At 72.5% G+C, this 90,923-nt stretch carries 84 protein-coding genes, 3 tRNA genes and 1 pseudogene (1 of these 88 only partly in view); 56 read left to right on the top strand and 32 right to left on the bottom strand.

The window, feature by feature from the left end; genetic code table 11:
* Positions 1–1,036: 1,036 nt before the first annotated feature.
* Positions 1,037–1,258 carry a hypothetical protein gene (locus tag QNO09_RS04775; RefSeq protein ID WP_283968760.1) on the bottom strand — a complete coding sequence of 74 codons (222 nt, stop codon included), beginning with the start codon at positions 1,256–1,258 and terminating at the stop codon, positions 1,037–1,039.
* Positions 1,259–1,402: 144 nt separating this feature from the next.
* Between QNO09_RS04775 and QNO09_RS04770 the strand changes: the two genes are divergently transcribed.
* The 11 genes from QNO09_RS04770 (at position 1,403) to QNO09_RS04720 (ending at position 10,909) form a co-directional block, all read left to right on the top strand.
* Positions 1,403–3,895 carry an ATP-binding protein gene (locus QNO09_RS04770; RefSeq protein ID WP_283968759.1) on the top strand — a complete coding sequence of 831 codons (2,493 nt, stop codon included), beginning with the start codon at positions 1,403–1,405 and terminating at the stop codon, positions 3,893–3,895.
* 68 nt (positions 3,896–3,963) lie between these two features.
* The gene (locus QNO09_RS04765) at positions 3,964–4,395 is read left to right on the top strand and encodes a roadblock/LC7 domain-containing protein (RefSeq protein ID WP_030840841.1); all 432 of its coding nucleotides are present in this window, start codon (positions 3,964–3,966) and stop codon (positions 4,393–4,395) included.
* Positions 4,396–4,397: 2 nt separating this feature from the next.
* Positions 4,398–4,769, top strand: a complete 372-nt coding sequence (locus tag QNO09_RS04760) for a DUF742 domain-containing protein (RefSeq protein ID WP_283968758.1) — start codon at positions 4,398–4,400, stop codon at positions 4,767–4,769.
* On the top strand, positions 4,747–5,376 hold the full coding sequence (locus QNO09_RS04755; protein ID WP_283968757.1) for a GTP-binding protein: 630 nt from the start codon (positions 4,747–4,749) through the stop codon (positions 5,374–5,376). The genes QNO09_RS04760 and QNO09_RS04755 overlap by 23 nt, the downstream gene beginning before the upstream one ends.
* Before the next feature lie 58 nt (positions 5,377–5,434).
* Positions 5,435–6,007, top strand: coding sequence for a GAF domain-containing protein (locus QNO09_RS04750; RefSeq protein ID WP_283968756.1), 573 nt, complete (start codon positions 5,435–5,437; stop codon positions 6,005–6,007).
* A 178-nt stretch (positions 6,008–6,185) separates the two neighbouring features.
* The gene (tdh, locus tag QNO09_RS04745; RefSeq protein ID WP_283968755.1) at positions 6,186–7,214 is read left to right on the top strand and encodes an L-threonine 3-dehydrogenase; all 1,029 of its coding nucleotides are present in this window, start codon (positions 6,186–6,188) and stop codon (positions 7,212–7,214) included.
* A gap of 33 nt (positions 7,215–7,247) precedes the next feature.
* Positions 7,248–8,441, top strand: coding sequence for a glycine C-acetyltransferase (locus tag QNO09_RS04740; protein WP_283968754.1), 1,194 nt, complete (start codon positions 7,248–7,250; stop codon positions 8,439–8,441).
* 36 nt (positions 8,442–8,477) lie between these two features.
* A complete protein-coding gene (locus QNO09_RS04735; RefSeq protein WP_283968753.1) occupies positions 8,478–9,380 on the top strand; it encodes a LysR family transcriptional regulator in 903 nt (300 codons plus the stop codon).
* Between the two features lie 46 nt (positions 9,381–9,426).
* On the top strand, positions 9,427–9,999 hold the full coding sequence (locus QNO09_RS04730) for a helix-turn-helix domain-containing protein (protein WP_283968752.1): 573 nt from the start codon (positions 9,427–9,429) through the stop codon (positions 9,997–9,999).
* The gene (locus QNO09_RS04725; RefSeq protein WP_283968751.1) at positions 9,996–10,532 is read left to right on the top strand and encodes a GNAT family N-acetyltransferase; all 537 of its coding nucleotides are present in this window, start codon (positions 9,996–9,998) and stop codon (positions 10,530–10,532) included. The genes QNO09_RS04730 and QNO09_RS04725 overlap by 4 nt, the downstream gene beginning before the upstream one ends.
* Before the next feature lie 20 nt (positions 10,533–10,552).
* Positions 10,553–10,909, top strand: coding sequence for an MmcQ/YjbR family DNA-binding protein (locus QNO09_RS04720; protein ID WP_283968750.1), 357 nt, complete (start codon positions 10,553–10,555; stop codon positions 10,907–10,909).
* Between the two features lie 12 nt (positions 10,910–10,921).
* Here QNO09_RS04720 and QNO09_RS04715 read toward each other — a convergent pair whose 3' ends face one another.
* Both QNO09_RS04715 and QNO09_RS04710 read right to left on the bottom strand, forming a co-directional pair.
* On the bottom strand, positions 10,922–11,833 hold the full coding sequence (locus QNO09_RS04715) for a transketolase family protein (protein WP_283968749.1): 912 nt from the start codon (positions 11,831–11,833) through the stop codon (positions 10,922–10,924).
* Between the two features lie 29 nt (positions 11,834–11,862).
* Positions 11,863–12,569: pseudogene (locus tag QNO09_RS04710) on the bottom strand (thiamine pyrophosphate-binding protein).
* Positions 12,570–12,705: 136 nt separating this feature from the next.
* On the opposite strand from QNO09_RS04710, the gene QNO09_RS04705 reads away from it, so the two are divergent.
* Positions 12,706–12,779, top strand: a tRNA-Pro gene (locus QNO09_RS04705).
* Positions 12,780–12,898: 119 nt separating this feature from the next.
* Here QNO09_RS04705 and QNO09_RS04700 read toward each other — a convergent pair.
* From QNO09_RS04700 to QNO09_RS04690, 3 genes are all read right to left on the bottom strand, one after another.
* Positions 12,899–13,426 (bottom strand): NUDIX hydrolase family protein, encoded by a 528-nt coding sequence (locus QNO09_RS04700; RefSeq protein ID WP_283968845.1) that lies wholly within the window; start codon positions 13,424–13,426, stop codon positions 12,899–12,901.
* A 179-nt stretch (positions 13,427–13,605) separates the two neighbouring features.
* Positions 13,606–14,418: an SAM-dependent methyltransferase gene (locus QNO09_RS04695; RefSeq protein WP_283968748.1), complete on the bottom strand. Its 813-nt coding sequence runs from the start codon at positions 14,416–14,418 to the stop codon at positions 13,606–13,608.
* 158 nt (positions 14,419–14,576) lie between these two features.
* A complete protein-coding gene (locus QNO09_RS04690) occupies positions 14,577–15,392 on the bottom strand; it encodes a hypothetical protein (protein WP_283968747.1) in 816 nt (271 codons plus the stop codon).
* A gap of 182 nt (positions 15,393–15,574) precedes the next feature.
* Here QNO09_RS04690 and QNO09_RS04685 point away from each other — a divergent pair, with 182 nt between their 5' ends.
* The 7 genes from QNO09_RS04685 (at position 15,575) to QNO09_RS04655 (ending at position 22,558) form a co-directional block, all read left to right on the top strand.
* On the top strand, positions 15,575–16,252 hold the full coding sequence (locus QNO09_RS04685) for a helix-turn-helix domain-containing protein (protein WP_283968746.1): 678 nt from the start codon (positions 15,575–15,577) through the stop codon (positions 16,250–16,252).
* A gap of 68 nt (positions 16,253–16,320) precedes the next feature.
* Positions 16,321–17,646, top strand: coding sequence for a M24 family metallopeptidase (locus QNO09_RS04680; protein WP_283968745.1), 1,326 nt, complete (start codon positions 16,321–16,323; stop codon positions 17,644–17,646).
* Positions 17,646–18,623: a thiamine pyrophosphate-dependent dehydrogenase E1 component subunit alpha gene (locus QNO09_RS04675; RefSeq protein ID WP_283968744.1), complete on the top strand. Its 978-nt coding sequence runs from the start codon at positions 17,646–17,648 to the stop codon at positions 18,621–18,623. Before QNO09_RS04680 ends, QNO09_RS04675 begins: the two co-directional genes overlap by 1 nt.
* Positions 18,611–19,591, top strand: coding sequence for an alpha-ketoacid dehydrogenase subunit beta (locus QNO09_RS04670; RefSeq protein WP_283968743.1), 981 nt, complete (start codon positions 18,611–18,613; stop codon positions 19,589–19,591). The genes QNO09_RS04675 and QNO09_RS04670 overlap by 13 nt, the downstream gene beginning before the upstream one ends.
* A gap of 41 nt (positions 19,592–19,632) precedes the next feature.
* Entirely contained in the window at positions 19,633–20,994 is a 1,362-nt protein-coding gene (locus QNO09_RS04665) for an amidohydrolase family protein (protein WP_283968742.1), read from the top strand.
* A complete protein-coding gene (locus tag QNO09_RS04660; RefSeq protein ID WP_283968741.1) occupies positions 20,991–21,872 on the top strand; it encodes a cupin domain-containing protein in 882 nt (293 codons plus the stop codon). Before QNO09_RS04665 ends, QNO09_RS04660 begins: the two co-directional genes overlap by 4 nt.
* A complete protein-coding gene (locus QNO09_RS04655) occupies positions 21,869–22,558 on the top strand; it encodes an SDR family NAD(P)-dependent oxidoreductase (RefSeq protein WP_283968740.1) in 690 nt (229 codons plus the stop codon). The genes QNO09_RS04660 and QNO09_RS04655 overlap by 4 nt, the downstream gene beginning before the upstream one ends.
* Positions 22,559–22,569: 11 nt before the next feature.
* Here the strand turns inward: QNO09_RS04655 and QNO09_RS04650 are convergent, their stop codons facing one another.
* The 4 genes from QNO09_RS04650 to QNO09_RS04635 are packed head-to-tail and all read right to left on the bottom strand — an operon-like array spanning position 22,570 to position 24,348.
* Positions 22,570–23,217 (bottom strand): HhH-GDP family DNA glycosylase, encoded by a 648-nt coding sequence (locus QNO09_RS04650; RefSeq protein ID WP_283968739.1) that lies wholly within the window; start codon positions 23,215–23,217, stop codon positions 22,570–22,572.
* Between the two features lie 3 nt (positions 23,218–23,220).
* A complete protein-coding gene (locus QNO09_RS04645; protein WP_283968738.1) occupies positions 23,221–23,565 on the bottom strand; it encodes a DUF3140 domain-containing protein in 345 nt (114 codons plus the stop codon).
* Between the two features lie 52 nt (positions 23,566–23,617).
* Entirely contained in the window at positions 23,618–24,094 is a 477-nt protein-coding gene (locus tag QNO09_RS04640) for a Dps family protein (RefSeq protein WP_283968737.1), read from the bottom strand.
* Positions 24,091–24,348, bottom strand: coding sequence for a WhiB family transcriptional regulator (locus tag QNO09_RS04635; protein ID WP_283968736.1), 258 nt, complete (start codon positions 24,346–24,348; stop codon positions 24,091–24,093). The genes QNO09_RS04640 and QNO09_RS04635 overlap by 4 nt, the downstream gene beginning before the upstream one ends.
* Positions 24,349–24,522: 174 nt before the next feature.
* On the opposite strand from QNO09_RS04635, the gene QNO09_RS04630 reads away from it, so the two are divergent.
* Both QNO09_RS04630 and QNO09_RS04625 read left to right on the top strand, forming a co-directional pair.
* Positions 24,523–25,710 (top strand): thiolase family protein, encoded by a 1,188-nt coding sequence (locus QNO09_RS04630; protein ID WP_283968735.1) that lies wholly within the window; start codon positions 24,523–24,525, stop codon positions 25,708–25,710.
* A 95-nt stretch (positions 25,711–25,805) separates the two neighbouring features.
* Entirely contained in the window at positions 25,806–26,576 is a 771-nt protein-coding gene (locus QNO09_RS04625) for a sulfite exporter TauE/SafE family protein (protein ID WP_283968734.1), read from the top strand.
* Here the strand turns inward: QNO09_RS04625 and QNO09_RS04620 are convergent.
* Positions 26,562–27,362 carry an HAD-IIA family hydrolase gene (locus QNO09_RS04620; RefSeq protein ID WP_283968733.1) on the bottom strand — a complete coding sequence of 267 codons (801 nt, stop codon included), beginning with the start codon at positions 27,360–27,362 and terminating at the stop codon, positions 26,562–26,564. The two genes, QNO09_RS04625 and QNO09_RS04620, sit on opposite strands and share 15 nt — an antisense overlap.
* Before the next feature lie 143 nt (positions 27,363–27,505).
* Between QNO09_RS04620 and QNO09_RS04615 the strand changes: the two genes are divergently transcribed.
* Positions 27,506–28,246, top strand: a complete 741-nt coding sequence (locus tag QNO09_RS04615) for a cobalt-precorrin-6A reductase (RefSeq protein ID WP_283968732.1) — start codon at positions 27,506–27,508, stop codon at positions 28,244–28,246.
* A gap of 33 nt (positions 28,247–28,279) precedes the next feature.
* Here the strand turns inward: QNO09_RS04615 and cobF are convergent, their stop codons facing one another.
* Together cobF and QNO09_RS04605 are read right to left on the bottom strand one after the other, a co-directional pair.
* On the bottom strand, positions 28,280–29,050 hold the full coding sequence (cobF, locus tag QNO09_RS04610) for a precorrin-6A synthase (deacetylating) (protein ID WP_283968731.1): 771 nt from the start codon (positions 29,048–29,050) through the stop codon (positions 28,280–28,282).
* Between the two features lie 100 nt (positions 29,051–29,150).
* Positions 29,151–29,690 carry a DUF309 domain-containing protein gene (locus QNO09_RS04605; RefSeq protein WP_283968730.1) on the bottom strand — a complete coding sequence of 180 codons (540 nt, stop codon included), beginning with the start codon at positions 29,688–29,690 and terminating at the stop codon, positions 29,151–29,153.
* A 98-nt stretch (positions 29,691–29,788) separates the two neighbouring features.
* Here QNO09_RS04605 and QNO09_RS04600 point away from each other — a divergent pair.
* The 3 genes from QNO09_RS04600 (at position 29,789) to QNO09_RS04590 (ending at position 31,863) form a co-directional block, all read left to right on the top strand.
* Positions 29,789–29,862 (top strand) — tRNA-Pro (locus tag QNO09_RS04600).
* Between the two features lie 136 nt (positions 29,863–29,998).
* Positions 29,999–30,982, top strand: coding sequence for an aldo/keto reductase (locus QNO09_RS04595; RefSeq protein WP_283968729.1), 984 nt, complete (start codon positions 29,999–30,001; stop codon positions 30,980–30,982).
* A gap of 56 nt (positions 30,983–31,038) precedes the next feature.
* Entirely contained in the window at positions 31,039–31,863 is an 825-nt protein-coding gene (locus QNO09_RS04590; protein ID WP_283968728.1) for a DUF427 domain-containing protein, read from the top strand.
* 126 nt (positions 31,864–31,989) lie between these two features.
* Here QNO09_RS04590 and QNO09_RS04585 read toward each other — a convergent pair whose 3' ends face one another.
* From QNO09_RS04585 to iolC, 6 genes are read right to left on the bottom strand one after another with little or no spacing between them, the layout of a single operon-like run.
* Entirely contained in the window at positions 31,990–32,775 is a 786-nt protein-coding gene (locus tag QNO09_RS04585; protein ID WP_283968727.1) for a GntR family transcriptional regulator, read from the bottom strand.
* 21 nt (positions 32,776–32,796) lie between these two features.
* Positions 32,797–34,290 carry a CoA-acylating methylmalonate-semialdehyde dehydrogenase gene (locus QNO09_RS04580; RefSeq protein WP_283968726.1) on the bottom strand — a complete coding sequence of 498 codons (1,494 nt, stop codon included), beginning with the start codon at positions 34,288–34,290 and terminating at the stop codon, positions 32,797–32,799.
* Positions 34,291–34,339: 49 nt separating this feature from the next.
* A complete protein-coding gene (iolD, locus tag QNO09_RS04575) occupies positions 34,340–36,214 on the bottom strand; it encodes a 3D-(3,5/4)-trihydroxycyclohexane-1,2-dione acylhydrolase (decyclizing) (protein WP_283968725.1) in 1,875 nt (624 codons plus the stop codon).
* Positions 36,211–37,104: a 5-deoxy-glucuronate isomerase gene (gene iolB / locus QNO09_RS04570; protein ID WP_283968724.1), complete on the bottom strand. Its 894-nt coding sequence runs from the start codon at positions 37,102–37,104 to the stop codon at positions 36,211–36,213. The genes iolD and iolB overlap by 4 nt, the downstream gene beginning before the upstream one ends.
* Positions 37,105–37,149: 45 nt before the next feature.
* Positions 37,150–38,028: a Cgl0159 family (beta/alpha)8-fold protein gene (locus QNO09_RS04565; protein WP_283968723.1), complete on the bottom strand. Its 879-nt coding sequence runs from the start codon at positions 38,026–38,028 to the stop codon at positions 37,150–37,152.
* 13 nt (positions 38,029–38,041) lie between these two features.
* Positions 38,042–39,019, bottom strand: coding sequence for a 5-dehydro-2-deoxygluconokinase (gene iolC, locus QNO09_RS04560; RefSeq protein ID WP_283968722.1), 978 nt, complete (start codon positions 39,017–39,019; stop codon positions 38,042–38,044).
* A gap of 323 nt (positions 39,020–39,342) precedes the next feature.
* Here iolC and QNO09_RS04555 point away from each other — a divergent pair, with 323 nt between their 5' ends.
* The 6 genes from QNO09_RS04555 to QNO09_RS04530 all read left to right on the top strand — a co-directional run bounded on the left by QNO09_RS04555 (position 39,343) and on the right by QNO09_RS04530 (position 44,974).
* Positions 39,343–40,362 (top strand): sugar ABC transporter substrate-binding protein, encoded by a 1,020-nt coding sequence (locus QNO09_RS04555; protein WP_283968721.1) that lies wholly within the window; start codon positions 39,343–39,345, stop codon positions 40,360–40,362.
* On the top strand, positions 40,362–41,438 hold the full coding sequence (locus QNO09_RS04550) for an ABC transporter permease (RefSeq protein ID WP_283968720.1): 1,077 nt from the start codon (positions 40,362–40,364) through the stop codon (positions 41,436–41,438). The genes QNO09_RS04555 and QNO09_RS04550 overlap by 1 nt, the downstream gene beginning before the upstream one ends.
* A 5-nt stretch (positions 41,439–41,443) precedes the next feature.
* Positions 41,444–42,355 carry an ATP-binding cassette domain-containing protein gene (locus QNO09_RS04545; RefSeq protein ID WP_283968719.1) on the top strand — a complete coding sequence of 304 codons (912 nt, stop codon included), beginning with the start codon at positions 41,444–41,446 and terminating at the stop codon, positions 42,353–42,355.
* A gap of 1 nt (position 42,356) precedes the next feature.
* Entirely contained in the window at positions 42,357–43,259 is a 903-nt protein-coding gene (locus tag QNO09_RS04540; RefSeq protein WP_283968718.1) for a sugar phosphate isomerase/epimerase family protein, read from the top strand.
* An 18-nt stretch (positions 43,260–43,277) separates the two neighbouring features.
* On the top strand, positions 43,278–44,297 hold the full coding sequence (locus QNO09_RS04535; protein ID WP_283968717.1) for a Gfo/Idh/MocA family protein: 1,020 nt from the start codon (positions 43,278–43,280) through the stop codon (positions 44,295–44,297).
* A 71-nt stretch (positions 44,298–44,368) separates the two neighbouring features.
* Positions 44,369–44,974 carry a GOLPH3/VPS74 family protein gene (locus QNO09_RS04530; protein ID WP_283968716.1) on the top strand — a complete coding sequence of 202 codons (606 nt, stop codon included), beginning with the start codon at positions 44,369–44,371 and terminating at the stop codon, positions 44,972–44,974.
* Positions 44,975–45,125: 151 nt separating this feature from the next.
* Here QNO09_RS04530 and QNO09_RS04525 read toward each other — a convergent pair whose 3' ends face one another.
* Genes QNO09_RS04525 through QNO09_RS04515 form a run of 3 tightly spaced genes read right to left on the bottom strand, consistent with a single transcriptional unit; the run spans position 45,126 to position 48,120 of the window.
* Entirely contained in the window at positions 45,126–46,130 is a 1,005-nt protein-coding gene (locus QNO09_RS04525) for a Gfo/Idh/MocA family protein (protein ID WP_283968715.1), read from the bottom strand.
* Positions 46,131–46,177: 47 nt separating this feature from the next.
* Entirely contained in the window at positions 46,178–46,954 is a 777-nt protein-coding gene (locus QNO09_RS04520) for an SDR family oxidoreductase (protein WP_283968714.1), read from the bottom strand.
* An 8-nt stretch (positions 46,955–46,962) separates the two neighbouring features.
* A complete protein-coding gene (locus QNO09_RS04515; RefSeq protein ID WP_283968713.1) occupies positions 46,963–48,120 on the bottom strand; it encodes a phytanoyl-CoA dioxygenase family protein in 1,158 nt (385 codons plus the stop codon).
* Between the two features lie 110 nt (positions 48,121–48,230).
* Here QNO09_RS04515 and QNO09_RS04510 point away from each other — a divergent pair, with 110 nt between their 5' ends.
* Together QNO09_RS04510 and QNO09_RS04505 are read left to right on the top strand one after the other, a co-directional pair.
* Positions 48,231–49,262 carry a LacI family DNA-binding transcriptional regulator gene (locus QNO09_RS04510; RefSeq protein WP_283968712.1) on the top strand — a complete coding sequence of 344 codons (1,032 nt, stop codon included), beginning with the start codon at positions 48,231–48,233 and terminating at the stop codon, positions 49,260–49,262.
* A 64-nt stretch (positions 49,263–49,326) separates the two neighbouring features.
* Positions 49,327–49,938 (top strand): TMEM175 family protein, encoded by a 612-nt coding sequence (locus QNO09_RS04505; RefSeq protein WP_283968711.1) that lies wholly within the window; start codon positions 49,327–49,329, stop codon positions 49,936–49,938.
* Positions 49,939–49,948: 10 nt separating this feature from the next.
* On the opposite strand, the gene QNO09_RS04500 is transcribed toward QNO09_RS04505, so the two are convergent.
* Entirely contained in the window at positions 49,949–51,112 is a 1,164-nt protein-coding gene (locus QNO09_RS04500; protein WP_283968710.1) for a Gfo/Idh/MocA family protein, read from the bottom strand.
* Between the two features lie 111 nt (positions 51,113–51,223).
* Here QNO09_RS04500 and QNO09_RS04495 point away from each other — a divergent pair, with 111 nt between their 5' ends.
* Positions 51,224–52,261: a LacI family DNA-binding transcriptional regulator gene (locus QNO09_RS04495; RefSeq protein WP_283968709.1), complete on the top strand. Its 1,038-nt coding sequence runs from the start codon at positions 51,224–51,226 to the stop codon at positions 52,259–52,261.
* A 13-nt stretch (positions 52,262–52,274) separates the two neighbouring features.
* Here the strand turns inward: QNO09_RS04495 and QNO09_RS04490 are convergent, their stop codons facing one another.
* A complete protein-coding gene (locus QNO09_RS04490; protein ID WP_283968708.1) occupies positions 52,275–52,619 on the bottom strand; it encodes a cupin domain-containing protein in 345 nt (114 codons plus the stop codon).
* Between the two features lie 284 nt (positions 52,620–52,903).
* Here QNO09_RS04490 and QNO09_RS04485 point away from each other — a divergent pair, with 284 nt between their 5' ends.
* Positions 52,904–53,167 (top strand): hypothetical protein, encoded by a 264-nt coding sequence (locus tag QNO09_RS04485; protein ID WP_283968707.1) that lies wholly within the window; start codon positions 52,904–52,906, stop codon positions 53,165–53,167.
* 43 nt (positions 53,168–53,210) lie between these two features.
* Positions 53,211–53,284 (top strand) — tRNA-Pro (locus tag QNO09_RS04480).
* A gap of 95 nt (positions 53,285–53,379) precedes the next feature.
* Here QNO09_RS04480 and QNO09_RS04475 read toward each other — a convergent pair.
* On the bottom strand, positions 53,380–53,679 hold the full coding sequence (locus QNO09_RS04475) for a trypco2 family protein (protein ID WP_283968706.1): 300 nt from the start codon (positions 53,677–53,679) through the stop codon (positions 53,380–53,382).
* Between the two features lie 84 nt (positions 53,680–53,763).
* Here QNO09_RS04475 and QNO09_RS04470 point away from each other — a divergent pair, with 84 nt between their 5' ends.
* The 4 genes from QNO09_RS04470 to QNO09_RS04455 all read left to right on the top strand — a co-directional run bounded on the left by QNO09_RS04470 (position 53,764) and on the right by QNO09_RS04455 (position 61,481).
* Entirely contained in the window at positions 53,764–55,089 is a 1,326-nt protein-coding gene (locus QNO09_RS04470; RefSeq protein ID WP_283968705.1) for a trypsin-like serine peptidase, read from the top strand.
* Positions 55,090–55,232: 143 nt separating this feature from the next.
* Positions 55,233–57,632, top strand: a complete 2,400-nt coding sequence (locus QNO09_RS04465) for a protein kinase domain-containing protein (protein ID WP_502962242.1) — start codon at positions 55,233–55,235, stop codon at positions 57,630–57,632.
* 52 nt (positions 57,633–57,684) lie between these two features.
* Entirely contained in the window at positions 57,685–59,163 is a 1,479-nt protein-coding gene (locus tag QNO09_RS04460; protein ID WP_283968703.1) for a vWA domain-containing protein, read from the top strand.
* Positions 59,160–61,481, top strand: a complete 2,322-nt coding sequence (locus QNO09_RS04455) for an extracellular solute-binding protein (protein ID WP_283968702.1) — start codon at positions 59,160–59,162, stop codon at positions 61,479–61,481. Before QNO09_RS04460 ends, QNO09_RS04455 begins: the two co-directional genes overlap by 4 nt.
* A 148-nt stretch (positions 61,482–61,629) precedes the next feature.
* On the opposite strand, the gene absR1 is transcribed toward QNO09_RS04455, so the two are convergent.
* On the bottom strand, positions 61,630–62,715 hold the full coding sequence (absR1, locus tag QNO09_RS04450) for a beta-glucuronidase AbsR1 (protein ID WP_283968701.1): 1,086 nt from the start codon (positions 62,713–62,715) through the stop codon (positions 61,630–61,632).
* Positions 62,716–62,814: 99 nt separating this feature from the next.
* Here absR1 and QNO09_RS04445 point away from each other — a divergent pair, with 99 nt between their 5' ends.
* Positions 62,815–64,536, top strand: coding sequence for a LuxR family transcriptional regulator AbsR2 (locus QNO09_RS04445; protein ID WP_283968700.1), 1,722 nt, complete (start codon positions 62,815–62,817; stop codon positions 64,534–64,536).
* A 42-nt stretch (positions 64,537–64,578) separates the two neighbouring features.
* On the opposite strand, the gene QNO09_RS04440 is transcribed toward QNO09_RS04445, so the two are convergent.
* Entirely contained in the window at positions 64,579–67,146 is a 2,568-nt protein-coding gene (locus tag QNO09_RS04440; protein WP_283968844.1) for a CHAT domain-containing protein, read from the bottom strand.
* Positions 67,147–67,316: 170 nt separating this feature from the next.
* On the opposite strand from QNO09_RS04440, the gene QNO09_RS04435 reads away from it, so the two are divergent.
* The 3 genes from QNO09_RS04435 (at position 67,317) to QNO09_RS04425 (ending at position 69,882) form a co-directional block, all read left to right on the top strand.
* Positions 67,317–68,747, top strand: a complete 1,431-nt coding sequence (locus tag QNO09_RS04435) for a S8/S53 family peptidase (protein ID WP_283968699.1) — start codon at positions 67,317–67,319, stop codon at positions 68,745–68,747.
* Between the two features lie 62 nt (positions 68,748–68,809).
* The gene (locus QNO09_RS04430) at positions 68,810–69,385 is read left to right on the top strand and encodes an RNA polymerase sigma factor (RefSeq protein ID WP_283968698.1); all 576 of its coding nucleotides are present in this window, start codon (positions 68,810–68,812) and stop codon (positions 69,383–69,385) included.
* A gap of 5 nt (positions 69,386–69,390) precedes the next feature.
* Entirely contained in the window at positions 69,391–69,882 is a 492-nt protein-coding gene (locus tag QNO09_RS04425; protein WP_502962241.1) for a hypothetical protein, read from the top strand.
* 46 nt (positions 69,883–69,928) lie between these two features.
* On the opposite strand, the gene QNO09_RS04420 is transcribed toward QNO09_RS04425, so the two are convergent.
* Positions 69,929–70,717 (bottom strand): N-formylglutamate amidohydrolase, encoded by a 789-nt coding sequence (locus QNO09_RS04420; RefSeq protein ID WP_283968697.1) that lies wholly within the window; start codon positions 70,715–70,717, stop codon positions 69,929–69,931.
* 81 nt (positions 70,718–70,798) lie between these two features.
* Between QNO09_RS04420 and QNO09_RS04415 the strand changes: the two genes are divergently transcribed.
* On the top strand, positions 70,799–71,140 hold the full coding sequence (locus QNO09_RS04415) for a DUF5713 family protein (RefSeq protein ID WP_283968696.1): 342 nt from the start codon (positions 70,799–70,801) through the stop codon (positions 71,138–71,140).
* 517 nt (positions 71,141–71,657) lie between these two features.
* Here the strand turns inward: QNO09_RS04415 and QNO09_RS04410 are convergent.
* The gene (locus tag QNO09_RS04410; protein WP_283968695.1) at positions 71,658–73,877 is read right to left on the bottom strand and encodes an NADP-dependent isocitrate dehydrogenase; all 2,220 of its coding nucleotides are present in this window, start codon (positions 73,875–73,877) and stop codon (positions 71,658–71,660) included.
* A 187-nt stretch (positions 73,878–74,064) separates the two neighbouring features.
* Here QNO09_RS04410 and QNO09_RS04405 point away from each other — a divergent pair, with 187 nt between their 5' ends.
* On the top strand, positions 74,065–75,609 hold the full coding sequence (locus tag QNO09_RS04405) for a M1 family metallopeptidase (protein WP_283968694.1): 1,545 nt from the start codon (positions 74,065–74,067) through the stop codon (positions 75,607–75,609).
* Positions 75,610–75,624: 15 nt separating this feature from the next.
* Here QNO09_RS04405 and QNO09_RS04400 read toward each other — a convergent pair whose 3' ends face one another.
* Both QNO09_RS04400 and QNO09_RS04395 read right to left on the bottom strand, forming a co-directional pair.
* Positions 75,625–76,722 carry a mechanosensitive ion channel family protein gene (locus QNO09_RS04400; protein ID WP_283968693.1) on the bottom strand — a complete coding sequence of 366 codons (1,098 nt, stop codon included), beginning with the start codon at positions 76,720–76,722 and terminating at the stop codon, positions 75,625–75,627.
* A gap of 264 nt (positions 76,723–76,986) precedes the next feature.
* On the bottom strand, positions 76,987–77,970 hold the full coding sequence (locus QNO09_RS04395) for a lysylphosphatidylglycerol synthase transmembrane domain-containing protein (RefSeq protein ID WP_451523163.1): 984 nt from the start codon (positions 77,968–77,970) through the stop codon (positions 76,987–76,989).
* A 215-nt stretch (positions 77,971–78,185) separates the two neighbouring features.
* Between QNO09_RS04395 and QNO09_RS04390 the strand changes: the two genes are divergently transcribed.
* From QNO09_RS04390 to QNO09_RS04375, 4 genes are all read left to right on the top strand, one after another.
* Complete coding sequence (locus QNO09_RS04390; RefSeq protein ID WP_283968841.1) at positions 78,186–80,069, top strand: ABC transporter ATP-binding protein; 1,884 nt, start codon at positions 78,186–78,188, stop codon at positions 80,067–80,069.
* Between the two features lie 76 nt (positions 80,070–80,145).
* Positions 80,146–80,634 (top strand): hypothetical protein, encoded by a 489-nt coding sequence (locus QNO09_RS04385; protein WP_283968692.1) that lies wholly within the window; start codon positions 80,146–80,148, stop codon positions 80,632–80,634.
* A gap of 121 nt (positions 80,635–80,755) precedes the next feature.
* Complete coding sequence (locus QNO09_RS04380; protein WP_283968691.1) at positions 80,756–82,384, top strand: sensor histidine kinase; 1,629 nt, start codon at positions 80,756–80,758, stop codon at positions 82,382–82,384.
* Positions 82,381–83,082, top strand: a complete 702-nt coding sequence (locus tag QNO09_RS04375; RefSeq protein WP_283968690.1) for a response regulator — start codon at positions 82,381–82,383, stop codon at positions 83,080–83,082. The genes QNO09_RS04380 and QNO09_RS04375 overlap by 4 nt, the downstream gene beginning before the upstream one ends.
* A gap of 21 nt (positions 83,083–83,103) precedes the next feature.
* Here QNO09_RS04375 and QNO09_RS04370 read toward each other — a convergent pair whose 3' ends face one another.
* On the bottom strand, positions 83,104–84,051 hold the full coding sequence (locus QNO09_RS04370) for a methionyl-tRNA formyltransferase (RefSeq protein WP_283968689.1): 948 nt from the start codon (positions 84,049–84,051) through the stop codon (positions 83,104–83,106).
* A gap of 248 nt (positions 84,052–84,299) precedes the next feature.
* Between QNO09_RS04370 and QNO09_RS04365 the strand changes: the two genes are divergently transcribed.
* The 6 genes from QNO09_RS04365 to QNO09_RS04340 form a co-directional block, all read left to right on the top strand.
* Positions 84,300–85,655 (top strand): lysine N(6)-hydroxylase/L-ornithine N(5)-oxygenase family protein, encoded by a 1,356-nt coding sequence (locus tag QNO09_RS04365; RefSeq protein ID WP_283968688.1) that lies wholly within the window; start codon positions 84,300–84,302, stop codon positions 85,653–85,655.
* A gap of 111 nt (positions 85,656–85,766) precedes the next feature.
* Positions 85,767–86,828, top strand: a complete 1,062-nt coding sequence (locus QNO09_RS04360) for a FecCD family ABC transporter permease (protein WP_283968687.1) — start codon at positions 85,767–85,769, stop codon at positions 86,826–86,828.
* On the top strand, positions 86,825–87,886 hold the full coding sequence (locus tag QNO09_RS04355; protein WP_283968686.1) for a FecCD family ABC transporter permease: 1,062 nt from the start codon (positions 86,825–86,827) through the stop codon (positions 87,884–87,886). The genes QNO09_RS04360 and QNO09_RS04355 overlap by 4 nt, the downstream gene beginning before the upstream one ends.
* A 39-nt stretch (positions 87,887–87,925) precedes the next feature.
* A complete protein-coding gene (locus QNO09_RS04350) occupies positions 87,926–88,780 on the top strand; it encodes an ABC transporter ATP-binding protein (protein WP_283968685.1) in 855 nt (284 codons plus the stop codon).
* Positions 88,781–88,872: 92 nt separating this feature from the next.
* Positions 88,873–89,931, top strand: coding sequence for an iron-siderophore ABC transporter substrate-binding protein (locus tag QNO09_RS04345; protein WP_283968684.1), 1,059 nt, complete (start codon positions 88,873–88,875; stop codon positions 89,929–89,931).
* A 4-nt stretch (positions 89,932–89,935) separates the two neighbouring features.
* On the top strand, positions 89,936–90,923 hold the 5' portion of the coding sequence (locus QNO09_RS04340; protein ID WP_283968683.1) for an ABC transporter ATP-binding protein. It continues 800 nt past the right edge of the window; 988 of the gene's 1,788 nt are visible here — the first part of the coding sequence; the start codon lies at positions 89,936–89,938; the stop codon falls past the right edge of the window.

The raw sequence follows: 90,923 nt of genomic DNA, 5'->3' as shown, positions 1-90,923 counted from the left end.
CTGGCTCGTTCGCAGAGGGGACGGGGGGGGGGGGGGGGGGGGGGGGGGGGGGTGGGGGGGGGGGGGGGGGGGGGGGGGGGGGGAAGGGCCGGACATGAAGGCCAGGAAGTCCTTCATGACAGTGCTGCGGGTGTACGCCGTTTTCGCTTCGTCCGTGTCGCGGCGGAAGGCGCTGCGGAACAGCGCGCGGTACTCGTCCGCGTCGATGATGTCGCTCGCTCCACTTGAAGCGGACAGTCGGGCGTATCTGGTCAGCAACGTAGTCATCACGAAAGTCGCCTACGGCGAACAGGCAGCCGAGGTGGCTACTGGACTGCGGCACGCTCGCGGGCGGGGAGTGCCTCCGAGTGGAAGCACGCACCGACTGGGCGGAGCTCTCACAGAGGAGCCGGCCGGCTGGTCGGCCCAAGTCGCCGCGTCGATTCGCTTGGACTTGAAGGTGATAGAGCATCTTCAACCTGGCGACGCACCCATGGGCGGACCCCGGTGAGGGGACGCTTGCGGCCGCCCGCGCGGTCGGTGCCGGTGTCGCCCTGCCCCGGCCCGGTGAGCCCTTCGAGCCCATGGCCGAGAGCGTGCCGTCGGAGCCGTGGTGGCGTGGGGTGGCGCTTGCCCCGAAGGGCGGCCGTCCCGTGACGGAGGCCCGCGCCGGAGTGGGCATCAGGAACACCTCGGAGACCGCCTCGGACGCGGGAGCCGTGGCCCAGGCCGACACGGTGAGTGACGGCTCTGGTCGGGCCGGCAAGGGTGCCGAGGACTCCCAAACGCTCCCGGCGGGCTGACCCGGGGCGCACGACAGGCGCGCGGCGAGGGTCGGGGAGCGCAAGGCTCCCCGACCCTCGCCGTCTTCCTGTGACCGCTGCTGACCAGGTCGGATCGATCTCTTTCGTTCATGGTCGGATGCGTGGAGGTGTTATCGGTCTGCCGTGCGAGACCTCATACCAGAGCGGGACGCTCACCGTATGAGTTTGTCAACTGCCCACCGCACATGATGCGCTGGCGACTACTGTCAGTGGCCGTCGGGAAACAGGACGGATCAACGGATCAGGGGAGCGGGGGCCGGTACGTGCAGGCGCAGGGCGGACGAGGGAGTCGACGCGACGGGGATCCCCGCTGCCCGCGTGCCGCCGACGCCGGCACGGGTGCGGTCGGCGAGAGGGGTGCCGGGACCGGGGCCGGTGACGCGGTGGCCGCCGTCGGCGTGGATGCCGCCGAGGCCGGTGCGGGCGGCGCCGGGGCTTCCGGTCCGGGACCGCACGCGGGTCACGGTGGCGCCGGGGCCGCGCGGAAGCGGGGGGAGTCCGGGCGCACGGCCCGGGCGCGCAAGCGGCCGCGCGAACCCGGCCGCACGGCTGCAAGCGCCCCTGGCACCCCGGCCCGACGGACCAGTACGAGGACACCGATGTCTCACCTCCGCGCCCCGGCCGCACGCGCAGACCGCCGTGAGGGCGGGCGGCACGGGCGGCCTGCCGTCCGCACCGCACCCGCGTTGCCCGAGACCCATATACGGCCCCAGCTGCTGCGCCTCGCGGTGCTGCCGCCCGTCGCCGTCGCCCTCAGCGGCTGCGCCGCCGTCCTCTTCACCATCCGGTCCACCGGCACGCGGCCCGGCCCCACCCTGTGGGTCGTGCTCGGCGGCGCGGTCTTCGTGGCCCTTGTCGGCATCACCGTCGCCGCGGTCGCCGCCAACCGGGCCGCCCGGTCCGTGCACGACCGCATCGGCGTGCTGCGCCGCAGCACCGCGCGGCGCGAGGCCGACCTGCGCACCCTCGTCGAGACCCTGCGCCGCGGCGACGGCCCGCCGCAGCTCGCACCGCAGAGCCGGCACGGCGATCCCGCCGAGGACGCCGACGACTTCGACCTCCTCACCGCCGACCTGTCCCGCGCGCACGACGGCGCCGTCACCGCCGTCGTCCAGGCTTCCCAGCTCTCCAGCCAGGCCGGCAGCGAACAGAAGCTCGAAGTGTTCGTCAACCTCGCCCGGCGCCTGCAGTCACTGGTGCACCGCGAGATCTCCATCCTCGACGAGCTGGAGAACGAGATGGAGGACCCCGACCTGCTCAAGGGGCTCTTCCACGTCGACCACCTCGCCACCCGCATCCGCCGCCACGCCGAGAACCTCGCCGTGCTGGGCGGGGCCGTCTCCCGCCGCCAGTGGAGCAACCCGGTCTCCATGACCGAGGTGCTGCGCTCGGCCATCGCCGAGGTCGAGCAGTACTCGCGGGTCAAGCTCGTGCCACCCATCGACGGACAGCTGCGCGGCCACGCCGTCGCCGACGTCATCCACCTCCTGGCCGAACTCGTGGAGAACGCCACGGTGTTCTCCGCACCGCACACGCAGGTGCTGCTGCGCGCCAACCTCGTCACCTCCGGGCTCGCCGTCGAGGTCGAGGACCGTGGACTCGGCATGCCCCTGGAGGAGCAGACGCGGATGAACGCGCTGCTCGCCGATCCCGACCAGGTGAACGTCGCCCGCCTCCTCGCGGACGGCCGGATCGGGTTGTTCGTCGTCTCCCAACTCGCCCGCCGGCACGGCATCACGGTCCGCCTCCAGACCAACATCTACGGCGGAGTGCAGGCGGTGCTCGTCGTGCCGCAGGTGCTGCTGGGAGCGGAGCCGGGGGCAGGGACCCCCGGGGCCACGGGGCAGCCGGAGGGCGCAGCGGCGGCCGGTACGGAACGTCCGGCTGTGCCGGGGCGACAGGACGGCCAGACCGGCCTGACCGGGCCGGGCGCGCAGTCCGGGCGTCATCGACAGGGGCAGAACGGGCAGGCCGGTGCCGGTGGTGCCGGTGCCGAAGTCGGCGGCGTGTCCGGGAGGCCTGCCCCGGCCGGGGACGGTGTCTTCGGGGTCTCCTCCGTGCCGCTGCCCGCGTCCGGATCAGGGCCGTCGGCCCCGCTCGCCGTATTCGCCGCACCTCAAGGGCACGAGTCCGCACTTCAAAGCCACGAGGCCCTGCCCCAACGACACGAGTCCGTACCTCAAGGCCACGAGGCCCTGCCCCGACGGCACGAGGCCCTGACTCAAGGACACGGGCAGGAAGCCCGACCGGGCCCGGACGGGAGCCCGCAGGGCGGTCGGCCCGCGCCCCTGCCCGTGCGCGGGGCCCGGCGGGAGCGGCCCACCCCGGCCGAGGCACGTCCCGGCATCACACCCGACGACCGGCGTGTCCTGGCCGAGAACGGGACGGCGCCGCCCACCCCGCGCAAGGGCGCCGTGCGCGGCACCATGGGCAAGCCTCAACTGCCCCGTCGCCGCGCGCAGGAGCACATCGCGCCCCAGTTGCGCGACGGCCCGACGCCCCGCCAGGACCCCGAACACCTCGTGAGCCACGACCCCGGTCTCATGGCGGCCTTCCAGCGCGGCATCAGCCTCGCCGAGGCCCAACAGCACATGGAGGCCGGCACCACGGCGTGGTCCGACGTGGAGGTGGCCCATGTGGAGTCCGCCGACATGGGGTCCGCCCACCTGGAGTCCGCAGGCAGGGGATCCGACCACATGGACTCCGGCTACACGGACTCCGCCCACGCGGACTCCGCCCACGCGGACTCCGCCCACGCGGACTCCGGCTACACGGACTCCGCCCACGCGGACTCCGGCTACATGGACTCCGGCTACACGGACTCCGGCTACATGGACTCCGCCTACATGGACTCCGCCCACGCGGACCTTGCCCACACGGACCTTGCCCACACGGACCTTGCCCACACGGACCTTGCCCACACGGACCCCGCACCCAGCGGGTCCGCCCGCAAGGATCCGATGCCCGTTCGGTCGGTTCACCTCGAGGCGCTCCCCTCGGAGCCGTCCCCCTCGAACAGGCCGGCCCCCGGGGCCCGTTCCGACCACCGCACGACCACCACCCGGCAGGACGGGAGCGCACCCGCCGGATGACCACCCCCCGTTCCACCCCCACACCCAGCGCTCCCGCAGACCTTCGTACCCCAAGGAGTCGATCCACCATGGCGAGCGATGCGCCGACCGCCCACGTTTCCGACCTCGACTGGCTGATGAGCGGCCTCGTGCAGCGCGTGCCGCACACGACCGCCGCCGTGCTGCTGTCCTGCGACGGGCTCGTGAAGTCCGTTCACGGCCTCGACCCGGACAGCGCCGACCACATGGCAGCGCTGGCCTCGGGCCTGTACTCCCTCGGCCGCAGCGCCGGTGTCCGCTTCGGCGACGGCGGCGATGTGCGGCAGGTCGTCGTCGAACTCGCCTCGACCCTGCTGTTCGTCACCACCGCGGGCTCCGGCACCTGCCTGGCCGTGCTCGCCGGCCGCGAGGCGGACGCGGCCGTGCTGGGCTACGAGATGGCGATGCTGGTCAAGAGCGTCCGTCCCTATCTGGTGACCGCTCCCCGGCAGTCCGTCGAATCCCCGGCGATGAGGCCTTGAGCGTGACGGCGGCCGGTGACGGGCCCTGGCTCGACGACGCGGCCGGGCGGCTGGTGCGCCCGTTCACGGTCAGCAACGGCCGCACCCGTCCCACCGTCGCGCTCGACCTCGTGTCGCAGGTGATGGCCACCGGGGCGACCCCCCTCGGCTATCTCGGCCCCGAGCACGCGCAGGCACTCGAACGGTGCCGGGTGCCCGTCGCCGTCGCCGAGGTCGCCGCCCATCTCAAACTGCCGGTGGCCGTCACCAAGGTGCTGCTGGCGGACCTCGTCGACGGCGGGGCGCTGACCACCAAGCCCCCCGCGTTCCACCACAACCCGACGGACCGGGCCCTTCTGGAGGCAGTGCTCGATGGACTACGACGACAGCTCTGACTACACCGACGGACCGGCCCGCGGCGCCGACCCGTTCCCCACCGCGCTGAAGATCCTGGTGGCGGGCGGGTTCGGCGTGGGCAAGACGACCTTCGTCGGCGCGGTCAGCGAGATCGCGCCGCTCAGCACGGAGGAACTGCTCACCACCGTCAGTGCCGCGACCGACAATCTCGACGGCATCGAGAACAAGGTCGAGACGACCGTGGCCATGGACTTCGGCCGCATCACCCTCGACCCGGAACACGTGCTGTACCTGTTCGGCACCCCCGGACAGGAGAGGTTCTGGTTCATGTGGGACGAGTTGTGCGAGGGCGCGCTCGGCGCGGTCATCCTCGCCGACACCCGCAGGCTCCAGGAGTGTTTCGCGGCCGTCGACTTCTTCGAACAACGCGGCCTCGAATTCATCGTCGCGGTCAACGAGTTCGACGGCGCCTACCGCTACGACCCCGAGGAGGTGCGAGGCGCCCTCGACCTGTCCGAGGACGTGCCCGTCGTGCGCTGCGACGCGCGGATCTCCAGCTCGGGGGTCCAGGCCCTGCTGACCCTGGTGCGTCATCTCATCGCCCACACGCCGGCCCCCGCGACGGGGTACGGCGCCCACATGTGACCCCCTCACACCGCCAGGGAGCCCCTATGACGCAAGTCCACAGCTCAGGAGCACGCCCATGACCTACGACCCGCCGCGCCCGGCCGGTCGTCTGCTGCTCACACCCGAGGACAGGGAGGCCCCCGCCCGCACCCGCCGACTGCGCCGACTGGGCCTGGGGGAGCGCCCCGAACCCGCACTCGACGCCTTCGCGCACCGCCTCGCCGAGTTCACCGGGGCGCCGTACGCCATGGTCAACCTCCCCGACGAACAGGGGCAGTTCTACGCGGGTCTGTACGTGCCGGCCGTCGCACCGGTGGTGCGCAGCGACGGCACCACCCCGCGCCTGGGCCGTGCCCTGCCCCGCGACCACGGCTTCTGCCCCCATGTGGTGGCGCGCCGCAAGGCCCTCGCCCTGGAGGACGTGGGCGACTTCCCGCGGTTCGCCGGCAACCCGGTGGTCGACGAGTTCGGCATCCGCTCCTATCTGGGAGCTCCGCTCATCGACGCCACGGGACTGGTGCTGGGCACGGTCAGCGTCGCGGACGTCGAGCCGCGGCCATGGGGGAAGCCGGGGCTGACGGCGATCAAGGAACACGCCGCGCAGCTCGTCATCGAGCTGGAGTCCCGGGACGGCCTGCCGCCCTACTGAAGCCCGGTGCCTCGCGGGACCCCGGGGGCGTGAAGGAAAGCTGGGGCGCCGCTTAAGAAATCCTCGATGGACCGGCGTGCCGCCGTACGGCAGATTGCAGTGCGATCCCACTCCTCTCCCGGCCCAGGGGTTCCTTCGGCATACCCGGAGCCGGGACTCACCCCCAGGAGCCGTAGCGGTGAAGGCGCTGGTCAAGCAGAAGGCGGAACCCGGGCTGTGGCTCGCGGACGTCCCCGAGCCCACCGTCGGGCCCGGCGACGTACTCATCAAGGTGCTGCGCACCGGAATCTGCGGCACCGACCTGCACATCCGGGCCTGGGACGGCTGGGCGCAGCAGGCGATCAGCACCCCGCTCGTGGTCGGGCACGAGTTCGTCGGCGAGGTCGTCGAGACCGGGCGGGACGTCACCGACATCGCCCTCGGCGACCGGGTCAGCGGCGAGGGCCATCTGGTGTGCGGCAAGTGCCGCAACTGCCTGGCCGGACGCCGGCACCTGTGCCGGGCCACCGTGGGGCTCGGGGTGGGACGGGACGGGGCGTTCGCCGAGTACGTCGCGTTGCCCGCCGCCAACGTGTGGGTGCACCGGATCCCCGTCGACCTCGACGTGGCCGCGATCTTCGACCCGTTCGGCAACGCCGTGCACACCGCGCTGTCGTTCCCGCTGGTCGGCGAGGACGTCCTGATCACCGGCGCGGGCCCGATCGGCCTGATGGCCGCCGCCGTGGCCCGGCACGCCGGCGCCCGCAACGTCATGATCACCGACGTCAGCGAGGAGCGGCTGGAGCTGGCCCGCAAGATCGGGGTCAGCCTCGCGCTGGATGTCTCCGGCTCCACCATCGCCGACGGCCAGCGCGCCCTCGGACTGCGCGAGGGCTTCGACATCGGCCTGGAGATGTCCGGCCGCCCCGAGGCCATGCGCGACATGATCGCCAATATGACGCACGGTGGCCGGATCGCGATGCTCGGCCTGCCCGCGCAGGAGTTCCCCGTCGACTGGGCGCGCGTCGTCACCTCGATGATCACCATCAAGGGCATCTACGGTCGCGAGATGTTCGAGACCTGGTACGCCATGTCGGTCCTGCTGGAGGCCGGCCTGGACCTCGCGCCCGTCATCACCGGCCGCTACGGCCACCGTGACCACGAGGCGGCGTTCGAGGACGCGGCGAGCGGCCGCGGCGGCAAGGTCATCCTCGACTGGACCGCGTAACCCCCTTCACCGCAAGCACCCCAGGAGCTCCCGATGTTCGACTCCGTGCGCGACGACCTGCGCGCCACCCTCGACGAGATCCGCGCCGCCGGCCTGCACAAGCCCGAGCGGGTGATCGGCACCCCGCAGTCCGCCACCGTGAACGTCACCGCGGGCGGTCGCCCCGGCGAGGTCCTCAACTTCTGCGCCAACAACTACCTCGGTCTCGCCGACCACCCCGAGGTCGTCGCCGCCGCCCACGAGGCCCTGGACCGCTGGGGCTACGGCATGGCGTCCGTGCGCTTCATCTGCGGCACCCAGGAGGTGCACAAGGAACTCGAGGCCCGGCTCTCGGCGTTCCTCGGCCAGGAGGACACGATCCTGTACTCCTCCTGCTTCGACGCCAACGGCGGTGTGTTCGAGACGCTGCTCGGCCCGGAGGACGCGGTCATCTCGGACGCGCTCAACCACGCCTCCATCATCGACGGCATCCGCCTGTCCAAGGCCCGCCGCCTCCGGTACGCCAACCGTGACATGGCCGAACTGGAGGCCCGTCTGAAGGAGGCCTCCGACGCGCGCCGACGGCTGATCGTCACCGACGGCGTCTTCTCCATGGACGGGTACGTGGCCCCGCTGCGTGAGATCTGCGACCTCGCCGACCGCTACGACGCGATGGTCATGGTCGACGACTCCCACGCGGTCGGCTTCGTCGGCCCCGGCGGCCGCGGCACGCCCGAGCTGCACGGTGTCATGGACCGCGTCGACATCATCACCGGCACCCTCGGCAAGGCCCTCGGCGGCGCGTCCGGCGGCTATGTGGCGGCCCGCGCCGAGATCGTCGCCCTGCTGCGCCAGCGCTCCCGGCCCTACCTGTTCTCCAACACCCTGGCCCCAGTGATCGCGGCGGCCTCGCTGAAGGTGCTCGACCTGCTGGAGTCGGCGGACGACCTGCGCGTCCGGCTGGCCGAGAACACGGCCCTCTTCCGCGGCCGGATGACCGAAGAGGGCTTCGACGTCCTCCCCGGCGACCACGCCATCGCCCCGGTGATGATCGGCGACGCCGCGGTCGCCGGCCGCATGGCGGAGCTGCTGCTGGAGCGGGGCGTCTACGTCATCGGCTTCTCGTACCCGGTGGTGCCGCAGGGCCAGGCCCGGATCCGCGTCCAGCTGTCGGCCGCGCACTCCACGGACGACGTCAACCGCGCGGTCGACGCGTTCGTGGCGGCACGCGCCGAGCTGGAGGGCTGACCGGCAGCACGGGGCGAGTTTGAGACAATCGATCGCATGATCGAGGCGCGGCGGCTGCACATCCTCCGGGCGGTGGCCGACCACCGTACGGTGACGGCGGCTGCCGCCGCGCTGTACCTCACCCCGTCGGCCGTCTCCCAGCAGCTCGCCGCCCTGGAGCAGGAGACCGGCCACCGGCTCGTCGAGCGCGGCGCGAAGGGCGTACGGCTCACCCCGGCCGGTGAGATCCTGCTCAATCACACCAACGCCGTCCTCGCCCAGCTGGAGCGGGCGGAGGCCGAGCTCGCCGCGTACAGCTCGGGCGCGGCGGGCACCGTCACGGTCGCCTCCTTCGCGACCGGCATCGCCCTGGTCGTCGCGCCCGCCGTGGCCTGTCTCGCCCGGTCGGCGCCCGGGGTCCGCATCCGCGTCCAGGACGCCGAGGGCGACGCCAGCCTGCCGATGCTGCTGGACCGGCAGGTCGATGTGGCCGTCGCCGTCGAGTACCGCGGGGCCCCGCCCGCCGACGACCCGCGACTGGCGCACCTGCCGCTGTACGCCGAGCCCTTCGACGCCGTCGTCCCGGTCACCCACCGCCTGGCCGGCGCGGCCGAGGTGCCGCTCGCCGAACTGGCCAAGGACTCCTGGATCGGCCCGTACCCCGGCAACCCCTGCCACGACGTGGTGGTGCTGGCCTGCGAGAGCGCCGGTTTCCAGCCCCGCATGGAGCACTCCTCGGACGATTTCCGCGCGGTCGTCGCCCTCGCCTCGGCCGACGTGGGTGTCGCCCTGGTGCCGCGCTCGGCGCTGCGCGGGATGGACCTCACCGGCGTGGTGGTCCGCCCCGTCGACGGAACGGCCCCCACCCGCCGGGTCTTCGCCGCCGTACGCCGGGGGGCCGAGGAGCATCCCCTCATCCGCCCGGTGCTGGACGCGCTCGGCGAGGCGGCCCAGGGGTGAGGAGTCCGTAACACCGCTGTCTCATATCCGGGATAGCGTCCCGAATATGAGAAGCGGGGAAACGGAGGCCCTCGACGCCCGGCTGGGCGTGCGCCTGGCCGAACTACGGGCCGCACACGGATGGTCCCTGGGGGAGCTGGCCGACCGTAGCGGGGTGAGCCGGTCCACCCTGTCCCGGGCCGAGCGGGCGGAGATCAGCCCCACCGCCGCACTCCTGAACCGCCTGTGCGCCGTCTACGACCGCACCATGTCCCAGCTCCTCAGCGAGGTCGAGGCCGAACCGCAGGCCGTCGTCCGCTCCACCGGCCAGCCCGTCTGGCGGGACCGGGCCTCCGGCTTCGTACGGCGGTCCGTGTCGCCGCCGCACCCCGCCCTGCGCGGCGAACTCGTCGAGGCCCGCCTCTCACCCGGCGCCGACCTGGCCTACGACCGCCCGCCCGTGACCGGCCTGGAGCAGCACATCTGGGTCCTGGAGGGCGCCCTGGAGGTGACCACACAGGGCACCGCACACCGGCTGGACGCCGGTGACTGCCTGCGGATGCGGGTGTGGGGCCCCACCCGGTTCCGCTGCACGACCCCCGAGGGCGTCCGCTATCTGCTGGCGGTGGTGCGGCCGTGATCCGCCTGGATGTACCCCGGCTGCTCGCCCGCCGCGCGGAGCTGGCGGATCTGCTGACCGCCACCGTGAACGGGGGCGCCTCGGTCGGCTTCCTCGCCCCGCTCGGCCACGCACGGGCCCGCGACTGGTGGGGGGAGCGGGCCGCCGAGGTCGCCGCGGGCCGGCTCGCCGTGTGGGCGGCGTGCGACGGGGAACGGGTGCTCGGCACCGTGAGTCTGGCCTTCCCCGGCAAGGCCAACAGCCGGCACCGCGCCGAGCTCGTGAAGCTGATGGTGCACCCGGACGCCCGTGGACGCGGCCTCGCCCGGGGGCTGCTGGCCGCGGCCGAGGCCGCCGCCGCGGCGGCCGGTGTCACCCTCCTGCACCTGGACACCGAGACCGGCAGCCCCGCGGAACGTCTGTACCGGTCCGCCGGCTGGACCCCGGTCGGAGCGATCCCCGACTACGCGGCGAGCCCCGACGGGGTGCTGAGGCCGACGACGATCTACTACAAGCGGCTACCGGCACCCGTCTCACCAGGTGATGGTCAGTGAGAGCCGATACGGTGCCTGCCATGCCGGATGCCGAAGACGTACGACGGATCGCCCTGTCCCTGCCGGACACGACGGAGAAGATCGCCTGGAGCATGCCCACGTTCCGGGTCGCGGGAAAGATGTTCGCCACACTGCCGGAGGACGAGAGGTCCATCGCCGTGCGCTGTCCCAAGGTGGAGCGCGACGAGCTGGTGCTCGCCGAGCCGGGGAAGTTCTGGATCGCCGACCACGAGTCCTCCTTCTCCTGGGTGCGGGCCCGGCTCGACGCCATGGAGGACGAGGGCGAACTGCGCGACATCCTCGCCGACTCGTGGCGTCAGGCGGCCCCGACCCGCCTCCTTGAGGGCCACCCCCGGCTCGGCCTGCCGGCGGTGTGACGCCTCGCGGTCTCACACCCGGACGGCCGCCCCGACGAAGCTCCCGATGCGCTCGCGCAGCGACCGGGCGTCGAGTCCGTGGGCGGCCACGTGCTCCGCGGGCTGCCCGTACCGCCGCAGTTCGCGACGTCCCACGCCCAGCCCGAGGACCCGGTGCGGTACGTCCGACAGCGCGTCGTTCGCGGCGGCCGTCGACGTCCCCGCCAGGTAGGGCTCGACGAGGACGACGTCCGTCCCGGCCGCCTCGGTGGCCCGGCGCAGGGCGGTCGCGTCGAAGGGACGGACGGTGGTGGCGTACAGGACGGTGACGTCCAGCCCCTCGGAGGCGGCGAGCACCGCGTCGAGCATCGGCCCCACGGCGACCACGACGCCGCGGCGCCCCTCGCGGACGGTGCGGAACCGTTGCCCGTCGACGGGCAGTGCGCTCTGGTTGGCCTGGACGGACAGCCGTACGTACACCTTGTCGTCACCCGCCGCGACCGCGTGCCGCAGCAGCGTCTCGGCCTCGTCCGGGTGCCCCGGCACATGGACGGTCCAGCCGTCCAGGGTGTCGAGCAGCGCCACATCGCCCGGCGCCATGTGGGTGTAGCCGCCCGCCGGCCAGTCGAACGAGGCGGCGGCGCTCACCAGCACCGCGCCCGCGTCCTGGTGTCCGAGGTCCAGCTTGATCTGCTCGAAGGGCCGTTCCACGAGGAAGCTGGCGAAGGTGTGCGCGACGGGTCGCAGCCCGGTCAGTGCCAGCCCCGCCGCCGCCCCGACCAGGAGCTGCTCGCGGATGCCGACGTCGACGACCCGGCCGGGATGGCGGCGCGCGGCGTCGGCGAAGCCGTCCGTGCCGATCGCGGCGAGGACCACGGCGACCCGGGGGTCTTCGTCGAGCAGGCGGGAGACGACGGGGGCGAACCGGTCTCGCATGGTGTCCATGGGGATGGGGTTCCTTCCGGTGCGAAAGCTCAGGCGGACTTCGGCTCGACCCGGGCCACGACCACGTGCGGACGGCCCGGGTGCGGTGCGGTGAAAGCGGTGTACAGGGCTTCGTGGTCACGGCCGTCGACGGTCAGCGCGGACCAGCCCGCCGCCTCGAAACGGGCGGCGATCCCGCGCCCGGTCGCGCGTACGTGGCGGAGGAGTTGTCGACGACGACGGTGTGCAGCCGGTCGAGCCCGGCGGGCCCGGCGAAGGCGATCGCCTCGTGGTTGCTGCCCTCGTCCAGCTCGGCGTCCCCGATCAGCGCCCACACCCGCGGCCGGTCGATCCCCTGGGCGCGCAGCCCCAGCGCCGTTCCGACGGCGATCGGCAGTCCGTGCCCCAGTGATCCGCTGCCGATCTCGGCCCCCGGCACGAGCGTCCGGTCGGGATGGTGGCCGAGCGGGGAGTCGTAGGAGCCGAAGCCCGGCAGCCACTCCACCGGCACGAACCCCTTGGCCGCCAGCACGGCGTAGTACGCCATCGGCCCGTGCCCCTTGGACAGCAGGAACCGGTCCCGCCCCGGGTCGGTCCTGCTCCGCGGGCTCACTCGCAGCACCCGGTCGTAGAGCACCCACAGCACGTCCAGGGTGGACGTGGCGGCCGGGCCGTGCTTCTCGTCCCCGGTCATCAGGCCCATCAGGCCCGGCAGGTCGGCATACGTGTAGGTGTGCGTCCGCGTCGTGTCGGTCATGACGACGAGCGTGCAACCTCGGCCAAGCTTGAGGTCAAGCGGTGCGGCCGGGAAACGGATGCGCGATCACCGGGGCCAGTGCGGTATTGTTTCCCTGCGCGTTCGGCCGGGGGGAATCCCCAGGTCAGACGGGCAACGGGACGTGGCGCAGCTTGGTAGCGCACTTGACTGGGGGTCAAGGGGTCGCAGGTTCAAATCCTGTCGTCCCGACAGAGTCGACCAGCGGGTCTGCCGATATCGGCAGACCCGCTGGTCGTGTTCGGGGCGGTCGCCGGGCGGGGTCAGCCGCCGCCGTCCACGTCGTCCCGTGAAGGCGGGAAACCTCCAGCTCAGATCACGCAGCCCGCATGCGCCAGCGCCTGCTTCAGCAGCACTCCGTGCCCACCCGGCATCTCGCTCTGCACCGCCTCCGAGACGGCCTCCCGCGGGTCGAACCACACCAGGTCGAGCGCGTCCTGCCGGGGCCGGCAGTCGCCCGTCACCGGCACGATGTAGGCCAGGGACACCGCGTGCTGGCGAGGGTCGTGGTACGCCGTGACGCCCTGCGTCGGGAAGTACTCCGCGACCGTGAACGGCTGGAGCGACGCCGGGACGCGGGGCAGCGCGACCGGGCCGAGGTCCTTCTCCAGATGGCGCAGGAGGGCGTCGCGGACGCGTTCGTGGTGCAGCACGCGGCCGGAGACCAGCGTCCGGCTGACCGTGCCGTCGGGCCCTATGCGCAGCAGCAGGCCGACGCTGGTGACTTCGCCGCTGTCGTCGACGCGGACCGGGACGGCCTCGACGTACAGGATCGGCATGCGGGCGCGTGTCATCTCCAGTTCGTCGGAGGACAGCCAGCCGGGCGTGGTTTCGGTCATGTCAGACATTGCTTGATCATACTTTCAGCCGTTCGGACTTCCTGGGTAGCCGCTTCAGGAGAACTGTGACCGGCCACACGCCCGTTCAATCGTCCTCCTGGCCCTCGGCCGCCGACCGGGGCCCTGAGGACATCGTCCCGCCCGGGCTCTCCTGGTTGCCGCGACGGCACCGCCGCGTGTCAGGGTTTCACGGCCACCGCGCCGTACTGCGGCACGAGCACGGCCGAGCCGGGCTCGGCACGCCACTGGCCGCACGAGACCATGCCCGGCTCCAGCAGCTCCAGCCCCTCGAAGAACGCGGCGATGTCCGCGCCGGCGCGGGCGGTGATCGGGGGAGTGGCGTGCTCGTTCCAGAACTTCATGGCCGGGATCTGGCCCGCGCCGCCCAACTCGTCGTCGAAGGTCGGGTGGGTGAGGACCAGGAAGCTGCCGGACGGCACCGCGGCCATCACCCGGCGCACGATGTCCCGGGCCTTGTCGGCGTCCAGGACGAAGTTGAGGATGCCCAGCATCATCACGGCGACGGGCCGCGTGAAGTCGAGGGTCTGTCCCGCCCGTTCGAGGATGGCGTCCGGATCGTGCACATCGGCGTCGATGTAGGAGGTGACGCCGTCGTGGGTGCCGGTCAGCAGTGTGCGGGCGTGCACCAGCACGATCGGGTCGTTGTCGACGTAGACGATGCGTGAGTCGGGCGCGAGGCGCTGGGCGATCTCGTGGGTGTTGTCCGCCGTCGGCAGTCCTGTGCCGACGTCGAGGAACTGCCGCACACCGCGCTCACCGGCGAGGAACGACACGGCCCGGCCGAGGAAGTCCCGGTCGGCGCGGGCGATGTCCCGGATGATCGGGAACATGCCGGCGACCTGCTCGCCGACCTGCTGGTCGACCTCGTAGTTGTCCTTGCCGCCGATCCAGTAGTTCCACACGCGCGCGTTGTGCGCCACACCGGTGTTCAGCCTCGCCGACCCGCCTGAAGGGGTGTGGCCATCGCTCACGACTCGTCCTCTCCTCGCACTCGCACGAACGACCGAAACCGGTCATCGGCGCCATTGTGCCGCTCCGGTGATCACGCTGTCCCGGAAATCGGCGGAGCGGCGACGGAGGTCGGGGTGGAGCAGGCCCGCGGGAGGAGGCGCGTGCCGTACCGGCCGCTCTAGGTGGGGCTCGCGGCGGGCGACTTCCCGGCCAGGACGTCCTTCAGACGCTGGGTGCCCTGGCGCACCGCCTGCTGGACGGAGTCGTTCTCGTCGCCGTCGAGCCCGCCCGCGGTGACGGTGATCGCGTCGTCGCCGACGCGGACGGCGGCGACGTCCAGGGTCAGGGTGGCCTCGTCGCCGCCGGCCGAGCCCTGCACCGTCACGCGCAGGCCCTGACGGGCGTCGCCGACCTTGGGCAGCGAGGTGTCGATGACCTGGACGGTGCGCTGCTCCTGGCCGTCGGTCACGGTGAACTGATCGCACTTTTCCGGCAGGGTCGCCATCCAGTTCAAGGAGTCCTGCAGGTCGGTGCGGTCGTAGGAGGCGACCTGGTACAGCAGGCGGGAGTCGCCCTGCCGGAAGCCGCGCAGTTCGGACGCGCCCGACGGTCTGCCCAGCAGATCGTCGTCGAAGAGGGAGTCGAGGAGTCGCTGGCAGTCGGACGCCTGGGCCTCGGCGGTGAGGAAGTCGGAGACGTCGACCGTGCCGATGAGCAGGTTGTCGTGCCAGCTCTTCGCCTCCGTGTCCGTCACCTGCGTCCAGGCGTCCTCGATGTCCGCCTCGGTGATCAGCGCGGTCCGGGCGCCGTCCGTGGAGAGCGTGGCGGTGGGGGAGGGGGTCTGCCGCTGCGCTGCGGCCTGGGACGAGGTGACGCCCGGGACGCGCGCGCCGTCCGTGCCGCCGTCGTCCGAGCAGGCCGCGGTGGCGAGCAGCGTGCCCGCCGCCAGGGCGGGGGTGAGAGCGCGGACGAGGCGGGACGGACGAGGGGTCATCGGGAGTGCCTCCTGGGGACGTGACGCTTGCCCTCAGCGCACCACCGCCCGCCACGGCCCACCACCGGGGCCGGACCGTTCGGGTGAGGACCGGACGGCAGGGACCTCCTACTCCTGGCGCAAGGGCTCGCACGGACTGTTCAATGGAGCTGCACAACGCTGCCCGAGCAGAGGAGCCGCCCGTGTCATCCGCCGTCGTGCCGCCCGTCGGCGCGCGCATCCGGCAGGCGCGCCTGGAGCGCGGTACGACTCTGCGTGCGCTGGCCCGGGAGATCGGCGTGTCGGCGAGTCTGGTGTCGCAGATCGAGACCGGGAAGAGCCAGCCGTCCGTCAGCACGCTGTACGCGATCACCACGGCGCTGGGGATCTCCGTGGAGTCCCTCTTCGATGCGGGCGAGGGTGCCGGGGAGGGGGTCCGGGAGCCGGTCCGGACGGGCGTCGCGGCGGGTCCCCTCGCCGCCGTCCCCGCCACCGTGCCGCACACCCTCGCCGCCTTCGCGGCTGATCCGGGGCGGCGGATCGGGCCCCTGGTCGGTGCGGGCGGGCGGGAGACGCTGGAGCTGGACTCGGGGGTCGTGTGGGAGCGTCTCGGGCGGGTCCCGGGCGCGGAGGCCGACTTCCTGCTGGTCACGTACCGGCCCGGTGGCTCCTCCTCCGGCTCCGGCGCGCTGATGCGGCACGCCGGAACCGAATACGGCTATCTGACCTCCGGCGAGCTCGTCCTCACCCTCGGTTTCGAGGAGTACACCGTCCGGCCGGGCGACTCCGTCTGCTTCGAGTCGACGACCCCCCACCGCTACCGCAACGATGGAGAGGTACCGGCTGTGGGCGTCTGGTTCGTGTCCGGCGATGCCGGGTGACAACCTTGTTCAGTGCCACTTGACACCCACCGCACTCGGGCGTTCACTCCGAAGTGGGGGTGGTCGCCATGGCGATCCACACATACGGACCCAACGCGGTCGACTGGGAAGAGCGCATCGACCTGGACCGGCTGCGCGGACAGCGGCTGGCCCGGCTGCGCGAGTCGCTGAACCGCTCCGAGCTGGGCGCGGTGCTCAGCTTCGACTTCGCCAACATCCGCTATATGACGGCCACCCACATCGGCACCTGGGCGATGGACAAGCTGATCCGCTTCGCCCTGCTGGTGCGCGACGGCGAACCGGTCGTCTGGGACTTCGGCTCCGCCGCCCGCCACCACCAGCTGTACAACCCCTGGCTCGACTACAGCGACGGCAAGGGCGGCCCGCCCACCGGTGCCCGCGCCGGCATCTCCACCCTGCGCGGCGCCTTCCACCCGGACGCCCGGATCGCCGAGGACGTGGCCGCGAAGATCGCCGCCGAGCTGCGCGAGCACGGGCTCGCGGGCGAACCCCTTGGTGTCGACGTCGCCGAGATGCCGGTCCTCGCCGCGCTGCGCGCCGAGGGCGTCGACGTCGTCGACGGGCAGCAGGTCTTCCTGGAGGCCCGCCGGATCAAGACCGGCGACGAGATCGCCCTGCTCACCCAGGCCTGCGCCATGGTCGACGCGGCCTACGAGGAGTTGTACGGGTACCTGCGCCCGGGGGTGCGCGAGAACGAGTGCGTCGGCGTGGTCAGCAAGGTGCTCTACGACCTCGGCAGCGAGTACGTCGAAGGCGTCAACGCCATCTCGGGCGAGCGCTGTTCGCCGCATCCGCACGTCTACAGCGACCGGTTGATCCGTCCCGGCGACCCGGCCTTCTTCGACATCCTGCACAGCCACCTCGGCTACCGCACCTGCTACTACCGCACCTTCGCCGTGGGCAGCGCCTCGCGGGCGCAGCGGGACGCCTACGTGCGCTGCCGTGCCTCCATGGACGAGGCGATCGCCCTGGTCCGGCCGGGCGCCACGACCGCCGACATCGTGCGGGTCTGGCCGCGTGCCGAGGAGTTCGGCTTCGCCGACGAGACCGCCGCCTTCGCCCTCCAGTACGGCCACGGCGTCGGCCTGTCGATCTGGGAGAAGCCGATCTTCAGCCGTCTGGTCTCCCTCGACCACCCCGAAGTCCTCGAGGAAGGCATGGTGTTCGCCCTGGAGACGTACTGGCCGGCCGCCGACGGCTGGTCCGCCGCCCGGATCGAGGAGGAACTGGTCGTCACCGCCGACGGCTGCGAGGTCATCACCAAGTTCCCCGCCGAGGACCTGCTGGTGGCCGGGCGCAAGTACTGGACGGTGGGCGGCGAGCTGAACACCCGGCGCGAGGCGCAGTCCCACCTCAACACCCAGGACCGCTGATGGACGTCACCGCCCTCCTCGACCGGTACGAGCGGATGAACGTCATCCGCCGCACGGAGAAGGCCGCCCACGACCTGTTCCTGCGAGGCCTCGTGAAGGGCACCACGCATCTGGCCGCCGGGCAGGAGGCGATCGCCGTGGGCGCGAGTGCCGCACTGCGCCCGGACGACTACGTGTTCGCCACCTACAGGGGTCACCACCACGCCCTGGCCCGGGGCGCCACGCCCGAGGAGTGCCTCGCCGAGCTGATGAGCCGGGCGACCGGGCTGTGCAAGGCCAAGGGCGGCTCCATGCACCTGACCAAGGCGGCCACCCACATGCTCGGCTCGTACGCCATCGTCGGTTCCCATCTGCCGATGGCGGTGGGGGCGGCCTGGTCGGCCCGGCTGCGCGGCACCGAGCAGCTCGCGGTCGCCTTCTTCGGCGACGGCGCGACCAACATCGGCGCCTTCCACGAATCGCTCAACCTGGCCGCGGTGTGGAAACTGCCGGTGCTGTTCGTGTGCGAGAACAACCTGTACATGGAGTACACACCGATCGCCGACGTCACGGCCGTGGCCCGCCCCGCCGCCGACCGGGCCCCCGCCCACGGCATCCCGGGCGAGGTCGTCGACGGCAACGACGTCGAGGCGGTCGAGGAGGCGGTGGGGCGGCTCGCGCGGCGGGCCCGGGCCGGAGACGGGCCCGCCGTGCTGGAGGCCGAGACCTACCGTCACTTCGGGCACAGCCGCACCGACCCGGCGGCGTACCGCCCGGCCGAGGAGGTCGAACGCTGGCTGAAGCACGACCCGCTGGACCTCGCGCGGGGGCGCCTGGCCGAACTGGGGGTGGGCGAGGAGACGGTCGCCGAGGCCGACGAGCGGGCCCGGGCCGTGGTGGAGCGGGCCGTGGCGGCGGCGAAGGCCGCGCCGCCGCCCGATCCGCGGGAGGCACTGACCGACGTGTGGGCGGACGGAGGTGCCGCATGGCGGACGTGATCACCTACCGGGAGGCGGTCGCCGAGGGCATCGCACGCGAGATGCGCCGGGACGCCTCGGTGGTGTGCCTCGGGGAGGACATCGGCGCGGCCGGCGGGGTGTTCAAGACGGCCACGGGGCTGCGAGAGGAGTTCGGGCCCGAGCGCGTGTGGGACACGCCCATCTCCGAACAGGCCATCGTGGGCGCGGCGATGGGCGCGGCGATGACCGGGATGCGGCCCGTCGTGGAGATCATGTTCTCCGACTTCCTGGCCTGCTGCTGGGACTACCTCGCCAACGAGATCCCCAAGGTCCGCTACATGACCGGTGGCCAGGTGACCGTGCCTCTCGTCGTACGCACCGCCAACGGCGGCGGGCTCGGCTTCGGCGCCCAGCACTCCCAGGCCACCGAGAACTGGGCGCTGACCGTGCCCGGACTGAGGATCGCGGCACCGGCGACACCCGCCGACGTCGTCGGCATGATGGCGGCGGCGATCCGCAGCGACGACCCGGTGGTCTTCTTCGAGCACAAGGGGCTGCTGGCGAGCAAGGGCCCACCGGCCCCGCCCGATCACGTCGTCGAACTGGGCCGGGCCTCGGTCGTCCGGGAGGGCGGCGACGTCACGCTCGTCGCGCTCGCCTCCATGGTGCCCCTGGCCTTGAAGGCCGCCGACCTGCTGGCGGGGGAGGGGATCGAGGCCGATGTCGTCGACCTGCGCTGTCTGGTCCCCCTGGACGCCGCGACCGTCCTGGCCTCGTTGGGCAGGACCTCGCGGCTCGTCACCGTCGAGGAGAACCCGTACCAGGGCGGCTGGGGCGCCACCGTCGTCTCGGTCGTCGCCGACGAGGGGTTCGGCCTGCTGGACGCGCCCGTGCGCCGGGTGGCGGGGGAGTGCGTCCCGCTGCCCTTCGCGGACGCGCTGGAGGAGCAGGTCATCCCCACCGTCGACAAGGTCGTCACGGAGGTCCGCAGGCTCGCCGCGTACTGAGTCGCACACCCGCCGTCGAACACCCCATGGGAGGAAGCGCGATGACCACCAGGACACTGCTGCGCTCCGGTCACGTGATCTCGATGGACCCGGACATCGGGGACCTGCCCCAGGGGGACGTCCTGGTCGAGGACGGCAGGATCGCGGCCGTCGAGCCCGAGATCAGCGCCGACGCCGAGGTCCTCGACATGACCGGGCACCTCGTGATCCCCGGCTTCGTCGACACCCACCGCCACACCTGGGAGGCCCCCATCCGGGGCGTCGCCCCCGACGCCACCCTCGACGACTACTTCGTCGACATCCTCGACACCTTCGCCCCCCTGTACACCCCCGAGGACGTCTACGCCGGCAACCTCGCGGGCGCGCTGGAGTGCGTCAACGCCGGCATCACCACCCTCGTCGACTGGTCGCACATCAACAACACCCCCGAGCACCCGGACGCGGCGATCCAGGGCCTGGCGGAGTCCGGCATCCGGGCGCGGTACGCGTACGGCAGCGCCAACACCTCCCTCGCGGACTACTGGTTCGAGAGCCGGATCGCCCTTCCGGCGGACGACGTACGGCGGATCCGGTCGACGCACTTCGCGTCCGACGACGGCCTGCTGACCATGGGCCTCGCCACCCGCGGCCCCGGTTTCTGCGTCGACGAGGTCGTCACCGCCGAGTGGGCCCTGGCGCGCGAACTGGGCCTCCCCCTCACGGTGCACGTGGCCATGGGGCGGCTCGCCGGCCGCTTCGGCATGGTCAGGCGGCTGCACGGCCTGGGACTCCTCGGCCCCGACACCACCTATGTCCACAGCTGCTACCTCAGCGGCGAGGAGTGGCGGATGGTCGCCGACAGCGGCGGCACGGTCTCGATCGCGCCCCAGGTGGAACTCCAGATGGGGCACGGCTGGCCACCGGTGATGCAGGCGATCGAGCACGGTCTGCGGCCGTCGCTCAGCATCGACGTCGTCACCACCGTGCCCGGCGACATGTTCACCCAGATCCGCGCGGCCTTCGGCGCCGAACGCGCCCGCGTCAACGCCGACTGCTGGCAGGCCAACATGCCGGTGCCCGACACCATGCTGACAGCACGTCAGATGCTGGAGATCGCCACGATCAACGGCGCCCACGTCGCCGGGCTGGAGGACCGCACCGGCTCCCTCACCCCCGGCAAGCGCGCCGACATCGTCGCGATCGACGCCACCGCACCGAACGTCGCCCCCGTGCACGACGCCGTCGCCGCGGTGACGCTGTGCGCCGACGTCTCCAACGTGGACACCGTCCTCGTCGACGGCGTGCTCCGCAAGCGCGACGGCAGGCTCCTCGGTGACACCGCACGCGCCCTGCGGCTCGTCGGCGAGTCCCGCGACCGGCTCCTCGCGGCGAAGGAGGCCAAGGGAGCGAAGGCACCGGCATGACGAACCACCTGGTGCGCCACGCCGCCGACCTGCCCGAGCCGCCCTACGACCGGCACGGTCACCGGCGCCGGGCGCTGGTCGGTGAGGAGGACGGCAGCGTCCACACCGGCTTCGGCCTGTGCGACCTGCTCCCGGACGGCCGGGTGCCCGCGCACGTGCACTCGTACGAGGAGACCTTCCACGTCCTCGACGGAGCCGTGGTGCTCGACGTGCCGGACGGCTCGTACCTGCTGGAGGCGGGCGACTACGGACTGCTGCCGACCGGTGTTCCGCATGCCTGGCGCGGGGCCGGGAGCACCGCGGGCCGCTGGGCGGACATGCTGGCCCCGGTGCCGCGCGCCCGCTACGGGCACGACACGCAGGCCGTACCGGACCTGCCCGCGCGCCGGCCGGCCCGGGTGGACGTGCGCGACCCGCGCACCCGTTCCTTCGGCCACTTCGAGCCCGACCAGATGGATCCCGGCAAGCAGGCGCAGGACCTGCTGGCGGTCACGGCCAGCATGCGGACCGCGCTGCTGGTCTACAGCGGGATCACGGTGAAGATGATGATCGACGTCGATCTGGGCGCGGTCGCCTCGACGATGTTCATGGTGCAGTACGCCTCCGACGGGGTCATCGGCACCCACGACCACCCCTTCGAGGAGACCTATCTGATCCTGGAGGGCCTGGCGGAGGCCACCCTCGACGGCGAGCGGTACCGGCTGGAGCCCGGCGATGTGGCCTGGGCGGGCGCCGGCTGCGTGCACGGATTCGGCAACGCGGGGCGGGGGCCGCTGCGCTGGCTGGAGACCCAGGCGCCGCAACCGCCGTCACGGCACTCGTACCGGTTCACGCGGGACTGGGACTACCTGCGCGCGGCACTGGAGGAGAAGTCATGAGCAGTGTGCTCGTCGTCGGCGGAACATCCGGGATCGGGCTGGAGATCGCCCGGGCGCGGGCCGGGCAGGGCGACGACGTCGTTCTGACCAGCCGCGACACCCAGCGGGCCGAAACGGTCGCGAAGGAGGTCGGTGCCCGTGGACTGGCCGTCGACCTGGCCCGGCCGATGGAGATCGCGGCGGCCCTGTCCGGCATGGGCCGCGTCGACCACCTGGTGATCGCGGGCATCTCCCGGGACGACAACAAGGTGACCGAGTACGACATCGACGCGGCCCTGCGCCTGGTCACCCTCAAGCTAGTCGGCTACACGGAGGTCGTGCACACGCTGCGCGGCCGGCTGCACGACGACAGCGCCATCGTGCTCTTCGGCGGCCAGGCCAAGGAGCGCCCCTACCCGGGAGCCACGACGGTGGCGACGGTCAACGCCGGGGTGCGGGGTCTGATGCACTCCCTCGCCGTCGAACTCGCCCCCGTCCGGGTCAACGCCGTGCATCCCGGAGTCGTGGGCGACAGCCCGTACTGGCAGGCCAAAGAGGAGAAGGTGCTCGCCGCGCTGCGCACCGAGACACCCACCGGGCGGCTCGCCACCATGGCGGACGTGGTCGACGCGGTGGACTTCCTGCTGCGCAACCGGTCCGTCAACGCGGTGGAACTGGCCGTGGACGGGGGCTGGCTGCTCGGGTGAGGGGATGCCGGTCACCGGGCGCGGCCGAGCGTGTCCTCGGCGACCTCCTTGTCCACCGCCGCCCGAACCAGCGCGGCGGCGAGGACAGCCGGGTCGGTGTCCCCGGCCAGTGCGACCAGGCGCTTCGGCTCCTTGGGCAGGTTCAGCCGCTCGGCGCCCTGGAGGGCCTTGGCGTCCAGGTAGGGGGCCGCCTCCGGCCAGACGCCCTGCGCCTCGCGCAGGAAGATGTCGGCTCCGGCCGGGCCCATGCCCGGGAACTCCTGGAGAAGGCGGCGCAGTTCGGGCACCTCACCGTCCGCCTCCCCGCGCAGCCGCCGCAGATCGCCGCCCCACCGGTCGTTCAGCAGCTCCGCCGCGTCGCCGAGCTGGGTGGCCGTGCGTTCGTCGTAGCGCCGGTAGCCGCCCCGGCCCAGCGCGTCGACCCGCTCCTGCCAGGCGGCCCGCGCCATACGCCGCGGATCGCGCAGCCCCGCCTCGTGCAGGGCACGGGCGGTGGCCAGCGCGATCGAGCCGCGGATGCGGGCGCTGAGCAGATGGGACAGCACCAGCAGCCGGTAGAGCGGCTGTGGCGTGTCCTTCAGCCGGATGCCCGCCTCCTCGGCGTACGTCCGGCCGTGTGCGCCGACGAGTTCCCGTACGACGCGCTCCTGGCGGCCCACGGCCTACCCCTTCAGCGGGTCGTGCCCGATCGTCATCAGCCGGTGCCGACGGCGGGTGTCCTCGGCCGTCACCTCGGGCTCCGGCTCGTTCTCCAGGTCCACCTGCTCGGTGACCGTGTCCACGACCTTCCGCATCACGCGCAGGTCGTCCTCGGTCAGGTCGGTGCGCCGCTTCTGGAGGATGGCCAGGACGTGCTGCCCGGTGGGGGAACCCGCCTGGTCGGGCAGCGGCTCGGTGGCCTCGTCGGCGTCGCGGACCCGCAGCCAGGCCGCGAGTTCCTGCGAGGTCATGTTCACCACGCGGTGGAAGTCCTCCCACAGCGCGTCGAGTTCGAGGGCGTCGGTCATCGCCTGCCCCTTCCGTACGTACGTCGGATGCTGCGTGCCGTCCTGCCGCGGATCAGCGGGGGAAGTTCTCGGCGTCGAACATCCACCGCTGCTTCTCCAGCTCCGCGGTGATGCCGATCAGCAGGTCCTGGGTGACCGGGTCCGCGTTCTCGGTCGTGTCGATGCGCTCGCGCAGACGGCCCACGGCTTCCTGCAGCGCGTCCACCATCACCCGCACGGCGTCCGAGTCGCGCACCCAGCCCTCCGCCGGGGCGGGCAGTGTGAACGCCTTGGCGACGGTCTCCGGGCGGCCGTCCGGCGGGACGCCCAGCGCGGCCGACCGCTCCGCCACGGTGTCGGCGAAGTCCCGCGCGGTCGTGACCACCTCGTCCAGTTGGAGGTGGATGGACCGGAACCGCGGTCCGACGACGTTCCAGTGCGCCTGCTTCCCGACCAGCGAGAGCCCGAGCAGATCCACCAGCGTGTCCTGGAGTGCCTCGCAGGAGACCTTGCGGGCGTCGTCGGGCAGTGTGCTCCTCACAGCCGTCATAGGGCACTTCTCCTTCGCGCGTCGTTCCTCGTCGTCCGGAGCAGTGCGTCGCGCTCCTCCTCACCGGTGCCGCCCCACACGCCCGAGGCCTGACCGCTGCCCAGCGCGAAGCTCAGGCACTGGTCGGTCACCGGGCAGCGCGCGCAGATCCGCTTCGCGGCGCTCGTATCGCGCAAGGCGGGGCCGGCGGTACCGACGGGAAAGAACAGCTCGGGGTCCTCGTCCACGCAGGCAGCGCTCCGCAACCACTCCATGACGGCGCGGGTGCCCCGGGCGCACTGGTGCAAACGTGACGCATGAAGGGCGTCCGGCCTGCGATATGACCTGCGGGAAACCCCGGGAGGCGCGGAATCTTCACAGGCGGCGGGGGGAAGGTCTATAGTCCGAAACTAGCAGTGCTAATTAATGCGCGGTGTGAGGAGCCTCTCGTGCGTCCCGTCCACTTCGCGGCCGCCCGCCGCACCCCCATCGGCAAACTGCGGGGATCCCTCTCCTCGGTACGGCCCGACGACCTCGCCGCGACCGTCGTCCGGGCCCTGGTCGCCGGCGCGCCCGCGCTGGACCCGGCCCGCGTCGACGACGTCTACTGGGGCGCCGCCAACCAGGCCGGCGAGGACAACCGCAACGTCGCCCGCATGGCCGCCCTGCTCGCCGGCCTCCCCGACTCCGTGCCCGGCGCCACCGTCAACCGCCTGTGCGCCTCGGGCCTGGAGGCCGTGACCACGGCGGCCCGCACCATCGCCGCCGGCGAGGCCGACATCGTGATCGCGGGCGGCTCCGAGTCGATGAGCCGCGCCCCCTTCGTCCTGCCCCGCCCCGACGACGCCCTGCCGCACCGCATGGAAACCGTCGACACCCGCCTCGGCTGGCGCCTGGTCAACCCGGCGATGCGTGACCTGCACGGACTGCTGGCCATGGGCGAGACGGCCGAGGAGGTCGCCACGCGGTACGGCATCCCGCGCGAACGTCAGGACGACTTCGCGCTGCGCAGCCACCAACGGGCCGCCCTGGCCCGCAGGAACGGTCACTTCGACGACGAACTCCTGCCCGTCGAACGCCCCGACGGCGTGGTCGTCGACACCGACGAATGCGTCCGCGAGGACACCTCGCACGAGAAGCTGTCCCGGCTGAAGCCCGTCTTCCGCGACGGCGGCACGGTCACCGCGGGCAACGCCTCGCCGATGAACGACGGCGCCGCCGGTCTCCTCCTCGTCAGCGAGGACGCCCTGAACGAGCTGGGCCTGGAGTCCCTGGGCCGCTACGTCGCCGGCGCCTCCGCCGGAGTCCATCCCGACGTCATGGGCATCGGCCCCGTCCCCGCCACCCGCAAGGTCCTGACCCGCGCGGGCTGGAGCGTCGGCGACCTGGAGGAGGCCGAGTTCAACGAGGCCTTCGCCGCCCAGGCCCTGGCCTGCGTGGACCAGCTCGGCATCGACCCCGACCTGGTCAACCCCAACGGCGGCGCCATCGCCCTGGGCCATCCCCTGGGCTGCTCCGGCGCCCGCATCCTGACGACGCTGCTGCACCGGATGCGGCGCACGGGGGCGGGGCGCGGCCTGGCCACGATGTGCGTCGGGGTGGGGCAGGGGAGCGCGGTCCTCGTCGAGCGGTCCTAGCGAACGGCCGGGACGGTCCCCTCGGCCCCGGCCCGCCCACCAGGCGAGACAGCGCTTACGGGCATCTGTTCGTCGCACATAGCATCAGTGCTCGCATGAACACCATGACGCTCTGGCACATCACCGGCTGGCAGTTCGCCGTCCTCGCCTTCGCGGCCCTGCTCGTCGGCTTCTCGAAGACCGCCGTGAGCGGGGCCAACACGGTCAGTCTCGCCCTCTTCGCGGCGGTGCTGCCCGCTCGCGCCTCCACCGGCGTCCTGCTGCCGATCCTGATCGCCGGAGACCTCCTGGCCGTCGCCACCTACCGGCGGCACGCCCACTGGCCCACGCTGTGGCGGCTGTTCCCGGCGGTCGCCGCGGGCGTCGTCGTCGGCACGGTGTTCCTGCTCTGGGCGGACGACGCGATCGTACGGACCTCGATCGGCGCGATCCTGCTGCTGATGGCGGCCGTGACGGTGTGGCGGCGGCGCACGCCCGACACGGAGGAGCCGGAGTCGGTCACCACCCGCCCGGGCCGGCTCAAGGCCCGGTCCTACGGCGTCCTCGGCGGTTTCACCACCATGGTCGCCAACGCGGGCGGCCCCGTGATGTCGATGTACCTGCTCTCCGCGGGCTTCCGCAAGCTCGGCTTCCTCGGCACATCGGCCTTCTTCTTCCTGATCGTCAACGTCTCCAAGCTGCCCTTCAGCGCGGGCCTCGGCCTGATCGACGGCCGCTCGCTCCTCCTCGACCTGGCGCTCGTGGCGTTCGTCGTGCCCGGCGCGCTGTTCGGCACATGGGCCGTGCACCGGATCAACCAGCGGCTGTTCGAGCAACTGGTCATCGCGGCGACCGTCGTGGGCGGCCTGCAACTACTGCTGCGCTGACTCCCGCAGCAGCGCGGGAAGGTCCGCGAAGGAGTCGATCACGTGGTCGGGCGTGCCGTCGGCGGCCCGCAGCGTCTCCGGCTGGAACTTCCCGGTCCGCACGAGCACCCCGGTGATCCCGGCGCGCTGCGCCGCCAGCACGTCGGACTCGATGTCGTCCCCCACCATCAGCGTCTCGTCCGCGCCGACGCATAGCCGGGCGAGCGCCGACGCGAAGAACGCCCGCGCCGGCTTGCCGGTGATCTCCGCCTCCACCCGCGCGGCCCGCTCCAGCCCGGCCAGGAACGCCCCGGAGTCCAGCCGCAGCCCCTCGGACGTACGCCAGTACAGGTTGCGGTGCATCGCCACCAGCCGGGCCCCGCGCCGCAGATGGCCGAACGCCCGGTCGAGCGCCGCGTAGCCGAACTCGGGACCGGCCCCGCCGACCAGGACGACGTCCGGCACGGTCCGGGTGTCACTGGCCTCGACGACGGTGACACCCTCGAGGTCCTCCGCGATGTCGCCGCTGTTGAGCAGCGCGCACCGGGCGCCGGGACAGTGCTCGGCGAGGTGGGCGGCGGTGGCGGCGGGCGCCGTCAGGATGTCCTCGGCGGACACCGGGAACCCCGCCTCCGCCAGCGTCCCCGCGATCGACGCCCGCGTGCGGGAGGTGGTGTTGGTGACCAGCAGGACGGCCGGCCCTGCCTCCCGGATCTCCCGGAACGCCGCCACGGCCCCGGGCAGCGGCCGCCACGACACGGTGAGCACCCCGTCGATGTCCACGAGCACGGCACGCACGGACTCCATGCCAGGACGATAACCACCCGGAGCGGTGTTCGCCGGTCGGCGTCCGGTCGGGACGTGGGCGGGACGGGGCACGCCCGGATCCCCGTCCGCCCGTCGGCACCCGTCCCGCCGACGGCCGGTCCGCACCTCGTAGGCTCGACGCCGTGTCCCCTCACGTTCTGATCCTCGGCGGCACGGCCGAGGCCCGCGCCCTGGCCGCCGCGCTGGCCACCCGTCCCGGCGTTCGCGTCACGACGTCCCTCGCCGGACGGGTCGCCGAGCCGGGCGCACTGGACGGACGGGTGCGCGTCGGGGGCTTCGGCGGGGTCCGGGGACTCGCCGGATGGCTGCGGGAAGAGGGCGTGGACGCACTCGTCGACGCCACGCACCCCTTCGCCGAGTCGATCACGGCCAACGCGGCCCGCGCCGCGGCCGAGACCGGTCTCCCCGCCGTGGTGCTCCGCCGCCCCGGGTGGCGGCCCGGCCCCGGGGACCAGTGGCACCCGGTCCCCTCACTGGACGCGGCCGCGGACCTGCTTCCGCGTCTCGGCCGCCGGGTACTCCTCACCACCGGGCGGCTCGGCCTGGCCTCCTTCGCCCACCTGACGGGAATCCACTTCGTCGTACGGTCGGTGGATCCCCCCGGGCCGCCGATGCCGCCCGACACCCACGTGCTCCTCGCGCGCGGCCCCTTCACCGTCCCCGGCGAGACGGCCCTGCTGCGCGAGCACCGCGTCGAGGTCCTGGTGACGAAGGACAGCGGGGGCGCGTCGACGGCGGCCAAGCTGACGGCGGCCCGGGACCTGGCACTGCCGGTCGTGGTCGTACGGCGACCGCCGCTGCCGGACGGTGTGACGGCCGTACCCGATGTGGAGGGGGTGCTTCAACGACTGGGGCTGTCTTGAGGTGCTGAGACGGCCGTGTGCCCGCCCGTCACGTCAGTCGCGGGGGTGCCGGCGCAGCAGATACGTGTCCATGATCCAGCCCTTGCGCTCGCGGGCCTCGGCCCGCAACCGCTCGATGCGGGGGGCGGCCTCGGCGATCGGGCCGGAGACGAGGATCTCGTCGGGGGTGCCGATGTAGGCCCCCCAGTAGATGTCGACGTCCTCGTGCGCGTACCGCTGGAAGGCCTGGTGGGCGTCGAGCATCACCACCACGTCGTCCACATCCTCCGGGAACCCTTCCGCGAGCCGTCGGCCGGTGGTGATCTGCACCGGCCGGGCGACGCGGTTGAGCCCCGTCCGGTGCCGGGCGACCAGCGCCGAGACACTGCTGATGCCGGGCACGACGTCGTACGCGAAGGCCACGGCGCCCCGCCCCAGCACCTCCTCCAGAATCCCCAGCGTGCTGTCGTACAGCGACGGATCGCCCCACACCAGGAACGCGCCGGTCTGCTCCTCGCCGAGTTCCTCGGCGATCAGCCGCTCGTAGATGTCGCCACGGGCGCTGCGCCAGTCCCCGACGGCCGGGGAGTACGCCGCACCGCCGGCGCTCCGGTCCCGCTCCGGGTCGCGCGCCTCGACGACGCGGTAGCCGCCCCGCGGCACGTGCGCGTCGAGCATCTCCCGGCGCAGTCCGGTGAGATCCGCCTTCACCTCACCCTTCTCCAGGATGAAGAACACGTCCGTGCTCCGCAGCGCCTTGACGGCCTGGAGGGTGAGCTGGTCGGGGTCGCCCGCTCCGATACCGATGACATGAATCTTTCGCACGCCCCGAGTGTGCCGCACGGGGGTGACGGCGGGTTCACCGCGGTGGGGCCGGGTGCCGGTGCCGGCCGTCGAGGGGTGGTGGGTGTCGCCGCCGTCGCGGTCAGCGACCGGCCGCCGCGCCCCGCAGCCGGGGCGCCCGGACGGCCGCGTCCACCGGGCGGCCGGTGCGCTCCACGTCTCCCGCCAGCTCCCGCGCCCACGCGGCCACGCTCTCCACGTCGATCCCGTGCGGCAGCGCCTGCCCGGAGCCGGCCGTCCACGCCTCGGCCGCGCCCGCCCCGCGCCGGAGCAGCCGTGCCCCGCCGGTCAGGTTGCCGCGGGCGGCGTGCGTGAGCCCCACGGCGAGCTGGGCGAGGCCGCGCCACAGCTCGCGCTCCTCGTCCGGCCCCGACTTCCACGCGTCCTCGAAGACCTCGTGCGCGTGGAACGGCTTGCCCTCGTCCAGCAGCCGCTGCGCCTCGACGACGGTCTCTTCCGGGGCCCGGACGACGCCCTCGGGCTGCCGGGGCACACCGTCGGCGCCGTACGGCAGGGGCCGCCCGAGACCGTCCCGGGGCCGGGCGTTGCGCGCCCGCCCCTCACTGTCGCGGTCCCGTGCGCCGCCCGTCCGGCCCGAGTGAGTCTCTCCCGTGCTGCCCATACGCCGATTGTCCCGCCCGGCCCGCTTTCGGCGCGGTCGGGGGTGTGGGGTAAAGTGCTGTTCGCGCGATCACGCGGTTCACCGTGGGTGGCGCGCACCGGGACGTGGCGCAGCTTGGTAGCGCACTTGACTGGGGGTCAAGGGGTCGCAGGTTCAAATCCTGTCGTCCCGACGGTGCGAAGGGTCCCGCAGGCCGATGCCTGCGGGGCCCTTTCTCGTTCGCGTACGCCCTTGACTTCGAGAGCGCTCCAAGCCGCAGACTCCCCTGCGTGCCCGAAAGCCGGAGCACGCGGGAGGGAGCGACACCCATGAAGTACCGCACGATCGGCACGGATCCCACGACCCGCCGTGAGGTGAGCGTCCTCGCGCTCGGCGCGATGCTGTTCGGCTCGGTGACGGACGAGGCGACGTCCTTCGCCGTGCTCGACCGCTACGTCGAAGCCGGCGGGAACTTCATCGACACCTCCGACAACTACGCCTTCTGGACGGACGGAGGCCAGGGCGGCCAGAGCGAGGAACTCCTCGGCCGCTGGCGGCGCAGTCGCGGCGTCGGCGACGAGATCGTCATCGCGACCAAGCTCGGCGCCGTCCCCCTGGCCCCCGGCACCAGTTACACCGACAACCCCGAGGGCCTGTCCGCGAAGGTGATCCGCGAGTCCGCCGAACGCAGCCGCGAACGGCTCGGCCTGGCGAAACTGGACCTGCTGTACGCACACATCGAGGACCGCACCGTCCCGCTCCAGGAGACCGTCGAGGCCTTCGGGGCCCTGGTGGCCGAGGGCACCGTCGGACTGCTCGGCGTGAGCAACCACGCCGTCTGGCGCGTCGAGCGGGCCCGTGCCCTCGCCGCCGCGGCCGGACTGCCCGGTTACGAGGTCCTCCAGTACGCGCACACCCATCTGCGCCCCCGCACCGACGTCCCCGACGCCCTCTTCCCGGACGGCAGCCTCGCTCACGCCGGTCCCGACCTGCTCGGCTACCTGAGGGCCGAGCCGGGCCTGACCCTCGTCGCCTACTCGCCGCTGCTGAAGGGCGCCTACGTTCGTCCGGAGCGGCTGCCCGCCGACTTCGACCACCCCGGCACCCCGGCCCGGCTGGCCGCACTGCGCGACGTGGCCCGGGAGACCGGTGCGAGCGTCAACCAGGTCGTGCTCGCCTGGCAGATCGGCGGCGAACCGCCCGTCCTGCCGCTGACCGGGGTCTCGTCGGTGGCCCAGCTGGAGGAGAACCTGGCGGCGGTGGACCTGGAACTGACCCCGGAGCAGCGCGCCCGGCTGGACGCGGCGCACTGAGACCGTGGGACCGTGGAGGGGAACCGGCACCCGGACCTCCGGAGGGAGCACCGGCCATGACCACCCACCCGGCCCACCCCACCGCCCGCTCGATCAGGACCACCCCCGAAGGTCTCCTGTGGGAACCCAGCGAGCGCTGGGTGCGCGGCCGCAAGGGCGACGTCACCGTCGTCGACAGCCGGCACCCGGTGCTCGTCTGGGAGCCCCGTCTGCCCGTCCCGCAGTACGCCTTCCCGCGCGAGGACGTCCGCACCGACCTCCTCCGCCCGGCGAAGAGCCCGCCCGCCGGCAGCCACACCGGCTCCCGGACCTTCTACGACCTCGACGCCGACGGTGAGGTGCGCGCGAACGCGGCCTGGACGTTCCCCGCCGACGACCTGGCCGGCCACATCGCCTTCGAGTGGTTCCTGCGCACCGACACGGGTCTCGACCACTGGTACGAGGAGGACGAGGAGATCTTCATCCACCCCCGTGACCCGCACAAACGCGTCGACGCGCTGGCCAGCAGCCGCCATGTGCGGGTCGAGATCGAGGGGCGGCTCGTCGCGGACAGCCACGCCCCCGTCCTGCTCTTCGAAACCGGCCTGCCCACGCGGTACTACCTCCCCCGTGAGGACGTCCGGCTCGACCTGTTCGACGCGACCGACCACCACACCGGATGCCCCTACAAAGGCACCGCCGCGTACTGGTCCTGGGGCGGCGGGGGTGACGTACCGCCCAACATCCTCTGGAGCTACCCGGAGCCGCTGCCCGCGGTGAAGGCGGTGCGGGGGCGCGTCGCCTTCTTCAACGAGGTCGTCGACATCACCCTGGACGGCGAGCGACTGGAGCGCCCGGACACGCCGTTCAGCCGGATGCTGCGGGTGGGGAGCCGCTCGTGAAGCCGTCGAGCGGGGCGTCCAGCCCTGCTGCGAGGCCCTGCGGGCCGCCCCGCTCGGCGAGCGACGCCGCAGTCTTGCGCAGGGTCGGCAGTTCCGTCCGGGTTCGCACCCGGCTGCCGGGTCCGGTCAAGGCCGGACCAGCAACTGGAAGTCGAACGAATAGCGCGAAGCCCGGTAGATGTGCGTCCCGTACTCGACCGGGCGCCCCGTGTCGTCGTACGCCGTGCGCTGCATGGTGAGCAGCGCCGCGCCCTCCCGCTCGTCCAGGCGGGCCGCCTCCTGTGCCGTGGCCGCGCGGGCGCCGACCGTCTGGTGGGCGCTGTGCAGCGTGATGCCCGCCGAGCGCATGATCCGGTACAGGCCTGTCGCCGCCAGGCGCGCGTTGTCCAGATCCAGCAGGCACACCGGGACGTAGTTGCACAGCAGGGCCAGCGGACGGTCGTGTGTACGGCGCACCCGGCCCAGGACGGTCACCTCGCAACCCTCCTGCACCCCCAGGGCGGCGGCCACGTCGCAGGAGGCCGGGACGACCTCGTGGCGCACGACCTCGGTGGTCGGTGCCTGACCGGCCTCCTCCAGGTCGTCGTAGAGGCTGCTCAGTTCCAGGGGGCGCCTGACCTGGCTGTGCACCACCTGTGTGCCCACCCCGCGCCGCCGGACCAGCAGGCCCTTGTCGACGAGGGACTGGATGGCCTGGCGGACGGTGGGGCGGGACAAGCCGAGGCGCACGGACAGGTCGACCTCGTTGCCCAGGAGGTTCCCCGGGGCGAGGGCCCCGTGCTCGATCGCCGCCTCCAACTGCTGTGCGAGCTGGTGGTAGAGCGGCACGGGACTGCCCCGGTCCAGGGCGAAGTCCAGCGAGCCGAGCGCTGAGCCCGCCGTGCCGCGGGCCCGGTCACCGCGTTTCGCCATGGAGGAACCCCCCTTCGGGTGTCAGGAGTTGCTCGGGAACCCGAGGTTGATGCCGCCGTCGGACGGGTCCGGCCAGCGTGTGGTGATGACCTTGCCCTGGGTGTAGAAGGCGATGCCGTCGTTGCCGTAGACGTGCAGGTCGCCGAAGAGGGAGTCCTTCCAGCCGCCGAAGGAGTGGTAGCCGACGGGGACCGGGATCGGCACATTGACGCCGACCATGCCCGCCTTCACTTCCAGCTGGAAGCGGCGGGCCGCGCCGCCGTCCCGGGTGAAGATCGCCGTGCCGTTGCCCCAGCGGGAGGAGTTGATCAGCTGGATGGCCTCCTCGTACGTCTCCGCCCGTACGACCGCCAGCACCGGGCCGAAGATCTCGTCCCGGTAGGCGTCCGCCGTCACCGGCACCCGGTCCAGCAGGGAGACACCGAGGAAGAAGCCGTTCTCGTGGCCCTCCACCGAGAGGCCCGTGCCGTCGACGACGACCTCGGCGCCCTGCTCGGCGGCCGACGCCACGTACGACGCCACCTTGTCGCGGTGCTCACGGGTGATCAGCGGGCCCATCTCGGACGCCGGGTCGTCGCCCGGGCCGATCCGCAGGTTCTTCGCACGCTCGGCGATCTTGCCGACCAGTTCGTCACCGATGTCGCCGACGGCGACGACCACCGACACGGCCATGCAGCGCTCGCCCGCCGAGCCGTACGCGGCGTTGATCGCCTGGTCGGCGGCGAGTTCCAGGTCGGCGTCGGGCAGCACCAGCATGTGGTTCTTGGCGCCGCCGAGCGCCTGCACCCGCTTGCCGTGCTCGACGGCCTTCAGCTGGATGTACCGGGCGATCGGCGTCGAGCCGACGAACGAGACCGCTTCGACGTCCGGGTGCTCCAGGATGCGGTCCACGGCCGTCTTGTCGCCCTGCACGATGTTCAGGACGCCCTCCGGCAGACCCGCCTCGGTGGCCAGCTCGGCCAGGCGGAAGGAGGCCGACGGGTCCTTCTCCGACGGCTTCAGCACGAAGGTGTTGCCGCAGGCGATGGCGAGGGGGAACATCCACATCGGCACCATCGCCGGGAAGTTGAACGGAGTGATGCCCGCGACCACGCCCAGCGGCTGGCGGATCGAGGCGACGTCGACCCGGGTGGAGACCTGGGTGGACAGCTCGCCCTTGAGCTGGACGGAGATCCCGCAGGCGAGCTCCACGATCTCCATGCCCCGGGCGACCTCGCCGAGCGCGTCGGAGTGCACCTTGCCGTGTTCGGCCGTGATCAGCTCGGCGATCTCGTCGCGGTGGGCGTCCAGCAGCTCGCGGTACTTGAACAGGATCGCCGTGCGCCTGGCGAGGGAGGACTGACCCCAGCTCTCGAAGGCGGCCCTGGCGGAGGCGACCGCGGCGTCCACCTCGTCGACGGACGCGAACGCGACCTGCTTCTCCTGGGCGCCGGTCGCCGGGTTGTAGACGGGGCCGAACCGGCCGGAGGTGCCCTCGACGGGCTTGCCGTCGATCCAGTGGGTGATGGTCTTCATGGTGCGCAGGGCCTTTCATGGAGCACGGTTTCAGCGGCAGGCGGGAGGGTCAGAGGTGGCGGCGGCGCCCGGCCGCCCGGCGGTCGTAGCGCTCGCGTGCCTCGACGGCGGCCTCGCGGGTGGCGGTCTCGGCCACCGGCACGTCCCACCACGCCTCGGCCGGGGGAGCGGTCGGGGCCGGGTCGGTCTCGACGTACACGCACGTCGGCCGGTCGGAGGCGCGGGCCGCGGCCAGGGCCTCGCGCAGCTCGCGCACGGTCTTGGCGCGCAGCACGTCCATGCCGAGGCTGGCGGCGTTGGCGGCGAGGTCGACGGGGAGCGGGGCGCCGGTGAAGGTGCCGTCGGCGGCCCGGAAGCGGTAGGCGGTGCCGAAGCGCTCACCGCCGGTCTCCTCGGACAGGCCCCCGATGGAGGCGTAGCCGTGGTTCTGGAGGAGGACGATGTTGACCGGCAGGCGCTCCTGGACGGCGGTGACGATCTCCGTCGGCATCATCAGGTAGGTGCCGTCGCCGACCAGCGCCCACACCGGCGTGCCGGGGGCGGCCTGCTGGACGCCGATGCCGGCCGGGATCTCGTATCCCATGCAGGAGTAGCCGTACTCCAGGTGGTACTGGCGCGGGCTGCGCGAGCGCCACAGCTTGTGCAGGTCGCCGGGGAGCGAGCCGGCCGCGTTGATGACCACGTCCTCGTCGCCGACGGCCGCGTCGAGCGCCCCGAGGACCTGCGTCTGGGTCGGGACCGCGTTCTCGTCGGCGGCGCGGTAGGCGGTCTGGACGACCTCGTCCCAGCGCTTTTTGCCGGCGCGGTACTCGGCCTCGTACGCCTCGGTCACGCGGTGCCCGGCCAGCCCTTCGGACAGTTTCTCCAGACCGGTCCGCGCGTCGCACACCAGCGTCCGCGCGGCCAGCTTGTGCGCGTCGAAGGCGGTGATGTTGAGGTTGAGGAACCGTACGTCCGGGTTCTGGAAGAGCGTGCCGGAGGCGGTGGTGAAGTCCGTGTGGCGCGTACCGACGCCGATCACCAGGTCGGCGGTGCGGGCGAGTGCGTCACCGACCGCCGTGCCGGTGTGGCCGATGCCGCCGAGGTCGGCGGGGTGGTCGTGGCGCAGCGACCCCTTGCCGGCCTGGGTGGAGGCGACCGGGATGCCGGTGGCCTCCGCGAACGCCTTGAGCGCCGTCTCCGCCTCGCTGTGGTGGATGCCGCCGCCCGCCACGATCAGCGGCCGCTCGGCCGACCGGATCGCCTCGACGGCCGCCGTCAGTTCCACCGGGTCGGGCGCGGGGCGCCGCACGTACCAGACGCGCTCGGCGAAGAACTCCTCCGGCCAGTCGTACGCCTCGGCCTGCACGTCCTGGGGCAGGGCGAGGGTGACGGCGCCGGTCTCGGCCGGGTCGGCCAGCACCCGCATCGCCTGGAGCGCCGAGGAGATCAGCGCCTCCGGGCGGGTGACGCGGTCGAAGTACCGCGACACCGGGCGCAGCGTGTCGTTGACCGACACGTCGGCCTCGACGGGGTGCTCCAGTTGCTGGAGCAGCGGGTCGGGGGCGTGCGAGGCGAAGTAGTCGCCGGGCAGGAGCAGCACCGGCAGCCGGTTGATCGTCGCCAGGGCGGCGCCGGTGACCAGGTTGGTGGCACCCGGACCGATCGAGGTCGTCACCGCCTGCGCGGAGAGGCGGTTGAGCTGCCGGGCGTAACCGACGGCCGCGTGCACCATGGACTGCTCGTTGCGGCCCTGGTGGAACGGCATGGCGTCCTCACCCGCCTCCAGGAGCGCCTGGCCGACCCCGGCGACGTTGCCGTGGCCGAAGATGCCCCAGGTCCCGGCGATCAGCCGGTGGCGCACGCCGTCCCGCTCGGTGTACTGGGCGGACAGGAACCGCACCAGGGCCTGGGCGGTCGTCAGTCGGCGGGTGCGGGCGCTCATCGGGAGGTCTCCGGGGCGGTGTAGAGGGGGAGCCGGGGGTCGACCGGCTGGTCCGGCCAGGTGTCGCGGACCCAGGCGTGGTCGGGGTGGTCGCAGATCAGCCAGGCGCGCTCGGCCTCCGGGCCCGCCATGACGTTGAGGTAATACATGTGGTGGCCGGGCGTGGCCATCGACGGCCCGTGCCAGCCGTCCGGGATCAGGACGACGTCGCCGTCGCGGACCTCGGCCAGGACGTCGGTGTCCCGGCCCGGGCCGGAGGGCGAGACGCGCTGGTAGCCGAGTCCGGGGACACCGTCGTGGCCGGCGAACTCGAAGTAGTAGATCTCCTCCAGCACGGACTCCTCGCCGGGCCGGTGCTCGTCGTGCTTGTGCGGCGGAAACGACGACCAGTTGCCGCCCGGGGTGATCACCTCGACCGCGATGAGCTTGTCGCACTCGAACACCCCGGCCGCGCCGAAGTTGTTGACCTGCCGCGAGCAGTTCCCGGTGCCCCGCAGTTCCACGGGCACCTCGGAGGCCGGGCCGTAGCGGGCGGGCAGCCGGCGGGTGCAGCGGGCGCCGGTCAGCGCGAACCGGCCGCCGCCGGTGGACGTCACGTTCGCGCGCGCGTCGCGCGGGACGTACGCGAAGTCACTGACGCCGCTGAACACGTCGGCCCGGCCCTGGAGCTCGAAGGCGTCCTGGCCGAAGTCGTCCGCCGCGGTGACCGTGCAGCCGCCGCTCAGGGGGACGACGATCCACTCGCTGTCGCCGGTGTCGAAGGAGTGCGCGCCGCCCGGCGGCAGCTCCAGGATCCGCAGGCCGGAATGCCCCCAGCCGGCCTTCTCGGGAGTGATGTCGACGGTGTAGGGGCCGCCGAGGGCCTTACCCGCGGGAAGGTGATACGTCATCGTGTGCCTTTCGGATCACAGCGGAGCGACTCACAACTGACCGGTTCACAGCAGACCGACGGCCGTGTCCACCGCTTCTTCCACGCTGCCCCCGGCCGGGTAGAGCAGCGACCTCCCGACGACCATGCCCTGGACGGTGGGCAGCCGCAGGGCCTTGCGCCAGCGTTCGTAGGCACCCTCCTGGTCGTCGCCGACCTCGCCGCCGAGCAGGACCACGGGCAGGGTGGAGGTCTCCAGGACCTCGGCCATGTCGTCCGGGTCGTCGGTGACGGGCAGCTTCAGCCAGGTGTAGGCGGAGGTGCCGCCCAGGCCGGAGGCGATCGCGATCGACTTGGTGACGGCCTGGGCGGACAGGTCGTTGCGGACCCTGCCGTCGACCCGGCGGGACAGGAACGGCTCGACGAACAGGGGCAGCCGGTGGGCGGCCATGGCGTCGATCGCCCGCGCGGTGGACTCCAGGGTGGTCAGCGAGCCCGGGTCGTCGTAGTCGATGCGGACCAGCAGCTTGCCCGCGTCGAAGCGGAGCCGGGCGATGTCCTCGGCGCGGTGGCCGGTGAAGCGGTCGTCCAGCTCGAAGGCGGCCCCGGCGAGACCGCCGCGGTTCATCGAGCCCATGACGACCTTGTTCTCCAGCACCCCGAGCAGGAGCAGGTCCTCCAGGATGTCGGCGGTGGCGAGCACCCCGTCGACGCCCGGTCTCGACAGCGCGGTGCACAGCCGCTCCAGCAGGTCCGCGCGGTTGGCCATGGCCAGGGGCCGGTCGCCGACCCCGAGGGCGCCGCGCGCCGGGTGGTCGGCGGCCACGATCATCAGACGCCCGCTCGTACCGAGCAGCGGGCGCCTCACCCGCCGGGCCGCCGCCTCCGCGACGGCCTCGGGGTTGCGGGCTCGGACCGTGGCGAGGCCGGGGATGCCGATGTTCAAGGAAGGCTCCGTTTCAGTGGCTCGTGCTCGCCGACGGCACCCCGGCGAGGAGGTCCTCGACCTCGGACTCGGTGGGCATCGCGGAGGAGCAGGCGAGGCGTGAGGCGACGAGGGCGCCGGCGGCGTTGGCGTGGCGCATGGTCCGCTCCAGGTCCCATCCCGCGAGCAGACCGTGGCAGAGCGAGCCGCCGAAGGCGTCGCCCGCGCCCAGGCCGTTGACCACCTCGACCGGCACCGGCGGGACCTCGGCCCGGGTGCCGTCGCGGTGCACGGCGAGGACGCCCTTGGGGCCCTGCTTGACGACGGCCAACTCCACACCGGCCTCCAGCAGCGCGTCCGCGCAGGCCTGCGGCTCGCGCACGCCGGTGGCGATCTCGCACTCGTCGAGGTTGCCGACCGCGACCGTGGCGTGGCGCAGGGCCTCGCGGTAGTACGGGCGGGCCTCCTCGGGGTCGCGCCAGAACATCGGGCGCCAGTCGAGGTCGAAGACGGTGATGCCCGCCTTGTCGCGGGCCTTGAGGGCGGCGAGCGTGGCGGAGCGGCTGGGCTCCTCGCTCAGGCCGGTGCCGGTGATCCAGAAGATCCGGGCCCCGCGGATCGCGAAGAAGTCCAGCTCGTCGGTGTGGATCTCCAGGTCGGGGGCCTTGGGGCGGCGGTAGAAGTACAGCGGGAAGTCGTCCGGCGGGAAGATCTCGCAGAACGTGATCGGGGTCGGGTACGCGGCGACCGGGGTGACCCAGCGGTCGTCGACGCCGAAACCCGTCAGCTCCTCGTGCAGATACGTGCCGAAGGGGTCGTCGCCGGTGCGCGTGATCACCGCCGTGCGGCGTCCGAGACGGGCCGCGGCGACCGCCACATTGGCCGCCGAACCTCCGAGGAACTTCCCGAACCTCTCCACTCGGGACAGGGGGACGCCGGTCTGCAGGGGATAGAGGTCGACCCCGATGCGGCCCATCGTGATCACATCGAAATACTGGGCTGGTTCGGCCATGCGCGACCTCCTCGGGAAGCTGGGGATGCGGGTCGTGGGGCGCCCTGACACGGTGGGGGGCGTGAATCCACGGGACCTGCCGCCTCCCAGGTGTAGGTCTCGGAGGGCGGCGCTGTCAATAGTTTGTACTTACATTCGGACCTGCTCGTGAAATGATGTCTTAACAAAGTATTGACAGCGGGCGCGGCAGGGACTTGTATCCCGTGCCATCGCAACAGTCGGTTTGCGGCATCATGATCCGGACTCCGTAAGGCTCCGGGACCACGGATCCCTTCGTGATCCCTTCCTTTCCCCCGCAGTAGCACAGTGAGGTGCCAGGAAAGATGGACCGCTCTTCTCACCCCCGCTCTCGCAGGTTCGCGCCCGTCGTCGCCGTGGCCGCGGCGGCGGCCCTGACCCTCGCCGGCTGCTCCAGCAGTTCCGGGGGCAAGAAGTCCGAGGAAGGCGGCGCGAACGCCTCCGCCGGCAAGGCCAGCACCCCGCGCATGACCGTCGCCCTGGTCACGCACCAGGCGCCCGGCGACACCTTCTGGGACACCGTCCGCAAGGGTGCCGAGGCCGCGGCCGCCAAGGACAACATCAAGCTCATCTACTCCGCCGACCCGAACGCCGGCACCCAGGCCAACCTGGTCCAGAACGCGATCGACCAGAAGGTCGACGGCATCGCCGTCACGCTCGCCAAGCCGGACGCCCTCAAGGCCGTCATAGGCAAGGCCGAGAAGGCCGGCATACCCGTGGTCGGACTCAACTCCGGCCTGAGCGACTGGAAGAAGCTCAACCTGCTGGAGTTCTTCGGCCAGGACGAGTCCGTGGCGGGCGAGGCCTTCGGCAAGAAGCTCAACGAGGTCGGCGCCAAGCACGTCCTCTGCGTCATGCAGGAGCAGGGCAACGTCGGCCTCACCCAGCGCTGCGACGGCGTCGCCAAGACCTTCGACGGCAAGGTCGACCCGCAGAACGTCAACGGCACCGACATGCCGTCGGTGAAGTCGACCATCACCGCCAAGCTGAAGCAGGACCCGTCCATCGACTACGTCGTCACGCTCGGCGCGCCCTTCGCGCTGACCGCCGTGCAGTCGGCCGGCGACGCGGGCAGCAAGGCGAAGATCGCCACCTTCGACCTCAACAAGGACCTGATCAAGTCCATCAAGGCCGGAGACATCCAGTTCGCCGTCGACCAGCAGCCCTACCTCCAGGGCTACCTGGCCGTCGACGGCCTGTGGCTCTACAAGAACAACGGCAACTACAGCGGCGGCGGCGAGCAGCCGGTGCTGACCGGCCCGGCCTTCGTCGACAAGTCCAACGTCGACAAGATCGGGGAGTTCGCCGCGAAGGGCACCCGGTGATGAGCATGACCCAGCAGGCCACGCCGGCGGTGGAAACACCGCCGGCTCCCGGCCCGAAGCAGTCCGACGGCCGGACGCGACACCGCCCGCTGCCGCTGCGGCTGCTGGCCCGGCCCGAGATCGGCGTCTTCCTCGGCGCCGTCGCCGTGCTCGTGTTCTTCCTGTTCGCCGCGCCGCCGGTGCGCGACGGCAGCTCGATGGCCAACATCCTGTACCAGTCGTCGACCATCGGGATCATGGCACTGCCCGTGGCCCTGCTGATGATCGGCGGCGAGTTCGACCTGTCCGCCGGTGTCGCCGTGATCACCTCGGCGCTCACCGCGTCGATGCTCAGCTACCAGCTGACCATGAACATCTGGGTCGGCGTGATCGTCGCCCTGCTCGTCTCGCTCGCGATCGGCGCCTTCAACGGCTGGCTGCTGGTCAAGACCGGCCTGCCGAGCTTCCTGGTCACCCTGGGCACCTTCCTGATCCTCCAGGGCGTGAACCTCGCGATCACCAAGCTGGTCACCGGCAACGTCGCCACCGACGACATCAGCGACATGGACGGCTTCGCCCAGGCGCAGCAGCTCTTCGCCTCGTCCTTCACCGTCGGCGACGTCAACGTCAAGATCACCGTCGTGTGGTGGCTGGTCTTCGCCGCCCTCGCCACCTGGGTGCTGCTGCGCACCAGGTACGGCAACTGGATCTTCGCCGTCGGCGGCAACAAGCACTCCGCGCGGGCCGTCGGTGTGCCCGTGACCTTCACCAAGATCTCGCTGTTCATGCTGGTCGGCTTCGGCGCCTGGTTCGTCGGCATGCACCAGCTGTTCTCCTTCAACACCGTGCAGTCCGGCGAGGGTGTGGGCCAGGAGCTCATCTACATCGCCGCGGCCGTCATCGGCGGCTGTCTGCTCACCGGTGGCTACGGCTCCGCGATCGGTCCGGTCTTCGGCGCCTTCATGTTCGGCATGGTGCAGCAGGGCATCGTCTACGCCGGCTGGAACCCCGACTGGTTCAAGGCCTTCCTCGGCGTGATGCTCCTCGGCGCCGTCCTCATCAATCTGTGGGTCCAGCGCACGGCGACCCGGAGGTGACCGCGATGACCAGCAAAGAACCGGGCACCCACGGTGCCGTCCTGAAGGACACCCCGCCCGCCGACGAGCGTCCCCTCGTCGAACTGCGCGGCGCCGGCAAGTCCTACGGCAACATCCGCGCCCTGCACGGCGTCGACCTCACCGTCCACCCCGGCAAGGTGACCTGCGTCCTCGGCGACAACGGCGCCGGCAAGTCCACCCTCATCAAGATCATCTCGGGTCTGCACCAGCACACCGAGGGCGAGTTCCTCGTCGACGGCGAACCGGTGCGCTTCTCCACCCCGCGTGAGGCCCTCGGCAAGGGCATCGCCACGGTCTACCAGGACCTCGCGGTCGTCCCGTTGATGCCGGTGTGGCGCAACTTCTTCCTCGGCTCCGAGATGACCAAGGGCCCCTGGCCCGTGCGCCGTCTCGACATCGCGAAGATGAAGAAGACCGCGGACGAGGAACTGCGTCACATGGGCATCGTCCTGGACGACATGGAGCAGCCCATCGGCACGCTCTCCGGCGGCCAGCGCCAGTGCGTGGCCATCGCCCGCGCCGTCTACTTCGGCGCCCGCGTCCTCATCCTGGACGAGCCGACCGCCGCCCTCGGCGTCAAGCAGTCCGGTGTGGTGCTGAAGTACATCGCCGCCGCCCGCGACAAGGGCCTGGGCGTCATCTTCATCACCCACAACCCGCACCACGCCTACATGGTCGGCGACCACTTCAGCGTGCTGCGTCTCGGCACCATGGAACTGTCCGCCTCGCGCAGTGACGTCAGTCTCGAAGAGCTGACCAACCACATGGCCGGCGGCACCGAACTGGCCTCCCTCAAGCACGAGTTGGCGCAGGTCCGAGGCGTCGACGTCGAGGAGCTCCCCGAGGAGCGCAACCTCACCGCACCCGTAGCCACGTCTTCGGAAGGAAAGTCCTGACATGGCCTTCGCGCTCGACCGCATCCGGGTCGGCTCCGCCCCCGACTCCTGGGGCGTCTGGTTCCCCGACGACCCCCGGCAGGTGCCCTGGGAACGCTTCCTCGACGAGGTCGCCGAGGCCGGCTACTCGTGGATAGAACTCGGCCCCTACGGCTACCTGCCGACCGACCCGGCCCGGCTCACCGACGAGGTGACCAAGCGGAACCTCAAGGTCTCCGCGGGCACCATCTTCTGCGGACTGCACCGCGGCCCCTCCGAGTGGGACTCCACCTGGGAGCAGGTCAGCCGGGTCGCCGCCCTCACCCAGGCCATGGACGCGGGGCACCTCGTCGTCATCCCGTCCTTCTGGCGGGACGACAAGACCGCCGAGATCCTGGAGCCCTCGGAGCTCACCATCGAGCAGTGGCGCAACCTCACCACGGGCATGGAGCGCCTCGGCCGTGAGGTGAAGGACCGCTACGGTCTGGACATCGTCGTCCACCCGCACGCCGACACCCACATCGACACCGAGGAGCACGTCGAGCGGTTCCTCGACTCGACCGACTCCGACGCCGTCAACCTCTGCCTGGACACCGGGCACTACGCCTACTGCGGCGGCGACAGCGTCAAGCTGATCGAGACCTACGGCGAGCGCATCGGCTATCTGCACCTCAAGCAGGTCGACCCGGAGATCCTGGCCGACGTCGTCAAGAACGAGATCCCGTTCGGCCCGGCCGTCGCGCGCGGCGTGATGTGCGAACCGCCCGCCGGCGTCCCGGAGCTCGGTCCCGTCCTCACGGCCGCCCAGAAGCTGGGCGTGGACCTGTTCGCCATCGTCGAGCAGGACATGTACCCCTGCGAGCCGGACAAGCCGCTGCCCATCGCGGTGCGCACCAGGAAGTTTCTGAGGTCCTGCGGCGCCTGACGACCCGAGAGGACGGCCATGGCCGAGCGCTCCCCACTCGGAATCGCGGTCATCGGAACCGGAAGGATGGGCGCCGACCATGTGCGCCGCATCCACGACGTCACCAGCGGAGCCCGGGTCGTCGCCGTCGCGGACATCGACGCGGAGCGCGCGAAGGCCGTCGCCGCCCGCGTCGACGGCTGCACCGCCCACACCGACCCGGCCGCCGCGATGGCGGCGGCCGACGTCGACGCCGTCCTGATCGCCTCCCCGGGCCCGGCCCACGAAGCCACCCTGCTCACCGCCTTCGAGCGCGATCTGCCCGTCCTGTGCGAGAAGCCGCTCACCCCCGACGCGGCCTCCGCGCTGCGCGTCCTCGAAGCCGAACTGCGCCTGGGCCACCGCCGGGTCCAGGTCGGCTTCATGCGCCGCTACGACCCCGAGTACGCCAAGCTGAAGGCCCTGCTGGCGACGGGCCGGCTGGGCCGGCCGCTGATGCTGCACAACCGGCACCGCAACGTCGCCAGCCCGCCCTTCTTCACCAGCTCCATGCTCATCAGCGACTCCGTCGCCCACGAGGCCGACGCGACCCGCTGGCTGCTGGGCCACGAGATCACGGCGGTCACGGTGCTGCGCCCCACCCCGTCGGCCAGCGCCCCGGACGCCCTCCAGGACCCCCAGTTCGTCGTCTTCGAGACCGACGGAGGCGCCCTCAGCGACGTCGAGATCTTCGTCAACTGCGGCTTCGGCTACCAGGTCCAGGCCGAGGTCGTCTGCGAACGCGGCACCGCCCGCATCGGCGACGGCCACGCCCTGGTCACCACCATGGCGGGCCGTTGGGGCGGCACCATCGCCCAGGACTGGACCGAACGCTTCGAGACGGCCTACGACCACGAGATCCAGACCTGGATCGACGCCACCCGCCGCGGCGAGGTGACGGGCCCGAGCACCTGGGACGGCTACGCGGCGGCGGCGGTGTGCGAGGCCGGGGTCCGGGCACTGGAGGACGGTGGCCGGGTGGAGATCGAACTGGCGGAGAAGCCGGCGCCGTACGCGTGACAAGGGGTTCGGGGCGCGGCCCCGGCCCCTTGGCGCATGTACGGTGAACAGCGTCGTAGAGGGGAGCGGTGATGGGCACGGCACGCGACCTGATGATCGTGGCGATGGACGGGGCGAGGGACCGGCCGGTGACGCAGGGTGACCTGTCGCTCGGGCTGGCCGGGGCCGAGGTGTGCGACCTCCTCGCCGTCGAAGCGGTGGCGCTGGACGACGACCGCGTCGTCCCCCGCCTCCCGCCGTCCCTCGACGACCCCCTGCTCGAACAGGCCGTGGCCGGGCTCGTGCGTGACAAGCCCTACGAGACGGTCGAGGACTGGCTGTGGCGCAGGGGCCGCGGACTGGCCGAGCGGTACCTGACCGTCCTGACCGAGGAGGGACTGGTCGCGCGGCCCCGCGCCTCCTGGCTGCCCTTCCGCGGCGCCGCCGGGCCCACGCCGGTCGACTCTCCCGCCCGGCAGCGCGCCAGGAACCGCCGGGCGGCCGACGAGCCGGTGCTCACCACACTCGCGGCCGCCGTCGGAGCGCGTGACGACGTGCCCGAGGACCTCGCCGTGCCCCACGGCGCCGCCCAGACCGTGTGCGCCGCGGTGGTCGCCGCCGTGACGGAGCTGGATGCCGTCCGCCGGCGACGGGCCGTCGAGAACGCGGCGTTCGCCAACGTCTGGCGCGGTGCGTGAACCGTCGCGCTCCCGTGGCCTGTGGGTCCCGGGAGGGTGGCCGGACGGGCCCTGCGGACGGTGACCGCGCCGCACCGGCCGACCGCCCTCGTCCGCGGCCCGGTCGGGATGATCGGGGGGCGGGAGCCGGGCCCCGCCCCGCCGCGGGACGTCAAACCGCCCGTACCTCCTCGATCGTCACCGGCCGGTGCTCCCGCAGCGACAGGGTGCACGCGTCGGCGATCCAGCCCGCCTCCAGGGCGTCCTCGATCGTGCAGGGGGAGGGGCGGGTGCCGGCGACGACCTCGGTGAACGCGGTCAGTTCGGCGCGGTAGGCGTCGGTGAAGCGATCCATGAAGAAGTCGTGCGGGGTACCCGCGGGGAAGGTGACGCCCGGCTCCACCGAACGCAGCGGCAGCTTGTCCTCCAGACCGACGGCGATGGAGTCCTGGAAGCCGTGGATCTCCATGCGGACGTCGTAACCACGGGCGTTGTGGCGGGAGCTGGAGACCACGGCGAGGGTGCCGTCGTCGAGGGTGAGGATCGCGCCGGTGGTGTCGGCGTCGCCCGCCTCCCTGATGTACGCGGCGCCGCGGTTGCCGCCCACGGCGTACACCTCGGTCACCTCGCGGCCGGTCACCCAGCGGATGATGTCGAAGTCGTGCACCGAGCAGTCACGGAAGATGCCACCGGAGGCGGCGATGTACGCGGCCGGCGGCGGCGCCGGGTCCAGCGTGGTCGAGCGGACCGTGTGCAGCGGGCCGAGCTCACCGCTGAGCACGGCGGCACGGGCGTTGACGAACCCGGCGTCGAAGCGGCGGTTGTACCCGATCTGGATCGGCACGTCCGCGCCCTGGACGGCCTTGAGCACCTCGACGCCCTCGGCCATGGTCCGGGCGACGGGCTTCTCGCAGAACACGGGCACACCAGCCTCGACACCGGCCAGGATCAGCGCCGGGTGGGCGTCCGTCGCGGCGGCGACCACGATGCCGTCCACGCCGGCGGCCAGCAGCGCCTCCGGCGAGTCCACGACATCGGCCCCGAACCGCTCGGCGGCGGCCTTGGCGGCGTCCGCGAACGGATCCGTGACGACGAGGGAGTCGACGGCGTCGAGTCCGGAGAGGGTCTCGGCGTGGAAGGCGCCGATGCGGCCGAGGCCGAGGATTCCGATACGCATGGGGGTGTGCTCCTGGAGGAAGTGCGGGTTTCTTGCGAGGGAAGTGCTCAGTCGAGTCCGCCGAGGACGTTCTGGTCCCAGTCGATCACCGACCCGGTGACCACCCCGGAGCGGTCCGACAGCAGGAGGACCACGAAGTCGGCGATCTCGTCCGGCTGGCCGAGCTTGCCCATGGGCAGTTTCGCGGCGGCTTCCGCGCGCCAGTCGTCCCCGGCCCCGTGGAAGGTCTTCTGCGTGGCGTCCTCGCCCTCGGTCGCCGTCCAGCCGATGTTGAGCCCGTTGATCCGGACCCGGTCCCACCGGTGCGCGTGCGCGGCGTTGCGGGTCAGGCCGATCAGCCCCGCCTTGGCCGCGACGTAGGGGGCGAGGAACGGCTGCCCGCCGTGCGCCGACGAGGTGATGATGTTGACGACCGTGCCGGGCGACTCGCGCGCCACCATGTCCGCGACAGCCGCCTGCATCGCGAAGAAGGGTGCCTTCAGATTGATCGCGATGTGCTGGTCGAACAGCTCGGGCGTGGTGTCCAGCAACGTCCCCCGGGAGGTGAGACCGGCGGAGTTCACCAGGCAGTCGACCCGGCCGTACGTCTGAACGACCCGGGCCACGGAGGCCTTCGCCTGCTCGGCGTCCGACAGGTCGGCCCGGACGTACAGGGCCTTGCCGCCCGCTGCGGTCAGCTCCCGCACCAGGGCCTCGCCCGGCTCGGGGCGTCGCCCGGTGACGGCCACGACCGCGCCCTCCCGGACGGCGGCCCGCGCGATGGCGGCGCCCACCCCCTGGCTGCCGCCGTTGACCAGGACCACCTTGTCGTCGAGAAGTCCCATCGAGTGCCTCAGCTCTCTCGGCGTCCGGCGCCGGCCCGTAGCTCCGCCCGGAACGTCTCCGGGGTCCATTCCTCGCGCAGCGCGCGCCGCATCAGCTCCGCCTGTGAGAGCGGGGCGAGACCGTCGACCGGCGGGTCGCTGTCCAGGTTGGTCGGGAAGGGGTAGCCCTCGGCGCTCGCCGCGACGACGTTGTCCAGCCATGCCTGGTCGGCGCCCTCGGTCTTGCGCCGGAGGAGAACCGGGTACACGGCGCCCGCCAGGGCCACCCGGTCCACCGTCTCCATCGCGCGGCCGAACGCGGAGGACACCTGGAGCAGGTTGGCCATGCGCCGGATGTCCGCCGAGCGGTTGGTGCCGGCCGCGTGGAAGAGGGCCGGGTTGAAGAAGACCGCGTCGCCCTTGGCGAGCGGGAGTTGCACCCGGTGCGCCTCGAAGTACGCCCGGAACTCGGGAAGCCGCCAGGCGAGGTAGCCCGGCTCGTACTTCTGCGAGTGCGGCAGGTACATCGTCGGACCGGACTCCACCGGCATGTCGCAGTGCGCGACCGCGCCCTGGAGCGTCAGCACGGGAGAGAGGCGGTGCACATGCGCCGGGTAGGCGGCGGCGACGTCGTCGGACAGGAAGCCCAGGTGGTAGTCGCGGTGCGCGGTCTGGGCGGCGCCGCCCGGGTTGACCACGTTGAGCTGGGAGGTGACCTGGTAGCCGGGGCCCAGCCAGGCCGAGGACACCAGGGCGAGGATCTCGTTGGCGTAGTAGTCGGCGAATGCCTCCGCGTCGTACAGGGCCGCCTTCTCCAGCGCGTTCCACACCCGGTCGTTGGCGCCCGGCTTGGCGAAGTGGTCACCTGCCGTCACGCCCGAGGCGCGCTGCTCGGCGATCAGCGCCTCGAACACGCCGGTGGCCCGGTCCACGACGTCCAAGTCGGGAAAGGCACCGCGGAAGACCACGACGCCCGGCCCGTCGGCCAGCGCCCGCACCAGCTCGGCCTGGACGACCCGGTCGCCCTCCAGCAGCCCGCAGTCGTAGACCGGCACGTTCCGCTCCACGGCGGAGGCGTGCGGAAAGTCGGCGGGATCGGTCGCCTGCTCGACCAGCGCGCGGAACGCGCCGAGGTCACAGTCCTGCTCGGACAGCCAGGCACGGTGGTGCAGGGAAGTGATGGACATCGTCGTCCCTTCGGGGGTCACTGGAGCGACGCAGCCCTGTCATTCTTGTCAGTACAAACCCCTCGAACAACCAGCAGCAAGCCATCAAAAACCCCTCAAGGAGCCGGCGCATGGGCCACCCGTTCCCGATCCGGGAGATCGCACGCCAGGCGGGCCTGAGCGAGGCGACCGTCGACCGGGTGCTGAACGGCAGGGGAGGAGTGCGCGAGAGCACCGCACGCGAGGTCCGCCAGGCCATCGCCGATCTCGACCGGCAGCGCACCCAGGTCCGGCTCGTCGGCCGGACGTTCATGGTCGACATCGTGATGCAGGCACCCGAGCGGTTCACCACGGCGATCAGGGCCGCCCTGGAGGCCGAACTGCCGTCCCTGCGTCCGGCGGTGCTCCGCTCCCGCTTCCACTTCCGCGAGACCGGCCCGGCCGCGGAGCTGGTGCGGATCCTGGACCGGATCGCCCGCCGCGGCTCGCAGGGCGTGATCCTCAAGGCCCCGGACGTTCCCGAGGTCACCGCCGCCGTCGGCCGGCTCGAAGCCGCAGGCGTCCCCGTCGTGACGCTGGTGACCGACCTGCCCGCCAGCGCCCGGCTCGCCTACGTCGGCATAGACGACCGGGCGGCGGGCGCCACGGCCGCGTATCTGATGGGCCAGTGGCTGGGGGACCACCCGGGCAACATCCTCACCAGCCTCAGCAGCGGCTTCTTCCGCAACGAGGAGGAGCGGGAGATGGGCTTCCGCAGCGCCATGCGGGCCCGGCACCCCGAGCGCACGCTGGTCGAGATCGCCGAGGGGCAGGGGCTCGACGCCACCCAGTACGACCTCGTCCGGGCAGCGCTGGAACGCGACCCGGACATCCGCGCGGTCTACTCCATCGGCGGCGGCAACATCGCCACCCTGCGGGCCTTCGACGACCTCGGCCGTGCCTGCGCCGTGTTCGTCGCGCACGACCTCGACCACGACAACACCCGTCTGCTGCGCGAGCACCGCCTGTCCGCCGTGCTCCACCACGACCTGCGCCAGGACGTCCGCGAGGCCTGCCACACCGTCATGCGCGCCCACGACGCGCTGCCGCCGGCGGGGCCGACCCTGCCCTCGGCCATCCAGGTGGTGACGCCGTACAACCTGCCGCCGCAGGCGGTCGTGTGATCCGGGCGGCACCGGCTGGCGTGGATCCGCGAGCACGGCTCCCGCGGCGCCTACCGTCGGGCCCATGTGGACATCGCGCCCCGACGGCGGGCCGGACCGGTTGCTGGCGCTCGCCGACGGCGTGTTCGCCATCGCCATCACGCTGCTCGTCCTGGATCTCTACGTGCCGCGGGGCCTGGAACCCGACGAGTACCGGGAGGCCCTGCGCCGGGTGCTCCCCGACCTCGGGGCCTACGCGCTCAGCGTCGCGGTGCTCGGCAGCTTCTGGCGCGACCACCGCAGGATCTTCCGCGGGGTGCGGGAGGTCGACGGACAGGTGATCATCCTGTCGGTTCTCGGCCTGGGCGTCGCGGCCCTCGTGCCCTTCCCGACCCGGCTGCTCGCCGAGTACGGCGACCGGCCCGTCTCGGTCGCCGTCTACGCGGGGGCCGTCGCCGCGCTCGGCGCCTGCCACCTGGCGGTGGCCGCCGTCCTGGCCAAGCGCCCCTGGCTGCGGCACGACACGCCCGCCGAGGCGGCGACCACGCTCTACCTCCTGGACAGCGCCACGATCGTGGTGGTCTTCCTCGTGACCGTGCCGCTCGTCTTCGTGACCGGCCCCACGATCATGTGGCTGTGGCTCGTGCTCGTCCCGGCCAAGGGCTACCTGGGGCGGCGGCACCAGGCCCACGGCTGAGGGGGCCGCTTCACGCGTGCCCGGCCACCTCCGCCCACGTGCCGCTCCGCGCCGAGCGGGCCATCGCGTCCAGGGCGGCCGCGCTGTGCACGGCGTCCGTGAGCGTCGCCCCGTGCGCGGTGCCCTCGGCGATCGAGCGGAGGAAGCGGTACGCCTCGATGACCTTCAGGTCGTCGTACCCCATCGCGTTCGCCGCCCCGGGCTGGAACGCGGCGAACTCCCCGTGCCCCGGGCCGACGTAGACCGTGGTGACGGCCTGGTCCTGGTACGTCGTGCCGCGGCTGATCCCCAGCTCGTTCATGCGGCGGAAGTCCCAGAAGACGGCGCCCTCGGTGCCGTGCACCTCGAAGCCGTAGTTGTTCTGCTCGCCGACCGAGACCCGGCAGGCCTCCAGGACACCGCGCGCCCCGGAGGCGAAGCGCAGCAGGCAGCTGACGTAGTCCTCGTTCTCGACCGGGCCGAGTTCACCCCCGGTGGCGCGGCTGTGGCCGGCCGTGGCACCGGCCGGGCGGGCTCGCTCCGGGAGGAAGACGGCCGTGTCGGCCGTCAGGGAGGTGATGTCGCCGAGCAGATGACGGGCCAGGTCCACGCCGTGCGAGGCCAGGTCGCCCAGCACTCCGCTGCCGCCCCGCTCCCGCTCGTACCGCCATGTCAGGGCGCCCTCGGGATGGGCCGCGTAGTCGCTGAACAAGCGGACGCGGACGTGCGTGACCGTGCCGATCTCCCCGGAGGCGATCAGCTCGCGGGCCGCCTCGACGGCGGGCGCGTTGCGGTAGTTGAAGCCGACCGCGCCCTGCACGCCCGCCGCGGCCACCGCGTCCGCGACCGCACCGGCGTCCTCGGCGGTCAGACCCACCGGCTTCTCGATCCAGACGTGCTTGCCCGCCTCGGCCATGGCGACGCCGATCTCGCGGTGCAGGAAGTTGGGCGCGGTGATGCTGACCGCCCGCACCCGGGGGTCGGCGGCCACCTCGCGCCAGTCGCGGGTCGCCGAGGCGAACCCGAACTGCGCGGCGGCCTCCTCGGCCCGGCCCGGCACCTCCTCCGCGACCGCGATCAGCTGCGGAACGAGGGGCAGCTGCGGATAGTGGTGCCGCACGCGCGCGTACGCCTGGGTGTGCACGCGCCCCATCCAGCCGAATCCGACGACGGCGACGCCGAGCGTGTCCACCATGAGAAGCCCCTCTTTGGACCGTTCCAGACCTGTCCAAGTCACCCTGAGCGGGGTTCACCGACGCTGTCAACCCTTTGACAAGCCGTCGCGCCTCATGGAACGGTCCATCCCATGAGACCGCCCACGATCCGAGACGTGGCCGACCGGGCCGGCGTCTCCAAGTCGCTGGTCTCCCTGGTGCTGCGCGGCACCGGACAGGTGCGCCCCGAGAAGCGCGACGCGGTGCTCCGGGCCGCCCGGGAGCTCGGCTACCGGCCCAACGCCGCCGCCCGCAGCCTCAGCGAACAGCGCGCCTTCCCCCAGGCTCTCGACTTCGCCCGAGCAGGACGGACCCCCACGGTCGGTGTCCTGCTGAACGACCTGCGCAACCCCTGGTTCGTCGACCTCCTCGACGGCCTGAACTCCCTGCTGCACGCAAGCGGCCTGCACATGTTGCTCGCCGACGCCCGTCTGAACCGCCGCACCGGACAGGACCCGGCCGACCCGCTGCTGGACCTGCCCGTCGACGGCCTGGTCGTGGTCGGCACCCTGCCCGACCCGGCGGCCCTCGGGGCGGTGGCCGAGCGCGTCCCGGTCGTGCTGGCCGGCTCGCGGGAGAAGGCGCCGCCGGGCGTCGACGTCGTGGCGGGCGACGACGAGCGGGGCGCCCGGCTGGCCACCGAACACCTGATCGGCCTCGGGCACCGCCGTATCGCGCACATCGCCGGATACGGCGCGGTGGGTGAGCTGCGACGCCGCAGCTTCGAGGCGACGACGCGCCGGCAGGGCCTCGCGGACCAGGTGGTGGTCGAGCCGAGCGACATGACGGAGGAGGGCGGCTACCGCACGACCGTCCGGCTGCTCAGCCGCCCCGAGCGGCCCACGGCCGTCTTCGCCGTCAACGACATCGCCGCCCTCGGCGTGCTCTCGGCGGCCGCGGAACTGGGGCTGCGCGTCCCGCGCGACCTGTCCGTCGTCGGCTACGACAACACGAGCATCGCCCGGCTGCGGCACGTGTGGCTCACGACGGTCGACAACACCAGCCACGAGCTCGGCCGGCGCGCGGCCCGCTGCCTCCTGGAGCGTTTCGAGGGCGCGGGGGGCGAGGGCAGGGTCCACCTCGCCGTTCCCACGCTGGAGATCCGCGGTTCGACGGCGCCCGCGCCCTGATCGCGCACCGCCCTCAGAGGGTGACGGCGTAGGCCTTGCGCAGGGTCTCGTGCACCGTCCACGTCGTACGGTCGCCCTCGCGCAGCACGGCGAGGTCGCCGGGCCCGACCGTGAGCGTCGGCCCGTCCTCGACCTCGATCGTCGCCCGGCCGCTGATCACGACGAACAGTTCGTCGGCCTCGGTGTCGGTGACCACCCCGGGGGTGATCTGCCAGACGCCCCGCACCTGACGGCCGTCCGCCGACTCCCACACCACCTTTCCGGTCACCTCGGGCGTCCCGGAGACGATCTGCTCGGGCGCGAGGGGCTCGGGTTCGAGGTCGGCGTCGGGGACGTGGAGTGCGAAGCTGTGTGTCATGCGGCGACCCTAGGCCCGGTGAGCGGGGGAGCGGCCCCGACAGAGTGTGGGGTCCCGAGGGGAGCGGGCGGACACTCCGTCGCCCCGGCGCCGCGGCCGCACCGGTCCCGCGCCGCGCTGCTCTCGGTACGGCACCGATGTCCGCCTCAACCCCTATGCCCTGGTCGGGAGTTCCCGCCGACTCGCGTATTGTTTGCGGCATATGCCCGGGAGCTGAGGTGTGCCGGGCCTGCGATCGCGCGAGCGAAGGGGGACAGCACGTGGACGAGACGGGGCACCGACCTGTGAGGCGAGCCGAACTGGCCGGAGGTGCCGTCACGGCCCTCCTGGCCGTCGCGGCCTTCGCGGGCCATGCCACCAAGACGGGGCTTCCCTGGTGGGCCGTTCTCGCCGTCGCCGTCTCGACGGCGGGCCTCGCGGGCTGGACGGGTGCCCGGATCGGCCGCCGCGGCCCGCGCGACGAACCCCTGGACGTCGGTGACCGCGTGCTCGTCACGCACCCGTTCCGCGAGGTCCGCGATGCCGAGCTGCCTCCTCGTATGCGGTAGGGTCGACCTGCGTGATCACGCGGCTCGCCCGCGCGAGACGCATCGGGACGTGGCGCAGCTTGGTAGCGCACTTGACTGGGGGTCAAGGGGTCGCAGGTTCAAATCCTGTCGTCCCGACGGGTGAAGCACGGGTCGAGGGCCGTTTCGGGTGGATCCGAAACGGCCTTTCGGTCTCTTCGAGGGACCGGACGAACGACGAGCCGGCCGGGCCGTTACCGGCCCACCATGCGTTCCACGCCGCTTTGTGTCGGGGCCGGTTTGAGGTCCACCTGCACCCGGTGCACCGAGTCGTGGCTCACCGCGCCGCCGATGCGCGCCTCCACGACGCCCAGGCGCAACCCCGCGCCGCCCTCACCGGCCCGGTGGAATTGCACGGAGAACTCCACGCTCACCTGTTCGACGGTGAATCGCCAGTCACTGCCCGCACCGTCCCGCTCCGCCTGAGCCAGTTCCGTGCGGATCGAGTCGATCGCCTGTGCAAGACCGATCGGCTCTGACTGATTTACCGTCATGTCTGTTCCCCCGCACGGCGCTTGACTCATCCGGCCAAGGCACGAGTCTAGTCCCGGCGGGTCCTGATGCGTAGCGTGAGGAGAATGGGGGAACTGGCTGCGGACTGGCGGGTGCGGCTGCGGTCGGGGGGAGCGGCGGGCGAGGTACGGGGCGCCGGCGTTCTCATCGATGCGCGGACCGTCCTCACGTGCGCGCATGTGCTCCCGGACCCGGACGCGGTGATGTGGGTCGAGTTCGTGGAGAACCCGGGCGTCGAGCCGGTCCCGGCGCGGGTCGCCGACGGCGGCTGGCTGCCGGACCTGCCGGACGGCGACGGCGAGGACGTCGCGGTGCTCCACCTGGACAGCCCGCGCCCACAGGCCCGCCCGGCCGTCCTGTCGACGGAGCTCACCGCGGGGCTCGCGGTCACCGTGACCGGGTACGCGGAGCGTTTCGACGACGGCATGGTGCTCACCGGGACCGTGCGTGGCCTGCGAGGACATCGCGTGCAGTTCGACGCGCGGCACCGCAGGGAAGTGGTGCGCCGCGGGTTCAGCGGGGCCGGGGCATGGGCCGTGTCCGCGGAGGGAGAACCGGTCGTGGTGGGCATCGTGGTCAGCTGGCGGGGCGACCTCGACGAGCCGCTGCCACAGGACAACGTGCTGGCCTACTCGTACCTGATCCCCGTCGCGCGCATGGCGGACATCTCCCCGACGGTGCGCGAGATGGCACGTCCCGACGCGTGGGACCGGGGTTTCGACCGGCGGACGCGGCACTGGCTGGCCGACCCGTCCGGCACCCCGGTCAAGGTCAGCGTGGTCGGGCGCGGGGGCGGCCGGGAGCGGACCCTGTACCACCTGGAACACCTCGCCGACCGCGTGCACCGGCCCGCCGACGCCTCCCGGGCGGAACTGATCGACCGGCTCCTGGGCGGAGTGCTCGCCTTCGCGCCCGGCGACTACCCCGCGTGCCGCGAATGGCTGCTCGGCCGGGGCGAGCGCCCGGCCGGTGACTCCCCGTACGCCGCCGAGCCGGGCCTCACCGTCCTCGTCGACGGTGTGGACGAGGCCCGCAGCCCCGCCCGCCTGGCCGGGCTGCTGGCCCGGCTCGTCGCGTGCGGCGTACGGCTGCTGCTGGTGTTCCGTGACAGCGGCGGACCGGGATGGCGGGAAGTGCGCGACCTGGTGCTCGAGCCGGCCCTCTTCGCCTACGTCGATGGGCTGCTGGCCCGTGGGAAGGACTGGGAGACCCGCCGCGCCCGCGAGGACGGGATGGTCGACGCGGAGTCCCTGCGCCACGCGACCGCCGCCATCGCGGACCTGATGATCCGCCGGGAGGCGATCGCGGCCCTGGCCGAACCGGCGCAACGGCTGCGCGCCTTGCGGGAGTTCGCGGACGAGCTGCGGACGGCGTATCAGGGGGGCGGATGAGGAGCGGGGCACGGGGCCGACGGCCGCCGCCGGACGGGCGGACCGCCGGCGGTGCGTGCTGAGCGGGGGAGCCGATGAGCGGCGCGACCCGACGGCGTGACATCGGTGTACCGACGGCCGCGGGGCGAAGACGGGGGAGGAGCATGCGCGTGAGTCGCGTGAGTACGGAGCCGTGCCGTCAGAGACGGCTCGGTGGAAGCCCCTGCGGCGGGGGGATCCTGCCGACCGGGTACTGCGACCGGTGCGGCCGACGACGGGACGCGCGGCCGCTGCCGCGGCTCGACGACCGGCCGCGGGGCCCCCGGCAGCTGCTGGCACTGCCGATCCGCACACCGCGCTCGCCCGAGGAGCGGCTCGACGGCGGCGCTCACATCGCGGACCAGGCGCAGCGCTGCCGCACACCGGACTGCGGTGCCACGATCCCCGTCCTGCCCGACAGCCCCGACCGGCAGTACTGCCCGCGCTGCGGAAAGCCGCACGCCATGCGGCCCGACTTCTTACGCGGCGCCACGCTCAGCGACCAGTACCACATCAAAGGCCCTGTCGCCCGCGGCGGACAGGGCTGGGTGTACCTCGCCGAGGACACCCACCTCGACGACCTCGTCGCCGTGAAGACCCTGCGGGACCGCTACGGCGCGCACGGCGCCGCCCTCGCCGACCTCGAACGGCGCACCCTCGTGGCCAGCCGGCACCCGTACATCGTGCGGATCCGCGACTTCCTCCCCTATGGGGCCCCCACATCGGGCGAGGGCGCCCCGAACCCCGAACTCCGCGTCCGGGGCGGTCACATCGTCATGGAGGACGTCGGTGACCACACCCTCCAGTCCGTCATCGAGGAGGTCCGCCGCGGACACGAGACGCTCGACATCGAGCATGTCGCCACGTACGGCATCCAGATCCTGACGGCGCTCTCCCACCTGCACCAGCAGGACCTCCTGTACGGCGACATGAAGCCGTCGAACGTCGTCCACGTCGACGACCACGTCAAGGTCATCGACATGGGCAGCGTGCGCAAGCTCCACCAGACCGAGCCGCCGCCCCACGTGACGCCCGGCTTCCACGCGCCGGAGCTGGCCGGCGAACTCACCCTCGCGAACGACCTGCACACCGTCGGCGTGACCCTGCGCTGTCTCGCCGCTCCCGCCGTCCGCGACGACGTGCCCGGCCTGGGCACGACGTCGCTCGACGCCGTCATCGACCGGGCCACGCGGACCGTGCGGGAAGGGCCGCGCTTCAAGGACGCGGAAGAGATGGCCGACCAGCTCAGGGGCGTCCTGCGTGAGATCAGGGCGCTGCGCGGCAAGGGCGGCTCACCCGAGCCGTCCGGCTACTTCGACCCGTCGCCGGAATGGCTCGGTGAGCGGCTCGGCGACGTACCCGCCACATCCGACCTCGCGCGCCCCGACGAGGACCCCCCGCGTCGCGGTACTCCGCCCGTCCTGCGCGTCCTGGACCATGGGCGGCCCATCCCCGTGGAGATCGCCCGACGGCTCCCCGTCCCCAAACCGTTCCCGAAAGACCCGCGGACCCCGGAGTTCGGCGTGAGCGGGGGCTATGCCCGCACCGTGCGGCTCCGGCAGACCCCCGACGACGAGCCCTCCGCGGAAATCTGCCTGCACAACGTCCGCGTCGCCCTCGCCACTGATCCCGCACCCCCCGACGTCGACGCGGCGGAGGCGGAGCTGGCCGTGGCCGAGGCCATCCCGGGGCCCGAGGAAGTGCGGCGCTGGCGCCTGGAGTGGCATCGAGGGCTGATCGCGCTCGCCCGGTTCGGCACCGGCGCGTCGGGGCGGCCCGCCGGCCTGGCGGCGGACCTGGCCGAGGCGTGCCGGAGCTTCGAAGTGGTCCGCGCCGACCTGCCGGGGGAGTACGCCCCGAAACTGGCCCTCGCCTACGCCTACGAGTGCGCCGCCCACGCGGCAGCACGGGCACCGGACGCCGCCGCGGCACGGGCCCGGGCCCGCGATCTGTTCCACGCGGTGCATCTGCGCAACCCGGCACACTGCGGCGCCGCCCTGGGCCTGGCCCGCCTCGCTCTCGACGAGCACGACCGCGACCAGGCACTGGCCGCCCTCGAACGCGTGCCGCGTGGCACCCGTGGCCGCACCCTGGCCCAGCGGGCCGCCACCCGGATCCGGGCCGCCTGCCTGGGCCACGGCCCAGAGGACCTGCCCTCGCCGGAGGCCGCCGAGGCGGTGCTCACCGCACACGTCGCGGACCGGAACCGCCCCTCACAGGAACGGGAGCTGGTCCTCGCACCGCTCGACGAACTCCGGCTGCGCATCGAGGTCAACGAGTGGCAGCTCGCCGCGCTGCACCTGAAGCACGCCATCACCGACGCGGGCGAGGCCGCCGCGCGCCGCCCGCACCCCCTGCGCCGCTGGTGGCGCCCCGCGTACGAACCGACCCCCGACGAATGCCGGGCGCTGGAGGTCCGCGTCCTGCTGGAGCGCGACTACCTGGACCTCGCCGCCGCCGACCCGGACTTCAGCGAGGCCCTGGTGGAGCGCGCCCACGCCGTCCGTCCGACGACGGTGACATGAGAGGCCGCCGGTGTCCGAGCCGCCGTACCACAGCACCCGACAGGAGGACCTGATGAGCTCTTCGGCCGAGCCGGACCCGATGCCGCCGCCCGGCGGCGAAAGCGCGGGGCCCTACACCACCACCCTCGTCGTCGACGTCGACGAGCCCGAGCTCGTACCGCGGATCCCGGGCGAGTCGGTCAGGCTGCTCGCGCAGGTGAAGGTGACCGTCCTCGACCGGGCACAGGGCGACCACGCGGACCCCGGGCAGCTCGCCCTGCTCATCGCGCTCGACCTCGCCGAACACCGCCGGGAGCGCATGATGACGGCGATGCGGGCAGCGCTCGCCGCCATGCCCTCAGGTGTGTCGTTCGCCGTGCTCGCGGCGGCCGGCGGGCGCGACGAAGGGCCCCTGCGTTACTACCCGGCGGAACCCGGCGCATGGGCGCCGGCCGACCGCAAGCACCGGGTCAACGCGGCCTTCGCGATGGGCGCGGCCCCGCTGGCCGCCGACGGCGCACGGGCACCCACCGGTTACGAAGGATGGCTGGCCGAGGCCCGGCGGACTTTCGCCGGGTGCGACCGGCCGCTGTGCCGGCTGCTGCTCGTCACCGACGGGAGCACCGGATACGAGGACGCCTCGCTCACCGAGGAACTGGCGGCCTGTGGCGCCCGGTTCACCTGTGAGGTCGTGGCCGTCGGCGCGGACTGGGACTACCAGCCGCTGGAGCGGATCGTCAGCCGTCTGCGGGGGACGGCTGACGCCGCGGGACCGGACTTCACCGCCGAACTCGCCGCGGCGGTCCGACGGGCCTGCCGCCGGGCCGTCCCCGCGCTGCCGCTGGAGGTCACCGTGCGCCCCGGCGTGCGCGTCGAGTCGGTCGTCCAGTTCAAGCCCCAGCACCTGGAACTCGCCGCCGAGCCGTCGTCGGGACCGGCCCGTCACGTGTTCCACGCCCTGCCGTGGGACCCGGCGGGTACCGGCAGCGAGTTCCTGCTCGACCTGCGCGTCGACGGCGCCGGTGATCCGCTCGGCGAAGTGCTCCAGTTCGCCATGGTCTCGCTGGGACCCCGGCACGAGGCCGTCACCGCCTGCTGGCGTGATCCCGGCCTCCCGCCCCCACGAACCGCCTCGGGCGCGAGCGACGAGACGACCGGTGACAGCAGCCGCTTCCTCGACTCGCAGAACCGGATGATCGCCCATCTCAAGAAGGGACTCACCTCCTTGGGAGCCGGTCGAAGAGCGGACGCGGAACGGCACCTGGGCCAGGCCGCCGCGGTGGCCCACCGGCTGCGGGTGCGCTGGGTCCTCGACGAGATCAAGGCCTGGGGTGACATCCACGACGCCGCCGCCGGTTCCGTGAGCGTGCACCTGCCCGCCGACACCCACCGGGTCAGCGTCACGCTGCTGCGCCTCGGCGCCCGGTCGGCGAACGGCGGCACGCGCCGCACGGCGGGCCGACAGCGCACCGTCTGCCCCCGCCCGGACTGCCGGGAACCGGCCGTCCCCGGGGCCTTCTACTGCGTGCGCTGCGGAAAGGAACTGTCGTGAGGAGAGGGCGCGAGCAGCGGCCGGGCGCGGCCCGGCGCGGCGTGAGCACACGACGGCTGCTGTTGCGTCACCTGTGGGCCTTCCTCGGCTGCGCCGCCGTCGGCGTCAGTCTGCTCACCGCCGTGGCCGTGCCACAACTCGACGCTCAGGTAAAGGAGTTACGTGACGATGTCGCGCCGTCGGTACGGGGCTCGGCAGCCGTCAGGCTCGCCGTGCTGCGTGCCGACGAGGCGGCCCGGCACTCGATCAAGCGGGGGGTCGCCGGTACGGTCGGGGCGGGTGAGACGGCCCAGAGCCAGCTCGCCGCCGCGGACCAGGGCCTCACCCAGCTCGCGGACCACGTCGGCAGCGGCATGGACCAGGACATCTCCGCGGCCAACGGCCTGCTGGAGGCCTACAGCAACGCCATCACGCTCGCCACGGTCAAGTACCAGGCGGACGACGAGATGCGGAGCGAGAAGCTCGCCGAAGCCCGCGCCCTGCTGGAGCGCCCGGACACCGGTCTGCTCGACCGCCTCGACAAGGTCGCCAAAGCCGAACGACGCCGGGCCGGCGAACTGTCCGACCAGGGCGTGCTGTTGACGGCCTCCTGGGTGATGGCGGCCGCCGCGCTGGCCGCCGCCGCCACCGTGGCGGGCCTCGCGTGCCGAGTCATCAGCCGGCGCTGCGGTCGGCTGTTGGCCCCCTGGATCCTGGCCGGCGCCGCCGCTCCCCTGGCGCTGGCCACCGTGCCGGCCTTCCTGGCCTGGCGTACCGTCCAGGGCCTGAACACCGCACGCGACCATCTCTCGGAGATCCTGCACATCGCCCTGACGGACTCGCTCCCCGGAAGCGCCGGGGACCTCACGGCCGCGCAGCAGCGGGTCGCCGCCGCCGGCCTGCCCGACCTGTCCGTGTTCGGCTGGTGGAACGGTGTCTACGTCGTCGTGGGGCTGGCCGGCATCTGCGCCGCCGTCGCCGGTCTCGTCGCCCGGCTCACCACCGACTACCCGGAGCGCCCGGTCGACTGGTCGTGGGCGCGCGGCTCGTGGAACCGGGTGACCCGCACGAAGGGACGCCGCTGGATCGCCGCGGCGGCCGCGTTGGCCGTCCTGGCGGCGATCGCCACCCCGCAACTCCTGGAGCGTGACCCGGTCGTCACCGTACTCGGCCCGTGGACGGGCAAGGAGGAAGAGCGCTTCCGCGGCCTGATGAAAGCCGCCGGCATTCGCGTCAGCTATCAAGGCACCCCCGCCCAGCGCGAGGTGCTGCTCTCGCGGGTCCAGGCCGGTGACCCGCCCGACATCGCGATCATGCCCGGCATCGGGGAACTCGCCCAGTACCGCGCCGAGAAGCACCTGAAGCCGCTCGACGACCTGGTCGAGGGCCTGCGCTACGCGGGGCCCTGGCGTCCGGACGGCAAGGGCCACACCTACTGGTGGCCGGTCAACGCCAACCTGAAGAGCATCGTGTGGCAGTCCCGCGACGCCGTCGGCCGCCCCGACACCCCGTCCTCCTGGTGCCTCGGCATGGGCGAGGACGGCGCCGCCGGATGGCCCGGCACCGACTGGATCGAGGACATCGTGCTGCAGCGGGCCGGACCGGACGTCTACGCGGACTGGGCCCGCGGCACCGGCAAGAAGGCCGCCACGATGTGGACGAAGGGACCGGTCCGGGAGGCATGGCGGCAGTGGGCGGATTTCCTCGCCACGGACCGCCACCGGGCAGAACAGGCACTGACCACCGACTGGCGCGGCCCCGGCGCTCTGCAACGGCGCGACGGCACCGCCTTCCGCGAGACCACCCCCCGCTGCGCCCTCGAGCATCAGGGCTCCTTCGCGCAAGGTGACGACGGCGCCCGCCTCACCGACGCCGCACCCCTGCTCCCCGGCGGGCCCTACCGGACACGGGCCTATGAGGTGTCCGGAGATTTCGCCGCGCTCTTCAACGACAGGGAACCGGCCCGCAAGGCGCTGCGCGCCCTCTTCTCCGAGGACGGGCAGCAGAGATGGGCCGGCCAGGGCACCATGTACTCGGCGATGCTCCCGGTCATGACGGAGATCGCCGACCACGGCGAGGTGGACTCCACCGCCCGCGCGATCTACGCGAGGTTCCTGCAGACCGAGGTGCCGCGCTGCCTCGACGCCTCCGACGTCATGCGGCCCGCCGTACGGGACGCGTTCCACGAGGCGGTGCTGCGGACCGTGGCCGCCGTGGTCAGGGACGGGAAGTCCGCGAACCTCGACGCCATCCTGGGCGGCGTCCAGAAGGTCCAGGAGGTGACGAACCAGGACGAGGACATCGAGGAACTCGGGGTGTGCAGCGAGCCCCGGGCGTGAATCCGGCCGCGTGGCCATGTCCTCGGCTTCCCGCGCGCCGGCTCGTGTGGCGTGGTCGAGGACGTCACCCACCCCCATGGGCGACGTCCTCGACCGCTCCCCCGGTGCCGGACTGTGGCTCAGGTGTCCGCGCGGCGGATCAGTGCCGTCACCAGCACATCACCGCCGTCTCGCCGGAACCCCGGGCGGAGTACAGGCGTACGCGGACGGGGTAGCGGCGGCCCTTGACGAGCCGGGCGCCGATCGTGGCGTTGTGCGGAGTTCCCCCGTCGTCCTGTCCGGCGAGATAGCGGGGTCGCCCGTCCCGCTCCTCGAAGACCACGACGACGGCGTCGCAGTCGCCGAAGGTGCCCAGCGTGTACGTGCGGGTCTCGGGCGGATCGATCACGAAGTCCGCCTGTTCGCCCGCGCCGAGCCCGAGCGGCGCCGAACGGAACGGCACCAGCGCGGGCGCACCCCGCGGATGCGCCGGCGGATACCAGCGCAGCACCGCCTCCTTGTCGGCGGCGGACAGGGTGCCGGGCGGATGCAGGCCACCGCGGTACTGCTCCGGTTCCAGGATCAGCCCCGACGGGAACGGGAACTCCATGATCGACTGCGGGTCCCAGACGGAGTGGTTCACCTCGTCGGGGCCGAGCTTGCGCAGGATGTTGTAGTGCGTCCGCTCCCGGCTCCAGTGGTGGGGCGGGCCCGCCAGTTCGGCGTACACGGCCTCGTCGTCCCAGTGGATGCCGGCGAACGGGCTCTGGTGCTCGTGCAGCAGGCCGAGCGCGTGCCCGATCTGGTGCAGGGCCGTCGCACGTCCCCCCGGCGCGGTCAGGTCCCAGCCGAAGTTCATGGTGCGTTCGTGCCGGCCGGCCGGCAGTGCCGCCCGGCCCACCGCGGACCAGGAGCCGTCGCCGGCCTGGAACCCGATGCGCAGTTCGGCCTCCGAGCGGTCGTCCGCCTCGGCGAACGTGATCCCGATGCCCAGGTCCTGCCACTCCCGGAAACCCGCGCGCACCACGTCCCGCTGCTCCTCGGCACCGGCCCACGACACCCGCCGCGTCATCCCCCTCCCCGGCACGGGGATGACGGAGGCGTCGGTGTCGCCGTCGAAGAACCAGTAGTGCAGAACGGTGCCGTTGACCCACATCCGCCGCCCGCTCGCGAGTGCGCTCAGCCGCTCGGCCGCCAGCCCCGGTGCGAAGGCGGGCGCCGGCGCCTGTGCCAGCGAGCAGTAGCGTGCGGTCATGGGCCACAGCCTGCCCTGCGGCCCGGCCCGGGCGCCTGAGTCGGGGGCTACTCAAGTCACCCTGTATCAGAAGTGAGTAGCCACGCTCATACCTGTGTGATGACCTACGAGAGGCACGCGACGACGCTGGAGCCGCCCTGGCCGTTCGCCGGGCGGGATGACGAACTGGGACTGGTCCGCCGGTCGTTGACCGGTGTGCGGCGCGGCATCGTGGTGACGGGCCCGGCGGGCTGCGGCAAGACGCGCCTCGCCGTGGAGGCGGTCCGCGGCACCGACCGGGCCCGGGCGGCCGGTACGCCCGAGAGCCGGACCATCCCCTTCGCCGCGTTCGCCCATCTGCTGCCCGAGTCGGTCACCCTGCACCGCGCGGTCCGGTCGCTCTCCGGCATCCGCACGCTGCTGGTGGACGACGCGCACCTTCTCGACGACGCCTCCGCCGCCCTGGTCCACCAACTGGCCGTGCACGGACGCACCCGGCTGCTGGTCGTCGCCACGGACGGCAGCCCGGTGCCCGGTGCGATCGCCCGGCTGTGGACCGGTGAACTCCTGCCCCGGCTCGCGCTGAAGCCGCTGCCCGAGGAGGAGACCGGCCGGCTCCTCACAGCCGGCGCCGGCCCTCTCGACGCGCTCACCGTCAACCGGCTGCGCCGCCTGGCCCAGGGCGATCTGCGGCTGCTGCGCGACCTGCTGACGGCGGTGCGCGGGCTGCTGACGCCCGTCCCGGACACCGGCGAACGGGCCTGGCGGGGCCCGGTTGTGCTGACCCCGGCCGTGCGGGAGCGCACCGCAGCCGTCCTCGGCCGCGACCGCCCCCTCGAACGAGAGGCCCTCGACCGCCTCGCCTTCGCCGAACCCCTGCCGTCGGACCTGGACGACCTCGACCTCGATGTCCTCGAAGTCCTGGAGTCCGACGGCCTCATCGAGATCGACGAGCACGGCGCCGTCCGGCTCGCCCACCCTCTGTACGGACCGGTGCTCCGGGCCGCGGCGGGCCGGCTGAGGGCGCGGCGGCTGGCCCGGACTCCCCACGCGCACGCCGCCGCCCTCGACGCCGAAGCGGCAGCCCTGGCTCACCGGATCGGCCGGCACGACGTACGGGCGATGCCCACACCGGTGGGGGAGTGGACGGTCGCCGAGGGCGGCCCGCTGCCCGGCCGGTACGCCGCGGTGCGCGCTCGGTTCGCGCGGCTGCGCGGGGAGGTGGGAGAGGCGGCGGCCTGGGCCCGGGAAGGCCTGCGGGGCGACCCCGGGGACCCGGCGTGCCGGACGGAACTCGCCCGCGCGGCGGCGGCCTTGACCTGCCCGGGCGACCTGGACCCGGCGGCCGTCACCGATCCCTACGACGCCGTGCGCCTCGGCGCCCCGGAGAAGGTCATCGACCGGCTCGACGGCGTCTTCGCCCGGCACGCCGACGCGCTCACCCGCGCCGACGGACCGGACCTGGACGACGTGGCCGGGGAACTGGAGCGGCGGGGCTTCCTGCTGTTCGCCGCCGAGGCGTACGCACAGGCCGTGGCCGCCCACCACGACCCGCGCGCCGCCCGGCACTCCCGCACCCGGGCCGTCGCCCTGGCCCGGCGCTGCCAGGGCGCCCGCACCCCGGCACTGTCCGGGCTGGTTCTCGGTGACCTCACGGCCCGCCAGCGGCAGATCGTCGCCCTCGCCGCGGCCGGCCTGACCAACCGGCAGATCGCCGAACGCCTCACCCTGTCGATCCGCACCGTCGGCAACCACCTGTACAGCGCCTACGCCCGGCTCGGCGCGAGCGACCGCGGCGCCCTGCCGTGGCTGGAGCGCACCCCGGAGGCGCAACCGGCCTGAACCGGCACCACGACCGGCGGCCTGACCCGGACAGGGGACGGGTCAGGCCGCCCCGAACGCCGAGAACGCCCAGCCCGTGGCCTGGTGCAGCGCGTCGCCCGGCAGGGCGGCCCGGGCGTCGCGCAGCGCCTCCGCCAGGGACAGCCCGGCGTCGAGGCCCTTGTGCAGCGCGAGCATCAGCGGCACCACCGCGGCGTCGTTCACCGGCGCGCTGCACGCCACCACCCCGGCCGTACCGAGCGGCAGCAACGCCGTGACCAGGCCGAGGAGTTCGTCGGCGCCGACCGAGGCGAGCCGGGCGGTGTCGCAGCAGGACAGGATGATCCGGTACGGGCTGCGGTCCAGCCGCTCGAAGTCGTGCACGACGATCGGCCCGTCGGCCATCCGCAGGGAGGAGAACAGCGGGCTGTCCGCGCGGAACGTGCCGTGCGCGGCGATGTGCGCCAGGGCCGCCCCGTCCAGCTCCTCCAGCACGCGCGGCACCCGCGCCTCGTCATCCTCCAGGAGGGTGGCGCAGCCGTACCGGCCGGCCAGCTCGGGCACCTCGGCGCCACCGGTCGCCAGGCCCGGACCGCGCACCAGCACAGGGCAGCCGTCCGCGGGCGGCGCCGTCTCCCGGGCCCGCAGCCAACTGCCCGCCGAGGGCGACACGCTGAGCACCCGCTCCCGCAGCGAGGGCAGCAGCGCCCACGGCACCCGGTGCAGCCGCCCCGGCGGCACGATCACCACCGGACCGCCGCCCAGGTGCGCCGCGGCCCGTCCGAGGAGGAGTTCCTCCAGCCGGTGCCCCGCCGCCTCCACCACCGGCAGCCGGGCCTCCGCCCCCGGGTGGGCCAGCCGCCGCAGCCCCGCCTGGACGTGCTCGGCCTCGGTCTCCGCCTGCGCGAGCAGCCCGGCCTCGAACCGGCGCACCCGGCCCCGCCCGCACAGCAGCACTTGCACCCGCCCGTCCAGCACGGCGAGTTCCACCAGCAGAACCTCGTCGCCCAGCCGGTCCAGCAGCCGGCCGACGTCGAACCGGTCGCCGTCCCCGGGCGCCGCACCCCGTATGTGCAGGGTCCTGGAGCGGATCTCCCGTTCCAGGCGCCGCTGCTCGCGTTCCAGTGCCGGGACCGGCCGGCCCTCCATCCGGGCGGCCTCCGCACGGGAGGCGATCTCGCGGAAGGCGGTCATGCCGCTGAGCAGTTCCGGATCGGCGGGCGGCCGGGTCGGCGGGGTGGACAGCACGGTGGCCCGCCAGCGCTCGCTCCACACCAGCAGCCGCCGCGGCCCGCCGGAGACCAACGTGGCCTCCTGCGCCAAGGCCGCCAGCTCAGCGCCCTGTTCGGTGGCACGGGCCCGCAACTCCGAGGCGCCCAGCGTCATCCGGTGGTCGTCCAGCACGTCCAGGCCGCGCCGGCAGGCCTCCAGCACACCGCGGGCCGACCCGGTGGCCCGCGCCCGCAGCGCCTGCGCCACCCAGCCCGTCATCCGCGCCAGCGGCGGGCCGCTGTGCCGGCTGCGGGCGGCCACGGCCAGATGCCGCTCAGCGTCCGCCGTCCAGCGCAGATCCAGCGCGATCCGGCCCGCGAGCAGCGACGCCTCCGGCGCGGCCGAGGCGCCGAACGACGCCAGCTTCGCGGCCACCGCGGCGGCATCGGCGACCAGCCGCCCCGAGCCGCGCCCGGCCGCGTGCCGCGCCTCGATCAGCACCAGCCGGGCGTGCGTCTCCCACCAGGTGCGCCGCTGCCCGGCGAACAGCCGTACCGCGAGCGCCGCGCGGGCGATGGCCGTGTGCGGATCGCCCGCGAGCCGCGCTGCCCGGGCGGCGGCCAGCAGCAGCTCCGCCTTGCGGGTGGACTGCCCGCCGATCCCGTCCAGTGTGCTGATCGCCGCGTCCGCCTCGGCCAGCGCCTCGGGCGCCAGCCCGGCCGCCATCAGCACCTCGCAGCGCCGGATGTTCAGCATGAACGTCGGCGTGCCGAGCCGGGCGTACCGCTCCTCCGCCTCGTCCAGCAGCCGCAGCGCCACCGGCACGTCCCCGGAGCGGAACGCGGCCAGGCCCCGGCTCTCCACCGCGTCGGCCTTGTCGTGCTCCTGGCCGGTGGTGTCCCACAGCGCCTCGGCCGCGGTGAAGTCCGCCTCGGCCCGCTCCACCGCACCCAGCGCCAGGTGCACGGTGGCGCGCAGGGTCAGGGCCCGCGCCGTCCAGATCACGTCGTCCGCCTGCCGCAGCACCGGCACCGCCCGGCGCACGTCCTCCAGCGCCTCGCGATGGTGACCGAGCACCCACCACACATAGGCCCGCCGGTACAGCACCCGCGCCCTGGTATGCCCCGAGCCCCGCGCGACACCCCGCTCGAACGCCGCCAGGCCCTGACGGGTGCGGCCCGCGTGCACCAGCGCCACGCCCAGTGTGGCCAGCACGTCCGCCTCCCGGTCGGCCGACTCCGCGCGGGCCGCGCACTCCCGGGCCCGCCGCAGATGGTGCAGCGCGAGCCGCAGATCGCCGAAGTCCCGCTGCCAGATGCCGATCACCTGGTGGGCGACGGAAGCGGCCGACGGCGACGGATCGGCGTCGAGCAGCGCCCGGGCCCTCGCGAGAGCCTCGCCCGGGTCGGCGAACACCATCGGCAGCAGTTCCGAAACCGAGTCGCTTCCCGCCGTCACTCCTCGGATGGTAGTGCTCCCGGAGCGCACCACACAGGTGGCGAGCTGTATCAAGGCAGCGCGCGGAGGCTCTTGTTGACGACCGCTCCGCGGCACCGACCGACGCCGTCGCACCAACGGGAGGACCCGCCATGGCACCTCAGCGATTCCACGAGCAGTTCGACCAGGTCCAGCGCTCGATGCCCGACGTCCCGCTGGCGATGGGCCCGGACGACTCGGCGGAGTTCATGTACGAGAAGGGCGTGGTCCTCGTCCGCGACGGCGAGGAGGCCCAGATCGTCGAGGACACGGTACGGGCGCACTTCACGGCGGCACCCGACCTCGACCAGGAGCGCGTCCGCCGCGCGGGGCCCCAGACCAACCGCAGCGGCATCACCCGGATCCGCGTCGGCGACCCCGGCGAGGGCGGCCGGGACGCCGACCGGGCCGTCGCGCACGCCCTGCGCTCGGTGCGGGAGCACGAGTCCCGGGCCGGGCGCCGGATGGTCGCCCGCAACCACGTCGTGCACATCGCGGTCAACGCCTGTCCCGGTGACGAACCCGTCCCCGCCCCGCTCAGCGAGCCGCCCAACCCGGCCGCCGCCGACACGCCCCACGACCCGGACACCGCCGTCGGCGTCCTCGTCGTCGACACCGGCCTCATGCACGACTACCGCTCCTGCGGTCTGCTGGCCCACACCGGCGGCGACGCCCAAATCCAGGAGTGCGACGACCGGGGCGTCCTCCAGCAGTACGTCGGACACGGCACGTTCATCGCCGGGCTCGTCGCGGCCGTCGCGCCCAACACCGACATCACCGTGCGCGGCAGCCTCAACGACGCGGGCGCCATCCTGGAGTCCGAGTTCGGCGAGAAGCTCTTCGAGGCCGTCGACGCCGGCGGCTGGCCCGACGTGCTCAGCCTCTCCGCCGGCACCTCCAACGGCCGCACCGACGGCCTGCTCGGCGTCGAGAACTTCATGCGGGAACTGCGCGAGCAGCGCACCCTGCTGGTCGCCGCCGCGGGCAACAACGCGAGCGCCGCGCCGTTCTGGCCCGCCGCCTACGCCGACCTGCCCGGCTGGGAAGACTCCGTGCTGTCGGTCGGCGCCCTGCGCAGCGACGGCGAGTCCGGCGCATGCTTCACCAACCACGGCCCGTGGGTGAAGGTCTACGCCCCCGGAGAGCGCCTCACCAGCGCCCTCACCGGCTTCGACGCACCCGTCCCGTACGTGTACCAGCACTCCACGTACGACGCCTGCCGCTACGGCTTCTCCTACGGCTGCACCTGCCAGCACCCCCGCCACAGTGGCGTGCTGAGCGACGAGGGCGACGCCGCCAAGCCGGACCAGGTGATGTTCGAGGGGTACGCGCAGTGGAGCGGCACCTCCTTCGCCGCCCCGGTGACCGCCGGCCTGGTCGCCGCCCACATGACGGCGCACAAGGAGACGGATCCGCGCGTGGCCCGGCGGCAACTGCTCGCGGCGGAGGCGGAGTTCGCGGAGGTGCGTGGCGCGCAGGTACCGGCGCTGCGTCCGCCCACGTGGCGGCCGGTCCCGGTCGTGCGCCTCGGCCCCGCGCTGTGAGGGCCGAAGCCGCCCCCTCCACGGCGTACCATGACGTGCCGTACTCGAGGGGTGGGGCTGCCGTGGACCGTAGTGATGCCGGCGCGCTCGTCCAGGCGGCCGCCGACGGGGACGCGGCGGCCTGGAAGGCGCTCGTGGAAGGGCTGAGCCCTCTGGTGTGGTCCGTCGTCCGGGCCCACCGGCTCTCCGACGCCGACGCCCACGAGGTGTACCAGACGGCCTGGTTCCGCTTCGCCCAGCACCTCGGGCGGATCCGCGAGCCGGGCAAGGCGGGCGCGTGGCTGGCGAGCACCGCGCGCCACGAGTGCCTCAAGGTCATCAGAAACTCCCAGCGGCTGACCCTGACGGACGATCCGCGGCTGCTGGACCGGGTCAGCGAGGACGGCACGCCGGAACAGTCGCTGCTCGACTCCGAGGAGGCCGCCGCGCAGAGCGAACGCGTACGGCGGCTGTGGCAGGAGTTCGAGGAACTCGGCGAACGGTGCAGGCAGTTGCTGCGCGTGCTGATGGCCACGCCACCGCCCAGCTACCAGGACGTGTCCGCCGCGCTGGGCATCGCGGTGGGCAGCATCGGGCCACTGCGCCAGCGCTGTCTGCGGCGTCTGCGGGCCCGGCTCGAAGCACGGGGGGCGATGTGAGCGACATGAACGACGACATGAGCGACGACGACCCGTTCGCCGAAGAGGACTTCGACGACGGGGAGTTCGACGCGGCGCTGCTCGAGGAGGAGCTGCGGCAGGCCGCCGCCGTCCTCGACCCGGTGCCGGCGGAACTCCAGCAGATCGCCGTGGACGCCTACGCGCTGCACGACCTCGACGCGCGCGTGGCCGAGCTGACCTTCGACTCGCTGGTCGACGCCCTCCCGGTCCGCGGTGCCGCCGACGTGCCCCGGATGCTGACCTTCCGGGCGGGCGAGGTGACCGTCGACGTCGAGGTGACCGCGCAGGGGCTGATGGGACAGGTGCTGCCGCCGCAGCCGACCCGGATCGAGGTCCTCGGCGGACCGCGCCCCGGGTCCCCGCTCACGACCGACGACCTGGGCCGCTTTACGGGCGACATGCCGCTGTCCGGCCCGTTCGCCCTGCGGTTGCGGACCGGCGGGGACGTGGTGGTGACGGAGTGGCTGCGGGCCTAGCAGGGGATGTGGGCGCACCGGCACCGGCACCGGGGACGGTGACAGTTCAGCGGGACACGGCGTCGACCAGCCCGGCCAGCGCGGTGGCGAGCCGCTCGAGACCGGGCCCTGCGGGACCGCCCGGCTCGGTCATGTAGGTGTCCCGGCGGATCTCCACCATGAGGGCGCTCACCTCGGGCCGCTTCCCGTAGAACTCCAGAGGGACGTAGGTCCCGCCGAACGGGGTGTCGAGCGCCGTCTCACCGAACGCCTCCCGGGCGGCGTCCAGCAGCGCGGGCGGCGTGTGGAAGGAGTCCGTTCCGAGGCAGACCGGGGGGCGGGGCCCCTCCCCGTGCAGCTCGTACGGCAGTCTCCGGCTCGAGTAGGAGTGCACGTCGATGATCACGGCCCGCCCGGCGGCTACCAGCCGGTCCGCCACGGCCCGCGTCATCGCCCGTGCGTAGGGCTCGAAGTACCGCTCGACGAGCGGCGCGGCATCGGCTTCCCCGGGCCGCAGCGCACGGCCGTGCGTGGTGCGGGTGTACACCGCCCCCATCCCGGCGGCGAGCATCTCCTCCCGCTCGTCCGGAAACCGTTCCGGGTCGACGACCAGCCGCGACAGCCGGTTGACGAACCGCCACGGCATGACGCCCGCCAGCCCGGCCGCCGCCTCGGCGATCTCCGCCGTGTGCGCGTCGGTGATGTGGTCCAGCTCCCGCTCCAGCTCCTCGTCGCCCAGCACGATCCCGGCCCGCACGGCATCCGGTATCTCCCGCGCGGAGTGCGGCACATGCAGGATGACGGGCGACCGCCCGTCCCCGGACAGCAGCGCGAAGGGGTGCGGGGTGTCGGTCACGAGGCGGCTCCAGGGGCGTTGTCAGTGGCGTGCGGCACGATCAAGGTGTCACATCGCCGAACCGCCGAGGCCGAGGACGTCATGCCGATCAGCAATGAGCAGGTGAGCACCCACCCGTTTCTCCGGGGGCTGTACGAGGACGACTACTACCCCGACCATGTGGTGGACCGCGGCCGCGCGATCCTGCTCGCCCTGTGCGAGCGCGTCGAGGCGGAGCGGCCCGCCGGTCTCGACGCGCTGTACGCCCTGACGCAGGCGGCCACGGAGGAGTTCAACGACCTGGAGGCCGCGTTCGAGGCGGCGGGCAGCGAGATCGAGACGGTGGCCCGGGAGGAGATAGCCGAGGACTTCGCCTTCCTCGCGCGAGCGTACGGCTTCCCGGACGCGGACGTGGAGGAGCTGATCGCCACGCGGGAGTGGTGAAGGCCGCGGGAGGGGCGAGCGCCGGGGGAGGGTGAGCGCCGGGGGAGGGCGAGCGCCCGGGAAGGGGCGAGGGCTGGGGGAGTGGCGCGGGCCGCGGGAAGGGCGGGGACCGGGGGAGGGGCGAGGTCTGCTGGAGGGGTAAGCGCCGGGGGAGGGCGAAGGCCGGGGGAGGGGCGAGCGCCCGGGAAGGGGAGAGGTCTGCGGGAGGGGCGAGGACCGCGGGAGTGGCGCGGGCCGCGGGAAGGGCGGGGACCGGGGGAGCGGCGAGGTCTGCTGGAGGGGTAAGCGCCGGGGAAGGGCGAGGGCCGGGGAAGGGGCGAGCGCCCGAGAAGGGGCGAGGACCGCGGGAGTGGCGCGGGCCGCGGGAGTGGCGCGGGCCGCGGGAGTGGCAAGGTCTGCGGAGGGGCGGGGGCCGGGGGACGGGGCCCAGGGAATGGCGCGGGACGCACAGGGCTCCGCCCCGGCCGGGCGTGGTGCCGGCCGGGGCGGAGTCGAGGGCCCGATACGGCCCGGGGCGTCAGCTCAGGGACGCCAGGGCCTCGTTCCACGTGGAGGACGGGCGCATGGCCGCCGCGGCCTTCTCCGGGTCGGGCTGGTAGTAGCCGCCGATCTCGACGGGCTTGCCCTGGACGGCGTTCAGCTCGTCGACGATCTTCTGCTCGTTGGCGGCGAGCGTCTCGGCGAGCGGGGCGAAGGCCTTCGCCAGGTCCGCGTCCTCGGTCTGCCCGGCCAGCTCCTGCGCCCAGTACAGGGACAGGTAGAAATGGCTGCCGCGGTTGTCGATGCCGCCGACGCGACGGGTCGGGGACTTGTCCTCGTTGAGGAAGGTCGCCGTGGCGCGGTCCAGGGTGTCGGCCAGGACCTGGGCGCGGGCGTTGCCCGTGACCTTCGCGAACTGCTCGAGGGACGGAACCAGGGCGAAGAACTCACCCAGGGAGTCCCAGCGCAGGTAGTTCTCCTTGACCAACTGCTGCACGTGCTTCGGCGCCGAGCCGCCGGCACCCGTCTCGAACAGGCCGCCGCCCGCCATCAGCGGGACGACCGACAGCATCTTGGCGCTGGTGCCCAGCTCCAGGATCGGGAACAGGTCCGTCAGGTAGTCACGCAGGACGTTGCCGGTGACGGAGATCGTGTTCTCGCCGCGGCGGATGCGCTCCACCGACAGCTTCGTCGCCTCGACCGGGTTGAGGATCCGGATGTCCAGGCCCTCGGTGTCGTGGTCCGCGAGGTAGGTGTTGACCTTGGCGATCAGGTTGGCGTCGTGCGCCCGGGTCTCGTCCAGCCAGAACACGGCCGGGTCGCCGGTGGCGCGGGCGCGGGTGACGGCCAGCTTCACCCAGTCCTTGATCGGCGCGTCCTTGGTCTGGCAGGCGCGGAAGATGTCGCCGGCCGAGACGCTCTGCTCGATGAGCGCGGTGCCCTTCTGGTCGACCAGGCGGACCGTGCCCGTGGTGGCGATCTCGAAGGTCTTGTCGTGGCTGCCGTACTCCTCGGCCTTCTGCGCCATCAGACCGACGTTCGGCACCGAGCCCATGGTGGAGGGGTCGTAGGCGCCGTTGGCCCGGCAGTCGTCGATCACGGCCTGGTAGACGCCCGCGTAGGAGGAGTCCGGCAGTACCGCGAGGGTGTCGTGCTCCTGGCCGTCGGGGCCCCACATGTGGCCCGAGGTGCGGATCATGGCCGGCATGGAGGCGTCGACGATGACGTCCGAGGGGACGTGCAGGTTCGAGATGCCCTTGTCGGAGTCGACCATCGCCAGCTCCGGGCCCTCGGCGAGCTCGGCGTCGAAGGAGGCCTTGATCTCGGCACCCTCCGGCAGGGCCTCCAGGCCCTTGTAGATGCCGCCCAGACCGTCGTTCGGGGTGAGGCCGGCCGCGGCGAGCTTGTCGCCGTACTGCGCGAACGTCTTCGGGAAGAAGGCGCGCACCACGTGGCCGAAGACGATCGGGTCGGAGACCTTCATCATCGTGGCCTTCAGGTGCACCGAGAACAGCACGCCCTCGGCCTTGGCCTTGGCGACCTGCGCGGTCAGGAACTCGCGCAGCGCGGCGACGCGCATCACGGAGGCGTCGACGACCTCACCGGCGAGCACGGGTACGGACTCGCGCAGCACCGTGGTGGTGCCGTCGTCGCCGACCAGCTCGATGCGCAGCGCGCCGTCCTCGGCGATCACGACGGACTTCTCGGTGGAGCGGAAGTCGTTCTGTCCCATGGTCGCCACGTTCGTCTTGGACTCGGCGGTCCAGGCGCCCATGCGGTGCGGGTGGGACTTGGCGTAGTTCTTGACCGAGGCGGGGGCGCGCCGGTCGGAGTTGCCCTCACGCAGGACCGGGTTCACGGCGGAACCCTTGACCTTGTCGTAGCGGGCGCGGATCTCGCGCTCTTCGTCGGTCTTCGGGTCGTCCGGGTAGTCCGGCAGCGCGTAGCTCTGGCCCTGCAGCTCGGCGACGGCGGCCTTGAGCTGCGGGATGGACGCCGAGATGTTCGGCAGCTTGATGATGTTGGCGGCGGGCGTCTTGGCCAGCTCACCGAGCTCGGCGAGGGCGTCCGGGATGCGCTGGTCCTCGGTCAGGTACTCCGGGAACAGGGCGATGATGCGTCCGGCCAGCGAGATGTCGCGGGTCTCCACCGGGACACCCGCCTGTGACGCGTACGCCCGGACCACCGGCAGGAAGGAATACGTCGCCAGGGCGGGGGCCTCGTCAGTGTGCGTATAGATGATGGTCGAGTCAGTCACCGGGTGCTCCGCTCCACGTCTGCAACATTGCTCGACATCAAGATATCTCGTGATCGACCTCGTCTCGACAGGGGTCCGCGTCCAGTTTCGTGCAACCGATCGGCTCGTTCCCATGTCCTGGAGAGGGATCACTCACTCCAGGCCACGGCCGGATCTGACCACCCGGCCGTCCGAGCGAAAGCGGACCATGAGATATCGCACCAGAGTGACGGCCCCGGCGATCGTCCTCATCGGCACGGCGGCGGCACTGACCACGGGGGTCCCGGCCCAGGCGGCCGGCAGGACCGGCGCCGGCCCGGGCTCCGAGACCCTCGGCGACTCCGTCTACCCCGCCCTGGGCAATGGCGGATACCGGGTCTCGGCCTACCACCTCGACTTCGCGTACGACGCCACGACCCAGCTCGTCGAGGCGTCCGCGACCCTGCGCATCCGCACCACCCAGGCCCTGAGCCGCTTCTCCCTGGACGCGCTCGGCCTGGACATTCGCTCCATACGGGTCGGCGGCCGCACGGCCGCCTTCGAGCAGGTGGCCGGGAAGCTGCGGGTCACCCCGGCCCGCCGACTCCCGGCGAAGGCCCGGGTCACGGTGTGCGTGACCTACGGCGCCGACCCGCGCCGGATCCCGCCGCCCGCCGGCGGCTGGGTGGCCACCCCGGACGGGTTCGCGGTCTGCTGCCAGCCGGACCTGGCGCACACCGTCTTCCCCTGCAACGACCACCCCTCCGACAAGGCCGACTTCACCTTCCGCCTCACCGTGCCCGCCGGGCTGCGGGGCGTCGCGAGCGGCCGGCTGGAGCGCACCGAGCAGCTGGCCGATGGCCGGACCGCGTACACCTACCGCTCCCGCTCGCCGATCGCGACGGAGGTGGTGCAGATCACCGTCGGCGACTACGTGATCAAGGACCGGCAGGGACCGCACGGCCTGCCGCTGCGGGACGTCGTCCCCGTCGCCCGGGCCGCCGCCCTGGAACCCGCTCTGGCGCTCACCCCGGCCCTGGTGGAGTGGGTCGAGCAGCGGCTCGGCGCGTACCCCTTCGAGACGTACGGCCTGCTGCCCTGCAACAACGACGCCCCGGACGCCTTCGACTTCACCGGTCTGGAGACCCAGACCCTCACGATCTACAAGCCGAACTACCTCCTCCAGGAGGAGAGCAAGATCGGCTCGCACATGATGCACGAGCTGGTCCACTCCTACTTCGGCAACAGCGTCAGCCCCGCCACCTGGGCCGACCTGTGGCTGAACGAAGGCCACGCCGACTTCTACGGGCTGCTGTACCGCTACGAGCGCGGCTGGCCCGACTCCAAGGGCATGACCACCATGGAAGCCCGGATGAAGGACACCTACGCCCTCGGCGACCAGTGGCGCCAGACCTCCGGGCCGGTCGCCGCACCCAACGCGGCCAACCTGTTCGACAGCCAGCGCTACCTCGGCGGCGTCCTCGTCCTCTACGCGCTGCGGCAGCAGATCGGCGAGGCCGCCTTCAACGCCGTCGAGCGCGCCTTCCTCGCGCGCCACCGCGACTCCTCGGCCTCCACGGAGGACTACATCGCCGTCGCCTCGGAAGTCTCCGGCCAGGACCTGACCGGATTCCTGCGGGAGTGGCTGTACGGCACGAAGACGCCGCGGATGCCGGGCCACCCGGACTGGACCGTGGCGCCGGTCGCGCCGTCCCTCTCGGCGCCGCGCGACCGGAGGGACAGCCACCACCACGAGAACTCCGCGACGCTGTAGGGGCCCCGGAGCGCCTCAGTCGAACCGGGCGTGGCTCAGCCCGCCCGGTTCGATCTCGCCGGTCCGCTGCTGCGGGATGCCGACCGGACCCTGCTGCAACGCCACCGTCCGGGCCGGGGCGGGGATGCGGATGCCCTCCGCGCGGTAGCGCTTGTGCAGGCGCTTGATGAACTCGTGCTTGATCCGGTACTGGTCGCTGAACTCGCCGACGCCCAGGATGACGGTGAAGCCGATCCGGGAGTCGCCGAAGGTGTGGAACCGGATGATCGGCTCGTGGTCCGGCACCGCGCCCTCGACCTCGGTCATCGTCTCGGCGATGACCGCGTTGGTCACCCGCTCCACGTGCTCCAGATCGCTGTCGTAGGCCACTCCGACCTGGAGCAGGATGGTCAGCTGCTCCTCGGGGCGCATGAAGTTGGTCATGTTCGCCTGCGCGAGCTGACCGTTGGGGAGCACGATGAGGTTGTTGGACAGATTGCGGATGGTCGTCTGCCGCCAGTTGATGTCCTCGACGTAGCCTTCCTCGCCGCTGCTGAGCTTGATGTAGTCACCGGGCTGGACGGTCTTGGAGGCGAGGATGTGGATGCCCGCGAAGAGGTTGGCGAGGGTGTCCTGGAGCGCCAGGGCGACCGCCAGACCACCGACGCCCAGGGCGGTGAGCAGCGGGGCTATGGAGATGCCCAGGGTCTGGAGCACCACCAGGAAGCCGATCGCCAGGACCAGGATCCGGGTGATGTTGACGAAGATCGTGGCCGAGCCGGCGACCCCGGAGCGGGACTGGGTGACCGTGCGCACCAGTCCGGCCACCACCCGGGCCGCCGACACCGTCGCCACGAAGATGAGCAGCACGGTGAGCACCTGGTTGGTGGTGTGCTGCACGGTGCGGGTCAGCGGCAGCACGGCCGCCGCGCCCGCCACGCCGCCCACGACCGCCGCCCAGGGCACCACGGCCCGCAGCGCGTGCACGATGACGTCGTCCCCGCTCCAGCGCGTCCGGTCGGCGTGCCCGCCCAGCCAGCGCAGCAGGACACGCAGCGCGAACGCCGCCAGCAGACCCGAGGCGAGGGGGATGCCGGCGAACAGCAGATCGTCCACGGTGAGGTCCCGGTTCACCGGTCACCTCCGGTGCGGGGAACTGCGGCGAACGCCGCCGCCAACGGCCGGATGTGAAGTCTCGTCACGTCGTCACCTGCTCGTTTTCCGGGATGCACGAAGGTGCCCGACCACCCTGACCCGCGGTCGGCACGATCGTTCATCCTGCCGTATCCCGCACGGGGTTCCGTACCGCGGACGGGGGTGAGCGGAGGGTGAGTCAGCGCACACGACGCACTGTCACGCGCGCTCCCGTCGCGTGACCGAGCCGGCGCGCCACCCGGGTCAGATCACCTTCAGCCGCACCAGCGCCGCCAGGGTCAGCGCGCCCGGCGCCAGCGGCAGCCAGACGGTGATGACCCGGAAGGCCAGGACCACGGCGGTGGCCACCGCGGCCGGGCCGCCCGCGGCCACCAGCGCCACGACGAGCGCCGCCTCCACCGAGCCGATGCCGCCGGGCGTCGGCACCAGAGCGACGGCGACGGTCGCCGCCAGATAGGCCACCGCCATGTGCGCGACCGGCACGTCCAGCCCCAGCGCCCGCCCCACCAGCACCAGGACGGAGGCCTGCAGCGCCGGGAAGGTGAAGGCCCCGCCCCACAGCGCCAGGGCCCGCGCCGGACGCCTGTGCACCGAGCGCGCCTCACCGAGCGCCGTCCGCAGGAAGGACACCAGGGCCGAGCGCAGCCGCCGTACGAGGCCGAGCACGGACGCGGCGATCACGAGCACCACGGCGACACCGGCCAGCAGCGGGCCGAACGCCGTCTCCGGCATCAGCGCGCCCAGGCGCAGCGCCTCGGGGAACGCGATGAGCAGGGCACCCAGCAACGCCACCCGGCCGATGCTCTCGGCCAGCAGGTACAGGGCGAGGGCCGCCGAGGAGCGGGCGAGCGGCAGCCCGCACACCGTCATGAACCGCAGGTTGACCGCGCTCGCGCCCAGCCCGGTCGGCAGCAGGTGGTTGGCCGCACCCGCCGCGAACTGCGTGGCCAGCAGCCGCCGTCGGGGCAGTCGTTCGACCACCGCGCCCTGCCGGGTGCAGGCGGCGGCGACCCAGGTCAGACAGGTCACCCCGGCCGCGGCCAGCAGCCAGGGCCACTCGGCGGTGCCCAGATGAGCGAAACCCGCGGCCAGCACGGACCGGTGCTGCACCGCGACCACGGTGACGAGCAGGAGCGGGAGCAGACACAGGATCTGCCGCAGGCGGCGGACCGGGACGCGACGGGGGAGTCGTCCCGGGTGGACTTCGGGGAGCTGTACCGCTGTCACATCACCAGAGGCTGTCCAGGCCGGGCCAACTCCGGGTTGCGAGAGCGGGGACTGGGCATGGCGCGCGGGATGCGGCTGTGTGGGGAGCGTCATCGGGGCCTTTGCGCGGAGGGACGGAGAAGAGCGGGATCGGGCCGATTGTGCGGGATGTCGGGGCAATAGGCGAGCTCCTTGACCTCAATAATGCTTGAGGTTCTACGGTCTTCCTCATGAGCATGGAGACCACAGCGTGGACACAGCTGCACAGCGTCATGAACGCCGAACGGGAGCGCCGCCCCTTCGCCCTGGCGACCCTGCGCCGCATCGGCGCGTTCGCCCGCCCGCACCGGCGCCGCATCACCCTCTTCGTCCTGCTCGGCGTGGGCACCGCCCTGCTCGCCGTGGCGACCCCGGTCCTGGCCGGGTGGGTCGTGGACACGATCGTGTCGGGCGGCGACGAGGGCAGGGTCGTGCGCCTCGCCCTGCTCATCGCGCTGATCGCGGTGGCGGAGGCGGCGCTGGGCGTCCTCGGCCGGAGACTGTCCGCGACGCTCGGGGAGAATCTCATCCTCGATCTGCGGACCGCCGTCTTCGACCATGTGCAGCGCATGCCGATCGCGTTCTTCACACGCACTCGTACGGGCGCCCTCGTCTCCCGGCTCAACAACGACGTCATCGGCGCCCAGCGCGCCTTCAGCAACACCCTCTCCGGAGTGGTCAGCAACCTCGTCACCCTGCTGCTCACCCTCGCGGTGATGCTCACGCTGTCCTGGCAGATCACCCTGCTCGCGCTGGTGCTGCTGCCGGTGTTCGTGATCCCGGCGCGGCGCATGGGCAGCAGGATGGCCCGGATGCAGCGGGAGGCGGCGACGCTGAACGCGGCGATGGGCACCCGCATGACCGAGCGCTTCTCGGCCCCCGGCGCCACCCTGGTCAAGCTCTTCGGGCGGCCGGAGCAGGAGTCGGAGGAGTTCGCCGCACGAGCCCGCCGGGTCGCGGACATCGGGATCCGGACGGCGACCGCCCAGGCCACCTTCATCACCGCCCTCACGCTGGTCTCCGCCCTCGCCCTGGCCCTGGTCTACGGCCTCGGCGGCTGGTTCGCCCTGCGCGGCTCCCTGGAACCGGGCGCGGTCGTGTCGCTCGCGCTGCTCCTGACCCGGCTGTACGCGCCGCTGACCGCGCTCGCCGGGGCACGCGTCGAGGTGATGAGCGCCCTGGTCAGCTTCGAGCGGGTCTTCGAGGTGCTCGACCTCAGGCCGCTCATCGAGGAGAAGCCGGACGCGCGCCCGGTGCCCGACGGTCCCGTGGCGGTCGAGTTCGAGAACGTCCGCTTCGGCTACCCCGCGGCCGACAAGGTCTCCCTGGCCTCCCTGGAGGAGGTCGCGTCCCTGGACAAGCGAGGCGGCGACGAAGTCCTGCACGGCCTGTCCTTCCGCGCCGAACCCGGCCGGACCGTGGCGCTCGTCGGCTCCTCCGGCGCGGGCAAGTCCACCATCGCGCAGCTGATGCCGCGCCTGTACGACACCGACGGGGGAACCGTGCGCGTCGGCGGCGTCGACGTCCGCGACCTCACGGCGCGGTCGCTGCGGCAGACCCTCGGCATGGTCACCCAGGACGGCCACCTCTTCCACGACACCGTCCGCGCCAACCTCCTGCTCGCCCGCCCCGAGGCCACGGACGGGGAGCTGTGGGACGCCCTGCGTCGGGCCCGCCTCGACGGCCTCGTGCGGTCCCTGCCCGACGGCCTCGACACCGTCGTCGGCGAACGCGGCTACCGCCTCTCCGGCGGCGAACGCCAGCGCATGACCATCGCCCGGCTGCTGCTGGCCCGCCAGCGCGTCGTCATCCTCGACGAGGCCACCGCCCACCTCGACAACACCTCCGAGGCGGCCGTCCAGGAAGCCCTCGCCGAAGCCCTCGCGGGCCGCACGGCGGTCGTGATCGCCCACCGCCTGTCCACCGTCCGCGCGGCCGACCAGATCCTGGTCGTCGAGGCCGGCCGGATCGTGGAACGGGGCACGCACGAGGAACTGCTGGCGGCGGGGAAGCGGTACGCGGAGCTGTACCGCACCCAGTTCGAGGGGGCGCGGGCGACGGCGGTGGAGGAGGCCGCCTAGAGCGGTGAACACCTGCCCGGACCTGTCCGTACTCCCGTCGAGTACTCCTGCCGACAGCCGCACCCGGAGAGGCGAAGTGTTCCAGCAGCGACCGCACGTACGATCCACCCGACGGACCCCGTCCCGCGCCCGGCGGCGCGCCGCCGTCACGGCCGGGGTCCTGGCCGTGCTTCCCCTCGTCACGGCCTGCGGCGGCGGTGACGACCGCGGGGCGGCGGTGCCGCCGAGCGTGTCGGCGGCGCCCGCCGCCGGGGTGGTCGCGCCGGCGAAGGTCGAGGTCATCGCCGGTCTGACCGGCTGCAAGGCGAAGATCCGCACCGAGGCGGACGAGTTGCGCGAGGGTGTGTGCCACACCGAGAAGGGCGCCTACCTCATCACCACGTTCCCCGAGGAGAAGCTCAAGGAGACCTGGCTGGAATCGGCCCGCGTGTACGGGGGCACCTACCTGGTCGGCATGCGCTGGGTGGTCAGCGCCAAGCCCGCGATGCTGGAGCCGCTCCGCGCGAAGCTCGGCGGCACCGTCCGGAAGCTGACGGGCGTCGGCCCGCGCGCGAACGCCTCCTGACGTCACCGCGGCCCGGACCTTCTCCCGACACGTCTCTTTCGGTTTGCGCTGGTGGACGTCATGATGGTGCGACTCGCCAGATGAGCCGCCCCTGTCGCGGCGGCCCAGGAGAAAGTTCGTCGTGGTCGCCACCTTCCGTCGCCATTCGCTCGCGGGCGAGATGCTGGTGCTCCAGCTCGCCATCGTCGTAGTGGTGCTGCTGGCCGTCGCCGCGGTCTCCCTCGCCCAGTCCCAGGCCACCTTCAACCGCGTCGAGGGACGCCGGGTGAGCGCGCTCGCCGAACGACTGGCCGCCAACCCCCTGGTGCGCAGCCAGCTCATGCGCCCCGCGTCCGGAGAGGCGCTCGCCCCGCTGGTGCTCGCCACACAGGCGCAGTACGGGGTGACCTCGGTGACGGTGGCCGACAGCGCCGGGCGGATCGTCAGCTCCACGAATCCCACGGTGGTCGGGGAGCGGATGTGGCTGGGGCCGGGCACCGCGCGAGGGCGGGGCTGGTCCGGGCCGTTCACGCTGGACGGCAACCGCGAGCTGGCCGCCCAGGTCCCCGTCCTCGGGGCCACCGAGGAGAACCTCGGCCGGATCCTCGGCACGGTGATGATCGGCGAGGCCGATCCGACCGTGTGGCAGCGGCTCAGCGGCGCCTCGTCCTACCTGCTCGCCTATCTGGGCATCGCCAGCGGACTCGGCGTCGTCGGTTCCTGGCTTCTGGCGCGCCGGGTGAAACGGCAGACCCTCGGACTGGAGCCGGGCGAGATCGCCGGGCTCGCCGAACACCGCGAGGCGATGCTGTACGGGATCGCCGAGGGCGTGATCGCCCTGGACCCGCAGCACCGGCTCACCCTCGTCAACGACATGGGCCGCCGGCTGCTCGACCTGCCCGAGGACTGCGTCGGCCAGAGCCTGGAGGGGCTCGGTATCGACGGGCGGCTGCGCGACGTGCTGTCCGGCACCGCCGCCGGCGAGCGCGACGAGGTCGTCGTCCGCCACGGCCGGGTCCTGGTGATGAACCGGATGACCGTCACCAAGGACGGCCGGTCCCTCGGCTCGGTCACCACCCTGCGCGATCGCACCGAACTGGCACGCCTGGAGCGGGAGATCGGCTCCTTCCGCAGCTCCTCGGAGCTGCTGCGCGCCCAGGCGCACGAGTTCGCCAACCAGCTGCACACCATCTCCGGGCTGATCCAGATCGGCGAGCAGGACGAGGTCGTGCGCTACATCCGCGCGTTGAGCCGGCACCGGCAGTCCCTGGACGTCACCCTCAGCCGCCGCGTCCGGGACACGGCGGTGGCCGCGCTGCTGATGGCGAAGGCGTCCCTCGCGGCCGAACGGAAGGTCAGCCTGCGGATCTCGGACGACACCGCGCTGGAGCGGCTCGCCCCGGAGGACGCCGCCGACGTGGCGACCGTGGTGGGCAACCTGGTGGACAACGCCGTCGACGCGGCCTGCGCACAGGACGAGGCCTGGGTGGAGGTGGCGCTGCGGCAGGACGTCTCCGGTGTCGAGATCGTGGTCCGTGACTCCGGGCCGGGCGTGGCGCCCGAGCTGGCCCGCGAGGTGTTCTCCCACGGTTTCACCACCAAGGCCGCCCGCGAGGGCGGGCGCGGCATCGGACTGGCCCTGACCAAGCTGGTCTGCGAACGGCACGGGGGAGAGATCTCGGTGGCCAACACCCCCGAAGGGGCCGTGTTCACCGCACACATGGCCGTCAGGCACCTCACCGGCACGGTGGCGGAAGGAGCGGCACCATGACCGCAGCGAGCGACAAGGCGGGCACGATCGACGTCCTGGTGGTCGACGACGACTTCATGGTGGCCAGAGTCCACCGCGCGTTCGTCGCACGCGTCGAGCCGTTCCGCGTCGTGGGCACGGCCCACACGGGCGGACAGGCCATCGAGGCGGTCGACGCACTGCGCCCCGACCTCGTCCTGCTCGACCTGTACCTCCCCGACCTGTTCGGGCTCGACGTCATCCCCCGGCTGCGCACCGCGGGCCACGACTGCGACGTGATGGTCATCAGTGCGGCGACGGAGGCCGACACCGTGCGCGGGGCGGTCCGCCGCGGCGTGGTCGACTACCTGCTCAAGCCCTTCGAGTTCGACGATCTGCGTCTTCGCCTGGAGCGCTACGCCGCGCAGCGGGGCCGGCTGCTCACGACGGTGGTCCGGGGCCAGGCGGACGTGGACCGCGTCCTGGCCGGCGCGTCCGTCCCCGCAACCGCGTCCACCCTGCCCAAGGGCATGAGCGTGGAGACCGCCGACCTCGTCGAGCGGGCCCTGCGCGAGGCGGACGGCACCCTGTCCGCCACCGAGTGCGCAGCCCTCACCGGCGTGTCCCGGGTCAGCGCCCGCCGCTACCTGGAGTACTTCCACGGCATCGGCAGCGCGGAGGTGTCCCTGCGCTACGGCGCCGCCGGCCGGCCCGAACGCCGCTACGGCTGGCGGGCCTGAGCCCGACCCGGGGCCGGCACGTCAGGGCTGGTTGGTGAGGTAGCCGCCCATGGAGGTGAAGTACTCGGCGGCGGGCAGCTCCCGGCCGTCCTCGGTGCGGACGCGGGTGATGGCCAGGCCGCGGTTGCGTCCGGTGCGCGCGTCGGCGCCGGCGACGATCACCACGCCGTCGCCCTCGCGGTAGAAGACGCGGCCGGGCGTGCCGCCGTACCGGCCCTCGGACACGAACGACGCCAGGACGTCGAGCCGCTTGCCCCGGTGGAAGGTGTAGGCGCTGGGGTACGGCTCGGACTGGGCGCGCACCAGGCGCTCCAGGTCCTCGGCCGGCCAGTTCCAGTCGATGCGGCTGTCCTCGTCGGCCCGCTTGTGGAAGAAGGAGGCCTGGGTGCGGTCCTGCCGGGTGAACTCGGTCTGTCCGGAGGCGATCAGGCCGAGCGCGCCGATGGTGACGGGGGCGATGAGGTCGACGGTCTTGTGAAAGAGGTCGGTGGCGGTGTCCGTGGGGCCGACGGGCACGGCCTCCTGCCGGACGATGTCGCCGGCGTCGAGCTCGTCGTTCATCATGTGCGCGGTGACGCCCACTTCGGACTCGCCGTTGATGAGGGCCCAGATCAGCGGGGAGAACCCGGCGTACTTCGGCAGCAGCGAGTCGTGCACGTTCAGGGTGCCGTGGCGCGGCAGACCGAAGATGCGCGGCGGGATCCACGTACGCCAGTTGTTGGCCACGATGATGTCCGGGTCGGCCGCCTTGAGGCGCTCGAACAGCTCCTCGTCGTCGGGCCGGTTGCGGATCAGGACCGGGACGCCGTGTTCCTCGGCGAGGTCGGCGACGGAGTCGCTCCAGATCTTCTCGTAGGCGTGCTCGCTCTTGGGGTGGGTGACGACCAGCACCACGTCGTGCTCGGACTCCAGGAGGGCTTGCAGGGTGCGGTGCCCCCAGGTCTGGTAACCGAACATGACGACCCGCATGGGGTTCCTCCTCAGAGCAAGGTGTTGGCCGAAGCAAGTAAAGCAAGGCTTACCTTAGTGTGCAACGGGGCCGCCGGGCGGCCCAGTTGGGCTGGGGGCTGTTCGGGGGGAGTCCGTTTTGCCCAGTCGACACCTTCTCGGGTTTAGCTTAGGCTCACCTAAGTTCCTTGGTGTGCCGCTCCGTTGGCATGCCCGTCTTTCGTTCCCTCCACACCTGACACGCGGCTGCCCCGCACGATGGGAGTGACATGTCGCAGGTTCTTCCTGGTGACACACCACCGATCCACGACCTGATCGGTATCGGCTTCGGGCCGTCCAATGTGGCCATGGCGATCGCGCTCCGCGAGCACAACACCCGCGTCGGCAGGCAGGGGGCGGTCTCCGCTCACTTCTTCGAGCAGCAGCCCCGCTTCGGCTGGCACCGCGGCATGCTCATCGACGACGCCACCATGCAGGTCTCCTTCCTCAAGGACCTGGTGACGCTGCGGAACCCGGCCAGCGAGTACAGCTTCCTCTGCTACCTGCAGAGCAAGGGCCGGCTGATCGACTTCATCAACCACAAGAACCTGTTCCCGCTGCGCGTGGAGTTCCACGACTACTTCGAGTGGGCGGCGGCCCAGGTCGACGACTTGGTCTCCTACGGCCACGAGGTCGTCGGTGTCGCTCCCGTGACACGGTGCGGAGTCGTGGACCACCTGGAGGTGACCGTCCGGTCGGGCGGCGGCCTCGAAGTCCACCGGGCCCGCAACCTCGTCGTCGGCACCGGCCTGCGCCCCCTGATGCCCGAGGGCGTCGAGCGCGGCGAACGCGTCTGGCACAACTCCGAACTGCTCGCCCGGGTGGACGAGTTGGAGGGAACCTTTCCCTCCCGCTTCGTCGTCGTGGGGGCCGGACAGAGCGCCGCCGAGAACGTGGCCTACCTGCACCGCCGTTTCCCGGGTGCCGAGGTCTGCGCGGTCTTCTCCCGCTACGGCTACAGCCCCGCCGACGACAGCGGCTTCGCCAACCGGATCTTCGACCCGCAGGCGGTCGACGAGTACTTCGCCGCGCCCGAGGATGTCAAGCGCCGGCTGATGGACTACCACGGCAACACCAACTACTCCGTGGTGGACATCGATCTGATCGACGACCTCTACCGGCAGTCGTACCAGGAGAAGGTCCTCGGCACCGAGCGCCTGCGGTTCCTCAACGTCTCCCGGCTCACCGGCGTCAAGGAGACCCAGTCCGGCGTCCAGGTCACGGTGACGTCCCTCGTCACCGGCGAGGACACCGACCTGGAAGCGGACGTCGTGGTCCTGGCCACCGGCTACAGCCCGGCCGACCCCACCAGCCTGCTCGGCGAGGTCGCGGACAGCTGCCTGCGCGACGCCCAGGGCCGCGTCCGTGTCGAGCGGGACTGGCGCATCGCGACCGACCCCGCCCTGCGCTGCGGCATCTACCTGCAGGGCGGCACGGAGCACACACACGGCATCACCTCGTCGCTGCTCTCCAACACCGCCATCAGGGTGGGCGAGATTCTCGACTCGCTCCTCGGCCGCGGGGCCGGACCCGCCGCGGACCAGCAGCGGACCCTCGCCGACGACACGGGCAGCACGGCCCGCTAGATGGGCTGACCCGTGAGGTCGGGGGACGCGGCCGGCGGGATTTCGCGGCCCCCCTCCAGGGAGGCACGTCCGGTCAACTCGCCGACAGCGCAAGGGATAACGTACGTCGTCATGGGCACGACTGTCGCAGTGGAGCGCCCCGCGTCCAGGGGCACGACGCAGATCCGTCGGCGACGGGTCGTGGGTCTGGGCACCCTCCTGGGCGTCCTCGTGATCGCCGTGGTCCTGTCGCTGGCCGTCGGCGCCCGCGCCTTGAGCCCCGCCGAGGTGTGGCACGCCCTGGCCGGAACCCCGGACGCCGACAGGCGGCTCACGGAGATCAGGCTCATCGTGGAGACCGTACGGGTGCCCCGTACGGTCCTCGGGATCGTCGCGGGCACGGCCCTCGGTGTCGGCGGGGCGCTCATCCAGGGGTTCACGCGCAATCCGATCGCCGACACGGGCCTGCTGGGCGTGAACTCCGGTGCCTCGTTCGCGGTCGTGGTGGCGATCGCCGTGTTCGGGCTCGGCAACCCGTTCCAGTACGTCTGGTTCGCCTTCGCCGGGGCGGCCGTCGCCGGGGTCGTGGTGTTCGGTCTCGCGAGCATCGGACGGGGAGCCGGCAACCCGCTGACCCTCGCCCTGGCCGGCCAGGGCGTCACGGTGTTCCTCGCGGCGATGACCACCGCCGTCGCACTGTCGGACCAAGCGGCGCTGAACGCCCTGCGGTTCTGGAACGCGGGATCCCTCGCCGGTGTCGGATTCGACGTCATCTGGCCGGTGACGTCGTTCATCGGCGTCGGGCTGCTGCTGGCCCTGATCACGCTGCCCTCCCTCAATTTGCTCAACCTGGGCGACGACGTGGCCCGCGGGCTGGGCGTGAACATCGCGCTGAGCCGGACCGTCGGCATCACCGCCATCACACTGCTGGCGGGCGCGGCGACGGCCGCGTGCGGGCCCGTCGCCTTCCTCGGGCTCATGGTGGCCCACGTCGCCCGGTACCTGACCGGGCCGGACTACCGCTGGCTCGTGCCGTACGCCGGTCTGCTCGGAGCTGTGGTGCTGCTGTCGTGCGACATCGTCGGCCGACTGGTGGTCCGGCCGGGCGAGTTGGACGCGGGCGTCCTCGTGGCGCTCCTCGGCGCCCCCTTCTTCGCGGTTCTCGTGTGGCGCGGAAAGTTCAGGAAAGCATGAACGTGACCGATGTGAAGCCGTCGCTGCCGCCGGGTGTGCGGTTCGGCCGCGTGTCGTTCGTCTGGCGGCCCTGGGTCGTGGGCGTCACGCTGCTGCTGGCCGCGGCGACCTTCCTGGTGTTCTGCGTGTCCATCGGCGTGGGGGACTTCCCGATCGGCCTCCCGCAGGTGATCGCCACGATCCTCGGCCGGGGCGAACAGGTCGACGCGTTCGTCATCATGGACCTGCGGATGCCGCGCGCCCTGGCCGGGCTCGTCGTGGGCGTCGCGCTCGGGGTGTCCGGCGCGATCACGCAGTCCGTCGCGCGCAATCCGCTGGCCAGCCCGGACGTTCTCGGGATCACCTCGGGGGCCGGCACGGTCGCGGTCTGCCTGGTGACGGTCTCGGGCGGGACCACTGCCGCGATCACGGGCTCCGTGGGCCTGCCGGCGGCGGCGCTCGCGGGCGGACTCGGCACGGGCCTGCTGGTGTACTTCCTGGCGTGGCGGCGCGGGATCGACGGCTTCCGGCTCATCCTCATCGGCATCTCGGTGAGCGCCGTGATGCAGGCGATCACGACCTGGCTGCTGGTCACGGCCGACATCAGGGACGTGGCCCGGGCCCAGGCCTGGCTGGTCGGCTCGCTGGAGGACCGTTCGTGGAGCGAGGTCTGGGCGGCCCTGTGGTGCGGGCTCGTCCTGCTGGCCGTCGTGTCCTGTGTGGCGTTCCAGTTCCGTCCCATGCACTTCGGTGACGAGGTCGCCGCCGGTCTGGGCGTCCGGTACACGCGGGTGCGGGCCGTCCTGCTGCTGTGCGCGGTGCTGCTGGCCGGAGTGGCGGTGAGCGCGGCGGGACCGGTCCCCTTCGTCGCGCTGGTCGCGCCGCAGGTGGCGATGCGTCTGGCGCGCTGTCCCACCCCCCCGATGGCGGCTTCGGGCCTGGTGGGCGCGCTGCTGCTGATCGGCTCGGACCTCGTCGCGCGTACGGCGTTGCCGGTCTCGCTCCCGGTCGGCGTGGTCACCGCCGCGATCGGCGGGCCCTTCCTCGTCTATCTGCTGGTGCGGGCGAACCTCCGGTAGATGTACAAGAGTCAGGTGAACCTAATCAAGGGGGGACCCGTGGTCGCACAGTCCGTCACCGAGGCCGCGGTCGGCGGCACGCCGCGGCTGGCAGCCCGAGGCGTCACGGTCGGCTACGGCGGCCGGGTCGTCATCGACGAGCTCGACGTGGCGATACCGCCCGGTGTGATCACGACGATCATCGGCCCCAACGGATGCGGGAAGTCCACCCTGTTGCGCACCCTGTCCCGGCTGCTGAAGCCGGCCAGGGGCACGGTCGTCCTGGACGGGGAGGACATCGCCAGGCTCAGGACCCGGGACGTGGCGAAGAAGCTCGGCCTGCTCCCGCAGGCGCCGGTCGCGCCGGAGGGGCTGACCGTGGCCGACCTGGTGGCCCGGGGCCGTCACCCGCACCAGAGCTGGCTGCGGCAGTGGTCCTCCGACGACGCCGACGTGGTGGCGGGCGCCCTGGCCATGACCGGGGTGTCCGATCTGGCCGACCGCCCGGTCGACGCGCTGTCCGGCGGGCAGCGCCAGCGGGTCTGGATCTCCATGACGCTGGCTCAGGGCACGGACCTGCTCCTGCTGGACGAGCCGACCACCTATCTGGACCTGGCCCACGCGGTCGACGTCCTCGATCTGGTGGACGACCTGCACGAGTCGGGCCGCACCGTCGTCATGGTGCTGCACGACCTCAACCTGGCCGTCCGCTACAGCGACAACCTCGTGGTGATGCGGGAGGGCTCGATCCTGGCGCAGGGGCACCCCCGGGACGTCGTCACCGCCGAACTGCTCCACGAGGCCTTCGGGTTGCGTGCTCAGGTGATCGAGGACCCGGTCGGCGACCGGCCGCTCATCGTGCCGATCGGGCGGACCCACGTGCAGCCGGAACACAGCCCGACACCGAGCCCGTGAGTAAGGCTAGGCTAACCTCAGTCTCTCGCGATAAGGTTTGCCTGCCCTTAGGCGAGGGTGCAGCGAACTAGCGCGAAAGCAAGGGGATTTGGATGCTCCTCCATCGAACGACGCCCGGGAAGCCATGGCGGCGGCTGGCGGCGATCCTGTCCGCGGCCACCCTCGGCGTCGGTCTCCTCGCGGGATGCGGTTCCGGCTCGGCGGACTCGGCGGACGGCAAGAGCGAGGGCACCCGGGCGGCGGCCGCCGGTGCGTTCCCGGTCACCGTGGAGCACGCCTTCGGCAACACGACGGTCGAGAAGGCGCCCCAGCGGGTCGTCTCCGTCGGCTACACCGACGACCAGACCATCCTGGCCTTCGGCATCAAGCCCGTCGGCATGGTCGACCAGTACCCCAACCCGCCGGGCAAGAGCCCCGACATCAACACCCAGTGGCCCTGGGTGAAGGACAAGTGGGGCGACACCCAGCCCGAGGTCGTCATGAAGAACGGCGACTCGGGCCCCAACTACGAGAAGATCGCGGCCCTCAGGCCCGACCTGATCGTCGCGGTCTACTCCGAGATCGACCAGGCCGCCTACGACAAGCTCTCGAAGATCGCCCCGACCGTCGCCCGCACCAAGGGCGAGAAGGAGCCCTTCAGCGCTCCCTGGCAGGACAACGCACTGCACATCGCCAAGGCCCTCGGCAAGGCCGACGAGGGGCAGAGGATGGTCGACGACATCCAGGGGCAGCTCGACACGGCCAAGAAGGCGCACCCCGAGCTCGGCAAGGAGACCGCCGTCGCACTGTCCTGGTACAAGGACTCGGTGGCGCCCTTCACCTCCACCGACGTGCGCGGCCGGCTCGTCACGGGCATCGGCTACAAGTACCGGACCGAGATCGACAAGGTCGCGGACGGCAGCTTCTACACCACGCTCTCGCCCGAGCGCATCGACCTCGTCGACGTCGACCGCATCTTCGTCATCAACGACAAGGCCGACACCGAGGCCCTCAAGAAGTTCAAGCTCTTCGCCAACCTCGACGCCGTGAAGAAGGGCAACGTGTCCTACCTGCTCGACAGCGAGGGGCCGGCGGTCGGCGCGGCCATCTCCCAGGGCACCCTGCTGTCCATGCCGTACGCGATCGACGAGCTCGTCAAGTCGGTCGAGTAGGGAAGTGAGCACCACCGACACGCGCGTCGCCCCGGCGACCCTGCGCACGACGACCGGACGCGAGGCCACCCGATGGGTCGCGGAGCACTGCCGCACCATGCCGGGGCTGACGGTCGCGACCGTGCTCACCACGGTCGCGGGAGCCGCGCTCCAGGTGCTCCCGGTGCTCCTGCTCGGCCGGGTGGTCGACGGGGTCGTCGCGGGCGAGGACCGCTCGGTCCTGGTCACCATCGGGGTGCTGATCGGTGCCGCCGCGCTGCTCGGCGCGGCGGCCACCGCCGTGTCGACCTACCTGATCGGACGGCTCGGCGCGGATCTGCTCGCGCGGCTGCGCGAAGGCGCCGTCCGGGCGGTGCTCGGCATGCCGAGCGCACGGATCGAGCAGGTCGGCCGGGGGGACGTGCTCTCCCGGGTCGGTGACGACGTGGCCGTCATCTCCAAGGGCATCCGCACGGCCGTCCCGACGGTGTTCTCGGCGGGCGTCCTGGTCGTCATCGCCACCCTCGGGATGTTCGGACTGGACTGGCGGCTCGGTCTGGCCGGAGCCGGCGCGCTGCCCGCGTACGCGCTGGCGCTGCGCTGGTACCTGCCCCGCTCCGCCCCGCTCTACCGCAAGCAGCGCGTGGCCCAGGCCGACCGGGCTCAGGCGTTCATCAGTGGCCTGAACGGCATCGACACGGTCCGGGCGTACCGGCTGGAGAGTGCCTTCCGCGAGAAGGTCACCACCGAGTCGTGGCGGGTGCGCGATCTCGGGATCGAGGTGTTCCGGTTCTTCGGCCGGTTCGTGGGCCGGGAGAACCGCGCCGAGTTCATCGGACTGGTCCTGATCCTCGTGGTGGGATACGCCCTGCTGGAGGCCGACGCGGCCACCCTGGGCGAGGTGTCGGCGGCCCCGCTGCTGTTCCACCGGCTGTTCACCCCGCTGGGCGCCATCATGTTCACCTTCGACGAGGCGCAGAAGTCCGGCGCGAGCCTGACCCGCCTGGTCGGGG

This window comes from Streptomyces sp. 378, assembly GCF_030124145.1.
Taxonomy (GTDB): domain Bacteria; phylum Actinomycetota; class Actinomycetes; order Streptomycetales; family Streptomycetaceae; genus Streptomyces.
Note: the sequence above shows the minus strand (reverse complement) of the source record. Positions and strands in the feature narration are given on the sequence as shown.

What these genes read in the sequence shown, in the direction of transcription:
- QNO09_RS04495 (WP_283968709.1), top strand. Translation starts at nt 51,224, where the DNA reads ATGAGACCGCCCACGATCCGAGACGTGGCCGACCGGGCCGGCGTCTCC.
- QNO09_RS04645 (WP_283968738.1), bottom strand. Translation starts at nt 23,565, where the DNA reads ATGACCGACGCCCTCGAACTCGACGCGCTGTGGGAGGACTTCCACCGC.
- QNO09_RS04415 (WP_283968696.1), top strand. Translation starts at nt 70,799, where the DNA reads ATGCCGATCAGCAATGAGCAGGTGAGCACCCACCCGTTTCTCCGGGGG.
- iolB (WP_283968724.1), bottom strand. Translation starts at nt 37,104, where the DNA reads ATGACGTATCACCTTCCCGCGGGTAAGGCCCTCGGCGGCCCCTACACC.
- iolD (WP_283968725.1), bottom strand. Translation starts at nt 36,214, where the DNA reads ATGAGCGCCCGCACCCGCCGACTGACGACCGCCCAGGCCCTGGTGCGG.
- QNO09_RS04475 (WP_283968706.1), bottom strand. Translation starts at nt 53,679, where the DNA reads ATGACGGTAAATCAGTCAGAGCCGATCGGTCTTGCACAGGCGATCGAC.
- QNO09_RS04510 (WP_283968712.1), top strand. Translation starts at nt 48,231, where the DNA reads ATGGGCCACCCGTTCCCGATCCGGGAGATCGCACGCCAGGCGGGCCTG.
- QNO09_RS04435 (WP_283968699.1), top strand. Translation starts at nt 67,317, where the DNA reads ATGGCACCTCAGCGATTCCACGAGCAGTTCGACCAGGTCCAGCGCTCG.
- QNO09_RS04460 (WP_283968703.1), top strand. Translation starts at nt 57,685, where the DNA reads ATGAGCTCTTCGGCCGAGCCGGACCCGATGCCGCCGCCCGGCGGCGAA.
- QNO09_RS04525 (WP_283968715.1), bottom strand. Translation starts at nt 46,130, where the DNA reads ATGCGTATCGGAATCCTCGGCCTCGGCCGCATCGGCGCCTTCCACGCC.
- QNO09_RS04490 (WP_283968708.1), bottom strand. Translation starts at nt 52,619, where the DNA reads ATGACACACAGCTTCGCACTCCACGTCCCCGACGCCGACCTCGAACCC.
- QNO09_RS04535 (WP_283968717.1), top strand. Translation starts at nt 43,278, where the DNA reads ATGGCCGAGCGCTCCCCACTCGGAATCGCGGTCATCGGAACCGGAAGG.
- QNO09_RS04735 (WP_283968753.1), top strand. Translation starts at nt 8,478, where the DNA reads ATGATCGAGGCGCGGCGGCTGCACATCCTCCGGGCGGTGGCCGACCAC.
- QNO09_RS04670 (WP_283968743.1), top strand. Translation starts at nt 18,611, where the DNA reads ATGGCGGACGTGATCACCTACCGGGAGGCGGTCGCCGAGGGCATCGCA.
- QNO09_RS04370 (WP_283968689.1), bottom strand. Translation starts at nt 84,051, where the DNA reads ATGCGGGTCGTCATGTTCGGTTACCAGACCTGGGGGCACCGCACCCTG.
- QNO09_RS04470 (WP_283968705.1), top strand. Translation starts at nt 53,764, where the DNA reads ATGGGGGAACTGGCTGCGGACTGGCGGGTGCGGCTGCGGTCGGGGGGA.
- QNO09_RS04520 (WP_283968714.1), bottom strand. Translation starts at nt 46,954, where the DNA reads ATGGGACTTCTCGACGACAAGGTGGTCCTGGTCAACGGCGGCAGCCAG.
- QNO09_RS04505 (WP_283968711.1), top strand. Translation starts at nt 49,327, where the DNA reads ATGTGGACATCGCGCCCCGACGGCGGGCCGGACCGGTTGCTGGCGCTC.
- QNO09_RS04730 (WP_283968752.1), top strand. Translation starts at nt 9,427, where the DNA reads ATGAGAAGCGGGGAAACGGAGGCCCTCGACGCCCGGCTGGGCGTGCGC.
- QNO09_RS04740 (WP_283968754.1), top strand. Translation starts at nt 7,248, where the DNA reads ATGTTCGACTCCGTGCGCGACGACCTGCGCGCCACCCTCGACGAGATC.
- QNO09_RS04375 (WP_283968690.1), top strand. Translation starts at nt 82,381, where the DNA reads ATGACCGCAGCGAGCGACAAGGCGGGCACGATCGACGTCCTGGTGGTC.
- QNO09_RS04465 (WP_502962242.1), top strand. Translation starts at nt 55,233, where the DNA reads ATGCGCGTGAGTCGCGTGAGTACGGAGCCGTGCCGTCAGAGACGGCTC.
- QNO09_RS04640 (WP_283968737.1), bottom strand. Translation starts at nt 24,094, where the DNA reads ATGACGGCTGTGAGGAGCACACTGCCCGACGACGCCCGCAAGGTCTCC.
- QNO09_RS04445 (WP_283968700.1), top strand. Translation starts at nt 62,815, where the DNA reads ATGACCTACGAGAGGCACGCGACGACGCTGGAGCCGCCCTGGCCGTTC.
- QNO09_RS04700 (WP_283968845.1), bottom strand. Translation starts at nt 13,426, where the DNA reads ATGACCGAAACCACGCCCGGCTGGCTGTCCTCCGACGAACTGGAGATG.
- QNO09_RS04655 (WP_283968740.1), top strand. Translation starts at nt 21,869, where the DNA reads ATGAGCAGTGTGCTCGTCGTCGGCGGAACATCCGGGATCGGGCTGGAG.
- QNO09_RS04675 (WP_283968744.1), top strand. Translation starts at nt 17,646, where the DNA reads ATGGACGTCACCGCCCTCCTCGACCGGTACGAGCGGATGAACGTCATC.
- QNO09_RS04660 (WP_283968741.1), top strand. Translation starts at nt 20,991, where the DNA reads ATGACGAACCACCTGGTGCGCCACGCCGCCGACCTGCCCGAGCCGCCC.
- QNO09_RS04765 (WP_030840841.1), top strand. Translation starts at nt 3,964, where the DNA reads ATGGCGAGCGATGCGCCGACCGCCCACGTTTCCGACCTCGACTGGCTG.
- QNO09_RS04715 (WP_283968749.1), bottom strand. Translation starts at nt 11,833, where the DNA reads ATGGACACCATGCGAGACCGGTTCGCCCCCGTCGTCTCCCGCCTGCTC.
- iolC (WP_283968722.1), bottom strand. Translation starts at nt 39,019, where the DNA reads ATGGCCGAACCAGCCCAGTATTTCGATGTGATCACGATGGGCCGCATC.
- QNO09_RS04580 (WP_283968726.1), bottom strand. Translation starts at nt 34,290, where the DNA reads ATGAAGACCATCACCCACTGGATCGACGGCAAGCCCGTCGAGGGCACC.
- QNO09_RS04665 (WP_283968742.1), top strand. Translation starts at nt 19,633, where the DNA reads ATGACCACCAGGACACTGCTGCGCTCCGGTCACGTGATCTCGATGGAC.
- QNO09_RS04625 (WP_283968734.1), top strand. Translation starts at nt 25,806, where the DNA reads ATGAACACCATGACGCTCTGGCACATCACCGGCTGGCAGTTCGCCGTC.
- QNO09_RS04770 (WP_283968759.1), top strand. Translation starts at nt 1,403, where the DNA reads ATGTCTCACCTCCGCGCCCCGGCCGCACGCGCAGACCGCCGTGAGGGC.
- QNO09_RS04620 (WP_283968733.1), bottom strand. Translation starts at nt 27,362, where the DNA reads ATGGAGTCCGTGCGTGCCGTGCTCGTGGACATCGACGGGGTGCTCACC.
- QNO09_RS04590 (WP_283968728.1), top strand. Translation starts at nt 31,039, where the DNA reads ATGACCACCCACCCGGCCCACCCCACCGCCCGCTCGATCAGGACCACC.
- QNO09_RS04360 (WP_283968687.1), top strand. Translation starts at nt 85,767, where the DNA reads ATGGGCACGACTGTCGCAGTGGAGCGCCCCGCGTCCAGGGGCACGACG.
- QNO09_RS04515 (WP_283968713.1), bottom strand. Translation starts at nt 48,120, where the DNA reads ATGTCCATCACTTCCCTGCACCACCGTGCCTGGCTGTCCGAGCAGGAC.
- QNO09_RS04720 (WP_283968750.1), top strand. Translation starts at nt 10,553, where the DNA reads ATGCCGGATGCCGAAGACGTACGACGGATCGCCCTGTCCCTGCCGGAC.
- QNO09_RS04550 (WP_283968720.1), top strand. Translation starts at nt 40,362, where the DNA reads ATGAGCATGACCCAGCAGGCCACGCCGGCGGTGGAAACACCGCCGGCT.
- absR1 (WP_283968701.1), bottom strand. Translation starts at nt 62,715, where the DNA reads ATGACCGCACGCTACTGCTCGCTGGCACAGGCGCCGGCGCCCGCCTTC.
- QNO09_RS04530 (WP_283968716.1), top strand. Translation starts at nt 44,369, where the DNA reads ATGGGCACGGCACGCGACCTGATGATCGTGGCGATGGACGGGGCGAGG.
- QNO09_RS04345 (WP_283968684.1), top strand. Translation starts at nt 88,873, where the DNA reads ATGCTCCTCCATCGAACGACGCCCGGGAAGCCATGGCGGCGGCTGGCG.
- QNO09_RS04500 (WP_283968710.1), bottom strand. Translation starts at nt 51,112, where the DNA reads ATGGTGGACACGCTCGGCGTCGCCGTCGTCGGATTCGGCTGGATGGGG.
- QNO09_RS04365 (WP_283968688.1), top strand. Translation starts at nt 84,300, where the DNA reads ATGTCGCAGGTTCTTCCTGGTGACACACCACCGATCCACGACCTGATC.
- QNO09_RS04545 (WP_283968719.1), top strand. Translation starts at nt 41,444, where the DNA reads ATGACCAGCAAAGAACCGGGCACCCACGGTGCCGTCCTGAAGGACACC.
- QNO09_RS04635 (WP_283968736.1), bottom strand. Translation starts at nt 24,348, where the DNA reads ATGGAGTGGTTGCGGAGCGCTGCCTGCGTGGACGAGGACCCCGAGCTG.
- QNO09_RS04680 (WP_283968745.1), top strand. Translation starts at nt 16,321, where the DNA reads ATGGCGATCCACACATACGGACCCAACGCGGTCGACTGGGAAGAGCGC.
- QNO09_RS04425 (WP_502962241.1), top strand. Translation starts at nt 69,391, where the DNA reads ATGAACGACGACATGAGCGACGACGACCCGTTCGCCGAAGAGGACTTC.
- QNO09_RS04690 (WP_283968747.1), bottom strand. Translation starts at nt 15,392, where the DNA reads ATGACCCCTCGTCCGTCCCGCCTCGTCCGCGCTCTCACCCCCGCCCTG.
- QNO09_RS04540 (WP_283968718.1), top strand. Translation starts at nt 42,357, where the DNA reads ATGGCCTTCGCGCTCGACCGCATCCGGGTCGGCTCCGCCCCCGACTCC.
- QNO09_RS04405 (WP_283968694.1), top strand. Translation starts at nt 74,065, where the DNA reads ATGAGATATCGCACCAGAGTGACGGCCCCGGCGATCGTCCTCATCGGC.
- QNO09_RS04750 (WP_283968756.1), top strand. Translation starts at nt 5,435, where the DNA reads ATGACCTACGACCCGCCGCGCCCGGCCGGTCGTCTGCTGCTCACACCC.
- QNO09_RS04440 (WP_283968844.1), bottom strand. Translation starts at nt 67,146, where the DNA reads ATGGTGTTCGCCGACCCGGGCGAGGCTCTCGCGAGGGCCCGGGCGCTG.
- QNO09_RS04555 (WP_283968721.1), top strand. Translation starts at nt 39,343, where the DNA reads ATGGACCGCTCTTCTCACCCCCGCTCTCGCAGGTTCGCGCCCGTCGTC.
- QNO09_RS04390 (WP_283968841.1), top strand. Translation starts at nt 78,186, where the DNA reads ATGGAGACCACAGCGTGGACACAGCTGCACAGCGTCATGAACGCCGAA.
- QNO09_RS04595 (WP_283968729.1), top strand. Translation starts at nt 29,999, where the DNA reads ATGAAGTACCGCACGATCGGCACGGATCCCACGACCCGCCGTGAGGTG.
- QNO09_RS04355 (WP_283968686.1), top strand. Translation starts at nt 86,825, where the DNA reads ATGAACGTGACCGATGTGAAGCCGTCGCTGCCGCCGGGTGTGCGGTTC.
- QNO09_RS04605 (WP_283968730.1), bottom strand. Translation starts at nt 29,690, where the DNA reads ATGGGCAGCACGGGAGAGACTCACTCGGGCCGGACGGGCGGCGCACGG.
- QNO09_RS04755 (WP_283968757.1), top strand. Translation starts at nt 4,747, where the DNA reads ATGGACTACGACGACAGCTCTGACTACACCGACGGACCGGCCCGCGGC.
- QNO09_RS04585 (WP_283968727.1), bottom strand. Translation starts at nt 32,775, where the DNA reads ATGGCGAAACGCGGTGACCGGGCCCGCGGCACGGCGGGCTCAGCGCTC.